103 protein-coding genes, 1 tRNA gene and 1 riboswitch (2 of these 105 cut by a window edge) are annotated in these 115,343 nt (G+C 46.0%); of the genes, 21 read left to right on the top strand and 83 right to left on the bottom strand.

What is annotated here, in order from left to right; translation table 11 throughout:
* Positions 1-58, bottom strand: partial view of a DUF1802 family protein gene (locus tag NKT06_RS09370; RefSeq protein WP_253432973.1) — the 5' portion only. It extends 518 nt beyond the left edge of the window; 58 of the gene's 576 nt are visible here — the first part of the coding sequence; it begins with the start codon at positions 56-58; the stop codon falls past the left edge of the window.
* Between the two features lie 124 nt (positions 59-182).
* Positions 183-644: a Dps family protein gene (locus tag NKT06_RS09365; RefSeq protein WP_017689542.1), complete on the bottom strand. Its 462-nt coding sequence runs from the start codon at positions 642-644 to the stop codon at positions 183-185.
* A 298-nt stretch (positions 645-942) separates the two neighbouring features.
* Here NKT06_RS09365 and mtnK point away from each other — a divergent pair, with 298 nt between their 5' ends.
* Both mtnK and mtnA read left to right on the top strand, forming a co-directional pair.
* Positions 943-2,160 carry an S-methyl-5-thioribose kinase gene (mtnK, locus tag NKT06_RS09360; RefSeq protein WP_253432970.1) on the top strand — a complete coding sequence of 406 codons (1,218 nt, stop codon included), beginning with the start codon at positions 943-945 and terminating at the stop codon, positions 2,158-2,160.
* A gap of 23 nt (positions 2,161-2,183) precedes the next feature.
* On the top strand, positions 2,184-3,257 hold the full coding sequence (gene mtnA / locus NKT06_RS09355) for an S-methyl-5-thioribose-1-phosphate isomerase (RefSeq protein WP_253432967.1): 1,074 nt from the start codon (positions 2,184-2,186) through the stop codon (positions 3,255-3,257).
* Between the two features lie 118 nt (positions 3,258-3,375).
* Here mtnA and NKT06_RS09350 read toward each other — a convergent pair whose 3' ends face one another.
* From NKT06_RS09350 to NKT06_RS09340, 3 genes are all read right to left on the bottom strand, one after another.
* Positions 3,376-3,678 carry a YunC family protein gene (locus NKT06_RS09350; protein WP_017689545.1) on the bottom strand — a complete coding sequence of 101 codons (303 nt, stop codon included), beginning with the start codon at positions 3,676-3,678 and terminating at the stop codon, positions 3,376-3,378.
* A 217-nt stretch (positions 3,679-3,895) separates the two neighbouring features.
* A complete protein-coding gene (locus tag NKT06_RS09345) occupies positions 3,896-4,504 on the bottom strand; it encodes a hypothetical protein (protein WP_253432963.1) in 609 nt (202 codons plus the stop codon).
* Between the two features lie 145 nt (positions 4,505-4,649).
* Positions 4,650-4,910, bottom strand: coding sequence for a hypothetical protein (locus NKT06_RS09340; RefSeq protein ID WP_253432960.1), 261 nt, complete (start codon positions 4,908-4,910; stop codon positions 4,650-4,652).
* A 447-nt stretch (positions 4,911-5,357) separates the two neighbouring features.
* Here NKT06_RS09340 and NKT06_RS09335 point away from each other — a divergent pair, with 447 nt between their 5' ends.
* Entirely contained in the window at positions 5,358-5,936 is a 579-nt protein-coding gene (locus tag NKT06_RS09335; RefSeq protein WP_253432956.1) for a hypothetical protein, read from the top strand.
* 125 nt (positions 5,937-6,061) lie between these two features.
* Here the strand turns inward: NKT06_RS09335 and NKT06_RS09330 are convergent, their stop codons facing one another.
* A complete protein-coding gene (locus NKT06_RS09330; RefSeq protein ID WP_091032639.1) occupies positions 6,062-6,448 on the bottom strand; it encodes a DUF423 domain-containing protein in 387 nt (128 codons plus the stop codon).
* Positions 6,449-6,780: 332 nt separating this feature from the next.
* Between NKT06_RS09330 and NKT06_RS09325 the strand changes: the two genes are divergently transcribed.
* A complete protein-coding gene (locus NKT06_RS09325) occupies positions 6,781-7,251 on the top strand; it encodes a hypothetical protein (RefSeq protein WP_253432953.1) in 471 nt (156 codons plus the stop codon).
* A 105-nt stretch (positions 7,252-7,356) separates the two neighbouring features.
* Positions 7,357-8,205 carry a DegV family protein gene (locus NKT06_RS09320; protein ID WP_253432950.1) on the top strand — a complete coding sequence of 283 codons (849 nt, stop codon included), beginning with the start codon at positions 7,357-7,359 and terminating at the stop codon, positions 8,203-8,205.
* Between the two features lie 193 nt (positions 8,206-8,398).
* On the opposite strand, the gene pdaA is transcribed toward NKT06_RS09320, so the two are convergent.
* A complete protein-coding gene (pdaA, locus tag NKT06_RS09315) occupies positions 8,399-9,178 on the bottom strand; it encodes a delta-lactam-biosynthetic de-N-acetylase (RefSeq protein ID WP_253432946.1) in 780 nt (259 codons plus the stop codon).
* A 96-nt stretch (positions 9,179-9,274) separates the two neighbouring features.
* Complete coding sequence (locus NKT06_RS09310) at positions 9,275-9,685, bottom strand: hypothetical protein (RefSeq protein WP_091014632.1); 411 nt, start codon at positions 9,683-9,685, stop codon at positions 9,275-9,277.
* A gap of 207 nt (positions 9,686-9,892) precedes the next feature.
* Between NKT06_RS09310 and cysC the strand changes: the two genes are divergently transcribed.
* Positions 9,893-10,531, top strand: a complete 639-nt coding sequence (gene cysC / locus NKT06_RS09305) for an adenylyl-sulfate kinase (protein ID WP_253432943.1) — start codon at positions 9,893-9,895, stop codon at positions 10,529-10,531.
* 156 nt (positions 10,532-10,687) lie between these two features.
* On the opposite strand, the gene NKT06_RS09300 is transcribed toward cysC, so the two are convergent.
* The 9 genes from NKT06_RS09300 to NKT06_RS09260 form a co-directional block, all read right to left on the bottom strand.
* On the bottom strand, positions 10,688-12,505 hold the full coding sequence (locus tag NKT06_RS09300; RefSeq protein ID WP_253442458.1) for an ABC transporter ATP-binding protein: 1,818 nt from the start codon (positions 12,503-12,505) through the stop codon (positions 10,688-10,690).
* On the bottom strand, positions 12,505-13,701 hold the full coding sequence (locus NKT06_RS09295; RefSeq protein WP_253432940.1) for a nucleotidyltransferase domain-containing protein: 1,197 nt from the start codon (positions 13,699-13,701) through the stop codon (positions 12,505-12,507). Before NKT06_RS09295 ends, NKT06_RS09300 begins: the two co-directional genes overlap by 1 nt.
* Positions 13,691-14,173, bottom strand: a complete 483-nt coding sequence (locus tag NKT06_RS09290) for a lasso peptide biosynthesis B2 protein (protein ID WP_253442456.1) — start codon at positions 14,171-14,173, stop codon at positions 13,691-13,693. Before NKT06_RS09290 ends, NKT06_RS09295 begins: the two co-directional genes overlap by 11 nt.
* A gap of 4 nt (positions 14,174-14,177) precedes the next feature.
* Positions 14,178-14,477: a lasso peptide biosynthesis PqqD family chaperone gene (locus NKT06_RS09285; RefSeq protein WP_253432937.1), complete on the bottom strand. Its 300-nt coding sequence runs from the start codon at positions 14,475-14,477 to the stop codon at positions 14,178-14,180.
* On the bottom strand, positions 14,474-15,421 hold the full coding sequence (locus NKT06_RS09280; protein ID WP_253432934.1) for a phosphoenolpyruvate carboxykinase (ATP): 948 nt from the start codon (positions 15,419-15,421) through the stop codon (positions 14,474-14,476). The genes NKT06_RS09285 and NKT06_RS09280 overlap by 4 nt, the downstream gene beginning before the upstream one ends.
* A gap of 146 nt (positions 15,422-15,567) precedes the next feature.
* The gene (locus NKT06_RS09275; RefSeq protein WP_017689562.1) at positions 15,568-15,705 is read right to left on the bottom strand and encodes a paeninodin family lasso peptide; all 138 of its coding nucleotides are present in this window, start codon (positions 15,703-15,705) and stop codon (positions 15,568-15,570) included.
* Between the two features lie 29 nt (positions 15,706-15,734).
* Positions 15,735-17,666, bottom strand: a complete 1,932-nt coding sequence (locus NKT06_RS09270) for an asparagine synthase-related protein (protein ID WP_253432930.1) — start codon at positions 17,664-17,666, stop codon at positions 15,735-15,737.
* Entirely contained in the window at positions 17,663-18,931 is a 1,269-nt protein-coding gene (locus NKT06_RS09265; RefSeq protein ID WP_253432927.1) for a sulfotransferase family protein, read from the bottom strand. The genes NKT06_RS09270 and NKT06_RS09265 overlap by 4 nt, the downstream gene beginning before the upstream one ends.
* 436 nt (positions 18,932-19,367) lie before the next feature.
* The gene (locus tag NKT06_RS09260) at positions 19,368-20,699 is read right to left on the bottom strand and encodes an MFS transporter (protein WP_483311567.1); all 1,332 of its coding nucleotides are present in this window, start codon (positions 20,697-20,699) and stop codon (positions 19,368-19,370) included.
* A gap of 302 nt (positions 20,700-21,001) precedes the next feature.
* Between NKT06_RS09260 and yhbH the strand changes: the two genes are divergently transcribed.
* On the top strand, positions 21,002-22,171 hold the full coding sequence (yhbH, locus tag NKT06_RS09255) for a sporulation protein YhbH (RefSeq protein WP_036609998.1): 1,170 nt from the start codon (positions 21,002-21,004) through the stop codon (positions 22,169-22,171).
* A complete protein-coding gene (locus NKT06_RS09250; RefSeq protein ID WP_253432922.1) occupies positions 22,168-23,604 on the top strand; it encodes a SpoVR family protein in 1,437 nt (478 codons plus the stop codon). Before yhbH ends, NKT06_RS09250 begins: the two co-directional genes overlap by 4 nt.
* Before the next feature lie 106 nt (positions 23,605-23,710).
* Here NKT06_RS09250 and NKT06_RS09245 read toward each other — a convergent pair whose 3' ends face one another.
* From NKT06_RS09245 to NKT06_RS09210, 8 genes are all read right to left on the bottom strand, one after another.
* Entirely contained in the window at positions 23,711-23,992 is a 282-nt protein-coding gene (locus tag NKT06_RS09245; RefSeq protein WP_253432919.1) for a type II toxin-antitoxin system RelE/ParE family toxin, read from the bottom strand.
* The gene (locus NKT06_RS09240) at positions 23,993-24,226 is read right to left on the bottom strand and encodes a hypothetical protein (RefSeq protein WP_253432916.1); all 234 of its coding nucleotides are present in this window, start codon (positions 24,224-24,226) and stop codon (positions 23,993-23,995) included.
* Between the two features lie 111 nt (positions 24,227-24,337).
* Positions 24,338-24,922, bottom strand: coding sequence for a restriction endonuclease (locus tag NKT06_RS09235; protein WP_253432914.1), 585 nt, complete (start codon positions 24,920-24,922; stop codon positions 24,338-24,340).
* Positions 24,923-25,222: 300 nt separating this feature from the next.
* Positions 25,223-27,703, bottom strand: coding sequence for an EAL domain-containing protein (locus NKT06_RS09230; RefSeq protein WP_253432911.1), 2,481 nt, complete (start codon positions 27,701-27,703; stop codon positions 25,223-25,225).
* 265 nt (positions 27,704-27,968) lie between these two features.
* Complete coding sequence (locus tag NKT06_RS09225; RefSeq protein WP_253432908.1) at positions 27,969-30,794, bottom strand: endo-1,4-beta-xylanase; 2,826 nt, start codon at positions 30,792-30,794, stop codon at positions 27,969-27,971.
* A 336-nt stretch (positions 30,795-31,130) separates the two neighbouring features.
* Positions 31,131-32,135 (bottom strand): LacI family DNA-binding transcriptional regulator, encoded by a 1,005-nt coding sequence (locus NKT06_RS09220; RefSeq protein WP_253432905.1) that lies wholly within the window; start codon positions 32,133-32,135, stop codon positions 31,131-31,133.
* Between the two features lie 128 nt (positions 32,136-32,263).
* Positions 32,264-33,271 (bottom strand): globin-coupled sensor protein, encoded by a 1,008-nt coding sequence (locus tag NKT06_RS09215; RefSeq protein ID WP_253432902.1) that lies wholly within the window; start codon positions 33,269-33,271, stop codon positions 32,264-32,266.
* A 241-nt stretch (positions 33,272-33,512) separates the two neighbouring features.
* Positions 33,513-35,408, bottom strand: coding sequence for a PrkA family serine protein kinase (locus NKT06_RS09210; protein ID WP_253432899.1), 1,896 nt, complete (start codon positions 35,406-35,408; stop codon positions 33,513-33,515).
* Positions 35,409-35,770: 362 nt separating this feature from the next.
* Between NKT06_RS09210 and NKT06_RS09205 the strand changes: the two genes are divergently transcribed.
* On the top strand, positions 35,771-36,616 hold the full coding sequence (locus NKT06_RS09205) for a DUF2161 domain-containing phosphodiesterase (RefSeq protein WP_253432896.1): 846 nt from the start codon (positions 35,771-35,773) through the stop codon (positions 36,614-36,616).
* 112 nt (positions 36,617-36,728) lie between these two features.
* Here NKT06_RS09205 and NKT06_RS09200 read toward each other — a convergent pair whose 3' ends face one another.
* The 3 genes from NKT06_RS09200 to NKT06_RS09190 form a co-directional block, all read right to left on the bottom strand.
* On the bottom strand, positions 36,729-37,355 hold the full coding sequence (locus NKT06_RS09200) for an FMN-dependent NADH-azoreductase (RefSeq protein ID WP_253432893.1): 627 nt from the start codon (positions 37,353-37,355) through the stop codon (positions 36,729-36,731).
* Between the two features lie 188 nt (positions 37,356-37,543).
* Positions 37,544-38,767: an aminotransferase-like domain-containing protein gene (locus tag NKT06_RS09195; RefSeq protein WP_253432891.1), complete on the bottom strand. Its 1,224-nt coding sequence runs from the start codon at positions 38,765-38,767 to the stop codon at positions 37,544-37,546.
* Positions 38,768-38,904: 137 nt separating this feature from the next.
* The gene (locus NKT06_RS09190; protein WP_253432887.1) at positions 38,905-39,561 is read right to left on the bottom strand and encodes a response regulator transcription factor; all 657 of its coding nucleotides are present in this window, start codon (positions 39,559-39,561) and stop codon (positions 38,905-38,907) included.
* Positions 39,562-40,000: 439 nt separating this feature from the next.
* Here NKT06_RS09190 and NKT06_RS09185 point away from each other — a divergent pair, with 439 nt between their 5' ends.
* Positions 40,001-40,411, top strand: a complete 411-nt coding sequence (locus NKT06_RS09185) for a uroporphyrinogen-III C-methyltransferase (RefSeq protein WP_215076906.1) — start codon at positions 40,001-40,003, stop codon at positions 40,409-40,411.
* Entirely contained in the window at positions 40,408-41,472 is a 1,065-nt protein-coding gene (locus NKT06_RS09180; protein ID WP_253432883.1) for a phosphodiester glycosidase family protein, read from the top strand. Before NKT06_RS09185 ends, NKT06_RS09180 begins: the two co-directional genes overlap by 4 nt.
* 298 nt (positions 41,473-41,770) lie before the next feature.
* On the opposite strand, the gene NKT06_RS09175 is transcribed toward NKT06_RS09180, so the two are convergent.
* From NKT06_RS09175 to NKT06_RS09150, 6 genes are all read right to left on the bottom strand, one after another.
* On the bottom strand, positions 41,771-42,787 hold the full coding sequence (locus NKT06_RS09175; RefSeq protein WP_253432880.1) for a LacI family DNA-binding transcriptional regulator: 1,017 nt from the start codon (positions 42,785-42,787) through the stop codon (positions 41,771-41,773).
* A gap of 77 nt (positions 42,788-42,864) precedes the next feature.
* Positions 42,865-45,030 (bottom strand): beta-glucosidase BglX, encoded by a 2,166-nt coding sequence (bglX, locus tag NKT06_RS09170; protein ID WP_253432877.1) that lies wholly within the window; start codon positions 45,028-45,030, stop codon positions 42,865-42,867.
* Between the two features lie 97 nt (positions 45,031-45,127).
* The gene (locus NKT06_RS09165; protein WP_253432874.1) at positions 45,128-46,723 is read right to left on the bottom strand and encodes a type 2 periplasmic-binding domain-containing protein; all 1,596 of its coding nucleotides are present in this window, start codon (positions 46,721-46,723) and stop codon (positions 45,128-45,130) included.
* 55 nt (positions 46,724-46,778) lie between these two features.
* The gene (locus NKT06_RS09160; protein WP_253432871.1) at positions 46,779-47,681 is read right to left on the bottom strand and encodes a carbohydrate ABC transporter permease; all 903 of its coding nucleotides are present in this window, start codon (positions 47,679-47,681) and stop codon (positions 46,779-46,781) included.
* 18 nt (positions 47,682-47,699) lie between these two features.
* Positions 47,700-48,659 carry an ABC transporter permease gene (locus tag NKT06_RS09155; RefSeq protein WP_017689585.1) on the bottom strand — a complete coding sequence of 320 codons (960 nt, stop codon included), beginning with the start codon at positions 48,657-48,659 and terminating at the stop codon, positions 47,700-47,702.
* 11 nt (positions 48,660-48,670) lie between these two features.
* The gene (locus NKT06_RS09150) at positions 48,671-49,435 is read right to left on the bottom strand and encodes an alpha/beta hydrolase (RefSeq protein WP_253432868.1); all 765 of its coding nucleotides are present in this window, start codon (positions 49,433-49,435) and stop codon (positions 48,671-48,673) included.
* A gap of 473 nt (positions 49,436-49,908) precedes the next feature.
* On the opposite strand from NKT06_RS09150, the gene NKT06_RS09145 reads away from it, so the two are divergent.
* Positions 49,909-50,826 (top strand): serine hydrolase domain-containing protein, encoded by a 918-nt coding sequence (locus tag NKT06_RS09145; protein ID WP_253432865.1) that lies wholly within the window; start codon positions 49,909-49,911, stop codon positions 50,824-50,826.
* A 104-nt stretch (positions 50,827-50,930) separates the two neighbouring features.
* Here the strand turns inward: NKT06_RS09145 and NKT06_RS09140 are convergent, their stop codons facing one another.
* The 16 genes from NKT06_RS09140 to NKT06_RS09065 all read right to left on the bottom strand — a co-directional run bounded on the left by NKT06_RS09140 (position 50,931) and on the right by NKT06_RS09065 (position 69,290).
* Complete coding sequence (locus tag NKT06_RS09140; RefSeq protein ID WP_036610032.1) at positions 50,931-51,185, bottom strand: AbrB/MazE/SpoVT family DNA-binding domain-containing protein; 255 nt, start codon at positions 51,183-51,185, stop codon at positions 50,931-50,933.
* Between the two features lie 167 nt (positions 51,186-51,352).
* Positions 51,353-51,820 carry a tRNA (uridine(34)/cytosine(34)/5-carboxymethylaminomethyluridine(34)-2'-O)-methyltransferase TrmL gene (trmL, locus tag NKT06_RS09135; RefSeq protein WP_017689589.1) on the bottom strand — a complete coding sequence of 156 codons (468 nt, stop codon included), beginning with the start codon at positions 51,818-51,820 and terminating at the stop codon, positions 51,353-51,355.
* 141 nt (positions 51,821-51,961) lie between these two features.
* Positions 51,962-53,050 (bottom strand): 3-phosphoserine/phosphohydroxythreonine transaminase, encoded by a 1,089-nt coding sequence (gene serC / locus NKT06_RS09130; RefSeq protein ID WP_253432862.1) that lies wholly within the window; start codon positions 53,048-53,050, stop codon positions 51,962-51,964.
* Between the two features lie 362 nt (positions 53,051-53,412).
* Positions 53,413-54,837, bottom strand: coding sequence for a type I glutamate--ammonia ligase (glnA, locus tag NKT06_RS09125; protein WP_074094318.1), 1,425 nt, complete (start codon positions 54,835-54,837; stop codon positions 53,413-53,415).
* Between the two features lie 412 nt (positions 54,838-55,249).
* The gene (gene aroF, locus NKT06_RS09120) at positions 55,250-56,314 is read right to left on the bottom strand and encodes a 3-deoxy-7-phosphoheptulonate synthase (protein WP_036610039.1); all 1,065 of its coding nucleotides are present in this window, start codon (positions 56,312-56,314) and stop codon (positions 55,250-55,252) included.
* Positions 56,315-56,599: 285 nt separating this feature from the next.
* The gene (locus NKT06_RS09115) at positions 56,600-57,553 is read right to left on the bottom strand and encodes a 4-hydroxy-3-methylbut-2-enyl diphosphate reductase (protein ID WP_124115489.1); all 954 of its coding nucleotides are present in this window, start codon (positions 57,551-57,553) and stop codon (positions 56,600-56,602) included.
* Positions 57,554-57,620: 67 nt separating this feature from the next.
* Positions 57,621-59,081, bottom strand: a complete 1,461-nt coding sequence (locus NKT06_RS09110; protein ID WP_253432859.1) for a sensor histidine kinase — start codon at positions 59,079-59,081, stop codon at positions 57,621-57,623.
* A gap of 1 nt (position 59,082) precedes the next feature.
* Positions 59,083-59,772 (bottom strand): response regulator transcription factor, encoded by a 690-nt coding sequence (locus NKT06_RS09105; RefSeq protein WP_036610048.1) that lies wholly within the window; start codon positions 59,770-59,772, stop codon positions 59,083-59,085.
* A 174-nt stretch (positions 59,773-59,946) separates the two neighbouring features.
* Entirely contained in the window at positions 59,947-61,614 is a 1,668-nt protein-coding gene (locus NKT06_RS09100; protein WP_253432857.1) for a S1C family serine protease, read from the bottom strand.
* 148 nt (positions 61,615-61,762) lie between these two features.
* Positions 61,763-62,425, bottom strand: a complete 663-nt coding sequence (locus NKT06_RS09095) for a response regulator (RefSeq protein WP_253432854.1) — start codon at positions 62,423-62,425, stop codon at positions 61,763-61,765.
* Between the two features lie 18 nt (positions 62,426-62,443).
* Entirely contained in the window at positions 62,444-63,469 is a 1,026-nt protein-coding gene (locus tag NKT06_RS09090) for a HAMP domain-containing sensor histidine kinase (protein WP_253432851.1), read from the bottom strand.
* Positions 63,470-63,472: 3 nt separating this feature from the next.
* Positions 63,473-64,501: a cell wall-active antibiotics response protein LiaF gene (gene liaF / locus NKT06_RS09085; protein ID WP_253432846.1), complete on the bottom strand. Its 1,029-nt coding sequence runs from the start codon at positions 64,499-64,501 to the stop codon at positions 63,473-63,475.
* Between the two features lie 197 nt (positions 64,502-64,698).
* Positions 64,699-64,914 carry a hypothetical protein gene (locus NKT06_RS09080; RefSeq protein WP_253432844.1) on the bottom strand — a complete coding sequence of 72 codons (216 nt, stop codon included), beginning with the start codon at positions 64,912-64,914 and terminating at the stop codon, positions 64,699-64,701.
* Positions 64,915-65,025: 111 nt separating this feature from the next.
* On the bottom strand, positions 65,026-65,565 hold the full coding sequence (locus tag NKT06_RS31655; RefSeq protein ID WP_483311615.1) for a 3D domain-containing protein: 540 nt from the start codon (positions 65,563-65,565) through the stop codon (positions 65,026-65,028).
* A gap of 419 nt (positions 65,566-65,984) precedes the next feature.
* Positions 65,985-67,922, bottom strand: a complete 1,938-nt coding sequence (thrS, locus tag NKT06_RS09070) for a threonine--tRNA ligase (protein WP_253432841.1) — start codon at positions 67,920-67,922, stop codon at positions 65,985-65,987.
* A gap of 414 nt (positions 67,923-68,336) precedes the next feature.
* A complete protein-coding gene (locus NKT06_RS09065) occupies positions 68,337-69,290 on the bottom strand; it encodes a putative sporulation protein YtxC (RefSeq protein WP_253432838.1) in 954 nt (317 codons plus the stop codon).
* Positions 69,291-69,461: 171 nt separating this feature from the next.
* On the opposite strand from NKT06_RS09065, the gene NKT06_RS09060 reads away from it, so the two are divergent.
* From NKT06_RS09060 to NKT06_RS09045, 4 genes are all read left to right on the top strand, one after another.
* Positions 69,462-69,866 carry a hypothetical protein gene (locus NKT06_RS09060; RefSeq protein ID WP_253432835.1) on the top strand — a complete coding sequence of 135 codons (405 nt, stop codon included), beginning with the start codon at positions 69,462-69,464 and terminating at the stop codon, positions 69,864-69,866.
* A gap of 292 nt (positions 69,867-70,158) precedes the next feature.
* Positions 70,159-70,653, top strand: a complete 495-nt coding sequence (locus NKT06_RS09055; RefSeq protein ID WP_253432832.1) for a cation:proton antiporter regulatory subunit — start codon at positions 70,159-70,161, stop codon at positions 70,651-70,653.
* 4 nt (positions 70,654-70,657) lie between these two features.
* Positions 70,658-71,896 (top strand): cation:proton antiporter, encoded by a 1,239-nt coding sequence (locus NKT06_RS09050; protein ID WP_253432830.1) that lies wholly within the window; start codon positions 70,658-70,660, stop codon positions 71,894-71,896.
* A gap of 112 nt (positions 71,897-72,008) precedes the next feature.
* Positions 72,009-72,914, top strand: a complete 906-nt coding sequence (locus NKT06_RS09045; protein WP_253432827.1) for a YitT family protein — start codon at positions 72,009-72,011, stop codon at positions 72,912-72,914.
* Positions 72,915-72,998: 84 nt separating this feature from the next.
* Here NKT06_RS09045 and NKT06_RS09040 read toward each other — a convergent pair whose 3' ends face one another.
* From NKT06_RS09040 to metA, 6 genes are all read right to left on the bottom strand, one after another.
* Positions 72,999-74,012: a zinc-binding alcohol dehydrogenase family protein gene (locus NKT06_RS09040; RefSeq protein WP_253432825.1), complete on the bottom strand. Its 1,014-nt coding sequence runs from the start codon at positions 74,010-74,012 to the stop codon at positions 72,999-73,001.
* Positions 74,009-74,986, bottom strand: a complete 978-nt coding sequence (locus NKT06_RS09035) for an aldo/keto reductase (protein ID WP_253432822.1) — start codon at positions 74,984-74,986, stop codon at positions 74,009-74,011. The genes NKT06_RS09040 and NKT06_RS09035 overlap by 4 nt, the downstream gene beginning before the upstream one ends.
* Before the next feature lie 226 nt (positions 74,987-75,212).
* Positions 75,213-76,349 (bottom strand): cyclic dehypoxanthinyl futalosine synthase, encoded by a 1,137-nt coding sequence (gene mqnC, locus NKT06_RS09030; RefSeq protein WP_215076942.1) that lies wholly within the window; start codon positions 76,347-76,349, stop codon positions 75,213-75,215.
* Between the two features lie 241 nt (positions 76,350-76,590).
* Entirely contained in the window at positions 76,591-77,763 is a 1,173-nt protein-coding gene (locus tag NKT06_RS09025; RefSeq protein WP_253432818.1) for a trans-sulfuration enzyme family protein, read from the bottom strand.
* Entirely contained in the window at positions 77,760-78,947 is a 1,188-nt protein-coding gene (locus NKT06_RS09020) for a PLP-dependent transferase (protein ID WP_253432814.1), read from the bottom strand. Before NKT06_RS09020 ends, NKT06_RS09025 begins: the two co-directional genes overlap by 4 nt.
* 24 nt (positions 78,948-78,971) lie before the next feature.
* A complete protein-coding gene (metA, locus tag NKT06_RS09015) occupies positions 78,972-79,889 on the bottom strand; it encodes a homoserine O-acetyltransferase MetA (RefSeq protein WP_253432811.1) in 918 nt (305 codons plus the stop codon).
* A gap of 235 nt (positions 79,890-80,124) precedes the next feature.
* Positions 80,125-80,248, bottom strand: a riboswitch (SAM riboswitch).
* Positions 80,249-80,699: 451 nt separating this feature from the next.
* Between metA and corA the strand changes: the two genes are divergently transcribed.
* On the top strand, positions 80,700-81,635 hold the full coding sequence (gene corA / locus NKT06_RS09010; RefSeq protein WP_062833460.1) for a magnesium/cobalt transporter CorA: 936 nt from the start codon (positions 80,700-80,702) through the stop codon (positions 81,633-81,635).
* Between the two features lie 70 nt (positions 81,636-81,705).
* Here corA and NKT06_RS09005 read toward each other — a convergent pair whose 3' ends face one another.
* The 8 genes from NKT06_RS09005 to NKT06_RS08970 all read right to left on the bottom strand — a co-directional run bounded on the left by NKT06_RS09005 (position 81,706) and on the right by NKT06_RS08970 (position 89,237).
* Positions 81,706-82,707, bottom strand: a complete 1,002-nt coding sequence (locus NKT06_RS09005) for an HRDC domain-containing protein (protein WP_253432808.1) — start codon at positions 82,705-82,707, stop codon at positions 81,706-81,708.
* Positions 82,708-82,883: 176 nt separating this feature from the next.
* Positions 82,884-83,762 (bottom strand): ROK family protein, encoded by an 879-nt coding sequence (locus NKT06_RS09000; RefSeq protein WP_253432805.1) that lies wholly within the window; start codon positions 83,760-83,762, stop codon positions 82,884-82,886.
* Positions 83,763-83,838: 76 nt separating this feature from the next.
* Positions 83,839-84,525, bottom strand: a complete 687-nt coding sequence (locus NKT06_RS08995) for an MOSC domain-containing protein (RefSeq protein WP_253432802.1) — start codon at positions 84,523-84,525, stop codon at positions 83,839-83,841.
* A gap of 30 nt (positions 84,526-84,555) precedes the next feature.
* Positions 84,556-85,671 carry a phosphodiester glycosidase family protein gene (locus NKT06_RS08990; protein ID WP_133384130.1) on the bottom strand — a complete coding sequence of 372 codons (1,116 nt, stop codon included), beginning with the start codon at positions 85,669-85,671 and terminating at the stop codon, positions 84,556-84,558.
* Positions 85,668-86,561, bottom strand: a complete 894-nt coding sequence (locus NKT06_RS08985; protein WP_017689620.1) for a 5'-3' exonuclease — start codon at positions 86,559-86,561, stop codon at positions 85,668-85,670. The genes NKT06_RS08990 and NKT06_RS08985 overlap by 4 nt, the downstream gene beginning before the upstream one ends.
* A 331-nt stretch (positions 86,562-86,892) precedes the next feature.
* Complete coding sequence (locus tag NKT06_RS08980; protein WP_253432799.1) at positions 86,893-87,258, bottom strand: arsenate reductase family protein; 366 nt, start codon at positions 87,256-87,258, stop codon at positions 86,893-86,895.
* A 423-nt stretch (positions 87,259-87,681) separates the two neighbouring features.
* The gene (locus NKT06_RS08975) at positions 87,682-88,665 is read right to left on the bottom strand and encodes an RluA family pseudouridine synthase (RefSeq protein ID WP_253432797.1); all 984 of its coding nucleotides are present in this window, start codon (positions 88,663-88,665) and stop codon (positions 87,682-87,684) included.
* A complete protein-coding gene (locus tag NKT06_RS08970; RefSeq protein ID WP_036610088.1) occupies positions 88,662-89,237 on the bottom strand; it encodes a cob(I)yrinic acid a,c-diamide adenosyltransferase in 576 nt (191 codons plus the stop codon). The genes NKT06_RS08975 and NKT06_RS08970 overlap by 4 nt, the downstream gene beginning before the upstream one ends.
* A 148-nt stretch (positions 89,238-89,385) precedes the next feature.
* Here NKT06_RS08970 and NKT06_RS08965 point away from each other — a divergent pair, with 148 nt between their 5' ends.
* Positions 89,386-89,997, top strand: coding sequence for a DedA family protein (locus NKT06_RS08965; RefSeq protein ID WP_091014720.1), 612 nt, complete (start codon positions 89,386-89,388; stop codon positions 89,995-89,997).
* A gap of 83 nt (positions 89,998-90,080) precedes the next feature.
* Here the strand turns inward: NKT06_RS08965 and NKT06_RS08960 are convergent, their stop codons facing one another.
* The 7 genes from NKT06_RS08960 to NKT06_RS08930 form a co-directional block, all read right to left on the bottom strand.
* Positions 90,081-90,623 (bottom strand): bifunctional adenosylcobinamide kinase/adenosylcobinamide-phosphate guanylyltransferase, encoded by a 543-nt coding sequence (locus NKT06_RS08960; RefSeq protein ID WP_253432794.1) that lies wholly within the window; start codon positions 90,621-90,623, stop codon positions 90,081-90,083.
* Positions 90,624-90,660: 37 nt separating this feature from the next.
* Positions 90,661-91,212 carry a type 2 periplasmic-binding domain-containing protein gene (locus tag NKT06_RS08955; RefSeq protein ID WP_253432791.1) on the bottom strand — a complete coding sequence of 184 codons (552 nt, stop codon included), beginning with the start codon at positions 91,210-91,212 and terminating at the stop codon, positions 90,661-90,663.
* A 168-nt stretch (positions 91,213-91,380) separates the two neighbouring features.
* Positions 91,381-91,602 carry an aspartyl-phosphate phosphatase Spo0E family protein gene (locus NKT06_RS08950; protein ID WP_176872852.1) on the bottom strand — a complete coding sequence of 74 codons (222 nt, stop codon included), beginning with the start codon at positions 91,600-91,602 and terminating at the stop codon, positions 91,381-91,383.
* 188 nt (positions 91,603-91,790) lie between these two features.
* A complete protein-coding gene (locus tag NKT06_RS08945; RefSeq protein WP_036610094.1) occupies positions 91,791-92,999 on the bottom strand; it encodes an aminotransferase class I/II-fold pyridoxal phosphate-dependent enzyme in 1,209 nt (402 codons plus the stop codon).
* 13 nt (positions 93,000-93,012) lie between these two features.
* Positions 93,013-93,513 carry an Lrp/AsnC family transcriptional regulator gene (locus tag NKT06_RS08940; RefSeq protein WP_024628343.1) on the bottom strand — a complete coding sequence of 167 codons (501 nt, stop codon included), beginning with the start codon at positions 93,511-93,513 and terminating at the stop codon, positions 93,013-93,015.
* 160 nt (positions 93,514-93,673) lie between these two features.
* Positions 93,674-94,069, bottom strand: coding sequence for a spore coat protein (locus NKT06_RS08935; RefSeq protein WP_253432785.1), 396 nt, complete (start codon positions 94,067-94,069; stop codon positions 93,674-93,676).
* Positions 94,070-94,114: 45 nt separating this feature from the next.
* Entirely contained in the window at positions 94,115-94,348 is a 234-nt protein-coding gene (locus NKT06_RS08930; protein ID WP_047842262.1) for a hypothetical protein, read from the bottom strand.
* Positions 94,349-94,445: 97 nt separating this feature from the next.
* Between NKT06_RS08930 and NKT06_RS08925 the strand changes: the two genes are divergently transcribed.
* On the top strand, positions 94,446-95,666 hold the full coding sequence (locus tag NKT06_RS08925; RefSeq protein WP_253432782.1) for an NAD(P)/FAD-dependent oxidoreductase: 1,221 nt from the start codon (positions 94,446-94,448) through the stop codon (positions 95,664-95,666).
* A gap of 90 nt (positions 95,667-95,756) precedes the next feature.
* Here NKT06_RS08925 and NKT06_RS08920 read toward each other — a convergent pair whose 3' ends face one another.
* The 4 genes from NKT06_RS08920 to NKT06_RS08905 form a co-directional block, all read right to left on the bottom strand.
* On the bottom strand, positions 95,757-96,971 hold the full coding sequence (locus tag NKT06_RS08920) for an MFS transporter (protein WP_253432779.1): 1,215 nt from the start codon (positions 96,969-96,971) through the stop codon (positions 95,757-95,759).
* A 131-nt stretch (positions 96,972-97,102) separates the two neighbouring features.
* Entirely contained in the window at positions 97,103-97,666 is a 564-nt protein-coding gene (locus NKT06_RS08915; protein WP_253432775.1) for a hypothetical protein, read from the bottom strand.
* 116 nt (positions 97,667-97,782) lie between these two features.
* Positions 97,783-98,223, bottom strand: coding sequence for a DUF350 domain-containing protein (locus NKT06_RS08910; protein ID WP_253432772.1), 441 nt, complete (start codon positions 98,221-98,223; stop codon positions 97,783-97,785).
* A 50-nt stretch (positions 98,224-98,273) separates the two neighbouring features.
* Entirely contained in the window at positions 98,274-100,640 is a 2,367-nt protein-coding gene (locus NKT06_RS08905; protein WP_253432768.1) for an endonuclease MutS2, read from the bottom strand.
* 187 nt (positions 100,641-100,827) lie between these two features.
* On the opposite strand from NKT06_RS08905, the gene NKT06_RS08900 reads away from it, so the two are divergent.
* The gene (locus tag NKT06_RS08900; protein WP_017689637.1) at positions 100,828-101,187 is read left to right on the top strand and encodes a phage holin family protein; all 360 of its coding nucleotides are present in this window, start codon (positions 100,828-100,830) and stop codon (positions 101,185-101,187) included.
* A 219-nt stretch (positions 101,188-101,406) separates the two neighbouring features.
* A complete protein-coding gene (locus NKT06_RS08895; protein WP_253432766.1) occupies positions 101,407-101,793 on the top strand; it encodes a cupredoxin domain-containing protein in 387 nt (128 codons plus the stop codon).
* Between the two features lie 104 nt (positions 101,794-101,897).
* On the opposite strand, the gene zapA is transcribed toward NKT06_RS08895, so the two are convergent.
* The 8 genes from zapA to NKT06_RS08855 form a co-directional block, all read right to left on the bottom strand.
* Positions 101,898-104,606 (bottom strand): cell division protein ZapA, encoded by a 2,709-nt coding sequence (gene zapA, locus NKT06_RS08890; RefSeq protein WP_253432763.1) that lies wholly within the window; start codon positions 104,604-104,606, stop codon positions 101,898-101,900.
* A 138-nt stretch (positions 104,607-104,744) separates the two neighbouring features.
* Positions 104,745-107,198 carry a phenylalanine--tRNA ligase subunit beta gene (gene pheT, locus NKT06_RS08885; RefSeq protein ID WP_253432761.1) on the bottom strand — a complete coding sequence of 818 codons (2,454 nt, stop codon included), beginning with the start codon at positions 107,196-107,198 and terminating at the stop codon, positions 104,745-104,747.
* Positions 107,199-107,281: 83 nt separating this feature from the next.
* Positions 107,282-108,316 carry a phenylalanine--tRNA ligase subunit alpha gene (gene pheS / locus NKT06_RS08880; protein WP_124113690.1) on the bottom strand — a complete coding sequence of 345 codons (1,035 nt, stop codon included), beginning with the start codon at positions 108,314-108,316 and terminating at the stop codon, positions 107,282-107,284.
* 635 nt (positions 108,317-108,951) lie between these two features.
* The gene (gene abc-f, locus NKT06_RS08875; protein WP_253432758.1) at positions 108,952-110,844 is read right to left on the bottom strand and encodes a ribosomal protection-like ABC-F family protein; all 1,893 of its coding nucleotides are present in this window, start codon (positions 110,842-110,844) and stop codon (positions 108,952-108,954) included.
* 412 nt (positions 110,845-111,256) lie between these two features.
* Positions 111,257-111,327, bottom strand: a tRNA-Gly gene (locus tag NKT06_RS08870).
* A gap of 160 nt (positions 111,328-111,487) precedes the next feature.
* Entirely contained in the window at positions 111,488-113,614 is a 2,127-nt protein-coding gene (locus NKT06_RS08865) for a bifunctional diguanylate cyclase/phosphodiesterase (RefSeq protein ID WP_253432755.1), read from the bottom strand.
* A 290-nt stretch (positions 113,615-113,904) separates the two neighbouring features.
* On the bottom strand, positions 113,905-114,861 hold the full coding sequence (locus NKT06_RS08860) for an aldolase catalytic domain-containing protein (protein WP_047842252.1): 957 nt from the start codon (positions 114,859-114,861) through the stop codon (positions 113,905-113,907).
* 83 nt (positions 114,862-114,944) lie between these two features.
* Positions 114,945-115,343 carry the final stretch of a DUF4129 domain-containing protein gene (locus tag NKT06_RS08855; RefSeq protein ID WP_253432751.1) on the bottom strand. It continues 915 nt past the right edge of the window, so only the last 399 of its 1,314 coding nucleotides appear in the window; its start codon lies beyond the right edge, outside the window; its stop codon occupies positions 114,945-114,947.

Genomic DNA, 115,343 nt, shown 5'->3' with positions numbered 1-115,343 from the left:
CCAGTGCTTTGATTGCTGAAGCCCATTCTTTTAAAGCTGGTATCATTGGTTCTAACATAAGCGGTTCCTCCCCCTATCATTCTTGTCAGCAGTATAGACGCTCAAGGCGTTTCTGACAACATGATTGGGATCAGAAAGCTTACGTAAGAAACATACTTGTATTAGATTAAATCTTGGCTGTATTAACCAAGGAAAGAGCGAAGCATCCACATGTGTTTCTCAAGGTCAGCCTTGAAGCCTGTCAGCATATCGGATGTCGGTTGATCTTCAGCTGCATCTGCAACCTCGATACCTTCCTGATATTCATTCGAAAGTGTAGCGAAGTCCTCGATCAGGTTTTGCACCATTGTCTTCGCGTCTTCGCCACCTGCTGCTTCCTGGATAGAGGAAAGTTCCAAATACTCTTTCATTGTAGCTGCCGGGCTACCTTTTAGCGTAAGAATACGCTCCGCGATTTCATCCATTTGCACGGTAACTTCGTTGTAGAACTCTTCGAATTTCACATGCAACGTAAAGAAGTTAGGTCCTTTAACGTACCAGTGATAGTTATGAATTTTGACATACAATACGTTCAGGTTAGCTACCTGACGATTAAGTACTTGTTCCACCGATTTCGCTTGATCTGTTTTGTTTTTTGTAGCCATATGAATCCCATCCTTTTATTTAAAATTAGTCTGTCATGCCATGATAAGCAGGTTGTCCCGCAATGCATAACAGAGAGTTAACCATGTATCACCACTTGGTAGCGGAGAGGCTTATGAACAGCGTTTCTCTCAACTGTCCGGCCTATTTGTTTTTACCCTTGAACAGGAAGTTCGAATCAGGATCAACTTGGCTTGTCTCAAAAAAAAGTTCAAAAACCGCGCTATTTCCGATATACTGACATATACCAAGCAAAGAAGTGGGTTTTCCTGTTTCTTCATATATATGGAGGTGGCACCTTTGTCCGAATATCGCCCTTTAACCCCCCAGGATGCAATTGAACTGGCCAAAACATTACCGGGTCCATTTGCGGCAGATGCAAATCTGGATTGTCACGAGATCGGCGACGGCAATCTGAATTTGGTATTCCACATCACGGATCAGAACTCCGATAAAAGTATCATTATCAAACAGGCGCTTCCTTATGCGAAAGTGGTTGGAGAATCATGGCCACTCTCTCTCGTACGTGCCCGAATTGAACGTGAAATTCTTCAAGAAGAGTACCGTCTGTGTCCAGGGATGGTACCCGAAGTGTATCATTACGATGATGACCTCGCGTTAACGGTTATGGAAGATCTGAGTGATCATGTGATCATGCGCAAAGGTCTGATCGAAGGTGTTTCCTATCCTCTTTTTGCACAGCATATTGGGGAATTCATGGCAAGAACACTGTTCTTTACATCCGACTTGGGCATGGATCAGCAATTGAAGAAGGAACAACAGGGCAGATTCATTAATCCGGATCAATGCAAAATAACGGAAGATCTGATCTTTGATGAACCCTACCGGATCGCTGAAAAAAATAATTATGATGCTTCCATTGAAGATGAAGCTGAAGCCCTTCGAACGGATGGGGAGCTTCACCTTGAAGTAGCCTTGCTGCGGGAAAAATTCCTGACACATGGACAGGCACTGCTTCATGGAGATCTGCACACAGGCAGTATTTTTGTTACACCTGAATCGACCAAAGTCATCGATCCCGAATTTGCATTTTACGGCCCCATGGGATTCGATGTCGGTGCAGTCCTTGCGAACCTGCTCTTGAATTACGCATCCCTGCCAGGATGGATTCAGGATGAGACTGCTTTGCGTGAGCGTGAAACGCTTTTGCTGAATATGGTTCGTGATGTATGGACTGAATTTGAATCCCGTTTCCGTGCCCTCTGGGCTAATGACCTGGTGGATCCGATGGCAAAAACGCCTGGGTATCAGGAGCTGTATGTGCAACAATTGTTCAGGGATTCGATCGGCTTTGCAGGTGCCAAAATGGTTCGTCGTATCGTGGGACTCGCTCACGTAGCGGATATAGATACCATTCCAAATGCAACTGAACGTGAACGTTCTCAGCGTAAATCATTGGCCATTGGCAAAGCGTTGATCAAAAATAATCGTCGCTTGAATACCATCGGTGAAGTACTGGATATTGTATCTACAGCTGTTACTACGACTAAGGCTTAACATAAGGAACGGAGGAACCACCCATGACAACCCCTGAATATCAGCCTCTGTCCTCTCTGATCTGGAAAAAGGACAAACTTGAAATGCTTGACCAGCGTCTGTTGCCCGAAACTATTCTTATGCTGAAACTCTATACACCCGAGGAAGTATGGGAATCCATCCACTCCATGAAAGTACGCGGTGCTCCAGCGATTGGTATTGCTGCTGCATTTGGTGTGGTTTTGGGTGCCAAATCATACGACGGAACAACTATTCAAGGCTGGCTGGATCACGTAAAATCCATATGTGCTCATCTGGCTACTTCCCGTCCAACAGCGGTGAACCTGTTCTGGGCACTGGATCGTATGATGCAAAAAGCAAATGAGGTCGTTGAATCCGGCATGAGCCTGGAAGAGGGCAATGATGCTCTTGAAGTAGAAGCTCTGTTGATTCAGAAGGAAGACGAGGAAGTATGCCGCATGATCGGCGAGAATGCACTGCCCTTGTTCGAAGATGGCATGGGTGTTCTCACTCACTGTAATGCAGGTGGACTAGCTACAGCGAAATATGGTACGGCAACCGCTCCAATGTATCTGGCACAGGAACGTGGCATTCACCTGAAAGTATTTGCAGACGAGACTCGTCCTGTACTTCAGGGTGCACGACTGACTGCATTTGAATTACAGCAGGCTGGCATTGACGTTACTCTGCTCTGTGATAACATGGCAGGCATGGTCATGTCCAAAGGTTGGATTCAAGCCGTTATTGTCGGAACAGACCGGGTTGCAGCGAACGGTGACGTAGCTAACAAGATCGGAACTTATAGCGTAGCCGTGCTTGCCAAGGCTCACAATATTCCGTTCTATGTAGCAAGCCCATTGTCGACCATCGACTTGTCTACTCCATCCGGAGATCTTATTCCGATTGAGGAACGAGCTGCCGAGGAAGTAACTGAAGGATTTGGTAAACGTACAGCACCGCAAGGTGTTAAAGTATTTAATCCAGCATTTGACGTAACGCCTAACGAATATGTAACAGCTATTATCACGGAAAAAGGCGTGGTTCGCGCTCCTTTCCAAGAAAACCTGGCTGCCTTGTTCGCGAAGGAAGAAGCTTAATTTAATAAGAGTATTTAAGAAGAGAGTGTCGTGTATAGCGTTGGTGCCTACGTTGTGCCAGGCCAGTATTATGATGCTAAAGAAGGGCTTCCCATATGGGGAGCCCTTTTGTTAGTGATTAGATCATTTTCAACAAAGCCTCTACACCCGTCATGCCAACCGTAATGCCCATAGCCTCGGCCTCTGTTGTCACCGACTCCATAGGTGCATGCAGCAATTGCTCCAGTGTACGCACACCAACCGCCCGAGCCGCAATAATTTTGCGATCCCCGAGCTTCTCATTAAGTAATCCCACATCGAGTGCTCCGCACATGATATATCCTTTGGATGTGTTAATGGTCAACAACGTTGTTTTGGGCAGCTTGACTTCTACCCCAACCAATACATGCTCTCCAACTACAATGGGCTCCATCGTCACCATAATTTCCCGATCCACCTCCTCTTCCACAGGTCACGATAATTGTATGCCTCATTCGGGATTGTCGTGTGGACACCTGCCGTGTTTGAGAAAATGTAGGTACTTACAGTTCAAATATATTATTCGTAATTCTTCTCTCAGACTTAGATGTAAAAGTATGCTTTTTCTTTGAAATATTAAAAAAGCCACCTCGGAAACGAGGTAGCTCTCATAATAATCATTAATATTTTTGAGCGTCTATAAGTTCATCAAGGTCATACTTTAAGTTATAATCCGTGTATATTACTCTAAGCCTTACAGCATCAGTAACCCTAGCCAACATTAAACTAATGCTGGTTTTTTTCTTGTCAATTACCCAATTAGATTCAAGAGCAATAGCACCCGAGACTAAATCTTTTTCTACGTCTTCACTATCATAAAGTACTCGTTTCCCACTTGGAGTTAAACCATCTTTGAAGTTAATTGAAGCATCATATTCATCAAAGAGATCACGTTTTATGCTGAAGTATTTATAGTACTTATCCATAGTGGTTTTCTTAGTATCATTAGGAAAAATCTCATATACTGCACGTACTAATTTGTTTTTATAGAATATGTATACTAGTTTTGCGTTGACTCTGAATCCTGTTGTTTTGTACTCCAATAACGAAATATCCTTTATTTTGGTTGTATCTAACAATTTCGACTTCTCTTTCTTTTTAACCTGATTAACTGTCATTCCCCAATTAACATTTTTAAAATCATACTTAGTAGCTGCTGTTACTGGAGCCAATTGAGTTGAAGTGACGAGTAATAGAATGACTAAAAACGATAAAACCAACTTCTTCATATATAGACCTCGTTTCCTAAATTATGGAATAATTATACCATGCCACAAGGAGTGGGTCTATGGGATTAGATGTAAGTGATTACGTTGAAAATAAACGCATTAATAAAAACTACCCTCACCCAAGGTGAATCAAATTGGGGCTACCTTAAAACGTATGCTCATCATTCTTTAATCGCCTTATCTCTATTAACTCTCTTCTAATTCCCAGTACACGTCTATGAAGTACACTGCGGTCTATTGATTCAGCTACCGACTTTTTGAATTGACCATCCATTTCACTTAATTGCTCCTGAACTAGTTTCTTTTTATGTATTGGTTTGACTTGAAGTTTATTAGTTTCAGGCTTGATCGGCTTCAATCTCTTCTGCTTCATAATTTGTTCAAATACACTGTCCTCTTGACGCATGGTCTTCATTCCTTAATATGTGATAAACACATTGTATCATAACGAGAAGAGGACTGTTACATAATAAAGTACAGATGCTTAGAGTTGGACATGATACTATTTTGGAGATCAATATTATAGAGAAAGTAAAATAAAGTTCAACCTTTACGGAGTTGATTTTGAGAAGACAGGTATTATATTTCTGAACTATTCCTTACCGATCTAATAAGCCCACTCTTTTCTTGATGCACCTCCTCTTCCACATGGTCACGATCATTGTTTTCCTCATTCTGAATTGTCTTGTGGATACCTAATAAAGACCCGAATAATGATGTTTATCTGTAATATTTACCCAATGAACCATAATCATTTTCTGCTTCTCTAGCACTATGATAATTTCATTTTTAATGATATAGTGTATTGAAGCGTTTTTTTGAGCTGACATATCTTTTAACGGGGCTGGGATGAATGAAAGAAACCTTATCCAATCAAGAGGAAATCGGCTTTTTGTTTAATGTCGATATACTTATTAAGAGCCGCTCAAATGCATTGGCACTGCAGTCCCTGTTGGAGTTCATAAACAAAGAGGAACAAATTGCGGACTTTCGGATTCAATCCGGCATAGAGCTAGGCAAAATTATTGAAGCGACACTCCAGTCCAAAAAGGACTCTTTCGTCACACTTCACAACGAACGCAAAAAATCACAAGCCATCGCTGCACAGAAGGCGTCCACTGCAACTCAGACACCTGCCTCACCTGCTCCAGCCAAAACACAGAATCAGCAAGAAAAACCAGTTAGTGAGAAAAAAACTGCCCCCCAAACATCCAACGCTTCCGAAGGAAATTCGTTTGATGCGTGGATTGACACGCTCATTAAAGAGAATCGACTCACTCGTATTGTGGTCAATAACAAGAACGGTAAACATCAGAGCATTCCATGCCGGATTTTAAATTTTGATCGGGATACTAGTATTGTGAGCATATACCATGTCGATGAAAAACAGGTGTATACGTTCCGAACCAATGAAATCGATGAGTTTCTGTAACTAACTTCATCGGATTAAAACAAAAAGCAACTTGCGTTAGAATGACGGGACATTCTAACGCAAGTTGCTTTTTTAGTTTTAATGGTTCATGTAGGATTGAACCCTCCGAGATTTCTTCGGCCCGATCAGGAGCGATCCTTACCTCGCTGCCATACATCTAATGCCAATAACAACCATCCGGCAATGAAGGCTACCCCACCAATGGGTGTGATGGCTCCTAGAATCTTGATACCAGAAATACTAAGCACATACAAACTACCCGAGAACACGATAATGCCGATAAACAACAAACGTGCTGCCCACTTTAGTTTCGTCGATGCCCCAAGCTGACCAGCCGTCAAGCCAATAATGAGCAAACCCAATGCATGAATCATGTGATATTGTACACCCGTCTCATATGTAGCTATGGCCGCTGGCCCAATCGTATCCTTGAGCATGTGAGCACCAAACGCGCCGATCGCCACCGATAGCATGGTCATTACAGCTCCAAGCATCATCCATCTTCGTTGCATGTAAGTTCTCTCCCTTATTTCAACTACTCTTCACTCCTATCATTGTAGCGAATCCACTCCTCCTTTGCCAGTCGGGACGAAGCTTCAAAGATTATATGTCTGTTTATACTTAACAATTCTATCTCCGCCCTATAAATTGTAGGAAACAAGCGTAAATCCTTGATTTTTATCGATATTTATGGAAAAGTAAACAGGTATGTCATCGTTGTATTTTAAATGCAAGTTCAAAAAGATTGGTTTTCAGTTCCTAGAAAATGGGTTGAAGCTAGTAATTACTCATCGATTAGGTTAATAACACTAAATACGATGATTAAGGGAGGCAAGTCACAATTATGGATAATCGCGATTCTTATAATTCAGGTTATAACAACACGGATCAAAACCCTGGTCATGCAGATCAATACAATAACAATAGGTATGAAGAATTCCCGGCAGATCAGGAGAGACAACCATTAGCACCACTGAAACATTCCGGACCTGGTATCGCCAGCTTTGTCATTGGATTGGTTGCGATCTTGGGTTACATTCTGATATTCTTTATTGCCACCATGGCTATAAATGAGTCCATCGGAGTCCTCACCCCGTTGCAAGCAGAAGAGATAGCCTTGCATCCAGCAGTGGTTCTGGCTTCATTAGCCATTATGGTCGGCCTGATTCTCAATCTTGCCGGAGGCATCCTTGGAATTATTGGTCTTGTCCTCAAGAATCGAAAGAAAGTCTTTGCCATGATCGGGACCATATTAAATGGAATGATGATTCTGTTATTCGTTGCACTTATTGTGATAGGCATGAACATGATGTAACGGTTTGCATCAGCGCCTTGTTTCCTTATAATTAAAATGAATAGGTCTACGCATAAGTATAATCTATATTTTCTGCCAAAATCATTGTTTTCAAAGGAGATTGACATGTCACGAATCAAAATTTTTGCGGACAGCACAAGTGATCTGGCTCCAGAATGGATCCAGCAGCACGATATCGGCATCATCCCTTTATATGTGGTGTTCGGTGAAGAATCACTGAAAGACGGTGCAGAGATTAAGCCTGAACAGCTATATGAACGTGTCAGCCAAGATGGGCGTCTTCCCAAAACAGCTGCACCTTCCCCCGCTGATTTCATGACGGCATTTCAACCTTACATAGATCAAGGGGATGAGATTCTTTATATCAGCTTATCTTCTGAACTTTCCTCTACCTATCAAAATGCACGACTAGCGAGCTCCGAATTCCCGGAAGGTCGAATATCGGTCATTGACTCACAGAATCTCTCATCAGGAATTGCGCTGATGGTGATGAAAGCTGTATCTGCTGCCGATAAAGGAAAAAACCTGACTCAGATTACACACCTGATTGAGGCGATGAAACCAAATGTACGCACCGAATTTGTCATCGATACCCTGGAGTATCTGCATAAAGGCGGACGCTGTTCGGGCATGCAGAACCTGATTGGCAGCCTGCTCAAGATCCGTCCTGTCATCCGGGTAACGGATGGTAAGATGGCACCTGCCTATAAAGTGCGCGGTAAACGGGAGAAAGTGCTGGAACAAATGCTGAATAATACGCTCAGCCAGAAGGATCAGATCGATCCGGACCTGCTGATCGTTGTGCACACCATGGCCGAAGAGGATGCGCTGGACTTGCAGAAGTCTTTGCAGGAACAGACAGGTGCTCGAGTGGAACTAACCACTGCTGGGTGTGTAATATGCAGTCACTGCGGCCCAAAAACGATTGGAATCATCTATAACACTGTTTTATAGTATTACACGCTACATCTTATCGTATTACCCACTCCTTTCTTCTGGATCTGTATGTGGTTACATTCAAAACGTGGACTGGCATTCCAATCCAACTAAAAAGGGCATTCCGAGCTTACTCGCTCAGGATGCCCTTTAATATTTTGCTAAACAATGGAATGACCTACGTTCAATCCATTGTTCATTACGATACAGATCAATAATTTTTGGTCCGCAAATCTTCCAAACTTTTAAATACATACCCTTGTTTACGTGCCTCATCAATAATGGAAGCCAGTGCTTCCGTGTTGTCTTTGGATACCGAATGAAGCAAAATGACAGCCCCCGGATGAAGTTGCTTCAGTACCTCCTGATGAGCATATTGTGCACCACGTTGCACATTGGTATCCCAGTCTTTATAAGCAACAGACCAGAACACATTCACATAACCCTGAGCATGACTCTCCGCAAGCGTGCGATTGTTAAAGATTCCGCGCGGTGGGCGTAAAAAGGTCGCTTGTTGACCAGTCAGACGATTCACCTCCGACTTGACCTTCTCCAGTTCCACTCTAAGTTTTTCATTGGAGATACGGGTCATATCAGGATGACTCCATGAATGATTACCGACGATATGACCTTCAGCCGCCATGCGTTTGACCAACTCGGGCTGATCTTTGAGATAATGACCTGTTACAAAGAAAGCAGCTGGGACCTTCTTGGTACGCAAAACATCCAGTATGGCAGGCGTGAATCCATTCTCATACCCGTTATCAAACGTGAGATACAACTCCTTTTGCTTCGTATCCCCCAGGAAAATGGCATCGTTATGTTGTAAGATCGATTTGAAGCCTTCCTGATCAATGGAGGGCAGCTGACCATTTTGACTTTTTTTGAAGCCAAAGTGATATGCTCCGGTAACCGGTGATGCTTCAGTCTGTGCCGGTACCATACTGATGGATAACAGTGCCACCAGTATATATAGAACCATTCGCTTCATTCCATCCGCTCCTGTTCCTGAAAATTCGGTTAGTCGTTTGCACACACGAACACCTTCAGGTAATATGCCACAGGAACAGCTAATGTATGTAAATCCTTAACGATCAAAACGTTTATTTTCAGGTTGTGGAGGAGATTGATAGAACAATTCAAGCAAGGTCTGGGGTTTGCCACTGGAGGCAAGCCATTCCCTTACGGTCTGTATGGCACGAGTCTGTCCATCTCCCCGATCACGCCATGTAAGCAGCTCGATAACTTTGATAATCAAGGCGGACATATTGTGATTATCCAGTTCAGACCGTTCTGCCCTCAGCTTGTGATACAATGCCTCCTGTTCCCAATCCAGAAGAATCTCATCACCAATGGTTGGCTTCAACAGGGTATACGCTCTGTCACAACCTTTACATCGAACTGTGCTGACCTGTTCATCTATAAATTCCACTCGAACCTCTTGATGGCAATCCGGGCATTTAAATCCAACTTGTATGTTTTGTATGTTTTCGTTCATGACATTGTTCCTCCTGCGATGTGAGCATTTTACATCATTTCATGCAAAATACTCCTTGGATATATGCATAATGCTTATGTATGTACTACATCTATACCCGATATTTTGTCGATTCACGCTTATTTTGAAGAAATCTGTAAGGTGCTATAATCTTGTAAATATGTTAAAATATTATACATATCATGGTAGGGAAAAGGCGGGATACTCATGGCGAAGGAAGATCGCAATATAACCTGGCAATCATCCAGCATCAACAGACAGGACCGGGAGAAACATAATGGGCACCGTAGTCGTGCCATCTGGTTTACCGGGTTATCAGGTGCAGGAAAGTCATCCCTTGCATTTGCCCTGGAGCAGTATCTCTACGACCAAGGCGTACGCTGTTATGTTCTGGACGGGGATAATGTACGTCATGGACTGAACCGTGATCTCGGTTTTACAACAGGGGATCGTCAAGAAAATTTGCGGCGAATTGGCGAAGTATCCAAGTTAATGGTAGATGCCGGGTTGTTTGTCCTTTCGGCGTTTATCTCTCCTCATGAACAGGATCGGGAGATGGTCAGACAGTTATTTGAACCAGATGATTTTATTGAAATCTATGTGCGCTGTTCAATTCAAGAATGTGAGCGGCGTGATCCTAAGGGTCTATACAAAAAAGCACGTAACGGTGATATCCCGCATTTCACAGGCATTTCGGCCCCCTATGATGTACCAAAATCTCCTTCATTCATCATTGATACAGAGCAATCGTCCATTGAGGAAGCGGTGCAAGAGATCGTACAACATTTGGAACAGATTGGCGCTCTCCAGCTTCCGATCCCTTCCAATACAGCATTGGTTCATTAACCCTTGTCATTATACTAATGTACTTACATGAAAGGCGCGCCCATAGTGGCGCGCCTCTTTACGTGATACCATTGCTGTTCATACCATCAATTAATCATAATAGAAGAAGATAGACATGATCTTTCATCACGTTTGAACGTCTTGATGTCCACTTATTTACTGCCCCACAACACCCGCTTGCATATTAAGAAGTTTACTGAACGTCCCTACCGGATCAGTAGATAACTGCTGGTACCCGCCCTCTTGAATCACCCGACCTTCATCGAGCACAATGACACGATCCGCTGTCCGAATCGTAGACAAACGGTGTGCAATCACGATAATGGTCACATGTCCTTTCAGCCTTTCCAGCGCCTCATGAATGTACTGTTCATTCTCACTGTCAAGCGCACTTGTTGCTTCATCCAGTACCAATACCGAAGGATTCCGCAGCATGGCCCGGGCAAGCACTAATCGCTGACGTTCGCCCCCGGATAGACGAATACCCCGATCACCAATAATCGTATCCAGACCCTGAGGCAGCTTCCGCACAAAAGCCGCAGAGGAGGAAAACTGCAAAGCCTGCCACATCTCTTCTTCACTTGCATTGGGATCAACCAGACGCAGATTCTCACGAATACTGGTATGAAACAGGAAGGGGTCCTGGGAGACATATCCGATAGAACTTCTCCAGCTTAATAAACGTTCTTCTGACAGGGGAACACCGTCAATCAGAATACGACCGCTCTCTGGTCTTACAAGGCCCATAATCAGATCTATTAGTGTGCTCTTGCCTGCTCCGGATTTACCCACAATCGCGGTCATGCCCCTTGCGGGAATCGAAGCCTGCACATTCCTCAATGAGTACGTATCACTTCCCTCATAACGATAGCAGACATCCTCACATGTAATCGATTCTTGAAGTACCATTGGTTGAATCACATGAGACCCTGTCTCTCCCGCTGAAGCCACTTCTTCACTGATCTCACGACTCTTCGCCGTCTGAGCTTGCAGTTCTCTTACCACACGGAACGCAGGCAGCATGGAGCTGATGTACTCCAGATTGGACTGAATCGCTGTAAATCTAGGCCATAAGCGAGAAAAGATAAGGATAATGAGCAGCAGACTTGCGGGTGGCACCGTCATAACACGGAGAGAAAGATAGATGAATGCCGCAATAATGATCGCCGCGGACATCCGATGAATCAACTGTGTTCCACTGTTCAGTTGGCTAAACTGAATGACATTACGTTCAATCTGTCTGCACATGCGCTCGAACCAGTTCATGTGTGATTGCTCAAGCATGTTGCTCTTAATATCCTTAATTCCGTTGAAATGCTCGGTTATGCCATTATAATAACTTTGCGAAAACTCAGAAGTCTGATCTCCGATCTGCTTGGCCCGCTTGACGAATTTTCTCAAAACGATAAAGAGTACCAATCCACAGACCAACACAAGTGCTGTCAATTTGGCGGACAACCAGAAAGCTAGACCAATCTGTATGCCCGTAAAGATCAGGGAAGCTGTCATTTGCAGCACAATGCTCGTGCCTTGGCTCACACGTGCAAGCTCAGTCGTTAATATATGGTTAAAATCGGATTTTCGTTTTTGGAGAAAAAATGACCATTGCGCCATAATAATGGCACCATAGGTTTCCATACGCAGCGTTCGTACAAATTGCTGCTGGATTCGAGTATTACGGATCGTCTGAAGACGCTGCATCCAAGCCTGTCCGGAGACAATCAACACAAAGGTGAACAATACGAGTAACAATTGGCTATTCTCAGAAAAACGATTCAACACTTCTCCAATCCAGGGAATGTTCAACCCTGTGGAGCCCATCTCAAATATGCCGATCAGACTCAGCATCGGAACAAGCATGTAGATGCCGATCCCTTCCATAAGACTGATACAGATCATCCCTAGCAGATTCCAATATAAAATGGGCCCCGTGACATGATGCAATCTCCGCATGAAATACTTTAATTCCGAGATCATACTTTACCCCTCTCCGTCACCGTATACCTTTTAATTCGCCGCCAGAACCAGAGAAACGGACGTAACGGAAAGTACAGAAAAAACAAAGAACGTGGAAGCGGCAGTTGATCCACATCCCATGTACTTGGATATAAACGTTCAATAAAGAAAAACCATTTCTGTTTCGTACTTCGAAGTTTAAACAGATACGATGGATAAGATTTCATATCAGCCGGACTCTCCAACATATCGTTCATGAACTTTGAGCCTTCACTCGCTAATCGTTTGCCTGTACGATCACTCAAGGACATCAAGGACCTGTACTCAGTATCCAGTGGCGTGTTCAGCAGATCTGAGGCCAAGTGAAGTGCCTGTGAACCAATGGATAAACGGCCCTCCGCTTTCAGGCGCCTTTCTACTTTCTTCACATCAAGTGGCATGCTTCGAATCATCTGATCGATATCCAGTAACCAGCGCAGTCTGAACCAGCCATGACGTGCTCCATGGGTTACCAAATAAGCCCAGAGATCTTCTTGTTCAAGCATACGGACAGGGGTCTGTGTGTATGAACTGAACCGGCTCCGTTTCCACAGCAATTCAAAATCGGTTTCTTTGCCCGAATCCGGGTTCAGACGCCAATGGATCTCCACTTGAGTCCTTTTGTCGGGATGGATGTAACAGATATGATGTTCCCGCCATTTCCAGCTGCGAACCGTAGGTGCCCGCTCCCCTTCCTTGGATACGTAACCAAGGGTAGCCAGGATGCCTTCAGCCGCTTCCACATCATCGAACGGAATCAGGATATCCAGGTCTTTGGAGGTTCGCATGGATACATCACCATATAGATCATGGGCCAGCGCTGGCCCCTTCAGCGTAATATTACGGATGCCGTGTTCACGGAAAGCTCCACACACCTGCTCCATCTCAGCTGTCAGATGTAACATGCGGAACGTATTGGCCGTATATTGTTGTCTTAGGCTCTCCATAACATCTGCTGGAATGATTGCAGTGTTCAATTCTTTCATTTTCAAATAAAGGACAGAGTATAAGCGGTGATGATAGACCAGCCGCAGAAAGAGCTGCCAATCCGTTCCTTGTAAACCCGCCTTGAGTTCTTCAGGGGATAGAGCCGTCAGGTCACCTCTAATCATGCTTAAAATCAGCTTAAGCTCCTTCGGAAACCCTGATGAATAGAGTTCACTTTCATGTATCATATACAATCTCCCCAGATCCCTTCTCCGGACACCGTTTGCCAAACACGCCGACAACCGTATATTGGTCCATAGTATCAGCTCCGGTCACGATCAATTTACCACTTCGCAGCCAGGCATGAGCCATCATATGTCCTTGCTTATTCCGCGCAGTCCCCATGTATAACGTACTCTCTATCTTGCGTCGCTCAAGCATCTTCATCCCGGCAATCGCCATTACAAGGCAGCGGCTTTCCCATAACGTATATTTACTAGCAAGCGAAATCGCTTTGGAAATATTCCGGATAGCGATGACCTCGCTGCGATCAAGTCCCGTCATCGGGGTTTCAACCATGGGTGTGCCCAGCCCTGGCGCGATTTTGGCGAATGGCATAGCCTTCTGTATGCGTGCCCAGCCAAGGAAGAAATAGGCCTCCCATACCAGTCGACGCATCGCCCGCGGGAGCGAGAGATAAGCCTTAATTTTTCTCAACATCATGCTACACTCCGCGAGTAACGTCGATTAAACCTTCACGGGACAGATGTTCCAGAAATTGCACCACCTGCACACGACATACATCTGGCTCAATCTCATACTCCGCAGCAAGCACCTCAACTACTTCACCCAGCGTGCGTTCTTCTGCGATCAGATCCCAGATTCGTCCACCGGTACTCCCAAGATTATAGTATTTTCCAGAGCTAATGCTCATCATCACTTTCTCACTGCCCATATCACTGACCAGATTGCCTTCCTTCCGGGTTACCCGGTCTTCCACATTCATCGGCGTAGTCGCTGTCATTGTCCTGTATGCACTCCTTTACGTATATGATCTGTAATCCGATCTACCATCTCAAATGCTGTAAACTCAGCACCTGTTCTGACCAATCTGCCAATCTCCACACTTGCTGAAAGTCTTGAAGCCGTCTCGAATAGCCACTGTGCCAATCCCTGTCTTGCAACGAGTCCACCACGGAACGTATGCGAGCATAGTAGATGCAATCGTTCTAACCCCTGCACTTCAACCAGTTGAACAGACGTATGGTTCTCCTCCGGTTGTGGAGCAAGTTCGAATATTCCACCTAGTGGTACGGCCATCTCATGAAAATAGTGTTGAACAGGTATCGCATACTTCGTAATCTCCGCGTGAACCGTTGCATAATCCTGTTCCTTCATGCCGAAACCATCCAGACTGGGCTGCCACAATTTCTGTTGTGGATAACCAGGCGATACGATGGCTCTTCCCCCGGCATCCCAGGTCAGTGCAACGACATCATCGGTGAGAAGCGGATATCCGCGTGATGCCAGTGCGGCCGAGAGTGTCGATTTTCCTGCTCCCGAATGTCCAACAAATGCGTAAGCCCAGCCCTCAATAACCACTGCACTACCATGCAATGGAAGGATGCCACGCTGCATCATAATCACCGCCATACATGTGCCCAAGATGAATAATCTGACCTTTTTCTCATCTGCACCCGGTATAGGAGATACAACAATGCGCTTTCCTTGCTCCATTAGAAACAGACCTGTATCTTCGATTTTGAAAAAAAGGCTGCCCTCTCGCGCCACAAAGTTGTGGTTGCCAACATCCCAGTCCTCCCACAGTGAGGTCAAATCTGAAGACTCGATGTGTACATGCACTTCATCAAAATCAGCCTCCGTATGCTTGGGTGCGATCTGAAGTTCAGGCATTCGAATTTGGCTCGACCAGCGCAGACCATACGCTACATAATGCACAAGCAACAATGAACGACGCCTCCTTCGTGATTAAATGTAAAAAAAGCCCTTATATTCATGTTGCTCAATATAAGGGCGGAGGCGAAAAGCTGGATTTGTTGCTTTTTCGCCCTTTAAGTATGATGACGCTGTTTAAAACTTAATAACTTAACAACTTAGGAAGTTGGATCGTACAGGTCCGCATCGTGTACCGTTACCCAGTCAATTTGTCTGTAGCCAGTACCGGCCATCGTTTGATTGACTTCCAACACTTCAAGAGCTGGTGCTTGCCATTCCTTTTTTTCCATTTGCATCGTATTCACCTCCTTTCAAGTAACCCCATTCAGAATTTTCGAATGAACCGATAGACAATCAGACTATGCATCATCAATCGCAGATCCGGATGTGAAGCAAGCTCTGGTCTCGGACTTGGAAAGTTGGCCAGGGCAGATTGGATACGCTCCGTGTTTAATATGCCAGCGACCTTGCTGTCAGAACATAACGCACGCAATTCGGCGGTAAAGGCATCCCAATTCGGAATGATGCGATGTAACCAATCTGCCGGCTGTACACCCCGTACTCGCTGATTCAGTCTGACCTTGTCAGGCAACTCCGGTGAAGTAGCCCGGCGAATTAATGAACGATCGGTCCCTTGTTTCACATATTGCTCAATCGGTACGGACAAGCAGAACCGGATGACTCTGGCATCACTTGTCGGATCACGTTCCCATGCCCGGTAACGGAGAGAACATTTCGTAGCTACGGCACCGTTTTTGTTCGCAATAGCCAGGTTATTGAATTTCTCGGCACGGACCTTGAGTGCATCAGCCTGGGCACCGCCCTGAAGAACAATGATGGATTTGAGTCGTTCCAATACACCTGTCCTTTGGGCAAAATCAGGATGGATCAACTGAACGGATGCGGCCTGACTGGCTCCTTTGGACTGAGCCTTGAACCAATCCGGATATGCCTTTTTCCCAGTGATCTTGGCTATACGGGAGAAGGGCATGCCGGTCCGTTCACTATACTGCTGCATCTCACGGAACCAGCGGTACCAGCGGCCACTTTTCAGTAGACTGGCGTAATAATCCAGAGCCGGCCCCCAGGAGATGGTGAAATTACCACGTGCACCTGTGAGCAGGATGCCTGCATCTTGCTGGCTCGCTTTTTCATAGAATCCGCGAATCCAGAATGAATTTTCAAAGTATTTATAGGGCATTTCCATAATATCGAGCCAGGTATCTACTTCACTAAGTGGACTTCTGCCTTCAAAATCAAGGTAGTTCTCCGTGATATTGCCGACGTGATTAATCGTGGAACGTATGAAGGGCCTCTCGTCGGCCAGCAACGTTTTTGACGTATAATCAGTGAAATCTGGTACGGGAACATAACTATAGGCATGCAGCCGTTTGCCCTGACTTCTCAGTGTTCCGGAAGCAAAACCTACCACAGCACCCGAGTCCAGTCCTCCACTTAATGCAGCAGCCACCTGCCTGTGCGTGCGCAATCGTGATCCGACTGCCTGAGCGAATACTTCTCGAAACGCTTCTACATATTCACCGTCGGATTTGAGCCGTAGAGGTTCCACTTCATCCCAACGATGATATTGTTTCAGCTCCAGCCTTCCGTCACGGAAGACAAGTGTATGCGCAGAAGGCAGTTGGCTTATCCCCCGATATACGGTCGAATTGATATCTGCTGAATCATGCATGTCGGGAATGGCAAGAAACTCAGATAACCAAGTCTCATCAAGTTCTTTATGTACCCCTTCAAGCCCAAGCAACGGATTCATGAGTGTGCAGAAAGCAAAACGTGAACCATCATGTCGGTAATAAAAAGCCCTCATGCCTGTAATGTCTCTCGCTGCATATAGTTTCCGATTCCGCTCATCCCAGATGGCAAATACAAAATCACCCAGCAATCGGACAGCCACATCGTCTCCCCAGCGCTGATAGGCACGCAAGATCAGTTCACTATCCGCCAACATAGCCAGTTCAGCTCTGGATATCTGTAATTGATCTGCCAGTTGTTCACGGTTATCCAGAATGGCATCTGCCGTGATCGCCAGACCACTTTCCTCATCATATAAAGGTAATTTCTCGCTAACCGATTCCGGTGTAATCCATTGGGCATGGCAGCTAAGAAATGCCTCATTCCCCTTCCACACCCCTGTCGTATCCGCAGGGACATGCCCCAGGCTTGCATACAAGCGCCAGCTGTCTTCCCATAGCGCCTGCTGACCATCGTTGTGAACAATTCCCGCTATGGCGCTCATGACTTTCCTCCCCGTAGAATCTTGCGCTGTGAAGCCCAGGCGCTAATCTGGTGGCCAAATGGTACCCATGATTTGATACGCTGTATTTTGCTTTGAGCAGAAGCCAGCTGTACTTTCAAGCGTTCCCGCTCACTGTATCCCCGTTCCAGACGATGATCGGCCGCCCGTAATGCGGCTTGCAGCTGTCTGATCGTTACCAGTGCAGCCAGCGTGGGATCTGTATTTTCAGGTTCTTCGACAACTTGGTCATTAAGATTCTCATTCGGATCATGAACGACAGAATCTACCGGTTGCATTCGGTATTGCGGTTGCCACTGGCAACCGGTCGCTGCTGTCAACTGATGCGTGATTCGGTCGATGACCTCTTGATCAGGACTTGCATCATAATGAACTCCCGTCCATTTTTCGGCTTCTGCGAGCTGTTCACTGTATCCCATCCGGTGGAACAGATCTGCCCCCATCACACGGCAATACAGTTCAACTTCATGCGGTTCCAATATGTTTTTCCAGTTGTTAACAGAATCCTGATGTGCCTCTTGATGCGAAGAGAGGAATGGATCACCCACGCCCATACTGTAGAACATGTCAGACTTGGCACTGTCCAGAAACTGTCCATACTGCTCCATACCTTGTTCATATCGAATTCCCAGAAACGCGCATAGTTTCTCAAGTTCTTCCTGTGGACTGGAAACCAATCGTTCATATTGCAATTCATATGCATTGGAATGTGGTTCGGCAAAATAATCATTCAAGCGGAGCATCCCAAGTGTGAGATCAACGGATTTCATATTTAATTTGGGGCTCTGCAGACTATGAATCAGGTCGAATCCTTCTCCTGTGTGGCGGTTTACCTTTTTGAATGACGCAGCTATGGCCAGAGGATTACGCTGGAGATGAATGCGTTTGGACTGAGGGAACAGACGATCCAGCCATTCAAGCATGTAATAGTACCGTGGAGATTTATCAACGACGAAGTCTGCTCCGCTCCCTTCCAGGAATCCATTGTAGATCTCAAGAGCAAAACTTCGGCATGCCTTTTCGAAGACATCCTCGGGTACCATGGCATTGTAGAACTGACGAATGATGGAGCTACCACCATAAGCGAGTGAACCACCCTTGGGCAAATCGACAAGATTCATCAGAAACCACATTTCCTGGGTGGCAAATATGCGCCTGTGATTTTGCAGCATTACGGTGGATAAGGAACTACCACTGCGGGGAACACATAGTAAGAAAACAAGTCCGTTACCTTGAGCGTCGATCAATGGCAGCCTCTCCTCTGTTCATTAGTATAAATATATGTAGCCGGGATAGACCAGACTCTACCTTTGTGTTTGGCAAAACGAGTAATATGCACGCTATTGGTCAGTATTTTGCAATGTTCCGGCGGAAGCTTACCCGGGAATGAAGCAAAACACATGGTTGTATTCGACAACTCTCAGATACAGTATGTATTCATAGTTTTACTCTATGATACAAAATGTATCATGTCAATCTTTTATTTTCACCTTTTCATAAATTCTTACTCTTTCATGGTATTCTGCTGTCTGTCGTTTCAGCACTTCATCCTGATTCATCTTGATCAAGATGCACAAATGCGAATAAGCTTTAGACATGTTCTGCGAAGAACAATGCCTGAAGCCACGAATAATCCGTTGCAAAACTTTATACGCAAACCAATGAATAACCACCCAATAAACCTTACATTTGAACTTTTTCCAGCATAGTTCCGATGCTCCCATTTCGTTCTTCTTCCCGATCTCCCCGTGTAGCATCCTGCATTCCCTTCTGTACGTTCACGGTTAACAATACAACAATTCCCGCGACGAAAAAGAAAATGAGGGACAGAATTCCCCAACGAGTGGAACCTGATATTTGCCCAACATAACCAAACACAAATGGACCGAAGATTGAAGAGAATTTGCCTGTAATATTCACAAATCCAAAGTACTCTCCTGTTCTGCCAACTGGCATCAGATTGCTAAACAGGGAACGGGCTGTGGACTGACTCACCCCCTGCACGACACCAACCAACCCGGCGAGCAGATAGAAGTGAGTCGCTTGTGTCATGAAATAACCGAGAATGACGATACATATGTAGACCGATAAGCTAACGATTAACACCTGCTTGGCTCCCCAACGCTGTGCCCAGGCTCCCAGTAACAATGTGCATGGGAACCCGATAAACTGGGTTAACAGTAGCGCGAGCATCAGGTCGGCTGTGCCTATACCTATACTTGTGCCATAGATTGTAGCCATCAGAATGATGGTATTAATGCCGTCATTAAAAAACCAGAAAGCCACCAGCATGCGGATTAACTGGGGAAAACGCCGCATATGACGAAAGGTATGCTGCAGCCTGCGCACTCCCACCGCAGCATACCCTTTCCACGTGCCCGGCAAATCCGATGATGCAGGCCGTCTCGGAGCATGGCGAAAGATCGGTATCGAGAACAATAACCACCACAGTGATACGGAGATAAAGGCAAGTCTTGTGCCTGCCAGTGTACTGCTCATCCCGAACCAGCCCGGTTGCTGAATCATCAGCATGTTCACCGCAAATAGCAAACCTCCGCCAATATAACCATAGGCATAACCTTTGGAAGATACCATGTCTCTTCGTTCCACAGGTACCAGATCCGGCAGCATGGCATCGTAAAAGGTATTGCCACCTGCAAAACCAATCGTAGATATGACCAGTAATGCGGAAGCAAGTAACCAGTCCCCTTCTCCAATTGCGCTGAATCCCAATGTGGCAAGGACGCCAATGATTGCAAATACACGCAGGAAGTCGCCCTTCCGTCCTGACATATCAGCCAGCGTGCCAAGCAGCGGTGTTAGCAGAGCTACGCACAACATGCCAATGGAATGGGTATAGGCCAGATAGGAGGCGGCCGTATCCGCATCCAGCGTAACCGCAGCCACCGAGGCATAGAATACAGGCAGTACTGCTGCGAGTACAGTTGTCGCATAAGCCGAGTTGGCCCAATCATACATAATCCAAGCCTTGATCGCCTTTTTATTCACATACATCCTTCCTTTTCATGCATCTCTATATAGTGCGAGTTTAAAAAGTCTAAGTGGACTTTTTAAACAACCTCTATTAGATGCCAGATCGATGTCTTTCTCCTATTGTAAAGGAAGGATATCACACTTGTTCACTGTTTCTGTAAAAAATGGAGCAGTTCTGTTCTTACGACATACCTTACCTCTGAGGTGAACTTGCGTAATTGTATCATTTTATATCCACTCTCATCACATATCGTCCTCGCCCGTGAATATACTTAATTACCGACAGGCCAAACTGTGCCGCGTAATCAATGGGGGGTGCCTACATGTCAAATTCACACCAGCCTTACTCGTTCGTCGTGTCGAAGGAAGATTGGTCGCTTCACCGCAAAGGGTACCAGGACCAACAGCGCCATCAGCAAAAGGTGAAAGATGTCATCAAGCAGAATCTGCCTGATCTGATTACGGAAGAAAACATCATCATGTCTGATGGAAAACAAATCATCAAGGTACCAATCCGCAGTCTGGATGAGTACCGTTTTGTGTATAACTACCAGAAGCAAAAACATGTCGGTCAAGGAGACGGTGACAGTCAGGTCGGAGATGTCATCGGTCGTGATCCCTCTGCTTCGCAGAAACCCGGCAAAGGCGAAAAAGCTGGTGATCAGCCTGGTCATGATATTGTGGAAGCGGAAGTGAGTATTGAGGAATTGGAAGATATGCTCTTCGCTGAGCTGGAATTACCCGATCTGAAGCAGAAAGACAAAGACCTGATTGAGACACATACGGTAGTTTTCAACGATATTCGCAAAAAAGGCATGCAGTCCAATATTGACAAGAAACGTACCATTCTGGAGAATCTGCGTCGCAATGCAACAACCGGTACGCCAGGCATCCATCACATCAGTCCGGATGACCTGCGCTACAAGACATGGGAAGACAAAATCATTCCACAATCCAATGCCGTTATCATTGCCATGATGGATACATCCGGGTCCATGGGTTCGTTTGAGAAATACTGCGCGCGCAGCTTCTTCTTCTGGATGACCCGTTTTCTACGCCGTCAGTATGAAAAAGTGGAGATTGTTTTCCTCGCCCATCATACGGAAGCCAAGGAAGTTACCGAAGAAGAGTTCTTCACCCGTGGCGAGAGCGGAGGCACCATCTGCTCCTCTGTATATATGAAGGCACTGGATATTATTGACAGCCGGTATCCACCTTCAAGCTACAACATCTACCCTTTCCACTTCTCTGACGGGGATAATCTAACCTCGGATAACGAACGGTGTGTGAAGCTGATCGGCGAGTTAATGAAGCGTAGCAATATGTTTGGATACGGCGAAGTGAATCAGTACAACCGCAGCAGCACACTGATGTCGGCTTATCGTCATATCAAGATGGATCAGTTCATGTATTATGTGATCAAAGAAAAAGGCGAAGTGTACAAAGCTTTGCGCAGCTTTTTCCAGAAACGGGAAGGAGGCAGCGTTAGATGACAGATGAGATCCGCGACCTGGAATACGCTATTGCCGAGATTATGGAGATTGCCAATGGTTTTGGTCTGGACTATTACCCCATGCGGTACGAAATCTGCCCATCGGATATTATTTATACATTTGGAGCCTACGGCATGCCAACCAGATTCAGTCACTGGAGCTTTGGCAAAACATTTCATAAGATGAAAATGCAATACGATTTTGGACTCAGCAAAATTTATGAGCTTGTCATCAACTCCAACCCTTGTTATGCCTTCTTGCTGGATGGCAATTCCCTGATTCAGAACAAATTGATCGTAGCCCACGTATTGGCGCACTGTGATTTTTTCAAAAACAATGCCCGCTTCTCCAAATCCAACCGTAATATGGTCGAAAGCATGGCTGCTACGGCCGATCGGATCAGCAATTATGAGATGGAGTACGGAACGGAAGCGGTTGAAGCATTTATCGATGCCGTGATTGCAATTCAGGAGCATGTAGACCCACAACTGATTAAACCCCGCCATTTGGACAAACAACGCTACATGGAGATGAAAATGCGGGAGCAGCGCGGTGAGAAAGCACCACGGCCGGAAGGTCGCTATGATGATCTGTGGTCACTTGATGATGTGCAGGCCGAAGAAACACCCGCCGAAGGTATTCAGGTTCATCACTTTCCGCCTGAACCGGAGAAGGATGTCATGTGGTTTATTCAGGAATTTTCGGAAGTGTTGACCGACTGGCAGCGGGATATCATGAGTATGATGCGTGAGGAGATGTTATATTTCTGGCCACAGATGGAAACCAAAATCATGAATGAAGGCTGGGCATCTTACTGGCATCAACGCATTATACGAGAACTCGATCTGAACAGTGAAGACACGATTGAATTCGCAAAACTCAACTCCTCCGTCGTGCAGCCATCCAAACAAAGTCTGAATCCATATTATTTGGGACTGAAGATTTTCGAGGATATTGAACGGCGCTGGGATAACCCAACGCGTGAAGAACAGGAACGTTGGGGCCGCAAACCAGGCCAAGGTCGTGCGAAAATGTTCGAGGTGCGCGAGTTCGATTCCGATACCTCCTTTATCCGCAATTACATGACCAAGCAATTAACCGAGGATCTTGACCTCTACGTATTTGAGAAAAAAGGTCCGGACTGGAAAATCACCGACAAGTCTTGGGAGAACATACGGGATCAGCTCGTATTTTCACGTGTCAACGGGGGCTCCCCTTATCTGGTTGTGCAAGATGCTGACTATCTTCGGACCGGGGAACTCGTGCTCAAACATCAATATGAGGGCATCGAGCTGGATCTGAAATATATGGAACGCACCTTGCCTTATCTGTATCGCCTCTGGGGGCGTACGGTACATGTAGAGACACGTGTGGAGGATAAACCGATCTGGTTTACGTATGATGGCAAGAAGCATCACCGCAAGTTTTTGTGAGGTTTTGATAAATGCTTATATCGTGAACGATATCATTAAAAGATAAAACACACAAAAGCGGCAAGTTCCCGACATACACGGGAACTTGCCGTTTGGCATTTCATAATTAATATTTAAAATTACGTTTCATTGCACCATGCTTAAAGGAAGTGATTACATATCGCTCACCGTTGTCCAACAGCTTGTAAGATACAACGTATCGATCCACGAAACAGTAGTACGTGTTGAGGTACTCACGAGACGGCAGCAATGTTCCCATAGTAACAATCTTCTCTTCAACACGGCGAATGAGATTAATTTTGTATTCCATCGTTTCTTGATCTGTAAAATGTTCGCTTTTGATCTGGCGAAGTCGGTTCATCGCCGTAGCGGTCCATTGAACCATCAATTACAGCTCACCACGCTTCACCAGTTCAACCAAGTCATCTGTTGAGTACAGCTTGCCTTGTTTAATGTCTTTCTCGGAAGCTTCAATCATCTGCCGTATCTCCGGATCAGAGTCCAGCTCATCCACCGGGTTATAGACTTCATATTCCAGACCGGCAATACGAATGAATTCCTTATGATCCTTCTCATAAGATTCAATGACGGTCCCATCAGGAGCTTTAAGACTAAAATTCATCCCTCACAACCTCCTTCAATAATATTGCTAAACTGCTTAATAGAACTTTCCCCTGAATTATAGCATACAACCATGTTGTATCTCACCCATGAGACCATTACTTTTTGTCCATTACACTTGTGGAACAGGATTCAGCACCACAGCACGTTCACTCTTGGTCTCTAGATGCTCCATCCATAGCTCCACTAACTGAGCACCATTAATCAGGTCGATATCCAGCCCTTCTGCATAGTTACGGGCGTTACTCGTAAAGTCACTCGTCGTTATCACATAACCACCAATAGCATCTTGCTTAACCATCTGAGAGTGAATTATTGCAATCGGACCAAAGCCGACCAAATTCATATCGTTATAACATTTCACTTGACCAAGGTATAGTCCCTCTTCGGTCTGTCCTTCAATATCGATGCCGAAGTCTCCTGAGCTCTTCGTCACGTGGGTGGTGCCGCCTCGGACAGATGACATAATCTCTGCGACAAAATGTTCGAACAACAATGGATTTTCTTCTTTCTCCTCTTCCAGGTCCCGTTTAAAATGGTTATACAATCCGATTCGAAGAGTCTCCTTCATATCTTCATGGGATGAGAATGCTTCAAGAGCATTGTTACGATAGTCTTCTAACATTTGTTTTTGATTATTATACTTGTACACGAGGTAACATGTGAACATCAGCAAGATACTAAACAATATAGTCATTCTACGTCACTCCTTTACATTCCCATCATATCCAACGCTTTGTCGTTTCAATCCATTTGTCTATTGTCGGGATGGGACCAGGTAACCCCTATCAGAATTGGGGGAACTCATCTGAAATCCTCCGATTTAATTTAACTAGAATGCTTTTTTTTCGGGATATTTAATGAATTTTCATACATATTGGACCTAACTTTTCCTCAACAGTATATAAAATGAACAGTACATACTGACTAACATAAGACATAAAAAAGCGGCAAGTTCCCGACATACACGGGAACTTGCCGCTTGGCATACATAAAATTAGGATGGTACCGATGGTGCAATATTACCCTGCAATCGCAGCGGCACAAAAAAGTCATGCTCCACTTCACTTGCCGGCAGTGGACGACTGAAATAATATCCCTGAATTTCCCGGCAGTCATTCTGCATCAGAATATCCAGTTGGCCTTTCGTCTCTATGCCTTCGGCAATCACTTCCATCTTGAGATTCTGTGCCATCGATATAATGGTCGCCACAATCGCCTGATCGCTGTGACTCTCTGTAATGTCCGTCACGAATGAACGATCAATCTTGAGCTTGTGTATCGGGAAATGTTTCAGATAACTCAGTGAACTGTATCCCGTCCCGAAATCATCCAGGCTGATCTTGACACCCAGTGCGTTAAGTTCATTCAGAATTGCCGTAGATACCGTTGCATCCATCATCATGCTCTCTGTAATCTCCAGCTCCAGGTACCGTGCCTCCAGCCCTGTCTCCAAGAGTGCGTTCTTGACCTGTTCTACCAAATTCGATTGATGGAACTGCTGGCTGGACAAGTTTACCGATACCGGAATGAGCGGCCCACCGCTGGCATGCCAGAGCTTCATCTGCCTGCACGCTTCGCGCAGCGTCCATTTGCCAATCTCATAGATCATGCCTGTCTCTTCTGCAAGCGGGATAAACACATTGGGTGCGAGCAGTCCTTTGAGTGGATGGTTCCAACGTATAAGAGCTTCGACACCGATCATACGACTATCCTCGGTACGAATCTGCGGTTGATAGTACAGAACCATCTCATCGCGTTCCAACGCTTTACGCAGGTAACCTTCCAGCTCAATACGTTCATACAGTTCCGAATCCAGTTGGGCCGTGTAGAATTGGAAACCATTTTTGCCGTTTTTCTTCACTTCATACATGGCGGAGTCCGCATGTTTCAGCAAAGCATCCACTCCCACTCCATGATCGGGATACATCGCAATTCCAATGCTGGCGGTCACGTAAAAGTCATTTTCCTTCAAGCGGTAGGGTAACTGAATGGCTTCAACAATCTGTTTTGCAAGTTCTGCCACTCTTACCTCTGTCGCTTGATCATGGGTCACAACGAGTGTGAACTCGTCACCGCCCATGCGGGCCAGCATGACATTCTCCATAGCCAAGGGATCCGAAGCTTCTATGGCTTTTATAATCCGGTTGCTGACTTCTCTTAGAAATACATCTCCAATGGAGTGTCCCAAAGAGTCATTAATCATCTTAAATCGGTCTATATCCATCACCATAACAGCAAACGAATGTCCTTTTTCTTCTGAAGATTGGATTGTACATGCCAGCACCTCATCCAACTTGCGCCGATTAGGCAGCCCCGTCAACGGATCATGCAAAGCTTGGTGACGAATATTCTCCTGAGCCTGCTTTTCCTCCGTAATGTCTTTGATCAAAATGTGACTTCCCACATGTTTATCATCAATGACAACAGGAACTACAACAATACTAAGGTCCAGAAGTTCACCCTGTACGTCTCTCATCTTGGCCAAGTAGTGCGCCTGCTCCAGCCCATGATCATCCCAATCAATGGAGTCAAATTCACTGATCCACTCAATATCGATCTGCTGAACAATTTCATCAATGGAACGATCCATGACCCTTTTTTCAGGATAACCGGTGATTGTTGTTACAGCAGCATTAATGCCTTTGACAATGCCTTCCTTATCCACTGAAATAATGGCATCCGAATGGTTATGATACAGGGCCTGGTACCATTGCTCGTTCTCATGAATCCGTTGATCCTTCTGGGACATACGCTGGTTGATAAATATGCCGAATAACGTCAAGCCCAGTGCAATAAATGTGCCCGATGCGATCAGGTAGGCGAGAATACCGGGTTCAATCTGCATCCCTGAACTTGCCATCGAGGCATGTGAATGATGGAACTGTGCGGCTGACATCCCGGTATAGTGCATGCCAGAGATACCAACACCCATAATAAGACCGCTGCCCATCTTGTAAACCCAGGTATGTCTGGATTGATGATATCGGAAGAAAAACATGAGCCATAGTGCCGCAAATGAAGCAAGTGCTGCAATCAGAATGGATAACATCACTCTGCCAGGTTCATACGTAACCGGAGTCGACATCGCTGCCATTCCCACATAATGCATTGAGCTGATCCCGACTGTCATAAGCACTCCAGCAATCACGAGCTTGCTTATCCTGCCCGATTGTCTTCCCGCAATGTTCAAGGCTACCCCCGATGCGACAATAGCAAGTAGAACAGATAAAACAACCTTACCGGTGGAATAGGAGACTTGCGTAGGCAGAACAAAAGCCAGCATACCTACGAAATGCATGGACCAGATCCCCAGCCCCATCGAGACTGCACCGCAGGTAAGCCATACATTCCGCGCCATCCCGCTAGCCTGACTTACACGGCCTGCAAGGTCAAGGGCTGCGTACGAAGCTAACGATGCAATAATATAGGATAAAATAACAAGTTCTATGTTGTACGTACCATGTAAGTGCTCCACTCACTCTGTCCTTTCAACCGGGAAATGCCTCATATGTAAGCAAAAATGTAAAAAAGAAGCGAGTGCGCTGTCTGGATGACAGGCACTCCCTCCGCATCATTTGACTCGTGACCACAGACTTAGTTGAAGCCGTTGTCATACATTGGAACCCGTTTATTTGAATGTATATAGTCTAAACGTCCCAGCCTTTAAAATCAACACTTATTTCCAGAAATACGATGTTTAATAGCTGACATTCTCATATTCCAATACATAGCTGAATATTCTATTTGCGAGTCAGTAACAGACTTCCAAAACCGGAAGTATCTTGATAAGAATTACCTGATGAATCACTCCAGATGGACACACTGCTGCGCTTGCCATCTCCCGCGCCATCATCATTAACTTGAAGATCGAATCCAATCCATCTTTGCCCTTCAGCACGAACGCTATCTAGAGGGATTGCCACTTCAACGGTATACCCTCCGCTTGTTAATCGGGTAGCTGATTTGAAGCTTTCTTTCCGTGCATTTCCTCCAAAAGAAGCCTCATTATCAAAGTTAACCCGATACTGGGCGTCATCCTCCTGATAGAACGTAGTCTGATCTTTGCTCGGGTCGATAAAAATCTCGATCGAATCCTGCTCATGTGCATTAGAACTTAACTTGCTTCGCAAAGGATCTTTCACATCTGCCAATACGTACAGGTATTTTTCATCCCATAACAACTGTGCAGTCGCTGTTGCACCTGAATTTCCGATGACCCAGACATCCGTTTTAACAGATGCAGCCTTTTTCCAGATGTCTTCCTTTTTCGCATCAATTACAGGTTTGCCGTACGTGACCTTCGTTTGTTTCAAGACAGAACCCAGCTTCAGTTTCCCCCGGTTGGCTGGTTTATCAGGCTGCTGATTGGAAATATCATTCCAAACGATGGTAGCTGTTTTTCCAGCAGCATGTTCATCCGTAATCCGAAAATCAAGAGACAAGACCTGACCTTGGGTAAGTAAAGCAGCTGACAAAGGCAGTGATGCGTATACAACATAACCCGTTTTTGTCTCCTGTATGTTGTAAGCATTTTTATCCTTGCCTTTACCACCCTCCCGTTTGAACGTATATTGGCCATTTGCAGACGGCGGATTTTTCTTCTTGGCAGATAGATCAGCTTCAGAAGTTGCAGCGCCCGTACCCTTTACTTCTTCCGCGAGGAAAACCTGCACCTGATCACCTTTGCGACGTGTAGTATCCTTCACTTCCACTCGTAAATTCACCTTTTTGGCATCCCACATCACACGAGCCTCACCCGTAACTGCAGATGTACCATCTGCCAGATGATTAATTTCCAGTCCTTTCACAGCACCCCAAAGAATATCTTCCTGTCCTTTGTGATTCGGGAAAGAAGGGCTCGCCTTAAGTGCTGTCCATTCATTCCGATAGATCGGAAGCGTGGTAGCATCCACCAGTGCCCAATAGGCCGGTTTTGCTTTTAATTTACGATCAAATAACAATGGTGCATCTTTGCGTCCTTTGACTGGATGGTTGTCAAGCCATGTACCATCATCCGCAAGTCCCCATACTGTAACACTGTCCATTACGCCGCGTTTTCCCAACTCGTCAAACAGGTCGAACAGTTCACGATAACGGTAAGCTTGTTGCAGCATTAATTCATCTGTGACAGGCATCTCCAGTTCAGAATTACTTGAATAGATCGAAACGTCCAGCTCTGTAACCTGTACATTCACACCAAGAGCGATCACTTTCTCAAAAGCCTCACGAATGAGCTTTACATCAGGTCCGTACATCGACACATGCATCTGGAATCCAACCGCATCAATCGGTGTTCCTTTAGCAAGCAGCTTCTCTACAAGCTTCACCATATCATTCAGCTTGTTTCCATTGCCCTCCATTCCATAGTCATTAATCACTAGTACAGCATCGGGGTCAGCCTCACGTGCATATCGGAAAGCCAGTTCAATGTAATCACTGTCATCTCCATCGCCATCTACATCCCCAATAATATCTTTCCACTTGGAATTACTGGCCCCATTCCGCAAGCCGCCTCCGTCTGAGATGACTTCATTGACGACATCCCATGTATGAACCTTTCCTTTGTAACGAGTCACGATGGTCTGAATATGAGTTTTCATCCGTGCAAGCAACTGTTCCCGCGTGGCAGGTTTTGAAGCATCATTCGGATCGGTAAAGAACCAGTCCGGCACCTGACTATGCCATAACAGGGTATGACCTCTTACCTCCATGTCATTTGCTTCGGCGAAGTTCACCAGACGATCTGCCTCTGACCAGACAAACTGCCCTTCCTTTGGTTGCATCGCATCCATTTTCATAAAATTGCCCGCTGTAATACTATTAAAATGTTTCGTCAACAACTGGGAATGCGGATCTTCTGCATCCAGTGCAGACTGGTCGATTGCCGCTCCCATGGCATAGTTTTTTCCCACGACATCCACGAGATTCGGAATGTTTGGCTCTATTTCAATTTTTTCGGCTTCCGTAATCAGAACATCATCTACGTAAAAAGTAATCGTATCTGCCGGCGTCACTTCCGCTGACGTCTTCCATGGTGTCTCTGCATACATCCGGAATCCGGTGATACCACTATTTTCTCCTGGAATCACCACATCTGCCTCGATTTTTTTCCACTGTCCTTTGTTCAGCGTTGCAGAGGCAAACGTAGCATATTCACGACTTGAAGCATCGTTATTGTACTCTTTCTCCAGTGAACCGTTAATGACCTGACTGTCGGGTCCTTCATCGTACATGGCCCAAAACGAAATATGAACCGTGCTGCCCTTCTGTACGTGGTCTATTACTTCAATTAAGGGTCCATGGAACGTTTCCGTACGGGAAGAGGTTCTCAGACTGCGTGTGCTGTCGTGACCTACTTGGTTTACGATATCAAGCTTTTCACTCGCACGTGGACGCCATTGTCCCAACACGCCATCCTCAAAATTAGCCTCGAACAGCACTTCATCATCGCCAGTCTTAACGTCCGCAGCCGCTTGAGCACGTGCCCCTCCTGTTCCCACACTCGGGAACATACTGAAGATCAATACAGCCGACAAGCACAAGCTCCACCATTTTCTCAAATGCATCCGATCTCCTCCTTGGTTGTTTGTGAAGAGTAACCTCTGTTCTGTCTTGCGCCCGCCCTTTACAAGATCGTTGTGCAGGATTGGATAGACGTTATTCAACAGAAATTGTAAGCACTTTCATTATACGATTGCCACCAAACTTTGTTTACCCGTTAAACTATAGGACTTCTTCTAAAATCTTCACAATAATATGCAGGCAGTTTCAACATAAATAAAATCTTTATATCCGCTTATGATGATTGACAGAATGTTCTCATTCCACTGTCAACATGCTCATAAGCAGCTATAGAAATGACAAAAAGCACAGCTTGTTAGCTGTGCTCCATGTCAACGTCTTTACACTTTTAAAGGTGCTGTCGTCTGACGAATGACCAAATTGGAAGGTTCCGTCACAACGGGTGGTGAATAAGCCGGATTCTCAATCATGGCAATCAAATATTCGATGGATTTAATACCGATCGAATAGATATTCTGATTCACCGTGGTCAGTCCTGGTTTGAACACCTCAGCATAATATGTGTTGTCGAATCCGACAACAGAAATATCTTCTGGCACACTCAGTCCATGCTTTTCAATCTCATGAATTGCCCCAAAGGCAGACATGTCTGATGCACAGACAATCCCCGTTGGCTGATCCTGAAGTGCCAACAATCTCCTTGCAGCCTTGCTGCCGCCATCAAATGAATAATCGCAAACTTCCAGATATATCGTAGAATACGGAATGCCGCATTCTCGCAGCCCTTCCCGATATCCTTCCAATCGCAGATTAGCTACGGCAGGTCCGAGTGTCCCTGAGATATAAGCAATCTTGCGGTGTCCAAGCTCATACAGATGTTTGACACTCATGGAGATCCCGTTCGCGTTATCTGTAGTAATGTAACCAGCACGTTTGCCTAACATGTCCGTATCTACAAACATCGTTGGAATCTCTGCATCCACCAATTCCTGAATACTCGCGTTTTCTCTGCCTTCACCAAATACCACCACACCATCCACGTTACGACTGCGACAATGTTTGATGAACGAGTACGCCGGATCATCGAATCGAGTAGATAACCGGACCAGATCATAACCACTGTTCTCCAGCGCAGTCTTGATTCCTTCCAGCAATTCTGATACAAAAGGATTCGTAAACGGAACCGTCAACAATACGCCTACCGTCCATGAACGGCGTTTTACAAGTCCACGTGCGACCACATTGGGTTGATATTTCAATAATTCGATGGCTATATTGACTTTTTTGCGTGTTTTTTCACTTACATCAGGATAATCGTTTATCACTTTGGAAACGGTTGCAACAGATACTCCCGCTTCCTTGGCCACATCATGGATAGAAGCCATCTGATCACCTCAACCTCTTTCAAATCCCCTGTCTCCGGCTGCTTTTCTATAACATCGGCAGGTTTGTCTACCCATTATAGCTTAAAACAGCCTGAAACGGTATGGAAGGTTCCTAATGCTTTTAAGCTCTATTCCTGCTGTTCCAGATTCTTCAAATCCAGAGACAGTTTCTCCATTGTTGTTGCAAATACAGCGAGTTCAGCCGAGCGTGAAGCTTGGCTACGTGCTCCGCGAGAGGTATGATCTGACTCCTGCTGCACACTGCTCAGTTTCTTCATGATCTGCTCCAGATTGGACTGAATTTTACCCTGGGCGTCCCGGGAACTGGCTGCAAGCTTGCGCACCTCACTGGCAACCACTTCGAAGCCACGTCCGAACTCTCCTGCATGAGCAGCTTCAATCGCTGCATTCAGACCGACAAGATGACTCTGATCCGATATTTCCCGAATGAGTTCACCCATTTTTCCGATCTGCTGGATCTCCCCTGTTAATTCCGTGAGCAGAACTTGAGCCTGATCCTGAGAAGCCGCTGTTTCTTTGGCTACATTCGAGATGGCTAGAGCATTTTCATTCAGTTCACTAATCATGCCTGTAAGCTCTTGGGTAATCTGCGTGATCGCCTGCAAGGTATGTTGTTGATCATCGGCAAGCTGATGTAACTTTTCTTTTTCTTTCTTCTCATAGGCTTCAAGGACAAGCTGTGAATCCAGATTGAACATTTTGCTGAGCGCCTGAATGACAAGATGCCAGGAATCAGGGATAACCTGCTGGAATATGCTCGTTGCAATATCTAGGTAGACCATATAGGTACCCAGATAATAATCTTCAGACAGACCAATACGGGAATGCACAAGTCCAATCGCAATACGTTGCTCAATATATGCGTCGTCCACGATTCCATCCGTCATCGATAACCAGTACATCTTCTGTGTTTCTTTTAGGCGATCAATTGTAGAGAACCGAGCGATCAGATCTACCAATTCAGGATAATTCCCCACATGATTGTAGAAATGATCCACCACTTCATTAACGACTTTTTTAAAAACAGGCCGATGATCGGCAAGCAGTGTTAGATCTCCTGCGGTTAATCCCATGTAATCAAGTTGCTTCTGTCTTGTTGCGGAAATACTGCTCATATCTGGTTCAGTCAGCTCCTTAATAAACACCATTACTTTAAATTGTAAATATATGTATCGATTATAGACTAAAATACCTAAATTTACATAAACCATTAGAACTAATTCATCGTAAAATTAACCTTATTTGTCAGCATTTTAGATTAATATCATGCTTATTGAACTAAAAAGGCCCTGACTCTGCTGTGAAGGAGCCTCACAGCAGACATCAGAAGCCTGATCCGGAATGGTTCGTTGCCGATTAGCGATTAAGCAGACTGCCCACATATCGTAGCAGTTCATTGGCGCTCGCTGCGGTATATCCATGTTCTTCAATTAAGCGTTTGATCACTTCATTCATTCGTTTCAATTGGGTTGCATCCGGTGTTTTGGTTGAGGTTGTAATCTTGACGATGTCTTTCAGATCTGTAAACAACTTCTTCTCAATCGCTTCACGCAGACGGTCATGGCTGCTGTACTCGAATTTGCGCTCCTTACGGGAGTAAGCCGAGATTCGGATTAGAATCTCTTCCCTGAACGCTTTCTTTGCATTCTCGGAGATCCCGATCTGCTCCTCGATTGAACGCATCAAACGCTCATCCGGGTCCATTTCTTCATCTGTGAGTGGATCACGAATTTTGGACCAGTTGCAGAATGCTTCAATGTTATCCAGATAATTCTCGAATAACGTTCTCGCCGACTCCTCGAATGAGTACACAAATGCTTTCTGTACTTCCTTCTTGGCCAGTTCGTCATACTCCTTGCGTGCAAGAGCAATAAAATTCAGATACCGCTCCCGCTCTTCTTTCGTAATCGAAGCATGTTGGTCCAGACCGTCCTTGATGGCCCGCAGAATGTCCAACGCGTTAATGCACTGAAGATTTTGCTTGATCAATGCACTGGAGATCCGGTTGATGACATACCGCGGGTCAATGCCAGACATCCCTTCATCCAGATACTCATTTTGCATCTCGCGCAGATCGGCTTCTTTATAACCTTCCACTTCCTCACCGTCATACATCCGCATTTTTTTAACGAGATCCATGCCTTGTTTCTTCGTTTCCTTCAAGCGGGTAAGTATGGAAAAAATGGCTGCAGTCCGCAGTGCATGCGGTGCAATATGAACATGCTTCATGTCACTTTGCTGAATGAGCTTGGCGTAGATTTTCTCTTCCTCGGATACTTTCAAGTTGTACGGGATCGGCATAACAATCATCCGGGATTGCAGTGCCTCATTCTTCTTGTTGGAGATAAATGACTTATACTCCGATTCATTCGTATGCGCCACAATCATCTCATCTGCACTGATTAAGGCGAAGCGTCCTGCTTTGAAATTCCCCTCCTGTGTGAGTGACAATAGATTCCACAAGAATTTTTCATCACATTTCAACATCTCCTGGAACTCCATCAATCCACGGTTCGCCTTGTTCAACTCCCCATCAAAACGATAGGCACGTGGATCGGATTCAGAACCAAACTCGGTAATGGTGGAGAAGTCGATGCTACCGGTCAGATCGGCAATATCCTGCGATTTCGGATCGGATGGACTGAACGTTCCTATCCCCACACGATTATCTTCTGAAACAATGACTCGTTCCACGGGCACCTTGCTGATATCACCCCCATATTCGGTACGGAGTCTCATCTGGCAGGATGGGCAAAGGTTACCCTCAATGCGGACTCCAATTTCCTTTTCAACTTCAGGACGAAGCTCCAGTGGAATCAGATGCAGCGGTTCCTCATGCATCGGGCATCCATCAATGGCGTATATGGCACCTTTCTCTGTCCGCGAGAACTGTTCAAGACCCCGCTTCAGCAACGTAACCAACGTTGATTTACCTCCACTTACGGGACCCATAAGCAGCAAGATCCGCTTACGTACATCCAGACGGCGTGCTGCTGAGTGAAAGTATTCTTCAACCAACTTTTCAATGGATCGATCCAATCCAAAGATCTCCTGCTCAAAAAACTTGTACCGCTTATGCCCACCTACTTCTTCCACGCCAAACGATTCAATCATTTCATACACTCTGGCGTGAGCCGTCATTGCCGGAGTCGGGTCCTTTCTCAGCAGTTCAATATAATCTTCAAATGTTCCGTTCCATGTCAAACGGTCACTCTCTGCCCGATGTTCCGCAACGCGTTCAAAAATATTCATGCTTGGTACCTCCCATGGCTCCTTTAGTGTGATTGTCAACCATTCCGAATGGTATGAAGAAATCAATAGAATTGCGGCTCCTGCTTGAATACCAATCTTGCGGTTCTGTGTAGTCCCGCCACCCTCTGTCCAAACATCTTGTTTTGTTGTGAAAAGTGTATTACATACCTATGCGGCAATTCGGATAAGTTGACCTCTTTTTTTCAATCCACGGCTTTGAATTTTGGCTTTTCCCTGTTCTATCAGACATCTTGTGCCTTCAGAAAAAAAAGAACGAATATGATATAATGAGGGTTCTAAATTCAGGAAACCGGACAATGCCTGGTCAGATCCCTGACCACTTTAGGAAAGGAGCACGAACGATGGCAGTGCAATACGAAACCGAATTATATTCGCCTGTGAAGGCTTTCTTCGAGCAGCGTGGCTTCGACGTGAAGGCGGAAGTCAGACATTGTGACCTCGTAGGGGTCAGATCGGATCAGGAGGAACCACTGATTGTGGAGATGAAAAAAACATTTAACCTCTCCCTCTTGTTGCAGGGCATGCAGCGCTTGAAGCTTAGCCCGTTCGTGTATTTGGCCGTCGAGCGCAATCGCAGCAAACGCGGAGCCGTGAACCAACGCTGGAGCGAACTGACTGCATTATGCAGACAGCTCGGTCTGGGGCTGCTGACGGTCACTTTTTACAAAACCAAAGCTCCCCTGATTGATGTATTATGCGAGCCCTCCGCCCAGATTCCCCTCACTGGTCGCAATCAGGTTGCTCGCAAAAGTGGTGTTCGACGGAAACGCCTGCTGAAGGAATTCGACGAACGCAGCGGAGATTACAATACGGGAGGCAGCACACGCAGACAGCTGGTCACGGCATATCGTGAGAAGGCCTTACGGGTCGCATCCGCTCTGCGAACGAACGGAGAAGCCTCTCCCGCCACCCTCGCCAGACAGACTGGTGTAGGTTCTGCCGCGGCGATTCTGCAAAAGAATTATTATGGCTGGTTTGAACGCCTCTCCCGAGGGAAATATATTCTGACAATTAAGGGAGCACAGGCGTTAACCGAGCATGCACATATGCTTGAGGATAATGATATGATCGAACGAACCATTAATGAACTTGATGTAACGTATTCGGTATCTGTTGAAAATAAGGACGACCTTGCGCATATCGCCGAAACAGCGGAGCAATACTTGAAAAATACAGGCGAGATCTAAATCGGAATCATCTGAAGTAACGGATGTGAAAAAAATGAGAATGAAAAAAAACACCTGTAATCTCCACTGGAGACTACAGGTGTTTTGATGTGTTCTATATAGAAGATTGCTATTAGAATTTTACTGCTACTTCGGAAGCCAATTTCAGACCTGCAGTAACGATTTCTTCAGCACGATCTGCAGAAGCGTTATGTCCTTCAACGATAACTACTTCAGGGTTTTGAATGCCCCACAAGCCGAGAACTGTTTTCAGGAAGTTCAGGGACATTTCAGCAGCTGCCATCGGACCTTCGGAGTACACGCCACCACGTGCGTTAAGCAAAGCTACTTTTTTGTCGCCAGCAAGTCCTACAGGACCTTCAGCAGTGTATTTGAATGTTTTACCAGCTTGGCTCAGGTAAGCAATGTAGTTTACCAATGGAGCTGGAACAGTGAAGTTCCACAGTGGGAATGCAAATACAATTTTGTCAGCTGCCAGGAATTGATCTTGCAATTGTGCTGCAAGTGAAGCTGCTTTTTGCTCGTCAGCTGTCAGTTCAAAACCGTTAGCTGCTTTGTAAGTACCTGTAATTGCAGTGTTACCATAGAATGGGAATTCTGTATTGTAGAGATCCAACTCAGTAACTGTGTCACCTGGGTGGGACTCTTTGTATGCGCTCAAGAATGCATCGTACAATTTAACGCTGACTGCTTGATCTGCAGGACGGTCATTTGCTTTAACAAATAAAATATTAGACATGTTGAATTTTCCCCCGTTAGATAAAATATATGAGTGCTTTTTCTGAACTGGCCACCAATGTAGCTTATATAAAGAAACCAACAACTCATTAATTCATATTATATATAAAAATGTTAGTGGATGCAATAACGTAATCACTTTGGTCATGAACCAATTTTAATTTTGCTACAATCTATTTTGGATCTGACTTAGCTACGAGCCGTAAATTCGGAAATGGCTTCACTGATCAGATTCATGCCGAGAAGCAATTCATCCCGGCCCGGATGGCTAAAGTTCAATCGAATGTAACGTTGATCCTGTACACCTGTAGAACATAGTGATCCAGGCAGAAAAGATACACCTTTGGGCAGAGCTGCCTTAAGCAGAGCGCCACTATCCAATCCTTCCGGCAACTGTACCCACAGATACATTCCACCCTCTGGGATGTTGTACTCACACCCTTTCCAGCCCGGTCTCTTCAACAGCTCAAGCATCAGTTTGAGTCTTGTCTTATACTCCCGATTCAACATGGACAGGTGATCACTCCAACGAAAAGGGGAATGGGCAAGCAATTGATACAACAGCCGCTGATTCATCGGACTGGACTGACCATCAGCAATCCGTTTAACTGAGGCCATGGCCTGAATCAGTGCCGGATGTCCAGCGGCCCATCCGGTTCGAAGAGCGGGCGCTACCGTTTTGCTGAATGAACCAATGTATAGAACATGTCCACCCTGATCTGCAGTATCCAGTGCAAAGAGTGAAGGATATTTACGATAGAATTCCGTTGGTTCAAGGCCATCGAAATGGAGCTCTCCGTAGGAATCATCTTCCACAAGCAGTACACCATAGCGCGAACACAGTTCAAGGACAGCCTCCCGACGCTCCATACTCCACAAAGCACCAGTCGGATTTGAGAAACTGGGTGCAGCAAAAAGCAGCTTCGGTCTAACCTGCTGCATGTGATGCTCCAAAAGGTCTGGCAGTATGCCGTCCCGATCACCCATGACGGGCACAATCTTGGCTCCTTGCATCTCCAAAACTTCAAGACAGCCTGGAGATGTGGGATGTTCAACCAGTACAGAATCTCCTGGCTCAAGCAATAGACGCATCACGAGATCGATGGCCTGCTGGGTACCAGTGGTCAACAGAATCTGCTCGGGTACCGTTCGTATGCCTTTGCGTGCATTCCAGTCTTTGTTCAACCACTCTCTTAGGGGTGTGTAGCCTGCTGGCTCTCCATATTGCAAAGCGGAAGGGCCTGAACTAAAGACAGACACCGCTGCTTCTTCCAACAATTTGAAAGGAAACAACTCCTCCGCAGGCAATTCTTCTGCCAGAGAAATGAAATAATCTCTGCCAGACATCTCACGTATATCCCTCAGTGGTGATGACAAAAGCCTGTTGGTACGGGAAGCAAAGAAATATTTCATCGATCCGTTCCCCTTTCATCCCTATTCCGAAACTGTACTCGCAGTCCGCAGCCCTACAACCTATTCGTGCTGGCCATCGAATATGACCGGATGCATACCGACCAGTTGTGGTTATTATGAAGAACAAACCTGTTTCGTCATGATCCCGTCTTCACTTGTCTTGCATGCAAGGCATAACGTTCAATGGCCTGTGCTCTACTGCTTACTTCCAGCTTCACGTATATTTTACGCAGGTAATTATCAATGGAACGTCTGCTAACGTTGATCTCATTCGCTATTTTATCATAGGTTACACCCTGAACAATTCTTTCCATGATAAAAGTTTCGGTTTCTGTTAATTCAATTACACGTGATTCTGTCGGAGATTCCACAGGTTGCGCCCACTCCGCACTGTTTAACCACGCCAATGGAATGGACACATGGCCCTCACGTAACCCAGAGATCAGATGAATCAGCTGGCTAGGGGAAGCCTGTTTGGATAACATGCCGCTTGCACCAAGACTCATCAGATGACGAAACAGCTTCACATTGTCTTCATCCGTCAGAATTATGATGTGACTGTGAGGTGACAGATTCTTCATCTGGGCAATATATTGATCTGCCTGTCCCTCTGGAAGACGATAATCCATCAGAATCAGATCAGGCTGGTGCATATTCACTAGATCGAGCCCTTCTGTTCCGGTCGAAGTCATGCCACGTACCGTCAGATCTTGCTGCTCTTCCAAAATCAATTTTGTACCGAGCATGCTGGTGGGGTGGATATCTACGATGACCACCTGCCATACTTTTTTCATTGTTGTTCCCCCTGTTATGTATTGGACAAATAACTTCTAGCTTCTGTAATGATGATTCCATCGTCTATGCGACAGTCCGAGTATAGAAGAAGCATAGGTCGGATTATGTCGAAAAATAGAAAAATACAGGACACAGCCGATAAAAAAGCTCTATTTTCACCGTATTTTGTTATAAAAACACCATGACGTCCATCTTCCCATCCCCGGAAAGGTCAAAATATAGTATAAATTTCCTGCATTTCTATCTAAAAAAGTCGAAAAACCTGCCCAAAGTTCCTACTTATTGCATCTATAAGAAATTGTATCCTAGGACTTCCTTCCGATGCAATCTCTTTTTACTCTATTAAGTAAAGAATTTCATTTTTGCGTAATCAATAGGGGCATGATAGAATGAGGACTGGAAAAATTTTTGTACCTATAAATGACCAGGAGTGATGATATGAAACCATCTGCCCCGCCCTCTGACATCCATCACACCCGGAGCGCCAAAGGCAAGGCCGGATCTTCAATCAAGCTGTTTCTGGTAATGTGGATTGTTCTCATTGCACTAGGAGTCGTTGGAACCTACTATTATAGTAACCATCTCCAGCAACAGATGATTAACCAGCTTCAGGCCCATAATCAGCAGCAGATAGCAGCGCTAAAAACCGACTACGAAAATCAGCTAACAACGATATCGAAGGAAGTAGAAGACCTGCAGGGACAAGTTCAATCCTTCAATGAATTGCTGACTTTCACCAAGGATAATGCAAGTGACAAAACGGATAACAGCAACAAACTGTATACCCAGCTGAGCGAAGTCAAAAAACAACTGGAGACACTCCAGAAAAAGATGGACCTGCTCAAATGATTACACCCGTCAAACAGGTTAATCGTTTTTTTATGCTTGCACTCGCTCCTTTTGTTGGATTGATATTATGCCTGCTGCTGCTTCGTCCTCCACTAGAACCCGGAGGTTTGATTCCTACCGAACTGTCAGAGGATACGATTACACCCCGGACCCAAGCAATTAGCCAAGAGCTTGCCGGGGCAAAAGATGCTGCTGTCCAGACTTCTTCTTCTATTAAAAGAACGACACAGCTCTATAATAAGACAACAAGCACGATGTCTACACTTGTTCAGAAGGCTTCCGCCCAGGCGGATCGTCCGGAAACGATCTACAACAAACGGATTACTTCCAAGCTTGGCGTTCCATTTGAACGGGTAGACAGTGACCGGCTAACGATTGAATTGTACAGAGTGAATCCTGGCAGCTATAAGGGCTACGCCATGAAGATCAAGCTAAAAGACCCTACTGCTATGCAGATGGCTCTAGACAGTGAACCTGGGCGTTCTGAGACGACCATGCAGGCTGTGAAGCGTAACGGCGCAATTGCCGGGATCAACGCAGGTGGATTTGCTGACAGTGGCGGCAAACGTTATCCACTTAGCACAACCGTCATGGACGGGAAATACGTGAACGGTTTCCAGGCCAGTTTCAAAGATCTGTTTTTTGTAGGACTTAACGATGCCGGCAAGCTGGTCGGAGGCAAGTTCTTCGACAAAAACTCACTGGATCGCCTGCAACCGCAATTTGGGGCTACGTTTGTTCCGGTGCTTTTACAGAATGGACGTAAAACCACAATTCCCGATAAGTGGAAAGTATCACCCAAACGAGCACCACGTACGGTCATTGGCAATTATAAGGATGATCAGTTGTTGATCATTGTGGTCGATGGATATAATGAAGGCGGAAGTTCCGGTGCTACCCTTGAAGAGTTGCAAGGACGGTTGTACAAGCTTGGGGTCATCGACGCCTATAATCTGGATGGCGGTGGATCTTCCTCGCTTATTCTGAATAATCGGGTTGTGAATAACCCTTCGGACGGTAGTCTCAGACCGGTGCCCACGCACTTTTTATTTTACAAATAATAGAACGAAGCATTTCTTTTCTACCTATAATGGTTATAATAGAAGAAAATGAGCTTGTGCAGGAGGTGCGAAGGGTATGTCATTTTCACTGACATTCTGGATTATTGCAATTGTATTGACTCTCTTCATTACAGGCATTCTCACTTCATCCTACAACAATGACAAAACAAAAGGCTTGTAAAGGCCAAGCCTCTCTCTGGAGAGGCTTTTTCTATTATTTCATCCTCGAAATAGCAAGAGACAAGGCTTAAAAGAATGATTCGATTCTTCTAAGCCTTGTCTCTTGCTGTATTCGGAATCAATAGCTAACCGCCCGATCATTCCGCATAGATATAACCGAACCAGCCGGCATAGCCCCACTCACCGACCCACCCTCAACTAATGTCACATAAATTCGTTCATGATCGACGGGTTCTCCAGCAATAATTTTGATCAATTGTTCAGCAGCGAGCGATCCCCATTTGCGTTTGGAATAATCAATGCTTGCCAGTCTCGGCTGGACATACTTGCTCAATTCAATATTGTCGAATCCGATGACATCGATCTCCTGACCAACGCCAAGTGCACTTTCTGCCAGACGATCACACAAGCCAATAGCCATCTCATCATTGAGACAGAATACCGCTGCGGGTCCATCATACACCTGCACAATCTGATCTGCGGCTCGTTCTCCACCACTCTTTTCAAAATCTCCCGTGATCTCAATCCATTCCACATCGGCTTCACGTTCCGCAACCTGTCTCACAGCCTTTAACCGCTGCACAGAGTCAAACGAACCTTCCGGTCCTGTCACCACGTAGATTTTCTTATGCCCCTGTTCAATAAGATGTTCCATCGCAAGTGTGGCCCCAGCCTTATTATCCAGCAGAACCTGATTAATGTTGGGATGATCCATCTCACGGTCCAATACAACGATTTTGTGCCCCCGATCGGCGTATTGCATCAGTTCCTCACTTGCAAACGTATGATCCAGAATGATTGCACCATCAATCATTCTCTCCGGAAGCATGCGATGGGATTGTTTACCACTGCACACGATCAGGTCATAGCCTTGAGCATTACATACGGCTTTCATGCCACTCAGCAAGTCTCCATACACATCTCCGCTAAAATCGGTCAAGAATACACCTAGAATTTTGGATTCCCTCTTCTTCAGTGTTCTTGCTGCGGCATTTGGAACATAGTTCAGTTCTTTGGCAATGGCCAAAATTTTGGAACTCGTCTCATCGGTCACTTTGTTGCTGCCATTCAGCGCATATGACACAGTAGAGATAGAAACTCCCGCCTGCTTGGCGATATCCTTGATACTGACCACATTCTTCGCTCCCCTGTTATGTTCATCAGGCCTTCCATAACAAAAGGCCTGACACATTACTCTTTCCATTCACCGGATTAAACAAGTCTGAATGATTTCTTCTGAGTATCCCGACTGTTTGCACCCACAAGAATATGGAACTCACCTCGATCACTGCGATGGCTTAAATCGGAATGGTGATAACGAAGCTGTTCTTCATTTAACGTAAACGTAGCTGTACCACTCTCGCCTGGAGCCAGTGCAAGCTTCACATATCCTTTCAGCTCACGCATAGGACGAACGACTTCACCCGTTACATCACGAACGTACAATTGAACGGTCTCTACACCTGCGCGCTCACCCGTGTTCGTTACACGTACTTGGATGCTCAGGGTCTCTTCGGCAGTCATCTCGTTACTTGACACTTCAAGATCACCATAAGAGAAAGAAGTGTATGAGAGACCATAACCGAACGGAAGCAGAGGTTCATTCGGGCTGTCAATGTATTTCGAAACATAACGTTCTTCCGTCTTCTCCGGGTTCAACGGACGACCTGTATTGAAATGGTTGTAATAGACCGGAATCTGACCTACGGACTGCGGGAAGGACATCGTCAGACGTGCAGATGGATTCACTACACCTGTCAGAACATCTGCGATCGCTGCCCCGCCCTCACTACCTGGGAACCAGGCTTCAAGAACGGCATCCGATTCATCGATTACACCATGCAGATCCAGTGGACGGCCGTTGAAAATAACGCTGGCAATCGGTTTTCCCGCTGTTTTGAGCTGTTTAACCAATTCCAATTGGGCTGCTGGCAGACGAATATCCGTGCGTGATCCACCTTCTCCACTCATCTCGGAGTCTTCACCTAGGGCAAGGACAATCAGCTCTGCTTTGCTTGCCACTTCAAGGGCTTCCGCAATCTGCTCAGCTGTAATCGTATGAACATCACTGCCTTGAGCAAATTGAACTTTTCCACCCGTCAAGCGTTCTTCCAGAGCTGTTCCGAGCTTGACTGCATCTTCCTTAACTCCTTCACAGGACCACCAGCCCAGAATATCAGGACTCTGTGCAAAAGGACCAATAAGGGCTACATTAGCTTCAGGCTGAAGCGGAAGCACGCTGTCATCATTCTTCAACAGGACAGCCGATTTGGTTGCCAGTTCATACGATACCTGACGGTGCTCTTTGGAGAACACAATCTCGCGTTCACGAACCGGATCAGCTGCACGTAGCGGATTGTCGAACAATCCCAGCTTCTCTTTCAATTGCAGAATTCGCAGAACGGATTCATCAATGAGCTTCTCTTCCACTTCACCGCTCTCAATCAGCTCAGGCAAATGATGTACATAACAAGGTGTCATCATCTCCATATCTACGCCTGCGCGAATGGCACGGTATGCCGCTTCACGATCATCTTCCGCAGCGCCATGTGCAATCATCTCGCGAATGGAAGCCCAATCCGAGATCAGTACACCATCAAAGCCCCACTCGTCACGCAAAATGCCGCGCATTAACTTCTCATTGCCACTTGCCGGAATACCGTCAACCGTATTGAACGAAGTCATGACCATCTCTACACCCGCATCCAATGCAGCTTTGTACGCTGGCAAATAGTACTCACGCAGGTTACGCTCGGACATGTCCACCGTATTGTAATCCCGACCACCCTCAGCTGCTCCATACGCCGCAAAGTGTTTAACGCAGGCTGCAAGACGATCAGGCTCATCCTTCAAGCTATCGCCCTGATATCCACGTACAAATGCAGCCGCGAACAAGCTGTTCAGATAAGGATCTTCACCTGTTGTTTCCATCACACGGCCCCAGCGCGGGTCACGAACCAGGTCCACCATAGGTGCAAAGGTAACATGTAAACCGGATACAGCCGATTCACGTGCTGCAATTTCAGCACTTTTCTCAGCCAGTTCTGTGTCCCATGAGCAACCGATCGCCAGTGGAATCGGGAAAATGGTTTTGAATCCATGAACTACGTCAGCCATGAACAAGAGCGGAATGCCCAAACGGCTTTTTTTCATATAAGCTTGCTGTACATCAATGATGGCCTGCGCACCGGACAACCCCAGAATGGACCCACTAGCATCCACGGACTGCTCCGTAATTCCCATCTCTTCCATCGGCCCTGTGATCTGACCTTCGACATTTGTTCCTTCATAGAAGTTGGCAGTCAACTGAAGAAGCTGAGCTGTTTTTTCCTCCAACGTCATCTGTTTTACCAGGTCTAGCAGCTGCTCGTTATTCATCTGATCGTATCCTCCACTACAAGTTGTTGAAATAAAGAACCCGGCTGCGTTCGGGGAGAGACGCGCACCGGGTTCAAAATTAATTACTGAACGATTACTAGAATTTCTCGTTTAGCTCATCCAGATAAGGTTGAACCAGGGACATTTTACTGTTCACCCATTCTTTCCAGTTTGCTTCCAGATCTCCGTTTTTGAGGATCAGGTTGGCATATTCGTTCTGGTAATCGAATGAAGCCTGACTCTTAGCTTTGGAATCGTATAGGTTGACATCCCAATCGTATTCTGCAAGCGAATTGCCTTCTGTACCGAGTTTTGCTTTTTCTTGGAACAATTTCACGGCTCTGTCACGGTAATCCTTTTTGATTGCTGGGTTTACAACACTGAAGTCGTCACCAAGCAGGTATAGACCTTCGAAACGTGCTGGGTATTTATCTTCCAATACTGTTCCTTCTGGCAACAAGCTAACCAGTTCTTGGTTCTCATCATATTTCCAATCCGTTCCTTCAAAGCCCATGTTGATAAGCAACTGTCCTTCTTTTGTTGCGGAGTAATCGATCAGATCCATGATCCGTTCGAATTTCTCGTCACTGATGTCCGGATTGAAGATCAATGCAGACCAGAAGTTGGCTTGCTCCATGTTACGGTATTTACCGTCATCGCCCACTACGATTGCTGTGTGTACCAGTTCATCACTATTTACACCCAGATTTTTTTTCATATCAGAATCCAGACCTTGTCTGTACGAAGCCAGTCCGCCCAGACTTGTTACAGCAGCTGTTCCTGTTACTTTGAAGTTGTTTTGACCTTCATTGTTTTTCCATGTGTAGAACTCAGGATTGAGCAATCCATCTTTATACGCTTTTTGCATCAATTTAAGCCCTGTCAGCGTTTCAGGATCTGCTGGTCCCCAGTGGAACTTGCCATCTTCACCTTTGTAGAACGGTGTGTCGGTCATGGCATGTACGCTGTTTGGCATAATCATATTCGTCATGGCATCTGCTGCATTGTAGGACAGAGGTACAAGTTTGTTACCTACTTTGCCTGGATCTTTTTCTTTCACTAGCGCAGCATATTCGTTCAATTCGGTTGTTGTATAAGCATCTTTCAGTTCAAAACCAACGGCTTCAGCCCAGTCTTTACGAAGCGCAATGACACCAATTTGGTTCGTCAGTGGGTCAGCCGGTTTGTTCTCGAAATAGATTGGTCTAGGCAGGACGTATGTTCCACCTGTCAATTCTTCCAGCTTGTCTCCAAGACCCGTCAAATTGTAAGCTGCTGCAACGTTAGGCCAGCGTTCTTTCCAGTCATCCGGGAATTTGTAGAACAAACCTTGTTCAATGCTGTTAATGGCATCGCCATGTACGTAGTTCCATACCGCTACATCCGGCAAGTCGCCAGAGTTAATCCACAGACGAAGCTTCTCGCCCCATGAATCCCAATCGATATAGTTGTAGTCCCATGTTACATTGAATTTGTCTGTCCAGAACTTGTGGAAGTCATTATCCAGGTTCCCGTTTTTGATTTCTGTCAGGTTAGCTACAGAGATGGTCAGGTTATCTTTGTAATTTCCCTCTGCATCTTTTTCGTTACCACCTGAAGCTCCTTGGCTGGAACAAGCGGTCACCATCAGCATAACTACACTAAGCGTGATGGCAAAGAGAGCTCTTACTGACAACTTTTTGTTCGTTTTCATGTTTTACCCCCATGTTTTTTTAGTCAAATTTGATTGCAAAATCCTATACGTATAATCAGGTCTTGATTGCCCCTGTTAATACCCCTTTGGCAAAGTGTTTTTGCAGCATTGGGAAGAAACACATAATGGGTACCATGGTGACAAATACAGCTGCCATCTTCATGCCCATGGAGAAGTTGCTTGCCTGGGCAGCATCCACACTGGATGCATTCGATGCATTCGTCGTAGATGTCACGATAATGTTTCTGAGTACATTCTGGAGCGGTAACTGATCCGCTTTTCGAAGGAATATCATCGCATCGTACCAACTGTTCCAGTAAGCCACACCGTAGAACAACGTGATTGTAGCCATAATGGGTGTAGCCAGCGGAAGAACAACAGAGAACAGAATTCTCCACTCTCCTGCTCCATCCAGTCTCGCCGATTCCATCAACGATTCAGGCAAGGTGTAGAAGTAGTTCATCATCAGAATCATGTTAAAAGCACTGAAGCTTCCCGCCAGGATAACGGACCAGAGCGTACCTGTAAGATGAAGTGATTTCATGATCAGGTACAGCGGTACGATACCACCATTAAAGATCATGGTGAACAGTACCAGGAAAAAGATAAATTTCTTAAACGGGAATTTGTTGCGACTAAGGCCATATGCCATGCTTGTTGTCAGGAACAAGCTGAGTGGCAAGCCGATAACTAGCAATATAATGGTATTTTTGTATCCCGACAGAATCGTTCCGTCAGCGAACAAGGCCTTGTAGGAATCCAATGTCCATTGTTTAGGGAACATCAAAAATGGATTGTCAGCATATTCTTTCTGTGTTGCAAACGAGATCATGATGACATTCCAGAACGGAATCAGGATCATCAGGGCAAGCACGAGTAATACGGCGAAAATAATGTAATCGAGAAGTGTCATTCTTTCTGTACCAATTCTCGGTTTTTTGTTAGCTTTCTTGCTCATCTCATTTTTCCTCCTCTCTTATCGGAACAAACCGTCTCCGCCAAGCCACTTGGCAAATCTGTCAGCAAGAAGCAGCAAGGCCATATTCACCAGGGAACGGAACAAGCTGACCGCTGTTGAGAATGAGAAGTCAGTTGATGACTGGAACGTAATCCGATAGATATATACATCGAGTACTTCCGATACATTTTTGGTAGCGGCATTTGCTAAGTTGAAGATCTGGTCAAACCCGGAAGACATCAATCCACCAACCGAAAGAATAAACATGATTGTGATGGTTGGAAGGATGTTCGGTAAAGTGATTTTGAACATCTGTTGCATACGGGAAGCCCCGTCAATCTGTGCTGATTCATACTGATCCTGGTCAATACCGGAAATGGCAGCCAAGAATATAATCGCGCCCCATCCACTTGATTTCCAAATATCAGTCAACAGCAACATCGGTACAAAGTTGGATTCGGATCCCAAGAAGTTAATGGTTGGCAATCCGAGTAATCCGAGCGCACTGTTTACCAGTCCGTCATATGCCAGCACATTGATGACTACGCCGGATACGATAATCCAGGACAGAAAGTGAGGGAACGTAAGAACGGTTTGGAACAATTTTTTCCCTCTGCGCATCCGCAATTCATTCAGCAACAACGCCAGAATGATCGGGAACGGGAACTGAATAATCAGTTTCAGAATATTGATGTACAGCGTACGCCATACCGCGTCAATAAAGGTTGGATCACGGAAAACATATTTGAAGTTCTCGAATCCGCTCCATGGACTTCCCCAGATGCCCAGGTTGGCCTTGTAATCTTTGAATGCCAGAGACAAGCCACCCATCGGCATGTAGGCAAACAGGATTAGCCAGACAAGCCCCGGAATAAGCAGGGTGTATGTCATTCGGTGCTTCCAGATTTCAGTCCAGAGCGAATTGCCCTTCACGTTTCCCTTCAGCTTTTTGCTAGGTCCTTCGGCTGCAGGTTTCACATTGCATCTCCTCACTCTACTTTGGTCTTGTCGTTGTACAGAAAATCAAACATCGTTCTCAGGTGGTGCTCCCAAAATCTCCATTCATGAGCCCCCGGTGTCTCCACATACCGAAAATCAAAGGCAGTCCCCTGCATGTATTTCGCGAAATCGCGATTCATCTCTACGAAGGGGTCACTATCGCCACAGCAACTGAGGATATCCGGCAAAGGAACACCCTGTTCCAGCAGCTTGGCCGACAGTGCGTAAATATCCTGATCGGCTTTTACCTGTAAACGTTCTCCAAAAACCGCTTTCATTTCCTTGATCATGGTCGCTGGCATATGGGGATCATGAAGCCGTGTCTGAATATCCGTTACGCCGGATAAAGACACTACTTTGCGATACTTCTCTGGATAAGTTAGTCCACATTTCAGTGCACCATATCCACCCATGGATAGACCGGCGACGTACGTTTTCTCCGGATCAGGATTCAGATTGAGCAGACGCTTGCATACTTCAGGTAACTCCTGAGTGATGTAGTGGAAGTAATTCAGGCCGTATTCCATATCGGTGTAATAGCTTCGATTCGCTTCCGGCATAATGATGGTACAACCATATTGCGCTGCATACATCTCAATGGTGGTTAATCGCTGCCAGGTACTCGCATTATCGCCTGCTCCGTGCAACAGATATAGTGTACCGCCTGAAGTCTCTCCGGAGTCACTGGACACAACATGTATGCTGGTATTCATGCATAAGGTTGGCGATCCAGTTTCGATCGTTATATGTGCCATAATGTAACCCCTCTCATCATCGCCTGCTGTCTTTACTCTTTCGTTTCTCTGGCGTTGGATTGCAGGCTGTTGTAGATTCCCTTGTATTACGATGGGTTATCGAAACGATTTTCTCGAATCGTTTCAAAACATAGCCAACGTTGATTCACTTGGTCTTCATTACAACACTTTTTATGTGGAAGCGATTTCTTCGAATCGTTTCGAATAAATCATAAGCCCGATGAGTAAATCCTGTCAATAACCTTTTTACAAATTTCGCGTTATTTTCTCGAAAAAATGCTTTTTTACGTCTAAATTTGCGCCGAAAGACACTATTATTACGAAAAAATGAAATTTTAGTCAGTGTTATTACAACTTTAATTGACACCAAACCAGGTTTATACTAACATGAGTTCTGATTTTGCATTCGAATTACGGAAACGTTTCACCAACCGATTTTACTCAGGTTTCACCTGATATTAGGGAGGTTAATTATGTCTGAGCAACTCAAAGGTTTCATTCAAACGATTACTGAGCAACAATTGAACGTTTTCTCCATTCGCATACTACAAAAAGGGCATCTGCTTGCCCATTGGGACAGGGATAGGGATCAGCGTCGTGTACAACATTCCATAAGTAAATCCTTCACATGCATGGCCGTTGGTCTTGCGCTTGAAGAAGGTCTGTTACATCTGGATGCCACTCTTGGTGATTATTTCACCCATAATCATGTATCGGGTGCACATTACAACCTCCCATCTCCACAGGAATTGAAGTTACGTGACCTGCTCCGAATGTCTTCTGGTCATGATTCGCCGCCTCTTTGGGCTGATGAACGAGCTTCTTTGACCGAGAAAGATTGGGCGAAACATTATATGTCTCTCCCTCTGGACCGGATGCCCGGAGAACAATTTACATACAGCAGTGGGGATACGTTTATGATCTCAGCCATGCTGCAGGCAGCTACCGGCCAAACCGTGAAAGATTACCTGACTCCGCGATTATTTGAGCCTCTAGGCATTCATGATGTAGAGTGGGAAACCTCTCCACTGGGGGTAACACTCGGCTGTGCAGGTCTTTGGATAAGCAATGAGGAACTGAGTCGATTTGGACAGTTACTGCTGCAGGAGGGCCTTTGGGAAGGCACACAGCTTATACCTGCGGATTGGATCAAACAGGCTACATCTCGGCAGATCGAAACGACTGGAGACGGTGATTGGGGAAAAGGTTACGGGTATCAGTTCTGGATATGTTCCCATGAGGCTTACCGCGCCGATGGAGCCTATGGTCAATTGTGTATCATAATTCCCTCAAAGGAAGCTGTCATATGTATTAACAGTGAGGAAGAAAACATGCAAGGTATTCTAAATGCCGTATGGGATGAGATTTTACCTATATGCAATCAACTTTAAATCTTATATTCTTCTTTTATTCCATGGAACTGACTGAACCTTGCACTGGATACTGAAAACAAAAAAAAACACCACGGGGGTTAATAACCCCATGGCGTTACTTCTTATCCGTGCTGTGGAAGCTGAGTCATCTCATCTAAACATTGTGCGCATATGTAACGCTCTTTGAACTCGTTGACTTCCTCGATGGATCCGCAGAAAATACATTTTGGACGATATCTCTCTAGGATAATATGGTCCCCTTGTACTAAGATCTCTACAGGATCTCCCTCATTCATTTGATACCTTTTACGCAAAGATTTAGGCAATACGATCCTACCTAATTGGTCAACTTTGCGAACTACTCCAGCTGGCTTCATAGCTACGGCACACCTCTCCTATCTTACTCTAAATTTCTAGGTACATTTGTACTATGTTTATAGATTCGCCAAGATTTTGTCGAATCCTGCTGGAAATAAACATTTTTTGTCCTTTTTTTTGAAAAATGTTTTTTTACCGAATTCTAGCCGTCATTTATAACCCGAATTTATCCTTCTAACCCCGGGAAATTCAGCTGACGCAACGCTTCATATACAATAATGGCTGCCGAGTTGGACAGGTTTAATGATCTAACGTCACCAGTCATTGGCATTTTCATACATGTATCGGGATTCGCAGCAATTAATTCAGGTGGGAGGCCTTTGGTCTCTTTACCAAAAACGAGGAAATCCCCATCCTGAAAATTAAAGTCACTATATCGGTTCTTTGCCTTCGTAGTTGCGTAGAAGAAGCGACCTTCCGGATATTTTTCCTGAACCTCTGCAAATGAGTCATGGTATTCAATATGAACGGCATGCCAGTAGTCCAGCCCTGCCCGTTTCAATGTAGCATCATCTGTTCGAAATCCAAGTGGACGCACGAGATGTAGATGGGTCCCGGTTGCCGCACAAGTACGCGAAATATTTCCTGTGTTCGCCGGAATTTCTGGTTCAACCAGAACGATGTGTAAAGCCATATGTGTTCAATCTCCTTTTCATTTCATGTTGACGACAACCCTCTAATCTTAAAGAAAAGCCCTCCACACGTCAAATGTGGAAGGCTCTGGTAAGGCACAGGATTAGACACTAAGGTCCATGACACCGTACCTATACTTTAATTATCCATTTGTCTTCTGGAAGTGGCTCATGAAGTCTGTCAGTGCCTTAACACTCTCATAAGGAGCAGCATTGTAAATGGAGGCACGAAGACCACCCACACTGCGATGTCCTTTCAGACCTACGAATCCTTCTTCCTCCGATGCCTTGATGAACTTCTTCTCCAGTTCCTCAGAAGCAAGACGGAAGGTTACATTCATAAGGGAACGATCTTCTGGTTCCACACAACCACGGTAGAAATCACCGGAAGCATCAATTGTGTTATAGAGCAATTCGGCTTTTTTCGTATTTTTTTGCTCAATACCAGCCAATCCACCCTGTTCTTCAATCCATTTCAATACTTCATTCACCATATATACTGAGAAGGATGGCGGCGTATTATACAGAGAGTTATTATCTACATGTGTGCTGTAACGAAGCATGGTTGGAATCGTTTTAGGCGATTCACTCACCAGTTCCTCACGAGCAATCACAACCGTAATTCCCGATGGCCCCAGGTTCTTCTGTGCACCCGCGTAGATCATACCGAACTGATTGAGATCGAATGGTTTACAGAAAATATCACTCGACATGTCCGCAATCAGAGGTACTGAACCGGTATCCGGGAATGACTTAAATTGCGTACCTTCGATCGTTTCGTTGGAAGTAAGATGCACATAAGCCGTACGTTCTGGCAAACTCAGATTTGAAACATCCGGCAATTTCATGAATTTCTCTGCTTCCGAAGATGCAGCAACATGCGTCTCGCCGATCAACTTCGCCTCAGACAGAGCCTTCTTGGCCCAGCTGCCGGTCATCACGTAACTTGCAGTCTGCCCTGCCCCGAGTAGGTTCATTGGCAACATCGCGAACTGAGTGCTTGCACCGCCCTGCAGAAAGAGAACCTTGTATCCTTTTGGATTGCCTAGAAGCGACAACAAGCGCTCCTGAGCTTCATTATGTACAGACTCGTACACCGCTCCACGGTGAGACATCTCCATAATCGACATGCCTGTATTACGAAAATCTACAAATTCCGCCTGTGCACGCTCCAGTACCTCAAGTGGTAACGCCGCAGGTCCTGCATTAAAGTTATACGCTCTTTTGGTCACAAAATCCCCCGCCCTTTCCATCCGTAACTCTGACATACAAACAGCATTTTGCACAATTCGATTAGAATCGCTCACGGGTATAAGATATAGACAAATTAAATCATTTTGATCTATATCTTACTTATTGGAAGCCGCTCTATGGTTTTGTGCAAAATGCACTCAAAGTGAATATTATCGCTATGATATCAGTATTCTCTATCTGCTTCAAGGGCAATATGCACTGAAGTGTTCAATTCAGGCCATCAAATTCCTTTATCACCCTGCAAAGTTAAAGCACTACATTGTTTAATTCAAGGAAAAGCCTCCGAGAGTGTATCCCGGAGGCTTTAAGTTGGAACAAGTTCTGTTCCGACCCCGACCTATTAGCAGTCGAAGTAGAGGCTGTACTCGTGCGGATGAATGCGGATCGCTACTGCTTTCGCTTCATCACGTTTGAGGTTGATGTAATTTTCAATGAATTCTTTTGTGAATACGCCGCCTTCAGTCAAGAACTCGTTATCCGCTGCCAATGCATCAAGTGCTTCTTCGAGGGAAGCTGGTACACTGCGGATGTTTTCTTTATCTGCATCAGACAGGTCATAGATGTTTTTGTCGAGCGGACCATATCCAAGTTCAGTTGGGTTGATTTTGCGTTTGATTCCATCCAGACCAGCCATCAACATTGCGGAGAATGCCAAATATGGGTTAGCTGTGGAGTCTGGTGTACGGAACTCGATACGACAACCTTTTGGTGTCACAGCTGCAACCGGAATACGAACTGCTGCGGAACGGTTACCTTTGGAGTAAACCAGGTTAACTGGTGCTTCGTAACCAGGTACAAGACGTTTAAACGAGTTTGTACTAGGGTTAGTCAAAGCGATCAGTGCCGGAGCATGGTACAGGATACCTCCGATGTAGTGCAGAGCCATTTCACTCAGGTTAGCATATCCCGCTTTGTCATAGAACAATGGGGAATCGCCATCAAAGATGGATTGGTGAACGTGCATTCCGCTACCATTATCACCGAACAATGGTTTTGGCATGAATGTTGCTACTTTACCATATTGACGTGCAGTGTTGTGCACGATGTATTTGTATGCAAGCAGGTTATCTGCTGTTTTCTTCAGTGTATCAAAACGGAAGTTGATTTCGGCTTGACCCGCTGTCGCCACTTCATGGTGATGACGCTCGATCGACAGGCCCGCTTCTTCCAGAAGGCGACACATTTCGCTACGAATATCTTGTTGTGTATCCACTGGTGCTACTGGAACATATCCACCTTTAGTGCGTACTTTGAAGCCCAGGTTTCCGCCTTCTTCTTTGCGGTTCGTGTTCCATGAAGCTTCTTCGGAATCTACGTAGTAGGAAGAGCTGTTTGTGCCGCTCTCATAACGTACATCGTCGAAGATGAAGAACTCGGATTCAGGTGCGAAGAATGCCGCTGTACCTACACCGCTTTCTTGCAAATAAGCTTCTGCTTTAACAGCGATGCTACGTGGGTCACGCTCATAACGCTCGCCGTCCGGAGTGAAGATATCACACATAACATTCAATGTAGGGTGTGCAGTGAACGGATCGACATAAGTCGCTTCAGGGTCTGGCATCATAACCATATCGGACTCTTCAATTCCGCGGAAACCTTGGATAGAAGAACCGTCAAAAGCTACTCCATTTACGAACGTGTCTGCATCAACAGCCGAAGCTGGCAACGAGATGTGATGTGCACGACCAGCTAAATCTACAAAACGAAAATCTACCCACTCGATGTTGTTCTCTTGAATTGATTTCAATACGTTTTCAACCGACATGTATTCGTCCTCCCAAATATTCCGAACATTAAACAACCCCACTAAGAAAATGTCTAAATTCGAATTTTTTTCTGTCGTCATTATAAATTTTAAAACCTGACATCGTCAATACTTATGTAAGGTATTTTTTGCGAGTATGTTAGCTATACTCACATTTTATAAATAACCTAAATTCATATAACAACACATTTAGTATACATTTAACTGGTTTAATGCGGTAAAGCGACCCCTTTTTTATCCTAAATCATGGAAAAAACTTCACATCATAAATGTTTCTTATCACCATTGATTAATAAATACGTTCAAACCTGCAAAATATGCAAAAAACCGAGCATCTATCTGTTTCCGTCGCAATGAACGAGACCAGATGAGATGCCCGGCTGATGAGCCAGACCTTGACTATGAATTCTTCTTATACGCCTACACGTGCCGGGAAAAATTCTGCTGGTTGTTTAGCTGTACTGAATGATTTACCGACGATTGGTGCCAATTTCTCCAGATCCTGCAACAGGTTGGCGAATTGGTCAGGGAACAACGATTGCACTCCATCTCCTGTCATGGAGTTATCCGGATCGGTATGCATTTCAATAATCAGGCCATTGGCACCTGCAGCAACGGAAGCTTTTGTCATCGGCTCCACCAGTTCACGTCGTCCAGTACCATGGCTCGGGTCAGAAATAACCGGCAAATGGCTCAAAGACTGCAGAACAGGGATTGCTGACAGATCAAGCGTATTACGTGTGTAGGATTCAAACGTACGAATACCACGCTCACACAGCATGACATTTGGATTACCACCCGCAAGAATGTATTCAGCCGCATTCAACAACTCATCGTATGTTGCACTGAAGCCACGTTTCAACAATACCGGTTTGCCACACTCACCCAATTTGCGGAGCAGGTCAAAGTTCTGCATGTTACGTGTACCTACTTGCAGAATATCTGCGTACTCGGCGCAAATATCCACATACTCAGGTGTCATGACTTCTGTAATGGTCAGCAGATCATGTTTCTTGCCTGCTTCCGCCATCATGATCAATCCCTCTACGCCCGTTCCCTGGAAGCTGTAAGGACCTGTGCGCGGCTTGAATGCACCACCACGTAACACTTGCCCACCAGCAGCTTTCACAAGCCCTGCAATCTCATCAATCTGTGCAGCCGATTCAACTGCACATGGTCCGCCCATGACAACAAGTTCTTTTCCGCCGATATCTACACCTTTGATGGAGATCACCGTATCTTCCGGATGGAAGTCGCGGCTTGCCAATTTGTAGGACTTCGAGATTTTTACGACATTCTCGACCCCTTTCATTTGGCGAAGATGTTCTTGCATTTTCGGTTCAACTTTGCCAATCAAACCAATGATAGTACGATCCTCTCCGCGAGAGATATGCACCTGAAGCCCTTCTTTTTCAATAACTGCAACGATATCCTGAATCTGTTCCTCCGGTGTAGCTTTGCCTGCAATAACGATCATATTAATTCCCATCCTTCCTTGTATGAGAGCACCATAATTTCTTAACGTGCGTCTGATTAGTTGTAAAAACTCTGTCGCGCTTAAACGCTTGTTCGCTTTTAAGCTTTTATCCGTTAAAGTGAATATACCATAGATCTCCTATTGCGTCAAGGTACACATTCTTTATCTTATATCAAAAAGAACCCTGCTCCACAGGCACCGAATACGGTTCTGCATAACAGGATTCTTCTTATTCACATCTCGTTTGCAATTCACATACACGTAGACTTACATTTACATTTCACACTACGGTGTACGTGTTTTTTCTCTAACTGGAGGCAGCAGTTTGCTCATGTTCACGGTACGCTTGATCTCCCACGTCTCCGGCTTGTCATGTTCATACTGCTCCAGGTAAAGGATGACTTCCTTCGTAATCGGTGTTGGTGTTGATGCACCCGAAGTAACCGCCACCTTATTTACACCTTTCAGCCATTCTTGCTGAATCTCGGAGACATCCGATACACGGTAGGCCGTAACCCCCGCGATTTCCTCTGACACTTGCGCCAGACGGTTGGAGTTATTGCTGCGAGGATCACCCACCACGATAACCAGGTCCGCTTGACCTGCCTGTTCAGCGACAGCTTCCTGACGAACCTGAGTTGCGAGGCAAATCTCATTATGAATCTCAGCACCAGGGAACTTCTCCAAAAGACGGCTCATAATGTGTTTGATATCCCACTGGCTCATCGTTGTCTGATTCGTAATAAGGATTTTGCCTGGAGGTACGTTCAGTTCTTCGATCTCTTCTTCCTTCTCGATCAGATGAACGAGATCTGGTGCAACGCCTACGGCACCTTCTGGTTCAGGATGATTCTTTTTGCCGATATAGATGATCTGATAACCCTCTGCCGTCTTCTCCCGAATGAGATCATGTGTCTTGGTGACATCAGGGCATGTTGCATCCACTGTTGTCAATCCTTTATCCCTTGCCAGCTTACGCACTTCAGGAGATACACCATGAGCTGTAAAAATAATCGTGCCACTCTCCACTTGGCTCAAAATATCCATCCGGTTCGGACCATCCAATGTAATAATACCTTCATCTTCAAAGGAATCCGTCACATGTTGGTTATGCACAATCATACCCAATATATAAATAGGTCGTGGTAAATCCAGATTGCGTGCCGCTTGACGCGCGAGCACCATCGCATCCACAACGCCGTAACAATATCCCCGCGGCGAAATTCGTAGTACTTCCACTTGGTTGCCACCCGCTTTCTTTCTCGGCAACGTTGCCGATGTAATTGCAGTCCTGTCTATTATACCTTTATTCGATAGGCGGAGCAAAGACAACCGGCAACCAGATAATAAAGGTGGTCCCTTCTCCACGTCTGGTCACAACCTCAACCGATCCGTGGTGTTCCTCAATAATCCACTTCGCAATCGAAAGTCCCAGACCTATGCCCGGTGTAGCCCCACGAGATTCATCCGCCCGATAGAAACGATCAAAGATAAACGGTACTTCGTCCCGATCCATCCCAATACCGGTGTCACTGATGCGTAGTCCCACCTGGCCTTTGTATAATACGGCATCCAGTGTCACAGAGCCTTCAGGTGTGTATTTAAACGCATTTTCAATGAAAATAAATAACATCTGTTGCAGATAGTCCTTGCTACCGTTCACATAAATACCATTAAGAATGGCAAAGTTTCCTGGAAGCCATTCTGCCTCACGGTCCAGAAATTGTGCTCTGCGTGCCACTTCCTGTACGAGAATTTGCAGCGGGATCGGATTCAGTTCAATTTTCTGCCCCGTATCCGCTCTCGCCAGCGATAACATGTCGCTGATCAGCCTGCTCATACGTTTTCCCTCGTCCGCCATATCTTCAATGGCTTCCAGCGACATTTGCTTGACCGTCTCCTCATCCAGATTCGGTCGGTCGGTTCCTTCCTGATCCCACAGCTTCTTCAGGAAGTCCACGTTCCCCCGAATGGTAGTCAGCGGTGTACGCAGTTCATGCGATGCATCGGATACAAAGCGGCGCTGGGCAGCATTCGTCTCCTCCAAACCACGGAATGACAATTCTGTACGCTCAAGCATATTATTAACCGTTTCAATCAAACGCCCGATCTCATCCTTAGGCCCCGCATACTGAATACGTACACTTAAGTCATCTCCCGATTGAATCTGGTTCGCAGCATCAATGACATTCACGAGCGGACGCATCGACTTGCGGGCCAGAACGAGACCTGAGGTAATAGCGAGGGCCATCGCTACCAGCCAGCCAAATACCAAAATATTAAGCAACGCTTCCAGCAAGCGCTCCTGTGAACTTACATTGGCTCCTACCTGAAGAATTCCACGTACTTCATTGGTACCCTGAAGAGAAAGGGGGAGCTGATTCACCAGAAACGGTGTCCCATCCACATAGATCTTGGATATGCCACGCTTTTCAAGAATTTCATTGGATTTCAATACCGGAAACTGAATCTGCAATTTCTTCATGTTGCCGGAAATTATGCCCGAACGACTCTGATAATCCCAGAGTTGAATATAGATCTGAGCCTCCTGAAGCTGGCTCTCTGTAAATGGGTCCAGATCCAACGACTGTGAAAGAGGATTAACCCCAATTTGCTCTGTAATCCGGGCACTCTTCACCTTCAATTGCTGTTCGACTTCCTGGTAGGAGTTAAAATATACAAAGGCATAGATTACAACGCCCCAAAAAATAAGCACAGCCGCCAAAATGCCAGAATACCATGCGGTTAGTCTTAACCGGATGGACATATCAGGAGTCACCTCTCAGAATATAGCCGGCTCCCCGGATGGTCTGAATTAGACGTTTGCCACCGTATTCTTCGGTCTTCTGCCTGAGCATGGCAATGTACACTTCAAGCACGTTAGACTCACCGCTGTAATCATAACCCCATATTTTATCCATAATCAGATCACGGGACAGTACCCGTCTTGGATTTTGCATAAACAGATTGAGCAGCTCGAATTCCTTGGCAGTCAGCTCCAGGCGTTGCCCATCTCGAAGTACTTCACGTGAATCATTGTCCAAAATGATATCTTCATACATCAAGCGGTTGTCCGGCGTACCTGCGCTATCTGACTTGCGGCGCAGCAATGCCCGGACACGTGCCAATAATTCTTCCAAGGCAAAAGGTTTTACAAGGTAGTCATCGGCTCCGGTGTCCAGTCCGGTCACCCGGCTCTGTACTTCATCCTTGGCCGTCAGCATTAGCACAGGCACTTTGCTGCCTGCTTCTCTCAATCTGCGACATACCTCAAATCCGTCAATCTGCGGCATCATCACATCCAGCACAACGATGTCCGGCTCCTTGTCCATCAGTTTACTTAGGCCTTCGGCTCCATTTGAAGCAGTCTGTACCTCATATCCTTCAAAAGCCAGCCCCCGGCGGAGCATGGATACAATTTTCTCGTCATCATCCACAATCAAAATAGTTGAGCGCATGGTCTTTCTCCTTTATCCTAACGTTTTATCCCATTGTAACAGGCAGAAGCACAATCTGCATCTTCAAGTAGGCGTCCCCAATCCGTCCCTGGTCCCTTTTAACCCTGCTTTATCAGGGCAAAAAAAGCGGAAGGGCCTTCGAACCCTTCCGCTCTTTCAATCCTTACCTGATATTTATGGTTGCTGCTGTTGGGTATCTGTTGTTTGTGAAGTATCAAAATCATTTTTATTGCCGATTTTGATTTTCAGATCCATTTTCTTACCGTCACGCACCACGTTCAATGTCACTTCACTGCCGATTTTCTGTTTCTTGATAAAATCAATCAGATCCTGACTTGTGGCGTACGGCGTACCGTTGGCACCTGTGATGATGTCATATGCACGAAGATCTGCTTGGTAAGCCGGTGATTGGAAGATCGTGCTGGCTACGACAGAACCTTCGGTAATGTCTGTTCCCATTTGTTTAGCAACTTCAGGCGTGAGAGCCATCAGAGATGCACCGATAAATGGTACTGGCTCTTTGGGAACTTCTTTGTTCTCTTTGAGATATTTAACGGCTTCAGAGATAACGCTCGACGGGATGGCAAAACCAATCCCTTGTGCATCTGCGCTTACTGCCACGTTCATTCCGATAACTTCCCCATTCAGGTTAAGCAACGGACCACCGGAGTTCCCCGGATTAATCGAAGCATCTGTTTGCAGCAAATGACTGTACTCACGTGTTTTTCCTGTTTCTTCATCTGGTATGCTGATTGTACGTTCTTTGGCACTCAGCACACCTGCTGTAACCGTGTGTTCGAATCCTTCAGGGTTACCGATGGCTACAAGCCACTCACCGACTTGAGTACTGTTGGAGTCACCCAGTGGAGCTACAGGGAACGCATCGTCACCACTGTTTTTCTCAATTTTCAGTACAGCTAAATCCAGATCGAAGCTGCTTCCCAGCAGTTTAGCTTCATACGGTTTACTGTTGTTCTCCAGGGTTACCTGGATTACGTCTGCACCCTGAACTACGTGTTGATTCGTCAGGATATATCCTTCTTTGTCAAAGATAAATCCGGAACCAATGCCTAGTGGTACCAACTGATTACTGCCTTGCTGTTGTTGCTGGCTCTGGCCTTGATTGCCTTCCGTTCCGCCCCCATTACCGAAGAAGTATTGGTACAACGGATCACTTGTATTCGATCCACCCTGACCCAATCCTGTACGTGAGGACTGCTTCGCGAGTGTTTCGATTTTGACAACAGCTGGACTTGTACTCGTCACTACGGAAGAAACATCTTCTTTGCCGGTTGGCAGTAACGATGCTGTCACATTGTTGCCTCCGCCTGTGTTGGTGGACGCTTCCTGTCCCGAGCTTTGATTACCTGTGTTCGTAAGTGCAGTCTCCGGTGTGAACATGTTTGTTCTATCGGCTGTGTACATGAGAACGGTAATGACCAGCATACCGGCAATAAAAGAGAACAACAGTGATCTTACGGAAGAACGAGGCTTGCGGTTATTATAGTTCCAGTTGCCTTTGCCGCCATTCCCTTGATCTCCACCGTTACCTGAGCCGTTTCCGCCGCCTCCTGATGATCTTTTCGCTTGCTCGGATGATTCACTATTATAGTAAGTAGGTACGGGTCTCACCGGATCAGGTTTTGTAATCTCTACATTTCCTTCTTCACGTTGATTATTGCTTCCCATGTGATTTGCTGTATCTTCCTGATTCACGGACTGAAAAGGTCCATAAGAATAATAATAGGAGGATTCGTCCGTTCCGGAAGAATTGCGATTCTCCGTTTGTTTGGTTTCGTTTTCCTCGTCTTGACGGTTCGATCTATAATTGCGTTCGTCCATGCCTCTCTACCTCCCAATCTCTTATTCCCAAGAGATATTCTTTAACTGTCCTTATTTTGTACTTTAAACCTTAACCGTACCTTAAAAACAATTAAAAAGGAGATAAAAGCACGGAAGAATAGATTGTTTTTCCCGTCATGACGCGATTTTATCCTTTCGTTTTCACCCAGCCCTGACGATGCGCATAGATTGCCAATTGTGTACGATCGTCCATCTCGCATTTCATCAGCAGATTGCTCACATGTGTTTTGACGGTTTTGATACTGATATGTAATTCTTCTCCAATGTCTTTGTTGGTCTTCCCCTCTGCAATAAGCAATAACACTTCCTTCTCCCGTTCAGTCAGACCTGATTCACTCTCTCTCGCTGTACGTTGCCTGATTCCCCGAGTTAATGCCTGCGACACATCACCAGTCATAACAGGCATGCCTCTGTAAGCCCCTTGGAGAGCATAGATCAGTTCTTCAGCAGAGACTGTCTTGAGTACATAACTTACCGCACCCGCTTCAATCGCTTGCACAACAAGATCATCCTCTAAGAAACTGGTGAGCATCACAATCTTCATCCCTGGAAATTCAGTCATGATGGCTTGTGTTGCTTCAGCGCCATTCATGATGGGCATCATCAGATCCATGAGGATCAAATCGGGCATTTCACTATCATGTAACTTACGCAACTGATCAAGCGCATCCTGCCCATGGCCCGCTTCTCCCATCACATGAAAAGTAGGTTCCAACATCAGATACGTTTTTAACCCCATTCGTACCATGTCATGGTCATCCACGATCATCACGTTTACTTTCCCACTCATTCCGTCTCCCCCTTTAGTTCATTCAGAAACATTCGGAAATTTCGGGATCAATACCCGTACCGTCGTTCCCGCTCCCGGCTTCGATATAATCTGAACTTGCCCCCCAAGCTTCTCGGCCCGTTCACGCATGGTAGATAACCCATATGAACCCGGACGCTCGGCTTGATGCAAAAATCCCTGACCATCATCGCTGATGCTCATGCTAATTTGATGTTCACTCTCCCGTATGGACAGACTGACCACCCCTGCCTCTGCATGTTTCACGACATTGGCAACCGCCTCCTGAATAACAAGAAACAGCTGGTGCTCAATGGCATCCGAGATTCCGCCATCCAGTTCCAGCTCTTTCACACCTTTAAGACCATTCTGCCTGCAATAATCAGGAAACCAGCTATCCAGTGCCGCGGTGAGATCACGCCCTTCCAGCTCCACCGGTCGAAGTTGGGCAATAAGTCCTCGCATCTGTCGTTGAGCAACATGTGACATCTGAATTAACTGGTCCAGTACTTTATTGCCATGTTCCGGATTCATCTCCAGCAGACGTGGTAAAGATGAAGCCGACATATGCATGGCAAACAGCTGCTGGCTAACCGTGTCATGGAGATCCCTTGCCATTCGTTTGCGCTCTTCAAGCACAGCACGCTCCGAGGCTTGCTCCTTCTCAATCACTTCCTGCTCACCGAGACGCTGAAGCAGTCTCATCTTTTTCTCAATCGAATCCATCATGACATTGAACTCCTGATATACACGACCGAACGAAGCATCATCCGCTTCAGGCATGCGCACCGCCAGATTACCCTTGGACACTTTCAACATGTTAAGATCGAGCAGGTCGATCTTGCGCTGAAGCCGTAATGCAGCGATATATCCGGTGATAACGGTGGCCAGCACAACAACGGCGACATAGGTCCATGCCCGTTGACGACCAGCCCCCATCAATACCTCTCCATATAATAGATAGAATCCGCCCAGCGTAATCAGACCAGTTAGCGCAAAGTACATCATCAGTTCCCACTTATTAGCCTTGAGAATTGTTCGAATCATGCATTAACCCACCTTATTAACTTTGACGTCTCCGATAAACACACTTACAATAATCCGCACCTTTTTGCTTGCTTCAAGATAATGGGCAGTTTCAGCCTGGGCACTACTCAAGAATCCGCCGCGTTTCTGATTCAACAATGACATGTCTCCAATGAATGAATTCGTCGTCACCGTCACACCCAGGTCCATATCTTCTGGAACAAATACTTTCACATCACCGATAAATGAGGAAATGACAATCTTCGTCTCACCGTATGGAATCTGTGCTTTGGTCAAATCAATCACGGTATCTCCGATAAAGGCCGAGATGTTCATCGGTTTCAACGAGAACACTTCCTGTCCCATATACAAATCCCCAATGAACGCTGATTTATTAATGCTATTGCCACTGCCATAACCCCCATAACCATTCCCGTAGCCATCATCGTAATGTTCTTCATATCCAGTATCACTTGAGTTATGCGATTGATATTTCTTCTTATAATGTTGCCCTTGTGATGATGAATCTGTTGATCCTGTGAAATGAGGGCCATATGATTTGTTCTTCTGTTCCTGTTTCGGTTTGCCAAAGGTTTTCTCAAACTGTTCGTCAAACGACGATGGCATCTCCAGTTCCTCAGGGGACAACGGTTTGTAAGGTTGATCCGGTGCTGGAGGTGGCTGCATTTTGTCATGATGTTTCCGATCACGACGTCGTGGCCCAATCAGTACAAATAATCCTCCACCAATCAGCATAACCGGGATCAGATAACGGATGAACTCCCCCATGGAGTAATCAATCCATCCCAGGTTACGGGCAAGAAAGTAACCACCGATCGCCAGTACAATTGCTGGTCCAATAAAAGCGTAACCCCCGTTGCGACGAATCTCGGAGATTCCTTTGACCCCCCACCAGATTAGAAATAACGGCCAATATGTTCTGAAAATATATCCTACATCAATGTCATAGCCCAATTGTCTGAACAAGATCATCGCACCAATAGCAATAAGAGGTATGCCAACCCACCAGCGGTCACGCGTAGATCGTTTCATCGCTCATGTCTCCTTCGTCTGTATTATGTATCCAGTGTAACTCAGACAAGACAATGAGAACAGCGGCGGCAGGTGGAAGTCATCTCGGTCTCAAGACTGAGTTGGGAGGATATTTTTGTAAAAACTTCGCATATGTAAAACACCCCGGAGCTGCTGCTCCAGGGTGTCGAATCCTCATTTGGTTAATGAATCTTCATTTATTTTTTGAATTTTCCTGCTTTGCCTTGAGCTTGGCCAGTTTGGCCTGTGTTTTCTACACCGAACTCGGCATTGAATTTTTCATCAGGTGTTTGGAAATTATCTTGAACTTTGTTTTGAGCGGATTGCTTCACTTTAGATGCTGCATTCTCTTCTCCAAACTCTGCATTGTACTTCTCGTTCGGCGTTTGGTACCCTTGTGATTTTTTAGCCACAACGAATCACCTCTCTCTTCATATTTACGATGCATCGCTGCACCGCGGGGTTCGTCCCCAGTCAATATTATGTGGAGAGAGCACTTCTGTTATTCATGTTCACATGTGAAATTAAATGGCCTTGTCCAGCCAAGAATCCGGTACAGATTTGTACACATTGATCGCATCGGCCAAATCGCTGAGCATCTTTTCTGTACACTTTCCAGCGCCTTGCCTGATCACCTGTACCTCCACATCCTTTTTGCCCCACTCTTTATACACTTGCTTGGTTGTCGGGAAATACAGATCAATTTTATTGCCTTTGATCGCCGAACCGGTATCTGCAACAATCCCGTATCCATAACCCGGAATATACAGAATGGAGCCCATTGGAAACAACTTTGGATCAGCTGCAATCGTGGAGACGGTTTCTTTATCACGACGCACTTTTACACCAGAATACGTAATTCCGTATTGTGGATGTTTGGGGCCTTTTCCTGTAGACTCCACACCTGCCGTATATCCCGTTGCTGTCACCTTCTGTGTACCCAGTACCTGTTCTGAACGTGGAGCAAGCACAGGCATAGATGGATTACCCACTTGTTTCTCTGGAAGCTCAGGCCTTGGAATGACCATAGGTTGTGGTGACCATAGTAAAGCCATGTACACCATGGTTGTCAGCTGGGCCTCATCGCTGTATAGTGGGCTGGCCTGTTCCGGAAATTCTTGATCAGACTTGCTCAAACTCTCAAGCGAAGTCTCATTGCTCCGATTTTCGACATGCAGTACTGCACTTTCCTCTTCAAATGTATAAGCATCCGCCTGATTCAGGCTGATCATCATTCCGGCGAACATTACACAACCAACCAGTAAACACCGTATCGTTTTCTTTTGAATTGAGAATTGCTTTTTCATTGTACAACCTCCCCCTCACTGCAAAGGTTTTCCAAAAAGCAATTAATCTATACTTTTCAAAATTGAAAACGACGAAAAAACGCCTGAACAACAAGGGAATTCCCAAGTTATTCAGGCGTCGTAGTGATTGAGCTATGCCATTAATACGCTGATCAGTCAGTCGTTGAATGGTTCATTTACACCAAACGTGTTGCAATTTCTTCTTTCAACTGAGCGATAATTTCATCGACCGGTTTCATGCCCAGATCGCCTTCTCCACGCTTACGCACGGATACCGCTTCTGCATTACGCTCATTCTCACCGACTACAAACATATAAGGCATTTTCTCAAGCTGCGCCTCACGGATTTTATACCCGAGCTTCTCATTCCGCAGATCAGCTTCAGCAGAGATTCCCGCACGTTTCAGCTTCGCTTCCACTTCACGCGCATAATCGTCGAAGTTTCCGGATACCGGGATCACTTTGGCCTGAACCGGAGACAACCACAGCGGGAAAGCTCCTGCAAAGTTCTCTAGCAAGAATGCTGTGAAACGTTCCATCGTACTGATTACACCGCGGTGAATAACGACCGGACGATGTTTCTGTCCGTCATCTCCCACATATTCAAGCTCAAAGCGCTCAGGCAACAGGAAGTCCAGTTGAACTGTAGACAATGTCTCTTCTTTGCCCAGTGCTGTTTTGATCTGCACATCCAGCTTCGGACCATAGAACGCAGCTTCACCTTCTGCTTCATAGAATGGAAGGTCAAGCTCTTCCACAACTTCACGCAGCATGCGTTGTGACATCTCCCACATCTCGTCGTTCTGGAAGTATTTCTCGGTATCCTTCGGATCGCGATAGGACAGACGGAAACGATATTCGTTGATACCGAAATCCTTGTACACGGTTTGAATCAACTCGATAACACGAGCGAACTCTTCTTTGATCTGATCCGGGCGTGCAAAGATGTGTGAGTCATTCAGAGTCATGGCACGCACACGGTGCAGACCTGTTAACGCTCCTGACATTTCATAACGGTGCATCATGCCAAGCTCCGCAATACGGATTGGCAGATCACGATAGCTGTGCATGCTGGACTTGTACACCATCATATGGTGAGGACAGTTCATTGGACGGAGAACGAGTTCCTCGTTATCCATAACCATTTTCGGGAACATATCTTCCTGGTAGTGCTCCCAGTGTCCAGATGTTTTGTACAATTCCACGTTACCCAGAACCGGTGTGTATACATGCTGGTATCCAAGGCTTTCTTCCAGATCCACAATATAACGCTCCAGCGTACGGCGCAGCTTCGCACCGTTAGGCAACCAGATTGGAAGACCTTGGCCAACCAGTTGGGAGAATGTGAACATTTCGAGCTCTTTACCAAGCTTGCGGTGATCCCGTTTGCGAGCCTCTTCGAGGAAGTGCAAATGCTCGTCCAGCTGTGCTTTTTTCACAAAAGCCGTACCATAGATACGTTGAAGCATTTTGTTTTTGCTATCTCCACGCCAGTAAGCACCAGCGACATTCATCAGTTTGAACACTTTGATTTTGCTAGTTGATGGTACGTGGGGACCACGACACAAGTCGAAGAATTCACCTTGCTCATAAATCGTAATCACGCTGTCCGCTGGCAAATCACGGATCAACTCAAGTTTGTAAGGATCGCCCACTTCTTCGAACGTTTTGATCGCGTCCTCGCGGCTAACTTCCTTACGTACAATTGGCAAGTTCTCATTCACGATACGTTCCATTTCCTTCTCGATCTTTTGCAGATCTTCAGGATTGAGCGCATGTTCGAGGTCCATATCATAGTAGAAACCATCTTCAATGACCGGGCCAATACCGAGGCGTACCTCTTGGTTACCATATAAACGTTTCACTGCTTGAGCCATCAAGTGAGCTGTACTATGACGCATCACTTCTAGTCCTTCTGGTGAATCCAAAGTTACGATCTCCACCAATGCTCCTTCATGAAGTGTTGTGGACAAGTCCACCACGATACCATCCAGCTTGCCGGCTACGGCATTTTTGCGCAATCCGCTGCTAATCGAAGCGGCTACATCCTCAATGGTGCTGCCATCCGCGTACTCACGTACCGAACCATCCGGTAATTTAATGTTAACTGCCATTTGTCTCATTCCTCCTGTTAATGTAACCTTCATGTCCTAATTTTCATGGATTGATTATCTAATGCTATTCCAATCATTTTGCAAAGGAACGCAAAAAACACCCGTCCCGGCAAAGGGACGAGTGATATATACTCGTGGTTCCACCCTAATTCAGCTGATTCATCCTATTCGGAGACACAGCCCTCATTGGCATGACGATAACGGGCATGACCCGGCAGATCCTTACTCGCGGATAATCTCCAGTAAAGGCGATGTTCTAACTCCACTTTCAAAATTGCAGCTACAAAGGGGTAAACCATACGTGATATCCGGAGGAAATTTCAGCCTAGGTTCCTCTCTCTGCACCGATCTTGCGTGTGGTCGTTGTCTTTGTCAACGCTTTTGGTTCAATGGCTCACATGAAAAAATCATGGATCAATAGTTATTATAATTGCCGAGATCACTTGCGTCAAGACCTGTCAACAATCCTGAACGCAGCACTTCACATTCCGGGCAATGATGGCATATCTGCACCTTGTCTTCAAAGATCTGGCATATGGTCGAGATGATCGGCAGATCCGGGGTACGCGTATGCAGCATAACTTTCTCAGGAGAGATCGAGATGAGTGTACTTACAATCATATCTTCAATATCCATCTCCAGTTCCAGACCCGGCATTTCCACAACAACCTGTTCATCCTTCTGCACGGGTAACAGATTAAGTCCAGCATCCAGGACCTGAAATTCATGCATTCCCTTGTGTACAAGATGAACCAGAGGTACTTTGGCTTCTTGAAAAAATACAAAATATTTTAACAGCCCCATAAACTCTTCATACTGCCGATCCATCCAGAACTCATCCAGCGCATACTCCACCAATTCCTGAAGCTCCTGCTTATATGGCCGTATGCGGAAGTTGATAATGCCTTCAAGGTGAAAAAAGTGAACATCCTCCAAATCCTGTCGTAGTCCACTGGCCAATGTAGTACGGCGGCGCTCCCGAAGTCCGGGCTGATCCAGATCACCATTTAATAGAAGTGGCATGCAGATGCGGTTAACCTTCTCCACCTCATGCTCATCCATGACAGAACATGCCTTGGCGATCATATCCTCCACCATGTTCCGTTCTTGTGTCTCCATAATGAAGTCGGCGAGCCCAAGGGAGAGCAGATCACTGATCCGGGGAAGCCATTGCTGGAAGTCTTCGTGATTCTCATTCCCTCTGCACACCCAGGTTGCTCTTCCATCATTATGTTTGAAGGTGAGCCGAAATCCTCTTTTACTTATATGTAAACCTTTGGTTTTTTCCTTGACACAACGATAAAATTGATCAGCTTCCTCTTGCCCCGATACATCAGTCCATACAGCAAACAGTTCCACAAGAATCACTCCTTTCCTTCCTGTTCAAAGTATATGGCAAGGCCGATGGGGATATACGAAGCGGATTGATGGAAAGCGTGTCATGATTTCTCAGTATATTATGAAGAGGTTTGGAGTTAAGACAAAAATGTGTTATTATTTTAATAACAGTATGTTTCACGGAAAAGGAGGGAAGCCAAAATGAGACAACAACCTAGAATACTCCACTACACGATCATTATCATTTTGTGCGTTTTCCAAGCCTTGTGCTTCCCTATTCCGATGCAGTCCGAATCTGCCGTTGGGGTGTCTGTCGACGCAACTTCCAACAAGGAAGTGCTGTTACAAATACCCGAATCCCAGCAGAAACCTGTCATTCGCAAATACCCACAAGTCATGTCCAAGCTGATTGCGGTTACGCATAATAAGCCTGTCTTTCTTGTCCTCGCATTGTTATTAATGCTGCGAATCCCTACAACGGGTCTGTCCTTTAAACCGTGGTATTGTCTGTTTAAACGCAGATTATTTCTGCTACCTATTAAGTTTACCAGCATGTATGTATCCCTCACCCCTACAGCACCAAAATACGTAAACGCTCTTCACTAGCCGTTGCGACGTATTTACAGGTTGCTTTGCATGGAGACACCTCTGTATTTAAGACGGTGCGCTTGTGCATAACTTATAACCCTTATTGCACACGTTAGATAAACCAATGTTAATGACAGTACCTATTTTTGTTGTACCCACACCTACAAATTCAAATCATATGGCTGTGTCAGGAATTTCTGGCTCTGTTTACCCGCATCTTTTGATGTTCCTTTGAGCAGCAAATTATTCATTTTCGGGAAATAAGCCTGTCTTCTGTGGCCAGCCCCTAATTATAAGGAGGCAACTATCCATGGATGTACGCGAAACAGACTTGCCGGGAATCGGCAAAAAATTTCAAGTTGAAACAAGCAGCGGTGATAAAATTATCATTATTATTCACGATGACGGTCGCCGGGAAATGTACCACTTTGAGTATGATGATCCCGATCAAAGCATCTCGATGATCACACTTGACGATTACGAAGCACGACAAATTGCTGCTATTGTTGGTGGATTAACTTACAAACCAAAGCAGCTTGAAAATATTGAAGTAACGTTTGACGACCTGATTATCGAGTGGTACAAAATCGAAGCATCCTTCGGATGTATCGGCAAATCCATCGGTGAATTGGACGTACGTCAAAACTCTGGGGCGACGGTTATTGCCGTTGTAGAGAAAAATCACAAAAAACATATCAGCCCAGGTCCGGAGGTAGTTATCAGTGCAGAATCCACGGTAGTAGCCGTTGGCGAACGCAATCAGCAGAAACTGTTTAAATCCCTCCTCCTGACTGGAAGGGGGTAAATAGATGGATCATCTGATATTCGAAGTAGGTCTGGCCCTTGTGCTCATTGCGGCAGCCGGCCTTTTATCGGCAAAACTAAGATTTTCGGTCGTTCCGTTTTATATTCTGATCGGGATGGCCGTTGGACCACATGCCATGAAAATCTGGCATCTGGACTTCCGCTTCATTGAAAGTCAGCCTTTTATTGATTTCATGGGTCGGATCGGTATTCTGTTCCTTCTCTTCTACCTTGGACTTGAATTCTCGGTAGGTCGTTTAATTAAATCGGGTCGCTCTATTGCAGTTGGCGGCTCGATCTACATCGGAATTAACTTTACGCTGGGATTAATATTCGGTTTTATGTCCGGTTTCCCAGTTGCAGAAGCACTTATTATCGCAGGTATAACTACCATCTCTTCCAGTGCCATCGTGGCCAAGGTACTCGTTGATTTGAAACGAACAGCCAATCCGGAAACAGAGATGATATTGGGTATTATCATGTTCGAGGATGTATTCCTCGCTGTATATATCTCGATCTTGTCCGGACTTGTGCTTAGTGATTCATCCTCCATCGGAGGCGTCATCATGTCCGCACTTATTGCGCTCGGATTCATGCTTATCGTGATTATCCTTGGACGCAAAGCAACGCCGCTACTAAACAAATTGCTTAAAATCCGATCGAATGAGTTATTCTCTCTCGTTGTATTCGGAGCATTGTTCCTGGTAGCCGGCTTCTCTGAAACCATTCATGTTGCCGAAGCGATCGGTGCATTACTGGTTGGACTGGTGCTTGCTGAAACAGAACACGCAAAACGGATAGAGCACTTGATTCTGCCGTTCCGTGACTTCTTCGGAGCCATATTCTTCTTCAGCTTCGGACTGTCCATTGATCCGTTGTCTCTGGGTGGCGAAGCCGTATGGTTAGCTCTGATCGCAGTTGTTATTACATTGTTCGGTAACTTCCTGGCAGGCATGATGGCCGGACGCAGTGCAGGTCTATCGCCCAAAGCATCGGCCAATATTGGATTAACCATTGTGTCACGGGGTGAATTTTCCATCATCTTGGCCAACATGGGTAAAGCAGGAGGACTGCTGCCAATGATTCAACCGTTTGCCGCACTGTATGTCCTAATTCTGGCCATTCTGGGTCCTTTATTAACCAAAGAGTCCAAACATGTATTCCGTTTATTGGATAAAATATTCAAGTTCAAAGATCCTCGGAAAAAGAAAGAAGAACCGAAGGTTCTGCAGAAAGAAGGATAATTCCCTATGTCTGTACAGTACAGACATACGATCGTACTTCGCGGCTCTACGCCGATCTTTCTGTGACTAACCAGGGAGAATGGTTCGACAGCCGCAAAAAGGAGGATGACCTATGAAAGCACCTCTGATATCGGCTAATTCGGTGCCAACCGCCGCCAAGACCAGAATATCGTCCACCCGTCGCTGGTTAAACCTGCTGCTTGTGATTGTGGGTGGAATTCTGGCCTCCGTGGGACTTGAATTGTTTTTACACCCCAATAAGATCATTATTGGAGGCATTACAGGCATTTCCTCCCTGTTCGCCCACTGGACCGAAATGAGGATTGGATTATTCCTATTTTTATTCAATGTTCCGTTTATATTTCTGTCCTATAAGATTGTGCAGAAGAAATTTGTACTGGTTACTGTTCTGGGTCTGGTTGTCTTTTCGATCGGTGCCATTGTGCTTCATCCCATGCCGCCACTTGTAGAGCACCCGCTGGCTGCCGCCATGTTTGGCGGATTATGTCTCGGACTTGGAATTGGGCTCGTCGTGCGGTACGGTGGGACACTGGATACGCTGGAAATCGGTGATCCGTCTTCCCGCCCACCTGAACGTGTATTTAGCGGAAAACGGATGCTTATCGAAAAAATAATCATGCTGCTTAACTTGTTGATACTGACAGCCGCTGGTGTTGTCTTTGGCTGGGACCAAGCGATGTATTCCGTAATCGCCTACCTTATTGCTTATGAAATGGTGTACATTGCGTTCAGGGGCTTCTCTTCCAAACGCAAAGTATGCATTCTGACCACACAAAGCTCTCAAGTTGAAAAAGCTGTACGCAAACGGCTGCGCCGTGAACCTGGAACGCTGGAAGCCACTTCTGACTCAACACAACTTGCTATGGCTGAAGGGTGGATTAGGCAGATCCCGGGTGCACTTTATTATGAGGTACATGTTCTGGAGATGATCTGGTTGAAGTCCATCGTGCGTCACATTGATCCACATGCGGGCATTGTGACGAATCCGGAAAAATAAAAAAACGCTCTCTTCCCCTATGGATGGAAGTATTGTCCACCAAGGTCAGAGAGCGTTTTTTTCTGTTATTATAATTAATTGATATTATAGTTCAACGATGGCTTTGACTACATGTGAGTCTGGCAACAGCCATTGGTCTATTGCAGAAGGCAACTCATCAAATTCCACTCGGTGTGTGATATAACCATCCATGCTTAATTTCTTTTGACGCAAGGTGGACAGGACTTGTTCAAAATCTTCACGGGTTGCGTTTCGACTACCCAAGATACTCATCTCCCGTTTGTGAAACTCAGGATCATGAAAGGTAATATCCGCTTTCACCAGTCCCACGAAAATGAGTTGACCACTATGCGCCACATATTGAATGGCCCCATTCATGGAATTCACATTACCGGTTGCATCGAAGACAGCTGTAGCATAGTCGCCTCCCGTAATTTCAGCCACTTGTTGTACAGTATGTTCATTGGCCTGTACCAGATCATCCGCTCCAGCCCAAGTCCGGCTAAGCTCCAGCCTGTCCAGGTTACGGTCAACGGCAATAACACGGGCTCCCGCCTGTTTCGCGAATGCCATCACGCCAAGCCCAATCGGACCAGCTCCAATCACAACTACATGCTCACCAGGCTTAATTCCCGCTCTCCTGACCGCATGGGCTCCAATGCTTAAGGGTTCTACCATTGCGGTCTCATCCAGTGTCAAACCTTCTGCTGAGAGCAAATGTGAGACAGGCACGCTGATTCTTTCTCTCATGCCTCCGTCTACATGGACGCCCATGACTTGCATGGACACACAACAATTGGTTTTTCCACTGCGACAAGCAATACAATGACCGCAATGCAGATATGGAATAATGCTTACCTGATCCCCTGGCCGTAATCCTGCATCGTTCGGACCGATCTCTTCAATAACACCCGCCAGTTCATGACCCAGTACGCGAGGATAAGTAAAGAATGGCTGATTGCCTTTGTATGCATGCAGATCTGTTCCACAGATTCCAATCCGTCGAATGGCAACCAACGCCTCCCCTTCTGCACGTTCCGGTTGAGGCAGGTCCTGTAGCTTCAATTGATCTATTTCTTCACATACAATGGCTCTCATCGTTGTTCCCCCTTGGATGCTTCTGCTGACGTGTTGCTTGGCTTCGTATTATATTCAGGACGTCCGCTGGACCACGTCTCGTTATGCAATGGAGCCAAAATGCGCAGCACTTCATCAAGCAAACCCTGATCTATCGGCTCCTCTATCCAGGCTGCATTATTGACGATATTACGCTGGTTGGCACTGCTTACCAGTGTTGTTGGAATCCGTTCATTCGACGTGGAGAATTGCACAGCCAGCTTGGCAATGTCACTGCCTTGATCTGCACAGAATTGTGCAGCCTCCAGACAGAGCTGCTTCACCCGTTCATCTGCCGGATGCCAGGCAGGCGCACCTCGGGTACTTAACAAGCCCATAGAAAGAGGCGAAGCATTGACGAGGCCAATTTCTTCTTTTTCCAACAGCGGCAATAACGATAACAATGAGGTATCATTCAATGAATAATGACAATACGAGATGATTGCATCCGCATTGATCTGTGGCAGAACCTTCTCGAACAACGGCAAGGGTAATCCGCAAATGCCCGCATGACGAATAACTCCCTGTTCTTTCAGACGCAGAAACGTTGGAAAAGCTTCTTCAATAATCATTTTTGCTGGCACAAATTCAATATCATGCAGGAACAAAATATCAATATAATCGGTATGCAATCGCTTGAGGCTCTCTTGTACACTATCCTGAATACGCTTACGTGAAAAATCAAACTGATCTTCCCCATAACGTCCGGCTTTGGTTGATAACATATATGAACTACGCGGCAAGCTGCGGATAGCCTCACCCAACACCGTCTCTGCCTTTGTCAGCCCGTAGTAAGGTGAAACGTCTATGTAATTCATCCCCGCATCTACGGCTGCATGTACAGTGCGAATCCCTTCGTCCCGGTCAATGTCACGAAATACAGAACCGAGGGAGGATGCTCCAAAGCTTAATACAGGCACGTCCAGTTCTGTCTTTCCAAGTATTCTTCTCTTCATTGGTTTGCCCCTTCCTGCATGTCTGGCTACACAAGTTCCCTTTCATTGTAACAGTTCAATTTCATTATAAAATATCGGCATTTGCGTAATATGTACTGTTTGATGACCTCAATCTCCGAAAAAAATCAAAAAGCCCGCCGTCTCTCCATACGGAGTAGTCAGCGGGCTTGGCTTCATAAATACTCATCTAACGATCAGCATATATGGAGTAGTCAAAATATTATAATTAGTTCTGCATTACGAAATCTTCATGTACGGAATTCTCTTCGTCGAACATGCGCACAATCTCGTATCGGGTGTTACGCTGTGCCGGAATATAACCTGACTCTCGAATCAAACGCAGGATGGATTCAATGTTAACTTTGTAAGTTGCACCCGCAGCAGATACAACGTTCTCTTCAATCATGGTACTACCGAAGTCATTGCAGCCAAATTCAAGCGACTTCTTACCAATCTCAGGACCCATCGTTACCCAAGAGGATTGAATGTTCTTAATATTATCCAGCACCAGTCGGCTGATGGCTACAGTCTTCAAGTACTCTTCCGGAGTCTGACGCTCCAGCTTAAGGTTGGTATTGTCTGGCTGGAAAGTCCACGGAATGAACGCCAGGAAACCTTCGGAATCATACTTGTTCGCAATACATTCGTCCTGCGCTTCACGTACACGGAGCAAGTGCAATGCACGCTCTTCCATCGATTCACCAAGGCCGATAACCATGGTTGCCGTGGTGTTCATGCCGATGCGGTGTGCAGTTTGCATAACGTCCATCCAATCCCGCCATGAACCTTTCAAGCGGCTGATCTTCCGGCGTGTGCGGTCATCGAGAATTTCAGCACCGCCGCCAGGCAAGGAATCCAGTCCAGCTTCGTGAATGGCACGAACAACCTCTTCCAATGTAAGACCATCGGAGACTTCAACCATTTTCATAATCTCCGCTGGGGAGAAAGAGTGCATCGTGATGTTCGGGAAACGCTCTTTGATGGCTTTCAACAGGTCTGTATAATAGCTGAAAGGCAAGTTTGGATTCGTTCCACCTTGCATCAAAATCTCGGTACCATTCACATCTTCCGTTTCCTGAATCTTCTGGAAAATAACTTCATCCGGAAGCACATAACCTTCATCCGAACCAGGTCTGCGGTAGAAAGCACAAAAACGGCAGTACACATCACACACGTTCGTGTAGTTGACGTTACGCCCAATTACAAATGTTCTGTATGGTTCAGGGTGCATGCGTTTCATAATGACATTAGCAGCTGCCCCGATTTTGTCCACTTCATTGGATTCAAATAATTGAATCGTGTCTTCCAAGTCCAAACGTTCGCCCCGAAGGGCTTTATCTAAGATACGGTCTACCGTACTCATCGTAAAAAAGCCTCCCTCATGAAGAGAAATTATATAACGATCCGTCCCAACTTGTTCAAAAGAAGCAAGTTCTGGTGGCAACATCGCATTTCTGTACTCCACATATCGTAACACAGGTTACATGTGAAAAAAAGCACCTTATGTACAGGTGCTTTAAAAATAAGTAAAAATTTTTACATATGGAATGGAATTGATTCGAACTTAAGTGATACGGATAGGCGTATTTGGGCACTCACTTTTGCTAGGATTCCTGAAGTGCTTGTTCCAAATCTACAATCAGATCTTCGATATCTTCCAGACCTACTGAGAAACGCAGCAATCCATCTGTTATTCCACGGTCATGGCGAACCTCAGCAGGCATTGCCGCATGAGACATCATCGCTGGATAGGACAGAATACTCTCCACAGCTCCCAAACTTACAGCAACAATGGGTAGCTTCACCCGGTTAAGAACTGCTTTTGCGCGATCACCTGAACCGACGTCAAAGGAAACGACAGCTCCATATCCTGTTGACTGGCGCTCATGTGCCTCGCGGCCCGGATGATCCTCCAGTCCAGGGTAAAAGACAGCGGTAATATCGCTGCGCTCATTAAGCCATGCCGCAAGTCTGGCTGTACTACGTTCACTATGAGCCATACGAGCCCCCAAGGTTTTCATCCCGCGCATCAGAAGCCAGGATTCTTGTGCCCCGAGTACAGTTCCAAGTCCATTTTGCAACTGTTTCAGTTGTACGCCAAGTGATTCCGTGCGAGCAACTGCTAAACCTGCCAACACATCACTATGCCCCCCGAGGAACTTGGTAGCACTATGTACGACGATGTCCACACCAAGCTCAATTGGACGCTGATAGTACGGTGTCATAAAGGTGTTATCCAGAATCGTGATCAGGTCATGTTCCTTCGACCAGTCAGTTACGGCAGCGATATCCGTAATTCGCAGTGTAGGGTTGGACGGTGTTTCCATATAAACTGCCTTGGTGTTTGGCTTGAGTGCCGCTTTTACTTCATCGATATTGGTCATGTCTACAAAGGTCGTCTCAATCTGCATACGGCTTAATATGGAAGTAAGCAACCGATACGTACCTCCATATACATCTTCCGTTACAATCATGTGATCCCCTGCGGAGAACATCATGAACACGCTGGAGATCGCAGCCATCCCCGATGAATAGGCGAATCCTCGTGCTCCGCCTTCTAATAGTGTGATGTAATCTTCCAGAGCCTGACGTGTCGGATTACCTGAACGACTGTAATCATGTTGAGGCGGATTGAAGATATCAAAATGGTGGAAGGTTGAGGCTTGATAGATTGGTACACTGGAGGCTCCAGTTGTTTTGTCGATTTCATCACCAAAATGAAGCAATTTGGTCTCAAATTTCAACTCGGCGTTCTGCTTGTTGTTGGACTCACTCATGAGTGCACGCCTCCTTCAACTTCCTGTTGCGCAGCTGTCAGAGCATTGCCAAGATCTGCAATCAGGTCATCCGCATGTTCAATGCCTACGGAGAACCGGAGCAGCCGGTCATCCACACCTACGGCATCACGAATTTCCAGAGGAATATCCGCATGCGTTTGTACCGCTGGGTAGGTCATGAGTGATTCCACTCCACCAAGACTTTCGGCAAAAGCAATCAGTTTGATATGACGCAGCAATGGTTCAACATAACGTGCATCCTTCACTTTAAAAGAGAAGATACCTGTGTTACCGGTGGATTGTTTATTCTGCACCTCATATCCCGGATGATCTGACAGACCTGGATGATACACTTCACCCACCGCTGGATGCTCAAGCAAGTATTTGGCAATGGTAAGCGCATTGTATTCATGACGCTCCATGCGAAGAGCCAGCGTTTTCATCCCTTTCATCAACTGGTAGGAGTCACTTGGAGACAATACAGCTCCAATGGAATTATGCAGGAACGCCATCTCTGCAGATAATGCCTCACCCTTGGTTATAATTAGTCCGGCCAGCACATCATTGTGTCCGCCCAGATATTTGGTAGCGCTATGAATGATGATATCGGCACCCAGTTCAATCGGACGTTGGAAAAATGGAGTCAACAACGTGTTGTCAACAATGGTCAACAGGTTGTAACTTTTCGCCCAGGAAGCAACGGCTTCCACATCTGTGATCATCATCAGTGGATTGGTTGGTGTCTCAATGAATACAGCTTTGGTATTCGGCTGACGAACCTTCTCCAGTGCTGCAAGGTCATTCGTGTCCACATAACTTGCGGTTACTCCGAAACGGGACAAGATGCGTTCAAGCAGACGATAGGTTCCGCCATACAGATCAAGCGATACGATCAGATGATCGCCTTGACCAAACATGGCAAAAATCGTTTGCAGGGCGGCCATACCCGAGCTACAGGCAAACCCTGCATCACCGGACTCCAGCGCTGCAGCCGCTTCTTCCAACACTTTACGGGTTGGATTCGTTGTACGAATATAATCAAACCCCGTGCTTTGTCCAAGTTTCGGGTGACGAAACGCAGTGGATTGATAGATCGGAAAGTTAATGGCGCCTGTTACCGGTTCATTGATGGACCCAATTTGTGCTAAGCGGCTTTCGATTTTCAACTTGTTGTTGTCTTCCATTGCTGCATCCTCCTGTAATCTCGATTAGATTTGCGGGCCAATATCGTAAGGTGTTTCTTGATACACATAGTAATTGAGCCAGTTAGAGAATAATAAGTTGGCATGAGCGCGCCAAGTGGCGGGTGGCACACGGGAAGGATCGTCATTCGGATAATAATGTCTAGGCAATGCGATATCCAACCCTTTAGCTGCATCCCGATCATACTCCCACTTTAATGAGAACGGGTCATACTCGGCATGTCCTGTGGCAAAAATTTGTTTGCCGTCTTTGGTAGCAACCAGGAAGATACCCGCTTCCTCGGACTCAGCCAAAATCTCTAAATTCTCATTCTTTTCAATATCTTCGCGTCTCACTTCCGTATGACGGGAATGTGGAACGTTGAATACCTCATCGAATCCACGCAACAACGGAACATGTGGTTTATTGATGGTATGTGGGAAAACGCCAAAACACTTTTCATCAAGTGCAACCTTGGGTACGTTAAAATGATGGTATAAACCTGCCTGGGAAGCCCAACATATGTGGAGGGTTGAAGTCACATTGGTTTTGGTCCATTCGAAAATCTCCTGGATTTCATTCCAATAGTTCACGTCTTCGAAATCCATCTGTTCCACCGGGGCACCCGTAATAATCATGCCATCGAAACGGCGGTGCTCAATTTCATCGAAGGTTTTATAGAACAGATCCAAATACTCCTGCGACGTATTCTTCGACGTATGGGATTTGGGATGTACGAGAACAACATCCACCTGAATAGGCGTGTTTCCCACCAGACGAAGCAATTGTGTTTCAGTCGTTTCCTTTGTGGGCATCAGGTTTAATATAGCGATACGGAGTGGACGAATATCCTGCTGGTATGCAGAAGTTTCATCCATGACGAAGATATTCTCTCCTTCAAGTACTTCTTTTGCTGGTAGAGTATCCGGAATTTTGATTGGCATGGTAAGTCTAACTCCTCCTTGTGCATAGATAGATGCAGCCGCCACTGGCTTGATGTCTTCACATCAGTATAGTGATTGACTGCCTTGAGCTTGTAAAAACATTGAATTGCTCTTTCATCCAACGTTACAAACAACCTCAAGTTCCTTAGCGAAAATCACTGCTGAGAAGTCGGGGCATATGACAAAGACCTTCCTCGGATTTCGAGAAAGGTCATATGTAAATAGATATGCGCCTCTCTCATCTCTCAGTTACAACAGTGCCACTTGACACTTGGTCGCTGCAAGAATTAGCACCGTGCGGTATACCGCCGGTTGCCGGGTTTCATCGGGCCAGTCCCTCCACCTACTCTTGATAAGATTTCGCTGTATTAGATTGTAATTTAATATGGTTCACCGTCTACTTTATTACATTAATGCCCTCACGTCAAGTTGCAGTTCTCTGTCTGCGGTCCAGATCGGAACCGTTCATCATCCGTTGTCATACACTGCCTCAGGGCGCGAAATAGACACATTTTTGCGCTTGAAAGCACCTTGTACCAGCGGTATACTAAACAAGGTGTTATAAACCCTTATGTGAGAGGTGACATATTAAATGGATGGCGACCCGAGGCCTGACTGGCAGCCGAATTCCGACAAACTGCATAGAGAATTGACATCAGCATGCCGGCAGCGGGACGTGACTTCCGTTTGATTATATAGTGAACGCAGCCCTGATCTCCAGGCTCCGCTGCCGACCGGCTGATTTGTTCTTTTTGCGCCCATAATGATAATATCCGCCAAGTTGGCGGGTGCAGAAGGAGTAGATTAACGATGAAAATCCGGTTGGTAAACAACGGTGTATTTATTCCGGTGGACGATATTCAGCAGGCGCTGACTCCACCAGCGGAAGGATTCTACTGGATTGATGCAGATGTAGACGATTTGGCGGTACTTCAGCCTCTGTTCTTAATGCATGATCTGGCTGTGGAAGACTGTCTTAGTGACGAAGAACAACGTCCGAAGATTGAAATTTATGAGAACCATTATTTTATTGTGATTAATAGCATCCGTTTCGATGATGAAGAGATATTTCTGCGTGCGGTGAACTTGTTCCTCGGCAGACATTTCATTATTAGTGTTACGAAGCAAAAGGTCAGCGAATTGCGTACACTGAAACCAATCCTGTGGGAACAGGAAATCAGTACACCGGATCGTCTGTTGTATTTGCTGGTTGACTTAATTGTTGATAATTATTTCACCGTAGGTGACCGAATTGAAGCACGGATCGAGAAGCTTGAGGAAGACATTCTGATGCACACCAAAAAGTCACATCTGAATGAAATCATCGGGCTGCGCAGTGAGATTCTGTGGCTGAAAAAAGTCCTTGGACCTCAGAAAGAGGTCATCAACACCCTAAACAAAAAAGATCTGCGTCTCATCGATGATCAACTGCAAAAGTATTTCAGTGACATCTATGAGAATGCCGTAAAAATATCGGAAACCTTTGAGACGTATCGCGACCTGATGGGCAACTTGCGAGAAGCCTACCAATCGAGTATAGCGAACCGGGCGAATGAGATCATGCGTGTATTTACTGCCATTACCACGGTCTTCATGCCGCTGACGGTTATTACCGGTATATACGGCATGAACTTTACGAATATGCCTGAGCTTAACTGGAAATACAGCTATTTTGTTGTGATTGGCCTGATGGTTACCCTGGGCCTGAGCATGTTCTTCATTTTCCGCAAAAAAGACTGGGTATGAACTCGTATGAAATAACAAAGACGACGCGCTCCTCTTGGAGAAACGCCTCGTCTTTTTTCATTTCCGATCATTAACCAACTTGCTTCTCTGTCTCTGCGTGCCGACGAAAGCGGATCCGAATCATGCGCAGTTTTTCATAGACCTGCTCCAGACTTCCTCCGTCGGGCTTCTTCGCTCCATACACCTTATGTAATACTGGCTTCAGGAACGTATCTCCCAACTCCTCATATGCACTCCATACAGCCTCTTGTTCGTTCTCTGGCATCACAGCAAGCTCCACATCAAGAAGGCAATCGGTATCATAACCTTCGTGATCCAGTGCCTCTAACCACTCAACCAACTCGCGTCGGGATAATCCGGATCGATTAACAATTTCCTCTAACGTATACCCTTCCTTCATGCCTTCAAGCACCTGCTTGCGCGTGGTGAACTTATCAAGTTCCTGTTTGTACTTCTGCTCTCTCTGCTTGTATAACCAACTCTCATACTCTTCTTCCTTCAGCGCCGTGTATACCCAGTCCAGCGGAAATGTCGTTGAACGCTCCAACCCGTTCGTAATTTCCATCCATTCCGCACCATAGACGGTCGCTTTGCTCTCTCCTACGCCTGGCAGTTGCATCAGTTCATCCAGCGATTGCGGAACAAAGGCACTGATCAAACGCAGCAGACGATTCGTTGCTATAAAATACGGTGCCTTCCGGTCAGACACAGCTCTCTTCCTGCGCCATGTGCACAGATCCGTATATAATTGCTCATTGCCGTATAATTCACTGTAGCAATGGAGCCGCTGTCCACCATAACTGCGTGATTTCAGATCATCATTCTCATGAAATAACCCCTGCAACTGCGGTCTGTACCCCTCACTCATCTGTATGGCAAGCTGATGACGGTAAATATGAAGCAGCTCCTCCCAAGAAGTTCCTTCATACCAGATGCTGTCCTCACGCTCTCCTTCCTCGTAGCGACTCCATCCTAGCTGCCAGCTATCTTCCTCTTCCCCAATCCATAGCTGTGCATACTCTGCATTCTGATCTGACATTCTGGACAATCTGTTCATGAAAATGACTTCCATTTTCCGTTCCCTCCCTTTAACATTTCAGCCTATGCGGGTTAGTTACGCTACCTACAGGCAGCACAAAAAACACCTCTCCTGCAAAATCCATGCAAGAGAGGTGCTTCCTCATTAACCGTGCTATGCTGTTGCCCATATCATACCACAATGGTAAAATTCGTCAATCCCTTAATGATCTACTTATTCAATGCCAGTTTGGCAAGCGCCAGCGAACCACATAGACCCGCATTGTCACCAAGCCCGGGTGAAACAACATACTGGTCAATCTCGGATTGAAGTGCCGGATGCTGAACATATCCAGCCAGCAACTCCTGCAGTTTGCTACGAACCATTGGGAACAGGTGCTCCTGCTTCATTACTCCGCCACCCATTACGATTTTCTGTGGAGAGAGAATGAGAACATAATTCATCAGTGCATGTGCCAGATAATGTGCTTCAATCTCCCATGCTTTATGATCTGCAGGCAGCTCATAAGCCGGTTGCTCCCAACGTTTGTTAATGGCTGGGCCAGCTGCAAGGCCTTCAAGACAGTCACCATGATACGGACAGAAACCTTCGTACGTATCCTCCGGATGTCTGCGTACAATGATATGTCCCATCTCTGGATGAGACAATCCATGGACCATTTTACCGCCAACCACAGCACCTGCACCAATACCTGTACCCACCGTGATATACAGACAGCTCTCAAGACCTTGTGCAGCGCCCCAGGTTGCTTCTCCAAGTGCAGCACCATTCACATCCGTATCAAATGTCATCGGTACATCAAAATGCTCCTTAAGCTTGCCAATCAGGTTATACTGTCCCCAATGTGGTTTTGGTGTTGTTGTGATATAACCATACGTTGGGCTTCCTTCAATTGGATCAATTGGACCGAATGAACCTACACCCAAAGCTTCAATGCCTTTGCCTTCAAAAAACGAAATCACTTGAGCCATGGTTTCTTCCGGTGTTGTTGTTGGAAAACTTACGCGTTCCAGAACTTCTCCTTTTTCTGTGCCAATACCACATACAAATTTGGTTCCACCTGCTTCAATTGCGCCTAAGATCGTCATGTTAGTCACACTCCCAAGTTAGTTTAAAAAGGAAATAATCGTTCGTGCTTTACTTGATGACACTATAATTACCCTGTTACTTGTTCTCGAGCTTGGACAATCGTTTCATTAACGTTTGCCTCCAGCTGTCTGACAGCGCAGGAATGGCCAGCAACGCCTCCATACCCTCGACATTTTCTTTTCCCTGATGCATAATTCGATTGGCTTCAAGAACAGTCATTGATGCAGGATCGGTGCTGATCCGTCGAAATATCGATGAAGGCCTTACTTCACCTTCTTGCAGTACACGAAAGTAAAAGCCGGTATATCCACTCTCCTGAAAATAAACAGGCAGCTCCTTATAATCATACCTCGCACCCAGCTTGAAACAAGGTTGTCTGGGCTGACTGACCTGCACTGTGGCTTCACCCAACTCATACACATCACCAATCCGAACGACTTCTTCGGCACAGCCTTCAACCGTCAGATTTTCTCCACAAGCTCCCCAGTCTAGCTTGCGATCCATCAACTGTTCCAGCTCCGGATAACGACTGTAATCGTATACACAAACGGCCTTGTCAGGGCCTCCATGATGCACCAGATCCGCCTGCGCATCCCCTGTCATTCCAGTGAATGACAGGAAAACCGCGTCGGATACAGGATGTTTCACAATGCCGCTCAGCACTTCACGCTTCTGCCCAGGGAGTGGCTGCGGCAGTCCTACATTGATGGCCAGAACAGCTGTGCTGCCCTCCCCTGGCTTTCGATCAGATGTGAGTGTCATTTGCGTCATCCCTCCCATAATCACTTTCTTTTAACGCACAGAGCCGCCAAATACGAGTGTATTACTCAAAAGTCGACCTGGTGAAGTCAGCATTTTGCCCCCGGCATACATGCCTGAGGATGCACCACCATCCAGATTCATGGCCTGCTTTGCACCAAGCTTCTGCATCACCGCTGCCCACTCCTTGATTGTGGCTCCGGAAACGGTAGCCAGCATAACGGAACCGTCTGCCATGATCGCGATACCACTTCTGGCTCCGGAAGCATTAAGAATCTTGGCATCCTTGAAACCTTCGCTCGTCGGATTTACAGCTACCTTGCCGTCTTTCACCAGACGCGGGCCTGCTCCCACAGCAGTCACTACATCTTGCCAAGGGATCTCTTTACCTGCTGCGTTTGTATATTTGTAATTCATTTCTACGGTTGAACCAACGGTGAAACGATCCGAAGAAGACTTTTGATTACCTGTGAAAACCAGTACCGAGCCATTCTTAGGAATGGCTACATTGGTGTTGGGCACTTTCTTGGTCACGATGCCTTTCTCCATGACTACGGCAGTACCGCCTTTAAACCCGACTGTGGCACCTCTTTCAGGCGTATACAGCATCGTAATGCTTGCATTCGCAGAGGGTGTTCGATTAATAAATGTCGCATACCAACTGCGTGATTTGCCTTTTGTATCTGTTACTTTACCTGTCAAACTCACCTGAAGTGAATCCATAATTGCCGAGCCATCTTCCTTAAATCCGATGGATGTTCCGTATCTTCCAATATGTATGACCTTACCATTAGCTATTAACATACCGTATGGATCTGGTGCTCCGTTATATGCTTCGAAAAATGCTCCGTTAATGGCAGCTTGTGCACCATAGGCTTTCACAATCGATGGCAATGTTGCCGTCTGGCCAACTTGCTTCTTCGCGAGTCCCACGGTAACCGGTGTTCCCTTCGGAATCGAAACGGTCTGTACGGTAAAATTACGTCCTGCTGCTTTTACTTTCTGTACTTTGGTGCTAATTGCTGCTTTGGCATCCACTGTCTGTGGCGCACTCACTGCTCCCGAAAGAATTACGGGCAAGGCCAGGACGAGGGCCATAGCCCCTGTCCACCACTTTTTGCCTGTTCGTACGTTCTGCTTGTTGCTCACCCTATTGCCACTCCCATCCAAGAGCCAAGGCTCTTCATCTCAAGTTGTTCAAACTTGTCCATCACCATATCCGGATCAAGACGCAATTCACAGATATCCAGCGCACAGGCAACCGGAACAGCACAATGAATCTCTGCCAGTTTGCGGGACAGATGAAGCATGTCCAGATCATTCTCAATCTTGTTACGCACCGAAGGCGTCAATTTATCCATGTTGCTCAAAATGCCTTCAATGGAGCCGTACTCCTGTACAAGCTTCAACGCTGTTTTCTCACCAATTCCCCGTACTCCGGGATAATTGTCACTGGCATCTCCCATCAGACCCTTCATGTCAATCACTTGACGAGGTGTCAGTTGTTTCTCTGCCATGAGCGTTTCAGGGTTGTACACCATGTAGTTGCCATGGCCTTTTTTCATAATAATGATACTTGTGCGGTCGTTAATCAGTTGCAACATGTCGTGGTCACCCGTCAGTACCATAACATTCATATCGGTCTCTTCGGTATAATACTTAGCAAGCGTCCCAATGCAATCGTCGGCTTCGAATCCTTGTGCACCTATATTTGGAATACCCAGGCTGTCCATGACTTCACGAATCAGAGCAAACTGGGGAATCAGGTCATCCGGAGCTTCGGCCCGGTTGCCTTTGTAGGCTGCATATTCTTCACCGCGGAACGTCTTACCGCCCATATCCCAACAACATACGACATGACTTGGCCCAAAAGTCTGAACCGCATCCCAGAAATAACGGATAAATCCGTAGACTGCGTTGGTAGGCAATCCTGCCTTTGTACGTCTGATATATCCGCTTGCAGATGTCGCATAAAAAGCACGGAACAACACCGCCATACCGTCCACCAGCAACAAAGTAGGTTCATTACGTTGATTCACTTGAATTTGTTCTCTCCTGTCCTGATTCTATAGAAATTAAACTAAAGTATATTTACACTTACCATTCCGATGACAGAACAACCTTCTGATCGCTGTTATCCCCAGATTTTTTTGATTCCCTTTTCCAGAAGGGAAAATCCGGGGATAAAGGCGAACGCTCCGCTTCTTCAGGTTATTTCTGTCCTCTCCATTTTCGTGTAAATGTTTAGTTCAATTTCTATAGCAAATAAAATACGAAACTAATTCTATCATTATAGCATAGTTCCGCCAACCATCGTTCAGCCAAAAAAGCCCTGAATTTTGAACAATTCAGAGCTGGTATTCAGCACGTTTATGCGTTATTCCATTCCTGCTCGTACGTCTCTTCCTTGAAACCAACCGTAACCTTTTCTCCATCCGTAACAATCGGACGCTTGATCAGCCGACCATTGGAAGCCAGCAAACGAATCTGTTCATCAGCGGACATGCCTGGCAGCTTGTCCTTCAGTTGTTGTTCTTTGTACACTTCCCCGCTCGTATTAAAGAACTTCTTCACCTCGAGCCCGCTCTTCTGGATCAGTTCTGTTAGTTCGGATTCTGATGGCGGTGTATCGAAAATGGGGATTAGCTCCAGCTCATGTCCTTGGCCTTCAAGCCACTTTACAGCTTTGCGGCATGTGCCGCATTTGGCATATTGATATACTTTTAAGTTGCTCATTTATTTGTTCCTCCAATGCTCCGGTTTCGTGTGGCTCCGGTTTCGACTTCTCGCTTTCCTTGGTTTGCTTCGCAAATCCAAAAGTCGCTCCAAATCGATACCATCGCCATGCAACTTTACTGATTTTTGCGAATGAGTTCAAAAACACTCATTCGCTATATTTCTTTGGACCAAAATCTTACAGCTTTTATATCCTTAAAAGCTGTAAGATTTGAGTTCTTGAAATATTTAATATGAAATTGGTAAACATCAATACATTAAACCATAAAGATTAGCCTACGGCATGTTGTTCGGGTGCATGAAGCATCCCTCACAAACAAGATTTAAGCAAACAGCGTTGAACCTCAAGCAGAACGAGCCTTAAAGAAAGCTACGATACAGAGTGTGTATCTAAGTAAATCTAAAGACCTCGTCTCAGGCTTCCTACAGTTCTTCTCTGGGAGCTGCCTCATCATTCAAACGCTTCTCCAACGCGGCCATATCTGCTGGAAAAGGAGCCTGGAACGTCATGCGTTCCTGTAGAATTGGATGCTCGAACGTCAGCTCACAGGCATGTAATGCCTGACGTTCAATCCAGCTGTCCCGTTCCTCCCGTACAACCATCGTCTGCTCATCGATTCCGTCCACAGGGAGTGTCTTATACATCCGATCTCCGATTAACGGGCAACCGATGGACGTCATATGTACCCGGATCTGGTGGGTCCTGCCACTTTCCAGCTTGAGACTTACTGCACTGGCGCTGCCCTCTGCCCAACGTGTTAAGGTTGTGTACAACGTTCTTGCAGCGTAACCATCAGGTGTTACGATTCGGCGGTGTGGCTCTTCAGGATCGCGATCGATCGGGCCATCTACTGACCCCTGTTCCGGGACAGGGTTGCCGTGTACAAGCGCAATATATTTCTTATCTACCGTCCCTGCAATCATCTGTTCAGATACGTGCTGGTGCACATAGGGATTCTTGGCTATGGCGAGCACACCTGACGTTTCCTGATCAAGCCGATGAATCGGTCTGAACCGGAATCGTTCGCCTTTGGATTTCCAGTAATGAACGACCCCATTCGCCAAAGTACCTGTATAATGTCCATGCGTCGGATGAACGATGATGCCCGCATCCTTGTTGACAATAAGCAAGTGCTCGTCTTCATACAGAACGGTAAAGGGGATAGGTTCAGGCAAAATATCATCCGATTCCTCTTGCTCCATCCGAACTTCAACGACATCACCAGCAGCTACCTTGACGCTAATGTATACGCGCTCTCCATTAAGCATAACGCCTTGTTCCGTCAGCTTGATTTTGGATAAAAGCTTACGCGACACCAGCAGCCGGCGCTGAAGCACGGTCTTCAGCAACCAGCCATCTTCTTGTTCGGTCACCGTGTAGACAATCGGCGAATAATATCGGCTCATTCTTTGCGGCGGAAGACTTTTTTGCTCCGCACATATTCAATATCCGCCACCTGTTGTCTTGCGTTGGCCGTCCGTGCAACCACGAAGAAGTAATCAGACAGTCTGTTTAGATACCGTCGTACAGACGGATTAATATCGGTATGTTGCCCAAGTGTTACCGTGCGACGTTCTGCGCGGCGACATACCGTCCGGCACACATGAAGAGCAGAAGATAGCTGACTGCCGCCTGGAATAATGAACCGTTCCACTTTTGGATTCTCTGCATCATACTGGTCGATCCATTGTTCCAGACGTGTGACCATTTCATCTCTCACCTTATATTTGGTCTCACTAATCTTCACGAAGGCCAGATCCGACCCGCAATCAAACAGTTCCTGCTGAACTTCCAGCAGATGTTCACGCAGATCTTCAAATTCCCCTTGAGCAGAGTCAATAAGGCTGATCGCCTGACCGACAAAACAGTTCAACTCATCAATTGTGCCATAAGCCTCAACTCGGTCATCATCCTTGATGACGCGTCCACCGATGACAGAAGTCTGTCCTTCGTCACCTGTTCGTGTATATATGCCCATCGTTATCCCTCCAATTGGTAATATAATAATGAATACGGGAATGCCATTTTTTCAGAAACCCCTCTATCGCTTTACACGTATATAAGAATTGGTGTGCTCTGCCGAGTATACGACAAATCGAAGGAAACCAAAAGTAAAGGAGACGATTATGCAAAACTGGATAACCGATTTCATGGAACAATACGGCTACATAGGCATTGCACTCATTATTGCTCTTGAGAACGTATTTCCCCCGATTCCATCCGAAATCATCTTGCCGTTTGGCGGTTTCATGACCACCTATACCAGTCTCACTCTTCCAGGTGTTATTATCGCCGCAACCATTGGCTCCGTCCTTGGTGCTGTTCTCCTGTATGGTATTGGACTACTCATTGACGTCGAACGCCTTGAGAAAATTGTGGAACGTTGGGGACATGTTCTGCGCATCAAAAAAGAGGATATTCACCGTGTCGATGCATGGTTTGACAAATATGGCATGTGGACCGTATTATTCTGCCGAATGGTTCCCCTCGTCCGAAGTCTGATCTCCATCCCCGCAGGCATGTCCAATATGAAATTTGGTTTATTCCTTCTCTTTACAACCATTGGTACATTGATCTGGAATGTCATTCTTGTCTGCGTTGGCGCTGCGCTTGGCGCATCATGGGAGAGCATTTTGCACTTTATGGACGTCTATTCCATTGTAGTGTACGTCATTCTGGCCATCATTGTCATCGGATGTATCATCTGGTGGATCAGACGTAGCAAAAAGCAAAAATAAAAAAAAGATGATTAAATAAAGCCTCCTCGCCACCAATTCGTGGTTAAGGAGGCTTCTTTATGTCACCCGTTTATGTCATCTCGCTATCGTTCATCTTCATTTCGCATGCCCTGACTCTTAAGATCGATAGCCAGTCCAGATACCAGCAAGTACATCTTTTCAGCATGTATCTGCAGCATTCGGTTAACCGAAGCCATTCTCGCTGTAAATATTCGTTCTTCCTCGGTAGGATGCAACGTGCCATGCATTTCATTGGTAACCACAAGCAACTTCCCCTGATAAGACAATAACGCATCAAGCAAAAGCTGTGTCTCTGAACGCTGATGATTCAGATCCTCTGTTGCCCTGAAACCGGCAGCCATCCAGGAAGTCAGACTGTCTACAATTAAAATTCGCTGATCTGCCAAAAACAGATTGGATTCCCGATTAATTTGGGTGATCACCTCTGTCAGATGCTGACCGTTCCCGGCATGAATGGCACGATAATGAGCGGATGGCAATTCGGGAATAACGGGATCATGATCACCAGTGGATAAATATACACCCTCCCGGCTAATCCCGGCTGCGTACTTGAGGGCAAACCGGGTTTTACCACTACCTATGCCGCCTGTGACCGTAATCAGCAATCCGCTTCCCTCCTTCCATAGCCATTCTGAATTTTCTTTACTCTGTCAGCGCCTTCAGCACTTTCTTGGATTCTTCGACATTGGAAGCTGACACTGGAATGGTGGCGAACAAATTGCTCGCAGCATATTCTACATCTTTAAACATTTTCATATCTTCGAGTGGAATGCCGTAAAGATGTGATTCTTGTTTGATATCTGAACCTCCATCTCCTTCACCCTTCTCTACCAATACTCCACCCTCAAATACACCCCGTTCAAACTTCTTGGGATCAAAAGTATCATCCAGCGGAACATTAGAGCCATTACTTCCGTATTGTTTCATGTCGGATTCAGGCAAAATGAAAATATCATGTCCTCCAGCCGCATATTCTACCATAATTTTCTGAACATCATACATTGCACTGGTAATTACTTCCACCTTGGGTTCCTCACCCAGTTTCTGTTGCAGATTGGCCTGTAACTGCTCTGAGATTACAGATGGATTTCCTTGGTTATCAATGATGAATATGGAAAAACCATCTTTACCTCCACAACCAGCAAGCAGAAAAACGATAGAAATGATTGCAGTAAGCCCCCAAAATCTCTTCATTCCAGTTCCCCCTTTAGTCTCCTATGTCCAATATATCACAATTGTTCCACGCAAAAAAATAACCTGTTTTATTGAGGGATTACCCTTGCTTTACACACAAAAAAAGAAGACCCTCTCAGGTCTTCCTTCTAACTCAATAAAATGAAACGTTTCAATTCAGCAAAAACGTTATTTTCCTTTTATCGGGTTAGCCTTCATATATTCATTAATCTTTAAATCCAGCAAACTGCTGATTTCAATTACAATATCGGATGTGAATGATTTCTCTTCGAGGAAGATCTGTTCCATCTTGCGACGAAGCATATGAATTTCATCTTCCAAGGAAATGTCATGCAAAGATGCGTTATCGGGTTTCACCGACCATCGGTCGCCATGATCGCCTTCTGCCAGAACGTGCCCACGATTCGTCGGTAAATCATATTCAACACAAAACAAAGCTAACCCCTCCTTGGAAAAATGGTTTCCAAATATAAGAAAACTTATTTCAAATTGAAATTATATCACATTATTTTGTAAAAGAAAGTTATTTTTTTACAATGATAACAATGTCACATTTGTAAAAAGATTCTTCTTTAGTATTAACCCTCTTTTTGCAGTTTGTAAACAAAGTTTCCGATTCGTTCCAAAGCTTCATTCAATTGGGTCACAGAAGTAGCATAAGAACAACGTAAGAAGCCTTCACCCTGAGGGCCAAAAACATTGCCGGGAACAGCAGCAACTTTATTCTCCGTTAACAATCGCTCAGCAAACAGGTCAGAACTCATCCCTGTCTTTTGAATGCTCGGGAATGCATAGAATGCTCCCTGAGGTTCATGACAATCGAGTCCAATATCCCTGAATCCCTGTACAATCAAACGTCTACGCTGGTTATACGATTCTACCATCCGATCTTTCTCACCCAAACCATTCGTCAATGCCTCAAGTGCAGCAACCTGACCCATGGCCGGCGCACACATTACCGTATACTGATGGATTTTGAGCATGGCTGCAATAAGCTCAGGATGACCACACATGTAACCGATCCGCCAACCTGTCATTGCAAAAGCCTTCGAAAATCCGCTTACGAGAATGGTCCGCTCCTTCATGTCAGGGATAGCTGCAAAGCTAACATGTTTTTGCGTATACGTCAATTCAGCGTAAATTTCATCCGCGATCACAATCAGATCATGCTTTTTAATCACTTCAGCAATAGGCAGCCACTCTTCATACGTCATGATGGCTCCAGTGGGATTACTCGGATAACACAGAATAACCACTTTCGACTTCGGTGTGATGCCAGCTTCAAGTGCTTCGGCCGTTAACTTGAACTGATCTTTCGCGTAGGTTTCAACACCAACCGGTATACCGCCACCGATTGAAGCGATTGGTGAATAAGCCACGTACGAAGGTTCAGGAATGAGAATCTCGTCGCCAGGTACGATTAATGCTCGCAAAGCCAAGTCAATCGCTTCACTGCCACCCACAGTAACAATAATCTCATCCTTGGGATCGTATTTGGTATCAAACTGAGTATCCAGATATTCACTGATGGCTTCTCTCAACTTCGGCATACCTGCGTTGGATGTGTAGCTGGTCATACCTCTTTCCAGCGAGTATACACAAGCTTCACGCATATGCCAAGGTGTAACAAAATCAGGTTCACCCACACCCAATGTGATAATATCCTTGTTGTCTCCAACCAGATCAAAAAATTTACGAATTCCGGATGGAGGTATCTGCTGCACGAGGGGTGCCAGATAAGATGTCATTTTCTTGTTGTTCCCGGTTGTCTGTTCATTCACTATCATGACACATCTTCCTTTACGGCGAGATCATGAGACGGTTGTCTTCCTGATGGTCTTCAAAGATAATCCCGTCCTGCTTATATTTTTTAAGAATAAAATTTGTTTTGGTTGAAAGTACAGAGTCTATCGGAGACAGTTTCTCCGACACAAAATTAGCGACTTCACGCAGGTTGCCACCTTCCACTTCAACGAGCAGATCGTATGCACCGGACATGAGATATACGGACTTCACTTGCGGATAGAGATAGATGCGTTCGGCAATCCCTTCAAAACCACGACCACGCTCCGGCGTAATCTGCACCTCAATCAGGGCCGTTACTTTTTCATCATCTATTTTGCTCCAGTTCACGACGGTTGCGTATTTCACGATGACGTGGTCTTGTTCAAGCTGTGCCACGGCGTTCTTGATCTTGTCTTCCGACTCCCCCAGCAGCGTCGACAGCAGTGCGGGAGTCCTTCTCGCGTCTTCCTTCAACAGATCCAGAACTTTTAATTGCAGATCGTTCAAATCTTTCATGGTTTTCCCTCCAGCGTCATCCAGGTTCCTGAAAATGAATTAATACTTATATTACATGAATTTAACGTCGATGCATAGACAAAAGACCGCCTGCCCTGAATTCGGGCAGGCGGTGGTATGGTCCTGTAACGTTAGGTGCTTCAAACCTCTTTTACATAGGTTACATGTAATAAGGGTTACCGTAATTCGGTTGATGCTGAGGCACATTAGGAGCTTGGCTATATGAACTGTTCTGCGAATTCTTTTCCTGAATGAATTGCTGACACTTCTGTTGGGTCTGGTGTGCAGACTGGATTTGCTTGTCCACATCCTGACGAAGTGCTTTAGACGACACCGAATACATGTTGTTTTGCTGCATCAGATTGAACAGTTCCCCTTGTAATCTTAGGGTATCGTTCGTTAAGTCTGTGAACATTCGACGTGTCATGGGGCAGGAAGCTTCCGTTGTCGCAGTCGTATATTCGCGTGAGGTTCGTCTTAAATCTGCAAGAATCGACTTCAGCAGATCCTGCTCCTGCATAAAATTTCCACCAGATGACAAAGATTGAGTGTACACGTATTTTCCTCCTATACTTTGAAATAACTTGTCATGTTTTGAGATTTACTGTGATTGAGCTGGTGCAAGAGATTGATGTTGCTGTAACGCATTGACAAGAGTATTCAGATGCTGCTCATGTGAGCGAACATAATGATTCAGCGCCTGTTGAATTTGCGGATTATGTGTGATGGAGGCTGTAGCTGCACATTGTTTGATTAACATTTCCTCATTGGAAATTGAATCCGCAATATAGTTCAGTTCCTTGGGGCTCAGTGCTTGCATTTGTGAGTTTTGCATGTATATCTGACCTCCTTAATCTAAAGTTATTGCGAATTTATTGTTACCCTAACCTGAAAAAGTATACTTCAACTACATTCAACAGAGGTGATCAATTATGGAACTTATTAACGGGAAAACATTTTGGCCAACTACCTTTACTTCCCATCCCCATTATCCTGTTTTGCAAGAAAACCTGTCCTGTGATTGTTTAATCATCGGTGGTGGAATGGGAGGCGCGTTGTCTGCCAAGCTTTTGACGGATCAGGGGATTGACACCGTTGTTATTGACAAAAGAGATATCGGTTATGGCAGTAGTATGGCAAATACGGGCCTGCTCCAATATACGAATGACAAAACGCTCACCTCTTGTATCCAGACATTTGGAGAAGAACGTGGTGTTCGATTCTACGAATTATGCCGGGATGCCATGCACCATCTCGAAAAAATTTCATCGAAGCTTGAGATTGATCCTTGGTTTGTGCCTCGCACAAGTCTCTATTGTGCCAGTCACGAGGAAGATGTATCGTTGCTGGAGGAAGAATATCGTAACCTGAAACATTATGGATTTGATGTGGAGCTGTGGGATCAGGAAAAAATCAGTGCACTATTCCCGTTCAGCAAACGTGCTGCATTATACACAAGTGGGGATGCTGAGGTTAATCCGTATCGTTTGGTTCACTCACTATTCCACTCAGCCTCACGTCAAGGAGCAAGAGTCTATGCTCATAGTGAATTCACCCATTGTGATTATGATGAAAATGGTGTCCTATGTTACACACCTCATGGCACTGTACGTGCCAAACATGTTATTTTCTCAACAGGCTATGAAACACAAGAAATTAAAAAGGATAGAGGCGCATACCTTCAAAGCACCTATGCTATCGCTACCAAGCCACTACAGGATCTCAGCAGCTGGTATAAGCAATGCATGATATGGGAGACCGAACGACCTTATCTATATATGCGCACAACTCCAGACGGAAGAATTATTGCAGGTGGACTTGATGAGAATCGTCCTCGAGAAGAACAACGGGCTATCAAGGCGGTTCATAAAGGTGAGATTTTGTTACAGAAGATTGCCGAGTATTTCCCATTACCTGATCTTGAAGTCGATTACGCTTGGGAAGCTGTCTTTGGAAGCACTCATGATGGTCTTCCGTTAATCGGTCCACACCCAGACTACCCGAATTCGTACTTTGTTGAAGGGTATGGAGGCAACGGTACCGTATACAGTATGATTGCTGCCTCCCTGATTGTGGATGCTATTACTGGCAAACAAAACCCTGATATGGATCTATTCTCACTTACACGTACAAGTAAACCATCTCCTGTGTAACATCAAAAATAAATCAATACAAACAGGGTACAGCACACGGAAAGTTCTCTTTTCCCCGCGGCTGTACCCTGTTTATATATTTGGAAGTTGCTAAGCCGAGGGCTCTTGCCCTTCCGTTCGGTTCAATAACTTGCGCATAAAGATCCATCCAATTAGCGGAAAAGCACCCAGAACGATAATAAGCCAGGTTAACATGCGCAGGGACGGACTATTCATGACCGTTATAATAAATATGATCAACCCAAAAAGTCGGCCAACCATCAGACATAACTCCCTCAATACGACAAGTTCAACCCTTTTCTCCACATTTTCGCCACTCGTGCCCATCATGTCGAATCCCGCTGATATCATCGGTAATACATACAACGGCATCGCAACAGCACTCCCGATTCCCATGATTAACAGCGTACCATAGGTCACTTTCCAGAGAAGAGGAAGGAGCACAACGAGCAGAATGAGGGCTCCAATGAACATGCCTTTTGATCTGAACTGTGGTTTGAACCATTTTCCGGCTGCCCAATAACTTACTAGTGCCACAGCTGAAGTGATGAGCGAGAACTGTCCCAATTTGTACTCCTGTGCTGTAGCCAAATATACCAACAGTGCAATCAGGAAGGCAAAGACACCTTCCCGTGCGCCCTGAGCGAATAAACCCAAGGCTAAGGTCCTCCAAGGACTATCCGGCTTGGATAGCTGTATCCAGGGTTCTGACCAGCGGTATGTACCGCTCACCTTTCTTTTTTTCAGAAAAAAACTGAAGACTACCGCTATGACATAAATGACGAGCGATACCGTAAAGATAAGCCGATATCCTGTGTTGTCTGTCATGCGAGTAATAATCAAACCGGAGAACCAAGGACCTATAATTCCTGTCATCGAACCAAGTAACCCGACCCAGCCATTAAATAGATCCCTGTTTTCCCGATCCGTTATTTCAAAATACACAACATTAAATGCGATCCAGAATAACCCCAGTGAACAGCCCAGTAGTATACCCAAAGGCCATATCCAGTCTACAGCTTTGGAACCAGCCCAAAGGACGATCATATAAAATATGCCGGACAGCGCAGTACCCAGTCGTAGTGCACTCATTTTATTGTGTTCCTTGACCCATTTGCCAGCAAGCCAGAATGTTAGTCCAATGGTCAGTTGCTGGCTGAGAGTGAACCATCCCAACATGGCATAATCCGGACGGCTTTTCCACAGAAACACATTCAAAAAGGTCCCCGACAGCGCTCCGGCTAACGCAAACAATCCATTCACGCCCAAAAGCAGAATGGATTGTCGGCCTAAAGTAATCTTCATCTGCTCCTCCTTCATCCACCTGAAGTGAACTGTGTACAGGTAGGTCTAAGGCTTAACGTGCCCCAAGCAAGAGGAAAACATGATGAATCTTCAGGATTGCTTTGAAATTTTGGTTCGTATCTACGAAATGCTTATTCCTTTCTACTCAGGTTCTGAATCAAACGAAGACGGTCATCCTCAGACAGACTGTATTGAACTTGGAAACATCCCGAGCATATATAGGTCAGCACCTTAAAAGGTGGTGACAATAGTGACCCTTTGCCTGAAGCAGCGTTAGCAGGCATGAAGTTATCCTGCGTTGCAGCTTGCGTACCTGCGAGAATCATGAATTCCCGGCAATTCGGGCACTCCGGTACTTCTTCCTGATGATCAAGTTGCTTCTGAACACCTTGTTCATACTGAATGAGGTCATTACCTTCATCCGCATATTTGGTCAACGTTCGCAGCTCCGGCAATTTGAGTTCAACTTCATCCCCCCACAGATCTGTAAGATCCGTAGTCTGTTCCTCATCTTTTACATCATCCACATCATAGATGTCGTCCTCTACTTCATCGTTCTCTTCGTCACCGATGTTAATGTTGAGCGTTCGATATCCCTTCAATTCATTGTGGCAGTATGGACACTCTTCTTCAGGGCCGAGTTCCTCATCCCATACAATTTCCGTTTGACACCAAGGGCATATTGTTGTTTCCATATTCAATCAACCTCTTTCATATCATCATGTATTCATTACATAGATCACACCGATGGCAAAAAACACGATCGATGCCGCAAACAGAATCCGTATCAATATCTTCATGACCGGTCCCCCTAGATAATGCTCGCGCCAATAACAAACGACAGCGAGACTGAAATAATCATGGATATCAATCCGACAGCTCGGTTATCCGCTTCGATCTCCTTATCAATGGAGAACACGGGTGTCAGGAATTCGAACAAAAAATAGGCAATGAGCAGAAGAATAAACCCTACAAAAGACCAGGTCATGGCTTCATATACCGAAGATTTGGCTTGTATGCAGAACCGCAGTACGTTGCAAATCCCGAAGATCTTGCCTCCTGTAGCCATCGCAACAGCCACATTGCCCTTCTTGATTTCAGTCCAGCATTTATACTTGGTCACCAGTTCGAAGCAAGCCAGAAATACAAGCAGCTCCATAATCGCTACCGAGAAAAAACCGAGTACCATCCCCAAGGGATGAGACAGCAATTGGTCAATGCTTTCTTTCACGCACCGTTCCCCTCTCCCCATCTGCAACCTTCATAAATAAGGTCGCAGAATATCATTGATTCATGGACCGGCTATTCCAATTCTGCGACGGTCACGCCGTTCCCGCCTTCTCCGTAATTGCCCAGCCGGTAACTTTTAATATGTTTATGCTTACGCAGGTAATCCTGAATACCGGAACGTAAAATTCCTGTACCTTTACCGTGAATAATATAAACTTGGCCCAGGTTGGCAAGGAAAGCTTCATCAATGAATCGGTCTGTCTCCATCAGTGCTTCTTCCAGGTTGGTGCCACGCAGATCCAATTCACTTTTCACATTGTCATCACGTGTGCGTTTCATACCCGTTACCGGTTTTTGCTTCGGTTTGGCTGCTGGAGCCGATTGTTGTAGTTCCAGGTCATCCAGGGATACTTTCATTTTCATGATCCCCAGTTGTACCATAGCGTCTTTGCTGCCCGACATCTCTACAACATGGCCTTTTTGATTCAAACTGTAGACAAGCACTTCATCACCAGGACCGATGGCACGAGTCTTCGGCGCTGTTGCTGTCTTCTTAACCGTTTTTCTGCGTTTCTCCGGTTCAGCCTCGTCCAGTTGTTTGCGGGCAGCAATGAGTTTGTGCTCCTTCACGGAAGCACCTTCCTCCATAGCCAGCAGGCGAAGATCTGCGATAATCTTCTCCGCTTCCGCGCGAGCCTTGTCCACAATGCTGCGTGCATCTTCTTCTGCTTTTTCAATCCGGCGATCACGCTGCTGTTCCAGTTTCTCCAATTCGGCCTGATGACGACTGCGTAATTTCTCCATGTCCTGGCGCAAGCTCTCTGCCTTCTCACGCTCTTGTTCAGCCGTAAGTCGGTTCTCTTCCAGAGAAGCGATCATGTGCTCAATCCGTTGATCCTCTTCCTTCACTTCGCCACGGGCATAGTCGAGAATGTAACCTGGCAGTCCCAGTCGCTCTGCAATGGCAAATGCATTACTTCGTCCAGGTACACCTACCAGAAGGCGATAGGTTGGACTCAATGTATTGATATCAAATTCCATGCTGGCATTAATAACGCCTTTACGCTCATATGCGTATGCTTTCAGTTCACTGTAGTGGGTGGTTGCAACCATGCGACATCCTGTCCGGTGCATATGCTCCAGCATGGAGATCGCCAGTGCGGACCCTTCAGCCGGGTCTGTTCCTGCTCCAAGTTCATCGAGCAATACCAGACTTTTCGGCGTCATGTTCTTCAGAATGCGAATGATGTTCGTCATATGGCTGGAGAAAGTACTCAGATTCTGCTCGATACTCTGCTCGTCCCCAATGTCTGCATAGATTGCATCAAATACACATAGCTGACTGCCATCCTCAGCCGGAACAAATAAACCGGACATGGCCATCAAGCTCAGCAATCCAATCGTTTTGAGTGTTACCGTCTTACCACCCGTATTCGGACCTGTCACGATAATGGATGTGTAATCATTGCCCAATTCAATGTCGATTGGAACCACGTTTTCAATCGGTATCAATGGATGACGGCCCTTCTTCAGTTTGAGGAATCCGCGGTCATTCATGCGTGGTAATGTTGCTTTCAGTTCACGAGCCAGACGTGCTTTGGCGAAGATAAAATCAAGTGATCCCAGCAAGTCGACATCATACAGCAGCCATTCTCCCTGCTCACTGACAAGTGCCGTCAATTTCTGCAAAATAATCTCTATTTCGCGTTCTTCCCGAATCCGGGTTTCGCGTAATTTGTTGTTCATGGCTACAATCGATTCCGGCTCAATGAACAATGTCGCACCCGAACCGGATTGATCGTGCACAATCCCGCCAAAGTATGAACGATATTCAGCTTTCACCGGGATAACAAAACGGTCTCCTCTGATTGTGATGAGCTGATCCTGCAGCATCTTGGATACGGTAGAGGATCGAATCATGGAATCCAGTTTTTCGCGAATCCGCGCTTCTCCGCCTCGCAGCTCACGACGAATCTGCGCCAAGGTTACGCTTGCACTGTCGGCAACCTCTGCATTATCGTCAATACAGATTTTGATGGCATCCTCAAGCGTTTTTTGCTCTGACAGTTGGTCACTGATATAGAACAGAGATTCGATGGGCTCATCTTCATGCAAAGTACCAATCTGACGTTTCAAGCGCCGCGCTGCAAAGGTCGTATTGGATATTCCCAAAAGTTCGTGAGGGTTAAGTGTGCCTCCAATTTCAGCACGTTTGATGGAAGCTGTAATATCTACAATTCCCCCAAACGACGGGGAGCCTTTCAGGCGATCAAATGTGAAGGCTTCATCGGTTTGCTGCAGCAACCGCTTCACTTCTTCAAGTTCACTGCTTGGTTCAAGTTGCTCCGCTTTCTTTTTTCCCATGGTCGTCTGGGCAAAGCTAAGCAATGTATTTAAAATTTTGCGATATTCCAGTGTGTGTAAAATTTTCGTGTCCAAGTGTACAACTCCTTCCAAACTATATCTGTATTATAACGAAAGAAACTTTCTTACGCTATTTAACGAATCCTTCCACACATAACTTAAACCATAGCACCACAAACTACAGGTGTCAGGATTGTGCAACCTCTCCATCCCCTTGGAGTGGCCTTGCTCAGTTCAATCCGAATAAAAGGAGGTAAACACCATGAATTTTCTGGGACATGTCGTGCGATTTATCATCGCCGCAATTGTATTAATGGTGGTTAGCTGGATCGTTCCCGGATTCGCCGTTGGTGGCTTCTGGAGCGCCCTGCTGCTTGCTCTCGTCATTGCCCTGCTCGGCTGGATTGTTGAAGGTATTTTCGGCAAAAGGGTCAACCCGTTTGGTCGCGGTATTGTCGGATTTATCGTTAGCGCACTGGTGATTTGGCTTGGTCAATATGTTGTAGATCATGTTGAAGTCAGCCTGCTCGGTGCCATTCTAGCTGCGCTGGTTATCGGGATTATCGATCTTTTCATCCCGGTATCCACCCCTTTTGATGCCGGACGAAGCTCCAAGAGTTAATCTCCATTTCACCTTAACGTCCCCATGAATTTTCTTAAACCTCTGAAGGCCTCGTGCCGGAAGAGGTTTATTTCATTTGGGCAGTACCACTCTCTGCCGTACACGTACAATTTTCAGAAAAACGACATACGCAGCGTGTACAGGCATCCACATATTGCGGTATGATGACTGGAGCAATCATTCAAATTTTATCCATATCACGCTTTAAGGAGGCACATGATGAAGAAAGGCATAGTATGGCTCGCTGCCTGTATGTTAATTCTGGTCCTCACTGCATGCGGAGCGGCGAAACAGTCCGCAGAATCTGGCAGCAATGGATCCGAAGCTGAGGTTACTGCCAGTGAAGAACTGGTCATCAAGGCAAGCAACTACGAATTCGATCAACCTGAGTACCATCTTAAAAAAGGCGTTCCGGTTAACATTGTTTATGAAAATGTAAACGGAAATCACGGTATGCTTGTGCCTGAGCTGAATCTTCAACTGGATACCAGAAATAGCTCCAAAGTCATAACCCCGGACAAAGTTGGTGAGTTTGAAATGTCCTGTTCGGTCTTCTGTGGTTCAGGACACAGCAGCATGATTTCCAAAATTATCGTTGAAGAATAGCATTCAAGACAAGGAGCCCCCGCAGCGACGGGAGCTCCTTCTTTAGTATAACAAATTGTACCAGAGTACGTTGCCCACGAGCCAGTTCTGCCACATTCATTCCGCTAGGTCTGGTCCTGTTCAATCAATTCAATCCATTCGTTATATTCCGTCTGCAATTTCGTATATTCATCATGCAACTGACGATATTCCGTGTTCAGCTGCTCTGCCTTCTCCTGCTCCATCTCACGTTCAACCTGTAACAATCGTAATTGGTTGGCCGCTAGTTCGTAACGCTCTCCCATCTCAAGCAGTTCAGTTTCCATGATCTCTTTCTCTTGAGTTGCTTCTGCACGTAACTTGTCCAGCTGCTGTCGTTCTTGCTCCAGTCCCTCCAGCAACTCGCTACTTGCAGCACTTTCTCTCTTCCAAACGGTCAGTTCATTCTCAAGTGCAGCCCAGCGTTCCTGCCAGGATTGTTCCTGAGCAGCCCATTCATCTGCACGGCGTTGCCACACTTGGTCATTCTGCTCTGCTTGTGCAACGCTGGAGCGGAGTTCTTCTTCACGTCTCGTTAACTGCTCCAGACGGGATGACAACTCGGCCTGTTTGGCTGACAGTTCTTCGTATTTGATCTGCCACTCCAACGCTTCTTCCTCGGTCTGAGCCAGCAGGCTCTCTTGCTCGGAGTAGCGTTCGGAAAGTTTAGCTGAAGACTGTCTTGCTTCTTCAAGCGCCCTCACAATTTCTTGCTTCTCCGTGCTCAATTCATCAATCTTAGAGCTGTAATTCTCTTCACGTTGTAATGCATCACTGTAATCGTTACGGATTTGTTTATAATTATCCTGAAGTCGGTTCAGCTCTTCCCGAACAACATTGAGCTCAACTTCAAGCTCTGTGCGTTTCTCTTCCAAAAGTTCTGCGTCCTTCTGGTATTGCACAGCCTCTTCATGATTGAAACGAGACTCTTCCTTCACTACGGACAATTCATCATGAAGGGATTGCACACCAGACTCCAACGTTTCATTTTGTTCAGCAACTTCGAGAATCTGGTTCTCCAGGTCCCCAATCTCAGCCAATCGCTGCTCAGCAAGGTCTTTCCAGGATTGTTCACGTTCCGTAAGCGTGCCAATCTCATTCTGCAATGTGCGCACCGCGGCATGAGCCTGTTCAAGCACCTTATGCAACCTGCGCTGTTCCTCTTCCGACTTCACTTCAGCCTCACGAAGCTTTTGAACTTCCTGTTCAAGCTGTGCATGCTGCTCCTGAAGTTTGCGCAGCTGAGCAGTAACAGAGGTTTCTCTATCCACAGTTTCATTATACTTCTGTTTCCATTGTTCCTGTGCATCACGGGATTGCTGGGCAGCCTGCTCCGTTTCACGCAGAAGCTCCTGCAACTGAGAACGGTCCTCTTTCAATTGCTCCAGTTGCTGCTCCAGTTCCGTAATTCGGCGACTCTGAACTTCCTGCTCCTGTTTACGGACCCCATGCTCATGACGCAATGTTTCCAATTGACCACGCTCGTGTTGAAGCTGCTGTTCTTGCTCTGCAACCATGTCCTGTGCACTGATGAGCTGGGTCATCACTTCTTCCAATTGCTCTTCGACATCTAACAGTCGAGACTCCGCCTGCTTACGTTGTTCCTCAAGCTGCTGCTTGAGCTTGCTGCGTTCTTCTTGCAATACGGCTTCTGCCGCCGCAGCGGCTTCCGTTGCCTGAGATGCTGCGGCTTCCTTGGCTTGTTGCAATTGTTCCTCGAGGGCTGCTTCTTTCTCCATCCATTCGAGTTCTGACTGTTCGGATAACGTCTTGAACTCCGCTTCTAATTGGTTTATCTGATTCAGGCGCTTCTGCTCCGCTTGTTCCTGCAAGGCAGCCCGCTCCTGATTCGCCTGATCCGTCAGAGCCTGAGTCTGTTCCAGCGCTTTTTCTTCAGCCTGCTGGAGCCGAAGTTCCATCTGTTGCTGAAGTTCGTTATATTGCAGTGCAGCCTCTTCCTGAGCTTTCTTCAGGTTGTTCTCAGCCTGCTCCAACTCTAACAGGATGGCGGACTCGGCTTCTTCTTTGGCTGTCTGAACCTGTTGTGCAGCCATGGCCTCAATTTGTTGACGTTCTGCAACGGCACGGCTTTCGGCTGCTTTTAATTGAGCTGCAGCCTTATCCTGCAATTCCTTATATTGAGCCGCAGCTTTGGCCTGTGCCTGCTGCAGTTCAGCTACAGAGCGGTTCTGAGCTTCTTTTAGCTGTGAAGCAGCCTGTGCCTGTGCAGTTTTAAGCTGATTAGCCGCTTTTTCTTCCATTTCCTTCAGCTGTCTCGCTGCCTTGGCTTCTGCTTCCTTGAGTTGTGCCGTTGCCTGAGCTTGCAATTTCTGCACTCGCTCCGTTGCCTGGGCACGCTCCTGTTCAAGCAGTGTGTTTAACTTTGCCATTTCTGCTTGCTTGTCCGTTTCTGCCTTTTTCAGCGCCTGCTCTGCTTCAAGCTTCAGCTTCTGCAATTCAGCAAGAGACTGGTCACGCCGTTCCAATTCTTGTTGATGTTCATTTTGTATGGCGTTTAACCGATTCAATTCGTTTCTCAGTTCTGTACGTTCTCCAGTAAGCATCTTCAGCTCATTCCGGATTTCCTGAGTCTGAAGAGACTGTTCAGCCATATGTACAGCCGCCAGCACCGCAATACGCGGAGTATCCAGACGGGAATTTTGCTTGGAGATCGCGCTCATACGCTCATCTACCAGGTTAGCTACTTGTTTCATATAGTCGGCACTGCTGCCAACCAGTTTATAGGAAGTCCCGTAGATCTCTACGGTGACGCGTGTACGATCAGGTGTAGTCACAGTTGTGCCCTCCTTCAAGTCTGTATGTTGATTCTAAGCTGTAATCACAAAAAAGTCACATCGATCCTCTAATGCTAAGGATTCGATGTGACTTCAAACAATTCCTGCTAATCTTTGTTCAAAAAATCTTCTTCTGTCCTATTTACGCAATTCCGCTCCGAATTGCTCTTCCAGACGAGCCACTACACGGGCATGAACTTCAGTAACTTCCTCATCGGTCAGTGTACGTTCACGATTCCGGTATACCAGTGCCATCGCCACGCTCTTTTTGTTTTCACCCAGTTTACTACCAGTAAACACATCGAATACCTGTACGGTTTGTAACAATTCACCCGCCGATTCACGAATGGCGCGCAGCATATCTCCCGCTTCGATATCCTCATTCACAACAACCGCGATATCACGTTCCATGGCTGGGAAACGTGGAAGTTCACGATAACGAATATCAGCGTCTGCTTCACTGTAGATCGATTCAAGTGCAATCTCTGCGATGTACACATCATTCAGATCATACTGCTGTTGCAGTTCCGGATGCAGTTGACCCAATGTACCGATCAAAATGCCTTCTCCGCCATCCTTGCCTTCCAGATAAACTGACGCAGAACGTCCCGGATGGAATCCTTCGGGGCTGTTCGCCACCAAGCGAATGCGTTGTTCCAGGCCTACATAAGCGAACAGTTGCTCAAGCGCACCTTTCAGATCGAAGAAATCTACTTTCTCCGCTCCAACATTCCACTGCTGGCTTGCACGATTCCCGGTGAGCAGCAAGCCCAGTACTGGGATCTCATGCGGTTGCTTGGTCAACTGATCTTCTTCGGTGAAGAACACATTGCCCACTTCAAATACAGCCAGTGAATCCTGTTTACGGTTCATGTTATACACCGCTGCATCCAGCATTTGTGGCAAAATACTCGTACGAAGCACACTGCGGTCCTCACTCATAGGCATCGCGAGTTTCACGGCTTTACAGCCTTGTGTCAGTGCCGGGAACAATGTCGCTTTATCCGGGTGAACAAAGGAGTAACTGATCATTTCCTGCCAGCCACTGCCTGAGAGCAATCCACGAATGGTGCGACGCATCGCTTGAGAGCGAGTATATGCCCCCGGAGTCGTCGGTCCTTCAATCCAAGTGGTTGGAATGTTGTCATATCCGTAGAGGCGCGCAATCTCTTCAAACAAGTCTACATCAAGCGTAATATCCCCTCTGCGTGTTGGTACTTCCACATCCAGCAATCCTTGATCAGCATCACCACATGCAAAGTGCAAACGAGCGAAGATGGTTTTCACCTCAAGCAGAGACAGATCGGTTCCCAGATAACGATTCAGTCTATCCAGCGACAATTGAATTACACGTTTCTCCGCAGCTTCTGCTCCAGCTTCCACGATTCCCTGATGCACTTCACCTTCAGCATAACGCTGAATCAGTTCAGCCGCACGATCCAAAGCCGTAATCACCGCACCCGGGTCTACTTCCTTCTCAAAACGCATGCTTGCTTCGGAACGCAGCCCCAGTTGGCGCGACGTTTTCCGAACGGTTCCGCCGTCGAATTTGGCGGACTCCAAGAGCAGATTCACCGTGCCTTCTGACACCTCGGAATTCTCGCCACCCATAACCCCAGCGATGGCTACAGGTTTCACGCCATCCGTAATGAGCAACATGTGCGGCTCCAGCTTGCGCTCCTGTCCATCGAGCGTAACGATCGTTTCGCCTTCGTTGGCCATCCGCACTTCAATATGACCTTTTTCCAGCTTATCCGCATCGAATGCATGTAGCGGTTGACCATATTCCAGCATGACATAGTTCGTGATATCAACGATATTGTTGATTGGACGAACACCTGCAGCCATCAGACGGTTTTGCATCCACAGCGGGGAAGCACCCAGCTTAATGCCGGTTACATAACGAGCGGCATAGTGACTGCATTGCTCCTGTGCCTTAATCTCTACAGAGATATGATTCGCAGCTGCATCACCCACTTCAACCAGTTGGTCTTTGGGATTCGGCAGCTTCACTTCACGACCCAGGATGGCACCTACTTCATAAGCTGCACCACGCATGCTGAGACAGTCGGAACGGTTCGGTGTCAGATCCAGTTCAAGTACATGGTCGTCGAGACCAAGAACCTGGCTGATCGGCGTGCCCACCTCTGTTTGTTCCGGTAGAACAAGAATACCTTCCTGCTGATCTTTGGGCAGCAATTTGTCGTTCATGCCCAGCTCTTTCGCAGAACAGATCATCCCAAGGGATACAACGCCGCGCAATTTGGCTTTTTTGATATCCAATCCACCAGGGAGTTTCGCTCCAACCAGAGCTACAACTACTTTTTGGCCTGCATCCACATTTTTCGCACCACACACGATCTGCAGATCTTCTTCCTGGCCGGCATCGATGACACATACATTCAGTTTGTCAGCATCCGGATGTTTCTCCTTGCTCTTCACATAACCTACCACAACTTTATTCACGCCCTTGTTGCGGTTCTCCACTACATCAATCTCGACACCCGCACGGGTGATTTTCTCCGCCAATTCCTGTGGCGTCACACCTTCAAGGGAAATATAATCAGACAGCCAATCTGTCGATACTCTCATGGACGTTCACTTCCTTCATCTATAAATTGGTGTTCCCGGTTCATAACGTTTGCTCTATAACTGTCGATCCATTGTATTGTTGGTTACAGCCGTCCGAATTGCTTCAAGAAGGTCAGATCACTGTTGTAGAAGTGACGGATATCATCGACACCATACTTCAACATCGCGATACGTTCTACGCCCATTCCGAATGCAAAACCGCTGTATTTCTCCGGATCGTAGCCGCCCATTTCCAGTACTTTCGGGTGAACCATACCGCCGCCCAAAATTTCGAGCCAGCCGGTTTGCTTACATACTCGACAGCCGCTGCCGCCACATTGTACACAAGTTACATCCACTTCCGCACTTGGCTCCGTGAACGGGAAGAAGCTTGGACGCAGACGAATTTCCGTGTGGGAACCGAACATCTCGCGCACGAATTGCAGCAGGGTTCCTTTCAGATCGCTCATACGAATGTTTTCGCTGATGACCAATCCTTCAACCTGGTTGAATTGGAAAGAGTGCGTCGCATCGTCGTCATCACGGCGGTATACTTTACCTGGGCAGATGACTTTGACAGGCACTTCGCCCTTCATACTCTGCATGGTACGTACTTGAACCGGAGACGTATGAGTACGCATCAACAAGTCTTCTGTAACATAGAAGGAATCCTGCATATCGCGCGCCGGGTGATTCTTCGGCAAGTTCAATGCTTCAAAGTTGTAATAATCCATTTCGACTTCAGGACCTTCCGCTATGCGGTATCCCATGCCGATGAAAATATCTTCGATCTCCTGTACCACTTTCGTCAGTGGATGCAGTCCGCCTTGACGTCCACGACGTCCTGGCAGCGTCACATCAATTTTCTCGGATTGCAGACGCTTCGCCGTCTCTTCCTTCTGGAACTGATCCTGCTTGCTGTCGATGACTTCCTCAATGGCAGCCCGAACATCATTGGCTACTTGACCAATAACTGGACGTTCCTCTGCACTAAGTGCACCCATACCTCGCAAAATTTCAGTCAATGCACCCTTTTTCCCCAAATACTTTACACGCAGATCACCGAGCGTCTGCGGATCATTCACACCAGACAACTGCTCCAGCGCTTCGATCTTCAATGCCTCTAAACGTTCTTTCATGTGTAATTGCCCCCTTTTTGTGGTGTTTTTGCAACAAAAAAAGGCCTTCTCTCCCCTGAAGGGACGAAAAGACCGTGGTACCACCCTTGTTAGACATCCATTGCTGCACGGACCTTCTGGTCTGCAACTAGTTCTGTCTCACTTTGTACGGAATAACGACCGTTAACCGTTTGCCCCTACTGTTGCCTCTGTGTCTACACAAAAACAGGTTCAGGGAACCGCTTCGGAGTGAATTTCGGCAGCCTTGTTCTACAGAAACGCTCTCAATCTACGGCGCTTCCTCCCTGTCCAGAGGCACTGCTTACTTGTCTCCATCATCACGTTTGCTTGTTAGTTAAACCTCTAGAGGTTGTCAAAAAGTCCGCTTTTGATTACGAATGATGCCTGGCGGCATCATCAGCGTCGAATATGGCATTCAGCCGAATAAGCAGATGCTTACGAAGTATGTTTCCTTCGGAAACATTGTAGTTGCTCACGTAGTTTTCCCTACGCTCCGCTACTCCATTTCTATCTTCATCCCATCTTCTCGGTACTGAAAACCGCTCTTTTTGAACACATACCCTATATCGATATAATCATCGATGATCGTTCATAATTATATGCAAAATAGATCGAAATAGCAAGCCGTCCATGTTCTAATTTATGCTTGCACCCTTATCTTTCAATTGTTTTAGGCGCTTCTGGATTTCGCGAATCTCAGCTGCCTCGACCGCTCGCTCATTCGAATGCTCGGGCTGTGTCAGACTGTCTTTTCCAGCAGTGCTTACAGGAGACAGCAACTCCGATAGTCGCATCTCCAATCGTAACCGCTCATCATCGGATTCCCGGGTCTCCAGCGCCACCTCCCGAAGTTTGGTGGACTGCTCCCAATCCGACACACCTCCTTCAAACAGAGTTGCTGTGCCCCCAGCTTCCAGATCGCACAATCGATTCGCGAGTGTCTTCGTCAGCATCCGGTCATGAGATACAAGCACCAAAGCACCTGAAGCCTGTTTTAATACATTCTCCATGACTTCCTGAGTATCGATGTCCAGATAGTTTGTCGGTTCGTCCAGCACCAGCAGATTCGCTCCGCCAAAATACAGTCTCAGAAATGCCACTCTACACTTTTCCCCCATGCTCAAATCCCCAATACGTTTGAACACATCATCCCTGGAAAACAGGAAACATCCCAGAATGGTACGTGCCGCACTTTGAGTCATGGATGGAAGGGTAAGCAAACTATCCAGAAGCGTTAGATTCTCGGGAAGCCCTTCCAGCTCCTGTGAAAAGTATCCGATTCTCAGCTGTGGATGCCGTGTGACCTTGCCTTCCGAAGGTTCCAGCTCGCCAATCATCAACTTCAGCAGTGTCGTCTTGCCCGTTCCGTTAGGACCCCGTACGGCAAGCCGATCTCCGCGTTCAACAGTGATTCGAAGGTTGCGAAGCACTGGCTCGTTCCCCGTATATGAAAAACTCACCTCTTCCAGCGCAAGAAGCTGGCGTGCAGCCAGTGGATTCATCTGCAATTCCATGTTCAACTTTGCAGCTTCACGAGGTTTATCCACCCGTTCCCGCTCCAAACGTTCCAACTGTTTTTGTTTCGCATGGTATCGTGAAATATTTTTGTTGGCTTTGGCCTTGTAGAAGCTCTGGGTGATCTTCACCTCCACATCGGTCGCTGAATTATGCGCTTTATGGAACCATTCCTGGTAGTTACGAATCGTTTCTTCCAGCGCCTTACGCTCCAACTCCTGCCTGCGGTAGATCGTTTCCTGTTCCCGTAATTCACGCTCTTTGTGGACCTTGTATTCAGAGTATCCGCCTTTATATTTGGTCAGGGCATCTGTACTGAACTCAATGACTCCTGATGCTACCTGATCAATAAAGGTTCGATCGTGAGATACAAATAACAGCGTGCCTTCATATGAGGATAACCACTCTTCAAGCCAGCGCATGCTCCCCTCATCCAGATGATTCGTCGGTTCATCCAGGATCAGGAATTTGGGTTTGCTGACAAGCAGTCCCGCCAAACGAGCTTTTGTTTTTTGTCCACCGCTCAAAGAATGATAGGGTCTGTTCCAATGCTCTGCGGATAATCCAAGGCGTGTCAGTACCTTCTCTACCTCAGTCTCCCACATATAACCGTTCAGCTGTTCATATTGCTCCATCACTTGCGTATAGGCTGCAAGCAGCTCATCATCAGCTTCAGTGCTACTGCTCAAACGTTGTTCCAGTTCTTCCAAGTTCCGTTTCACTTCATAGATCTGACCACTCTCACGCCGGACCGCATCCAGTACATTCATACCCGCCTCAATCTCCGAGCGCTGGCGCATGAACCCCCATTCCTGCTGCGGGATATGACGTTCAATCCGTCCACCACCATGCTCTTCACCCAAAATGATACGTAATAATGTCGTCTTGCCGCATCCATTGCGACCCAGAATGGCGAGTCGTTCGCCCTCATTAATCTCCAGATTCAATCCTGTAAACAATTCAATACCGTTCCATTCTTTTGATACTTCATGTAAGCGTACCAATGTCATCATGAGGCCTCATCCTTCCTGCATCCTTTTTGCTAAACAAAAAAACCGCTGGCATCAGCCGGCGGTTTGGCAATTCAGGGTTGGATCAAGCATTCAAAGACAGATCTAAGGTAAGCTACGGCATGAACAAAGAAACCCCGAACACAGGGTACACGTAAACCTCAAAGGCTTACTTGTTCCATACCTTTTCCCATAGCTGAATTTGGACACACGAATCCCCTCATTGCTCAGCCGCTCTGGCTGACTGCGTCATAAAACTGTCTGCAGTTAACTGGGGTCAATTCATGTGTTTTACTTCATGGGACGTATGGTTACCTCTCATTCATGTGTAGTATCAATTTCTCCGTTATTGTACCAGATTTTTAGAAAAGAAAAAAAGCCCTTGCATCGCAAGGGCTCCGGTACTGCTTCGTTAAGCGGGTGATGGGAATCGAACCCACGCTATTAGCTTGGAAGGCTAAAGTTCTACCATTGAACTACACCCGCATGAATGAAGGTTTAATTGTTAAGTTCCGTTCAGAAGTTAACAGTGATTTTACAAATAATAATATACCATGATCCTCAATAGCATGCAAGTCATATTTCCATTTTTTTCATTACGCGTCCATCAAAAAAAGCAGGAGCACCCTCGCGCCCCCGCTCTTCCCTATCCTGTGGGCTTATCCACATCTCTCAAAAACTGCTTTTCAAATTCTGCGGCTTTAATCGGTTTACTGAAGAAATAACCCTGAGCCTCGTGACAATGTTGATTGCGAAGAAAGACCATCTGATCTTCGTTCTCCACGCCCTCCGCAGTCACTTTCAATTGTAAATGATGCGCCATTGAAGTGATGGTAGATACAATCGCAGCGTTATTGCTGTCCTCCATGACTTCATTAACGAACGAACGGTCAATCTTGAGCCGATCAATCGGCAGATCCTTCAGATAGTGCAACGAGCTGTATCCCGTTCCAAAATCATCAATACTGATATGCACACCAATTTCTTTGATTTTGCGCAACTGTTCGAAGGATCGGTCTTTGTCAAATGTCATACTCTCTGTAATCTCCAGTTCAAGCCATACAGGCTCCAGCCCTGTCTCTTTTAGAATGCCATTGATATTGTCCAATAAATGGGAATGTCTGAATTGTCTCATCGACAGATTCACTGACACACACAGTTTACGATAACCGGCTTCCTGCCACTGTTTGTTCTGTGCACATGCTTCACGAAGCACCCATTCGCCAAGCGGCACAATGAGCCCGCTTTCTTCTGCCAGCGGAATAAATTCCGCCGGAGATACCGAGCCTCGCTGTGGATGCTGCCAACGCACCAATGCTTCCATGCCCACGATTAGCCCACTCTGCAGATTAACCTGCGGCTGGTAGACGAGGTAGAACTGACCTCGATCCAACGCCTTGCGCAGATCATTCTCAAGCTGCAAACGCTCCTGTGCCTTCATCTGCATTGCATGGGCAAAACGATTCAGTTCCATTCCCTGTTCCTTTGCACTATGCAGAGCCGTATCTGCATTCTGAATAATCTCCTGCGGCGACTCACCATCATGTGGGAAAATGGCCATCCCGATTCCAAGTGTAAGATGATACTCATTGCCATCAACCAAGACCGGCTTCTCAAAAAGTTGCAGAATGGATCTTGTCCGACGCAACGCCGTATCAGTTGAACTAAAATCCCTCATCGTCAATGCAAACTCATCTCTTCCCAAACCAAAAACTTCTTCTCCTGGAAGTGACGAATGTTTCAGTCGTTGACCTACCTGACGCAAAACCCGGTTAGCTGCTTGCTGTCCGAGCGAATCATTAATGGTCTTGAACCGATTAATATTCAGGACCAGTACACCAACAAGCTGTTCCTCCACCACGGCATCATCCATCATCTTTTTCAACTGTTGTGAAAGACGACGACGGTTTGGAAGTCCTGTTACATCATCATGATGAGCAATATAGTTCATCTTGGCTTCCGCGACCTGCTGTTGCAGAAAAGGCGTGTCCACTACGGAAGTATACAGTCCTTTTTGAATGAAAAAATATGCCATACAATTACTCAGCAATCCTAACAGCAGATTGAGATCATTCACCCCAGTTGCTGAAACAAAATAACATTCACCAAAAAAGAAACACAGAATGCCACATAGAATGGTTGGTAGATCACCATCATTGGTTTTTTTCCATTGTACAAACAAAAGAACTGCAATAATGCCATAGAGCAGTCCGACCATAAAATGAACGCGGGTGAAGATACCACCAAGCACTTCCCCATCAAGCATACTTGGTAACATACTCCATTCCTGAATAGCCAGTATGTACAAAATAACAAAGGTACCCAATGTCCCACTGAACAGTAAGAATTTGCGTGGTAATGCAATTTCTTTCTCATTTAAGGTATACACGAGCAGTAAACCTACGGAACATACCAAAGATCCCATGGTTGTCATCATTAAGGAGAACTCCGATTCCATCATGGCTCCATTTGGAATCTCTTCTGCAAATGAAACGATATGAACCAGTTCAAACAGACCAATCAATAAAAAGAGTGTTGTCAATAATGTCCTGCGAAGAGTTAGCTTCTGTGTCCGAAATAACCAGCTTTGATTGTAGATGCCGATACAAGCCGCTGCCGCAGCGAATCCACCCAAGAGTGTCAAAACCGGGTAACCCGATATGATCAGATCAGAGCTTGAAGAAGAACGAAACCATTGACTTGCGAGGAAACACAATAAGCCGCAAACAGCGACCCAACTTATTTTTCTCTGATCTTGCAGATTAACCTTCATGCCGTGTTTTCCTTCCCGGGATCACCTATCCTGAATTACATTAACCAAACTTAACAGCTTATTACACAATTCGACAAAAAAACATATTAACCAACGTTCAATTCACATGCATACACATGCTATCTGGTACATAATAACATTTAATTCTACATACGTGAACTAAAAAATAGTCACTCATAGGAATATTTATTCATAAATATAGAGAAAAACAAGGCATTAAGAACTAAAAAAACATGGATCTCCAGTTAGAGTCCATGTTCTCCTAATTTGCAACTGTATTTCAGACTATATTACTTATCAAAATTCACTTCTGGTGTTGTTAATTTATCATAGAAATCAACAACCTTATCCTTGTCTTCCGATGAGCGAATCGCCATCGCTGAACGTGGATGCTCGTCCAACGCACCTGTAATCATGTAAGGCAGAATGTAACCCCATTCTTCTTTTTCTCTCAGTGGAACCATCAACTGTTCCAATACCCCAAGTACTGGACGCAGATTGTATTTTGTTCCCTTCAGATGAGCTACCAGCAATTCGGTTGGACAGTTTCCTGCCGCACGTCCCATACCATACACAGAAGCATCAAGCAGCTCAACGCCGAGTTCCGCCGCAACCAATGTGTTAGAAAACGCAAGCTGCATATTATTATGTGTGTGAACACCAAGACGTTTGTTAGGCAAATGAGTCTTGAACTTCTCTACCAGATATTTCACATCATTATGATCCAGACTACCGTAAGAATCTACAATGTAGACAACATCCACAGCACTTTCTTTGATCAATTCAAATGCTTCCAGCAACTCATTCTCCATGACATTAGAGAGTGCCATAATATTAAGTGTAGTTTCATATCCACGATCATGGAATGTTTGAACCAGCGCAAGTGCCTTATCTACATCTTTGCTGTAGCAGGCAACCCGGATCAGATCCAGCATGCTCTCGCTGCGTGGCAAGATATCATTCTCGTCCACACGTCCAACGTCAACCAGTGCAGACAGTTTGGTATTGCCTTTTTGAGGAATCACTTTACGCAAGAAATCATCATTCAGAAAACGCCATGGTCCTGCTTCCTCGGCACCTTTCAGTAACTTCGGAGAGTTTTTATATCCAATTTCCATATAATCAACGCCAGCTTCATTCAATCCAGCATACAGCTGTTGAACAAAGTCCACGCTAAAGTCCCAATTATTTACCAATCCGCCATCACGGATCGTACAATCTACAATTTTGCAATGATTTGTCTTCATTAATGTCTGCTCCTTTTCTGACCAACTTGTGTATTCCTCTCATGATACTTGAACGTGACAAGAAAAGTAAAGGGATTCCGGACTTATTTACTTCGATAAGATTTCCAGATTCGGTCAATCTCAACCATATCGGATTGATCCGGAACCTTTTCTCCATACCGCACGCTGTTATACGTATCAGGAAGTCTCGCAGACAGCTCATCTTCTTCTAGCCTTACACCATTCTGAATAATGGTCTGTGCAGCCTCGAGCGGAGTGTGCGTCCCCTGTATTCCCACTCCTCGATGAGTAGCTCTATCAATCCAAGTCCGATAGTAATACCGAACACGTTCAGCATCCTGTGCAGGTACCACTTCTTTTTTCCGAAACCAATTCTTTCGGACTTTTGCTGGCGCATCAAGCGTCTCACTGACATCGATATACTCCGTCCGTGGTTCTGCCTTCTTTTCACCTGGTTGTAACATCCCCTTGAATCGATCCAT

Origin of the sequence: Paenibacillus sp. 1781tsa1, assembly GCF_024159265.1 — a bacterium.
Taxonomy (GTDB): Bacteria; Bacillota; Bacilli; order Paenibacillales; family Paenibacillaceae; genus Paenibacillus.
This window is presented reverse-complemented; position numbering and strand designations above follow the sequence as displayed.

What these genes read in the sequence shown, in the direction of transcription:
- liaF (WP_253432846.1), bottom strand. Translation starts at nt 64,501, where the DNA reads ATGAAACGATCTACGCGTGACCGCTGGTGGGTTGGCATACCTCTTATT.
- pheT (WP_253432761.1), bottom strand. Translation starts at nt 107,198, where the DNA reads ATGAGAGTATCGACAGATTGGCTGTCTGATTATATTTCCCTTGAAGGT.
- NKT06_RS09005 (WP_253432808.1), bottom strand. Translation starts at nt 82,707, where the DNA reads ATGGAAGTCATTTTCATGAACAGATTGTCCAGAATGTCAGATCAGAAT.
- aroF (WP_036610039.1), bottom strand. Translation starts at nt 56,314, where the DNA reads ATGATCGTTATTGCAGGCAAAGCTACACCGGAGGAACAGATTCAGGAT.
- NKT06_RS09200 (WP_253432893.1), bottom strand. Translation starts at nt 37,355, where the DNA reads ATGTCTAATATTTTATTTGTTAAAGCAAATGACCGTCCTGCAGATCAA.
- NKT06_RS09310 (WP_091014632.1), bottom strand. Translation starts at nt 9,685, where the DNA reads ATGAACGAAAACATACAAAACATACAAGTTGGATTTAAATGCCCGGAT.
- yhbH (WP_036609998.1), top strand. Translation starts at nt 21,002, where the DNA reads ATGTCAAATTCACACCAGCCTTACTCGTTCGTCGTGTCGAAGGAAGAT.
- NKT06_RS09055 (WP_253432832.1), top strand. Translation starts at nt 70,159, where the DNA reads ATGGATGTACGCGAAACAGACTTGCCGGGAATCGGCAAAAAATTTCAA.
- NKT06_RS09190 (WP_253432887.1), bottom strand. Translation starts at nt 39,561, where the DNA reads ATGAAAAAAGTATGGCAGGTGGTCATCGTAGATATCCACCCCACCAGC.
- NKT06_RS08860 (WP_047842252.1), bottom strand. Translation starts at nt 114,861, where the DNA reads ATGAAGACAAATCATTGCAAAATTGTAGATTGTACGATCCGTGATGGC.
- NKT06_RS09160 (WP_253432871.1), bottom strand. Translation starts at nt 47,681, where the DNA reads ATGAGCAAGAAAGCTAACAAAAAACCGAGAATTGGTACAGAAAGAATG.
- NKT06_RS09215 (WP_253432902.1), bottom strand. Translation starts at nt 33,271, where the DNA reads ATGAGCAGTATTTCCGCAACAAGACAGAAGCAACTTGATTACATGGGA.
- NKT06_RS09145 (WP_253432865.1), top strand. Translation starts at nt 49,909, where the DNA reads ATGTCTGAGCAACTCAAAGGTTTCATTCAAACGATTACTGAGCAACAA.
- NKT06_RS08930 (WP_047842262.1), bottom strand. Translation starts at nt 94,348, where the DNA reads ATGCAAAACTCACAAATGCAAGCACTGAGCCCCAAGGAACTGAACTAT.
- NKT06_RS09240 (WP_253432916.1), bottom strand. Translation starts at nt 24,226, where the DNA reads ATGAATTTTAGTCTTAAAGCTCCTGATGGGACCGTCATTGAATCTTAT.
- NKT06_RS09180 (WP_253432883.1), top strand. Translation starts at nt 40,408, where the DNA reads ATGATTACACCCGTCAAACAGGTTAATCGTTTTTTTATGCTTGCACTC.
- NKT06_RS09185 (WP_215076906.1), top strand. Translation starts at nt 40,001, where the DNA reads ATGAAACCATCTGCCCCGCCCTCTGACATCCATCACACCCGGAGCGCC.
- NKT06_RS09050 (WP_253432830.1), top strand. Translation starts at nt 70,658, where the DNA reads ATGGATCATCTGATATTCGAAGTAGGTCTGGCCCTTGTGCTCATTGCG.
- NKT06_RS09220 (WP_253432905.1), bottom strand. Translation starts at nt 32,135, where the DNA reads ATGGCTTCTATCCATGATGTGGCCAAGGAAGCGGGAGTATCTGTTGCA.
- NKT06_RS09320 (WP_253432950.1), top strand. Translation starts at nt 7,357, where the DNA reads ATGTCACGAATCAAAATTTTTGCGGACAGCACAAGTGATCTGGCTCCA.
- NKT06_RS08895 (WP_253432766.1), top strand. Translation starts at nt 101,407, where the DNA reads ATGAAGAAAGGCATAGTATGGCTCGCTGCCTGTATGTTAATTCTGGTC.
- NKT06_RS09260 (WP_483311567.1), bottom strand. Translation starts at nt 20,699, where the DNA reads ATGTATGTGAATAAAAAGGCGATCAAGGCTTGGATTATGTATGATTGG.
- NKT06_RS08940 (WP_024628343.1), bottom strand. Translation starts at nt 93,513, where the DNA reads ATGAAAGATTTGAACGATCTGCAATTAAAAGTTCTGGATCTGTTGAAG.
- NKT06_RS09025 (WP_253432818.1), bottom strand. Translation starts at nt 77,763, where the DNA reads ATGAGTGAGTCCAACAACAAGCAGAACGCCGAGTTGAAATTTGAGACC.
- NKT06_RS09100 (WP_253432857.1), bottom strand. Translation starts at nt 61,614, where the DNA reads ATGGACGAACGCAATTATAGATCGAACCGTCAAGACGAGGAAAACGAA.
- NKT06_RS09345 (WP_253432963.1), bottom strand. Translation starts at nt 4,504, where the DNA reads ATGAAGAAGTTGGTTTTATCGTTTTTAGTCATTCTATTACTCGTCACT.
- NKT06_RS09290 (WP_253442456.1), bottom strand. Translation starts at nt 14,173, where the DNA reads ATGTTGAGAAAAATTAAGGCTTATCTCTCGCTCCCGCGGGCGATGCGT.
- NKT06_RS08900 (WP_017689637.1), top strand. Translation starts at nt 100,828, where the DNA reads ATGAATTTTCTGGGACATGTCGTGCGATTTATCATCGCCGCAATTGTA.
- NKT06_RS09365 (WP_017689542.1), bottom strand. Translation starts at nt 644, where the DNA reads ATGGCTACAAAAAACAAAACAGATCAAGCGAAATCGGTGGAACAAGTA.
- NKT06_RS09095 (WP_253432854.1), bottom strand. Translation starts at nt 62,425, where the DNA reads ATGAGTGGGAAAGTAAACGTGATGATCGTGGATGACCATGACATGGTA.
- NKT06_RS09250 (WP_253432922.1), top strand. Translation starts at nt 22,168, where the DNA reads ATGACAGATGAGATCCGCGACCTGGAATACGCTATTGCCGAGATTATG.
- mqnC (WP_215076942.1), bottom strand. Translation starts at nt 76,349, where the DNA reads ATGAGTACGGTAGACCGTATCTTAGATAAAGCCCTTCGGGGCGAACGT.
- NKT06_RS09210 (WP_253432899.1), bottom strand. Translation starts at nt 35,408, where the DNA reads ATGAATATTTTTGAACGCGTTGCGGAACATCGGGCAGAGAGTGACCGT.
- NKT06_RS09335 (WP_253432956.1), top strand. Translation starts at nt 5,358, where the DNA reads ATGAAAGAAACCTTATCCAATCAAGAGGAAATCGGCTTTTTGTTTAAT.
- NKT06_RS09270 (WP_253432930.1), bottom strand. Translation starts at nt 17,666, where the DNA reads ATGAGCGCCATAGCGGGAATTGTTCACAACGATGGTCAGCAGGCGCTA.
- NKT06_RS09350 (WP_017689545.1), bottom strand. Translation starts at nt 3,678, where the DNA reads ATGGTGACGATGGAGCCCATTGTAGTTGGAGAGCATGTATTGGTTGGG.
- NKT06_RS09060 (WP_253432835.1), top strand. Translation starts at nt 69,462, where the DNA reads ATGAGACAACAACCTAGAATACTCCACTACACGATCATTATCATTTTG.
- NKT06_RS08965 (WP_091014720.1), top strand. Translation starts at nt 89,386, where the DNA reads ATGCAAAACTGGATAACCGATTTCATGGAACAATACGGCTACATAGGC.
- NKT06_RS08910 (WP_253432772.1), bottom strand. Translation starts at nt 98,223, where the DNA reads ATGGGGAGAGGGGAACGGTGCGTGAAAGAAAGCATTGACCAATTGCTG.
- NKT06_RS08920 (WP_253432779.1), bottom strand. Translation starts at nt 96,971, where the DNA reads ATGAAGATTACTTTAGGCCGACAATCCATTCTGCTTTTGGGCGTGAAT.
- NKT06_RS09235 (WP_253432914.1), bottom strand. Translation starts at nt 24,922, where the DNA reads ATGACTATATTGTTTAGTATCTTGCTGATGTTCACATGTTACCTCGTG.
- NKT06_RS09340 (WP_253432960.1), bottom strand. Translation starts at nt 4,910, where the DNA reads ATGCGTCAAGAGGACAGTGTATTTGAACAAATTATGAAGCAGAAGAGA.
- NKT06_RS08980 (WP_253432799.1), bottom strand. Translation starts at nt 87,258, where the DNA reads ATGAGCAACTTAAAAGTATATCAATATGCCAAATGCGGCACATGCCGC.
- NKT06_RS09195 (WP_253432891.1), bottom strand. Translation starts at nt 38,767, where the DNA reads ATGAAATATTTCTTTGCTTCCCGTACCAACAGGCTTTTGTCATCACCA.
- NKT06_RS09295 (WP_253432940.1), bottom strand. Translation starts at nt 13,701, where the DNA reads ATGATACATGAAAGTGAACTCTATTCATCAGGGTTTCCGAAGGAGCTT.
- NKT06_RS08955 (WP_253432791.1), bottom strand. Translation starts at nt 91,212, where the DNA reads ATGAAGAGATTTTGGGGGCTTACTGCAATCATTTCTATCGTTTTTCTG.
- NKT06_RS08925 (WP_253432782.1), top strand. Translation starts at nt 94,446, where the DNA reads ATGGAACTTATTAACGGGAAAACATTTTGGCCAACTACCTTTACTTCC.
- thrS (WP_253432841.1), bottom strand. Translation starts at nt 67,922, where the DNA reads ATGGCAGTTAACATTAAATTACCGGATGGTTCGGTACGTGAGTACGCG.
- pheS (WP_124113690.1), bottom strand. Translation starts at nt 108,316, where the DNA reads ATGAAAGAACGTTTAGAGGCATTGAAGATCGAAGCGCTGGAGCAGTTG.
- NKT06_RS09090 (WP_253432851.1), bottom strand. Translation starts at nt 63,469, where the DNA reads ATGATTCGAACAATTCTCAAGGCTAATAAGTGGGAACTGATGATGTAC.
- corA (WP_062833460.1), top strand. Translation starts at nt 80,700, where the DNA reads ATGAAAATCCGGTTGGTAAACAACGGTGTATTTATTCCGGTGGACGAT.
- metA (WP_253432811.1), bottom strand. Translation starts at nt 79,889, where the DNA reads ATGCCAATCAAAATTCCGGATACTCTACCAGCAAAAGAAGTACTTGAA.
- NKT06_RS09105 (WP_036610048.1), bottom strand. Translation starts at nt 59,772, where the DNA reads ATGCGCTCAACTATTTTGATTGTGGATGATGACGAGAAAATTGTATCC.
- NKT06_RS09045 (WP_253432827.1), top strand. Translation starts at nt 72,009, where the DNA reads ATGAAAGCACCTCTGATATCGGCTAATTCGGTGCCAACCGCCGCCAAG.
- NKT06_RS08970 (WP_036610088.1), bottom strand. Translation starts at nt 89,237, where the DNA reads ATGGGCATATATACACGAACAGGTGACGAAGGACAGACTTCTGTCATC.
- NKT06_RS09165 (WP_253432874.1), bottom strand. Translation starts at nt 46,723, where the DNA reads ATGAAAACGAACAAAAAGTTGTCAGTAAGAGCTCTCTTTGCCATCACG.
- bglX (WP_253432877.1), bottom strand. Translation starts at nt 45,030, where the DNA reads ATGAATAACGAGCAGCTGCTAGACCTGGTAAAACAGATGACGTTGGAG.
- NKT06_RS09040 (WP_253432825.1), bottom strand. Translation starts at nt 74,012, where the DNA reads ATGAGAGCCATTGTATGTGAAGAAATAGATCAATTGAAGCTACAGGAC.
- abc-f (WP_253432758.1), bottom strand. Translation starts at nt 110,844, where the DNA reads ATGATGACATTGGTACGCTTACATGAAGTATCAAAAGAATGGAACGGT.
- NKT06_RS09275 (WP_017689562.1), bottom strand. Translation starts at nt 15,705, where the DNA reads ATGCAAATGGAAAAAAAGGAATGGCAAGCACCAGCTCTTGAAGTGTTG.
- NKT06_RS09205 (WP_253432896.1), top strand. Translation starts at nt 35,771, where the DNA reads ATGGCAGTGCAATACGAAACCGAATTATATTCGCCTGTGAAGGCTTTC.
- trmL (WP_017689589.1), bottom strand. Translation starts at nt 51,820, where the DNA reads ATGGCTTTACACATCGTTCTGGTTGAACCAGAAATTCCGGCGAACACA.
- NKT06_RS09285 (WP_253432937.1), bottom strand. Translation starts at nt 14,477, where the DNA reads ATGACAGCGACTACGCCGATGAATGTGGAAGACCGGGTAACCCGGAAG.
- NKT06_RS09000 (WP_253432805.1), bottom strand. Translation starts at nt 83,762, where the DNA reads ATGACGATCTTAGGCGCAATTGAAGCAGGTGGAACCAAATTTGTATGT.
- NKT06_RS09330 (WP_091032639.1), bottom strand. Translation starts at nt 6,448, where the DNA reads ATGCAACGAAGATGGATGATGCTTGGAGCTGTAATGACCATGCTATCG.
- cysC (WP_253432943.1), top strand. Translation starts at nt 9,893, where the DNA reads ATGGCGAAGGAAGATCGCAATATAACCTGGCAATCATCCAGCATCAAC.
- glnA (WP_074094318.1), bottom strand. Translation starts at nt 54,837, where the DNA reads ATGTCGGTTGAAAACGTATTGAAATCAATTCAAGAGAACAACATCGAG.
- NKT06_RS08995 (WP_253432802.1), bottom strand. Translation starts at nt 84,525, where the DNA reads ATGACACTCACATCTGATCGAAAGCCAGGGGAGGGCAGCACAGCTGTT.
- NKT06_RS08945 (WP_036610094.1), bottom strand. Translation starts at nt 92,999, where the DNA reads ATGATAGTGAATGAACAGACAACCGGGAACAACAAGAAAATGACATCT.
- NKT06_RS08975 (WP_253432797.1), bottom strand. Translation starts at nt 88,665, where the DNA reads ATGAGCCGATATTATTCGCCGATTGTCTACACGGTGACCGAACAAGAA.
- pdaA (WP_253432946.1), bottom strand. Translation starts at nt 9,178, where the DNA reads ATGAAGCGAATGGTTCTATATATACTGGTGGCACTGTTATCCATCAGT.
- NKT06_RS08915 (WP_253432775.1), bottom strand. Translation starts at nt 97,666, where the DNA reads ATGGAAACAACAATATGCCCTTGGTGTCAAACGGAAATTGTATGGGAT.
- NKT06_RS09325 (WP_253432953.1), top strand. Translation starts at nt 6,781, where the DNA reads ATGGATAATCGCGATTCTTATAATTCAGGTTATAACAACACGGATCAA.
- NKT06_RS09020 (WP_253432814.1), bottom strand. Translation starts at nt 78,947, where the DNA reads ATGGAAGACAACAACAAGTTGAAAATCGAAAGCCGCTTAGCACAAATT.
- NKT06_RS09150 (WP_253432868.1), bottom strand. Translation starts at nt 49,435, where the DNA reads ATGGCACATATAACGATCGAAACTGGATCGCCAACCTTATGCATGAAT.
- NKT06_RS09140 (WP_036610032.1), bottom strand. Translation starts at nt 51,185, where the DNA reads ATGAAGCCAGCTGGAGTAGTTCGCAAAGTTGACCAATTAGGTAGGATC.
- NKT06_RS31655 (WP_483311615.1), bottom strand. Translation starts at nt 65,565, where the DNA reads ATGGTGTACATGGCTTTACTATGGTCACCACAACCTATGGTCATTCCA.
- NKT06_RS09110 (WP_253432859.1), bottom strand. Translation starts at nt 59,081, where the DNA reads ATGTCCATCCGGTTAAGACTAACCGCATGGTATTCTGGCATTTTGGCG.
- NKT06_RS09225 (WP_253432908.1), bottom strand. Translation starts at nt 30,794, where the DNA reads ATGCATTTGAGAAAATGGTGGAGCTTGTGCTTGTCGGCTGTATTGATC.
- mtnA (WP_253432967.1), top strand. Translation starts at nt 2,184, where the DNA reads ATGACAACCCCTGAATATCAGCCTCTGTCCTCTCTGATCTGGAAAAAG.
- NKT06_RS08865 (WP_253432755.1), bottom strand. Translation starts at nt 113,614, where the DNA reads ATGAAGGTTAATCTGCAAGATCAGAGAAAAATAAGTTGGGTCGCTGTT.
- NKT06_RS09035 (WP_253432822.1), bottom strand. Translation starts at nt 74,986, where the DNA reads ATGAAGAGAAGAATACTTGGAAAGACAGAACTGGACGTGCCTGTATTA.